This is a genomic window from Arthrobacter sp. 05L417, assembly GCF_056397865.1.
The window spans coordinates 57672-141625 of the sequence record NZ_JBFTOG010000008.1 but is presented as its reverse complement, the minus strand read 5'-3'; the positions used below and the strand labels follow the sequence as shown (position 1 = coordinate 141625).

83 protein-coding genes and 2 pseudogenes (1 of these 85 only partly in view) are annotated in these 83954 nt (G+C 63.7%); 37 read left to right on the top strand and 48 right to left on the bottom strand.

Annotated elements, in window-relative coordinates:
* Positions 1 to 258 precede the first annotated feature (258 nt).
* Positions 259 to 2493, top strand: a complete 2235-nt coding sequence (locus AC1DJW_RS09305; protein WP_476901196.1) for a S9 family peptidase — start codon at positions 259 to 261, stop codon at positions 2491 to 2493.
* A gap of 56 nt (positions 2494 to 2549) precedes the next feature.
* Complete coding sequence (locus AC1DJW_RS09300) at positions 2550 to 4190, top strand: sensor histidine kinase (protein ID WP_476901195.1); 1641 nt, start codon at positions 2550 to 2552, stop codon at positions 4188 to 4190.
* Between the two features lie 169 nt (positions 4191 to 4359).
* Here the strand turns inward: AC1DJW_RS09300 and AC1DJW_RS09295 are convergent, their stop codons facing one another.
* The 8 genes from AC1DJW_RS09295 to AC1DJW_RS09260 form a co-directional block, all read right to left on the bottom strand.
* A complete protein-coding gene (locus AC1DJW_RS09295; protein ID WP_284755984.1) occupies positions 4360 to 4539 on the bottom strand; it encodes a hypothetical protein in 180 nt (59 codons plus the stop codon).
* Positions 4540 to 4621: 82 nt separating this feature from the next.
* Complete coding sequence (locus AC1DJW_RS09290; RefSeq protein WP_284755986.1) at positions 4622 to 5422, bottom strand: response regulator transcription factor; 801 nt, start codon at positions 5420 to 5422, stop codon at positions 4622 to 4624.
* Positions 5423 to 5520: 98 nt separating this feature from the next.
* Positions 5521 to 6171, bottom strand: coding sequence for a TetR/AcrR family transcriptional regulator (locus tag AC1DJW_RS09285; RefSeq protein ID WP_284755988.1), 651 nt, complete (start codon positions 6169 to 6171; stop codon positions 5521 to 5523).
* Positions 6172 to 6195: 24 nt separating this feature from the next.
* A complete protein-coding gene (locus tag AC1DJW_RS09280; RefSeq protein ID WP_476901194.1) occupies positions 6196 to 8223 on the bottom strand; it encodes a CocE/NonD family hydrolase in 2028 nt (675 codons plus the stop codon).
* Positions 8224 to 8253: 30 nt separating this feature from the next.
* Entirely contained in the window at positions 8254 to 10182 is a 1929-nt protein-coding gene (locus AC1DJW_RS09275; RefSeq protein ID WP_476901193.1) for an ABC transporter ATP-binding protein, read from the bottom strand.
* Positions 10182 to 11087: an ABC transporter permease gene (locus AC1DJW_RS09270; protein WP_476901192.1), complete on the bottom strand. Its 906-nt coding sequence runs from the start codon at positions 11085 to 11087 to the stop codon at positions 10182 to 10184. The genes AC1DJW_RS09275 and AC1DJW_RS09270 overlap by 1 nt, the downstream gene beginning before the upstream one ends.
* A gap of 13 nt (positions 11088 to 11100) precedes the next feature.
* A complete protein-coding gene (locus tag AC1DJW_RS09265; protein ID WP_476901191.1) occupies positions 11101 to 12057 on the bottom strand; it encodes an ABC transporter permease in 957 nt (318 codons plus the stop codon).
* On the bottom strand, positions 12057 to 13634 hold the full coding sequence (locus AC1DJW_RS09260) for an ABC transporter substrate-binding protein (protein ID WP_390278081.1): 1578 nt from the start codon (positions 13632 to 13634) through the stop codon (positions 12057 to 12059). Before AC1DJW_RS09260 ends, AC1DJW_RS09265 begins: the two co-directional genes overlap by 1 nt.
* Before the next feature lie 175 nt (positions 13635 to 13809).
* On the opposite strand from AC1DJW_RS09260, the gene AC1DJW_RS09255 reads away from it, so the two are divergent.
* Together AC1DJW_RS09255 and AC1DJW_RS09250 are read left to right on the top strand one after the other, a co-directional pair.
* Complete coding sequence (locus tag AC1DJW_RS09255; protein WP_284755999.1) at positions 13810 to 14670, top strand: DMT family transporter; 861 nt, start codon at positions 13810 to 13812, stop codon at positions 14668 to 14670.
* Positions 14667 to 15146 carry a hypothetical protein gene (locus AC1DJW_RS09250; protein ID WP_476901190.1) on the top strand — a complete coding sequence of 160 codons (480 nt, stop codon included), beginning with the start codon at positions 14667 to 14669 and terminating at the stop codon, positions 15144 to 15146. The genes AC1DJW_RS09255 and AC1DJW_RS09250 overlap by 4 nt, the downstream gene beginning before the upstream one ends.
* Before the next feature lie 22 nt (positions 15147 to 15168).
* Here AC1DJW_RS09250 and AC1DJW_RS09245 read toward each other — a convergent pair whose 3' ends face one another.
* On the bottom strand, positions 15169 to 15723 hold the full coding sequence (locus AC1DJW_RS09245; protein WP_234748811.1) for a GNAT family N-acetyltransferase: 555 nt from the start codon (positions 15721 to 15723) through the stop codon (positions 15169 to 15171).
* Between the two features lie 118 nt (positions 15724 to 15841).
* On the opposite strand from AC1DJW_RS09245, the gene AC1DJW_RS09240 reads away from it, so the two are divergent.
* The 3 genes from AC1DJW_RS09240 to AC1DJW_RS09230 are packed head-to-tail and all read left to right on the top strand — an operon-like array spanning position 15842 to position 18340.
* Positions 15842 to 16324 carry a hotdog fold thioesterase gene (locus AC1DJW_RS09240; protein WP_284756004.1) on the top strand — a complete coding sequence of 161 codons (483 nt, stop codon included), beginning with the start codon at positions 15842 to 15844 and terminating at the stop codon, positions 16322 to 16324.
* Between the two features lie 7 nt (positions 16325 to 16331).
* Entirely contained in the window at positions 16332 to 17684 is a 1353-nt protein-coding gene (gene paaK, locus AC1DJW_RS09235; protein WP_459342125.1) for a phenylacetate--CoA ligase PaaK, read from the top strand.
* Between the two features lie 53 nt (positions 17685 to 17737).
* Entirely contained in the window at positions 17738 to 18340 is a 603-nt protein-coding gene (locus AC1DJW_RS09230; RefSeq protein ID WP_284756008.1) for a TetR/AcrR family transcriptional regulator, read from the top strand.
* A 137-nt stretch (positions 18341 to 18477) separates the two neighbouring features.
* Here AC1DJW_RS09230 and AC1DJW_RS09225 read toward each other — a convergent pair whose 3' ends face one another.
* Complete coding sequence (locus tag AC1DJW_RS09225) at positions 18478 to 18885, bottom strand: VOC family protein (protein WP_284753768.1); 408 nt, start codon at positions 18883 to 18885, stop codon at positions 18478 to 18480.
* A 210-nt stretch (positions 18886 to 19095) separates the two neighbouring features.
* Between AC1DJW_RS09225 and AC1DJW_RS09220 the strand changes: the two genes are divergently transcribed.
* On the top strand, positions 19096 to 19416 hold the full coding sequence (locus tag AC1DJW_RS09220) for a GYD domain-containing protein (protein WP_284753769.1): 321 nt from the start codon (positions 19096 to 19098) through the stop codon (positions 19414 to 19416).
* 103 nt (positions 19417 to 19519) lie between these two features.
* On the opposite strand, the gene paaZ is transcribed toward AC1DJW_RS09220, so the two are convergent.
* A complete protein-coding gene (paaZ, locus tag AC1DJW_RS09215; RefSeq protein WP_284753770.1) occupies positions 19520 to 21622 on the bottom strand; it encodes a phenylacetic acid degradation bifunctional protein PaaZ in 2103 nt (700 codons plus the stop codon).
* A 256-nt stretch (positions 21623 to 21878) separates the two neighbouring features.
* Positions 21879 to 22604 carry a tyrosine-protein phosphatase gene (locus AC1DJW_RS09210; protein WP_476901189.1) on the bottom strand — a complete coding sequence of 242 codons (726 nt, stop codon included), beginning with the start codon at positions 22602 to 22604 and terminating at the stop codon, positions 21879 to 21881.
* A gap of 218 nt (positions 22605 to 22822) precedes the next feature.
* Between AC1DJW_RS09210 and AC1DJW_RS09205 the strand changes: the two genes are divergently transcribed.
* From AC1DJW_RS09205 to AC1DJW_RS09175, 7 genes are all read left to right on the top strand, one after another.
* Positions 22823 to 23836, top strand: a complete 1014-nt coding sequence (locus AC1DJW_RS09205) for a LacI family DNA-binding transcriptional regulator (RefSeq protein WP_284753772.1) — start codon at positions 22823 to 22825, stop codon at positions 23834 to 23836.
* A 143-nt stretch (positions 23837 to 23979) separates the two neighbouring features.
* Positions 23980 to 25215: a sugar ABC transporter substrate-binding protein gene (locus AC1DJW_RS09200; protein WP_476901188.1), complete on the top strand. Its 1236-nt coding sequence runs from the start codon at positions 23980 to 23982 to the stop codon at positions 25213 to 25215.
* 10 nt (positions 25216 to 25225) lie between these two features.
* On the top strand, positions 25226 to 26236 hold the full coding sequence (locus tag AC1DJW_RS09195) for a carbohydrate ABC transporter permease (protein ID WP_284753776.1): 1011 nt from the start codon (positions 25226 to 25228) through the stop codon (positions 26234 to 26236).
* A gap of 190 nt (positions 26237 to 26426) precedes the next feature.
* Entirely contained in the window at positions 26427 to 27179 is a 753-nt protein-coding gene (locus AC1DJW_RS09190; protein ID WP_284754176.1) for a carbohydrate ABC transporter permease, read from the top strand.
* 31 nt (positions 27180 to 27210) lie between these two features.
* On the top strand, positions 27211 to 27978 hold the full coding sequence (locus AC1DJW_RS09185) for a ThuA domain-containing protein (protein WP_476901187.1): 768 nt from the start codon (positions 27211 to 27213) through the stop codon (positions 27976 to 27978).
* The gene (locus AC1DJW_RS09180; protein WP_476901186.1) at positions 27975 to 29108 is read left to right on the top strand and encodes a Gfo/Idh/MocA family protein; all 1134 of its coding nucleotides are present in this window, start codon (positions 27975 to 27977) and stop codon (positions 29106 to 29108) included. Before AC1DJW_RS09185 ends, AC1DJW_RS09180 begins: the two co-directional genes overlap by 4 nt.
* A 167-nt stretch (positions 29109 to 29275) precedes the next feature.
* A complete protein-coding gene (locus AC1DJW_RS09175) occupies positions 29276 to 30112 on the top strand; it encodes an SGNH/GDSL hydrolase family protein (RefSeq protein WP_476901185.1) in 837 nt (278 codons plus the stop codon).
* 27 nt (positions 30113 to 30139) lie between these two features.
* Here the strand turns inward: AC1DJW_RS09175 and AC1DJW_RS09170 are convergent, their stop codons facing one another.
* The gene (locus tag AC1DJW_RS09170) at positions 30140 to 30733 is read right to left on the bottom strand and encodes a GNAT family N-acetyltransferase (protein ID WP_284753780.1); all 594 of its coding nucleotides are present in this window, start codon (positions 30731 to 30733) and stop codon (positions 30140 to 30142) included.
* A 124-nt stretch (positions 30734 to 30857) separates the two neighbouring features.
* Between AC1DJW_RS09170 and AC1DJW_RS09165 the strand changes: the two genes are divergently transcribed.
* From AC1DJW_RS09165 to AC1DJW_RS09155, 3 genes are all read left to right on the top strand, one after another.
* Positions 30858 to 31274 carry a hypothetical protein gene (locus AC1DJW_RS09165; RefSeq protein ID WP_284753781.1) on the top strand — a complete coding sequence of 139 codons (417 nt, stop codon included), beginning with the start codon at positions 30858 to 30860 and terminating at the stop codon, positions 31272 to 31274.
* A complete protein-coding gene (locus tag AC1DJW_RS09160) occupies positions 31271 to 31465 on the top strand; it encodes a helix-turn-helix transcriptional regulator (RefSeq protein ID WP_234758296.1) in 195 nt (64 codons plus the stop codon). Before AC1DJW_RS09165 ends, AC1DJW_RS09160 begins: the two co-directional genes overlap by 4 nt.
* Before the next feature lie 254 nt (positions 31466 to 31719).
* A complete protein-coding gene (locus AC1DJW_RS09155) occupies positions 31720 to 32664 on the top strand; it encodes an endonuclease domain-containing protein (RefSeq protein ID WP_476901184.1) in 945 nt (314 codons plus the stop codon).
* 145 nt (positions 32665 to 32809) lie between these two features.
* Here AC1DJW_RS09155 and AC1DJW_RS09150 read toward each other — a convergent pair whose 3' ends face one another.
* The 5 genes from AC1DJW_RS09150 to AC1DJW_RS09130 form a co-directional block, all read right to left on the bottom strand.
* Positions 32810 to 33673, bottom strand: coding sequence for a 3-hydroxyacyl-CoA dehydrogenase family protein (locus AC1DJW_RS09150; protein ID WP_284753784.1), 864 nt, complete (start codon positions 33671 to 33673; stop codon positions 32810 to 32812).
* Positions 33674 to 33675: 2 nt separating this feature from the next.
* On the bottom strand, positions 33676 to 34461 hold the full coding sequence (locus tag AC1DJW_RS09145) for an enoyl-CoA hydratase/isomerase family protein (protein WP_284753786.1): 786 nt from the start codon (positions 34459 to 34461) through the stop codon (positions 33676 to 33678).
* Entirely contained in the window at positions 34461 to 35684 is a 1224-nt protein-coding gene (locus AC1DJW_RS09140) for a thiolase family protein (RefSeq protein WP_284753787.1), read from the bottom strand. The genes AC1DJW_RS09145 and AC1DJW_RS09140 overlap by 1 nt, the downstream gene beginning before the upstream one ends.
* A 148-nt stretch (positions 35685 to 35832) precedes the next feature.
* The gene (locus tag AC1DJW_RS09135; protein ID WP_390278044.1) at positions 35833 to 36492 is read right to left on the bottom strand and encodes a pentapeptide repeat-containing protein; all 660 of its coding nucleotides are present in this window, start codon (positions 36490 to 36492) and stop codon (positions 35833 to 35835) included.
* On the bottom strand, positions 36492 to 36950 hold the full coding sequence (locus AC1DJW_RS09130) for an SRPBCC family protein (RefSeq protein WP_284753791.1): 459 nt from the start codon (positions 36948 to 36950) through the stop codon (positions 36492 to 36494). Before AC1DJW_RS09130 ends, AC1DJW_RS09135 begins: the two co-directional genes overlap by 1 nt.
* A 60-nt stretch (positions 36951 to 37010) precedes the next feature.
* On the opposite strand from AC1DJW_RS09130, the pseudogene AC1DJW_RS09125 reads away from it, so the two are divergent.
* Positions 37011 to 37752: pseudogene (locus AC1DJW_RS09125) on the top strand (dienelactone hydrolase family protein).
* Positions 37753 to 37860: 108 nt separating this feature from the next.
* On the opposite strand, the gene AC1DJW_RS09120 reads toward AC1DJW_RS09125, so the two are convergent.
* Positions 37861 to 39339: an amino acid permease gene (locus AC1DJW_RS09120; RefSeq protein ID WP_476901183.1), complete on the bottom strand. Its 1479-nt coding sequence runs from the start codon at positions 39337 to 39339 to the stop codon at positions 37861 to 37863.
* Between the two features lie 200 nt (positions 39340 to 39539).
* Between AC1DJW_RS09120 and AC1DJW_RS09115 the strand changes: the two genes are divergently transcribed.
* The 5 genes from AC1DJW_RS09115 (at position 39540) to AC1DJW_RS09095 (ending at position 43849) form a co-directional block, all read left to right on the top strand.
* A complete protein-coding gene (locus tag AC1DJW_RS09115) occupies positions 39540 to 40268 on the top strand; it encodes a CPBP family intramembrane glutamic endopeptidase (protein WP_284753796.1) in 729 nt (242 codons plus the stop codon).
* 68 nt (positions 40269 to 40336) lie between these two features.
* Positions 40337 to 40774, top strand: coding sequence for a VOC family protein (locus AC1DJW_RS09110; protein WP_459342137.1), 438 nt, complete (start codon positions 40337 to 40339; stop codon positions 40772 to 40774).
* Between the two features lie 21 nt (positions 40775 to 40795).
* Positions 40796 to 41764, top strand: a complete 969-nt coding sequence (locus AC1DJW_RS09105) for a 1,4-dihydroxy-2-naphthoyl-CoA synthase (protein ID WP_390278033.1) — start codon at positions 40796 to 40798, stop codon at positions 41762 to 41764.
* A gap of 9 nt (positions 41765 to 41773) precedes the next feature.
* The gene (locus AC1DJW_RS09100; RefSeq protein ID WP_476901182.1) at positions 41774 to 42907 is read left to right on the top strand and encodes an AMP-binding protein; all 1134 of its coding nucleotides are present in this window, start codon (positions 41774 to 41776) and stop codon (positions 42905 to 42907) included.
* Positions 42908 to 42967: 60 nt separating this feature from the next.
* Entirely contained in the window at positions 42968 to 43849 is an 882-nt protein-coding gene (locus AC1DJW_RS09095; RefSeq protein ID WP_390278029.1) for a 1,4-dihydroxy-2-naphthoate polyprenyltransferase, read from the top strand.
* A 188-nt stretch (positions 43850 to 44037) separates the two neighbouring features.
* On the opposite strand, the gene AC1DJW_RS09090 is transcribed toward AC1DJW_RS09095, so the two are convergent.
* Positions 44038 to 44346, bottom strand: a complete 309-nt coding sequence (locus AC1DJW_RS09090; RefSeq protein ID WP_476901181.1) for a DUF4229 domain-containing protein — start codon at positions 44344 to 44346, stop codon at positions 44038 to 44040.
* A gap of 81 nt (positions 44347 to 44427) precedes the next feature.
* On the opposite strand from AC1DJW_RS09090, the gene AC1DJW_RS09085 reads away from it, so the two are divergent.
* Complete coding sequence (locus AC1DJW_RS09085) at positions 44428 to 44805, top strand: PLD nuclease N-terminal domain-containing protein (protein ID WP_284753805.1); 378 nt, start codon at positions 44428 to 44430, stop codon at positions 44803 to 44805.
* 143 nt (positions 44806 to 44948) lie between these two features.
* Here the strand turns inward: AC1DJW_RS09085 and ccsB are convergent, their stop codons facing one another.
* Genes ccsB through AC1DJW_RS09060 form a run of 5 tightly spaced genes read right to left on the bottom strand, consistent with a single transcriptional unit; the run spans position 44949 to position 49813 of the window.
* Positions 44949 to 46013, bottom strand: a complete 1065-nt coding sequence (ccsB, locus tag AC1DJW_RS09080) for a c-type cytochrome biogenesis protein CcsB (RefSeq protein WP_476901180.1) — start codon at positions 46011 to 46013, stop codon at positions 44949 to 44951.
* Complete coding sequence (resB, locus tag AC1DJW_RS09075) at positions 46013 to 47728, bottom strand: cytochrome c biogenesis protein ResB (RefSeq protein ID WP_476901179.1); 1716 nt, start codon at positions 47726 to 47728, stop codon at positions 46013 to 46015. Before resB ends, ccsB begins: the two co-directional genes overlap by 1 nt.
* A complete protein-coding gene (locus AC1DJW_RS09070; protein WP_476901178.1) occupies positions 47728 to 48483 on the bottom strand; it encodes a cytochrome c biogenesis CcdA family protein in 756 nt (251 codons plus the stop codon). The genes resB and AC1DJW_RS09070 overlap by 1 nt, the downstream gene beginning before the upstream one ends.
* A 14-nt stretch (positions 48484 to 48497) precedes the next feature.
* Positions 48498 to 49148 carry a TlpA family protein disulfide reductase gene (locus tag AC1DJW_RS09065; RefSeq protein WP_390278020.1) on the bottom strand — a complete coding sequence of 217 codons (651 nt, stop codon included), beginning with the start codon at positions 49146 to 49148 and terminating at the stop codon, positions 48498 to 48500.
* A 2-nt stretch (positions 49149 to 49150) separates the two neighbouring features.
* The gene (locus tag AC1DJW_RS09060) at positions 49151 to 49813 is read right to left on the bottom strand and encodes a histidine phosphatase family protein (RefSeq protein WP_284753810.1); all 663 of its coding nucleotides are present in this window, start codon (positions 49811 to 49813) and stop codon (positions 49151 to 49153) included.
* Positions 49814 to 50016: 203 nt separating this feature from the next.
* Here AC1DJW_RS09060 and AC1DJW_RS09055 point away from each other — a divergent pair, with 203 nt between their 5' ends.
* From AC1DJW_RS09055 to AC1DJW_RS09045, 3 genes are all read left to right on the top strand, one after another.
* Positions 50017 to 50565 carry a YceI family protein gene (locus AC1DJW_RS09055; RefSeq protein ID WP_284753812.1) on the top strand — a complete coding sequence of 183 codons (549 nt, stop codon included), beginning with the start codon at positions 50017 to 50019 and terminating at the stop codon, positions 50563 to 50565.
* Positions 50566 to 50765: 200 nt separating this feature from the next.
* Entirely contained in the window at positions 50766 to 51428 is a 663-nt protein-coding gene (locus AC1DJW_RS09050; protein ID WP_390278018.1) for a hypothetical protein, read from the top strand.
* Between the two features lie 234 nt (positions 51429 to 51662).
* Positions 51663 to 52460 (top strand): MFS transporter, encoded by a 798-nt coding sequence (locus AC1DJW_RS09045; protein ID WP_459342139.1) that lies wholly within the window; start codon positions 51663 to 51665, stop codon positions 52458 to 52460.
* 111 nt (positions 52461 to 52571) lie between these two features.
* Here AC1DJW_RS09045 and AC1DJW_RS09040 read toward each other — a convergent pair whose 3' ends face one another.
* Together AC1DJW_RS09040 and AC1DJW_RS09035 are read right to left on the bottom strand one after the other, a co-directional pair.
* A complete protein-coding gene (locus AC1DJW_RS09040; protein WP_390278014.1) occupies positions 52572 to 53279 on the bottom strand; it encodes a redox-sensing transcriptional repressor Rex in 708 nt (235 codons plus the stop codon).
* Positions 53280 to 53330: 51 nt separating this feature from the next.
* Positions 53331 to 53585, bottom strand: a complete 255-nt coding sequence (locus AC1DJW_RS09035) for a glutaredoxin family protein (RefSeq protein ID WP_234748772.1) — start codon at positions 53583 to 53585, stop codon at positions 53331 to 53333.
* Between the two features lie 76 nt (positions 53586 to 53661).
* On the opposite strand from AC1DJW_RS09035, the gene AC1DJW_RS09030 reads away from it, so the two are divergent.
* Positions 53662 to 54480 (top strand): HAD family hydrolase, encoded by an 819-nt coding sequence (locus AC1DJW_RS09030; protein WP_284753818.1) that lies wholly within the window; start codon positions 53662 to 53664, stop codon positions 54478 to 54480.
* A gap of 195 nt (positions 54481 to 54675) precedes the next feature.
* On the opposite strand, the gene AC1DJW_RS09025 is transcribed toward AC1DJW_RS09030, so the two are convergent.
* From AC1DJW_RS09025 to AC1DJW_RS09015, 3 genes are all read right to left on the bottom strand, one after another.
* The gene (locus tag AC1DJW_RS09025; RefSeq protein ID WP_003792170.1) at positions 54676 to 54774 is read right to left on the bottom strand and encodes a 30S ribosomal protein bS22; all 99 of its coding nucleotides are present in this window, start codon (positions 54772 to 54774) and stop codon (positions 54676 to 54678) included.
* Between the two features lie 173 nt (positions 54775 to 54947).
* Positions 54948 to 55160, bottom strand: a complete 213-nt coding sequence (locus AC1DJW_RS09020; protein WP_184738709.1) for a helix-turn-helix domain-containing protein — start codon at positions 55158 to 55160, stop codon at positions 54948 to 54950.
* A 158-nt stretch (positions 55161 to 55318) separates the two neighbouring features.
* The gene (locus AC1DJW_RS09015; RefSeq protein WP_284754065.1) at positions 55319 to 56461 is read right to left on the bottom strand and encodes a 3-deoxy-7-phosphoheptulonate synthase; all 1143 of its coding nucleotides are present in this window, start codon (positions 56459 to 56461) and stop codon (positions 55319 to 55321) included.
* Positions 56462 to 56786: 325 nt separating this feature from the next.
* Here AC1DJW_RS09015 and AC1DJW_RS09010 point away from each other — a divergent pair, with 325 nt between their 5' ends.
* Positions 56787 to 57800 (top strand): LacI family DNA-binding transcriptional regulator, encoded by a 1014-nt coding sequence (locus tag AC1DJW_RS09010; protein WP_284754067.1) that lies wholly within the window; start codon positions 56787 to 56789, stop codon positions 57798 to 57800.
* On the opposite strand, the gene AC1DJW_RS09005 is transcribed toward AC1DJW_RS09010, so the two are convergent.
* Positions 57790 to 58494, bottom strand: a complete 705-nt coding sequence (locus AC1DJW_RS09005; RefSeq protein ID WP_476901177.1) for a FadR/GntR family transcriptional regulator — start codon at positions 58492 to 58494, stop codon at positions 57790 to 57792. The two genes, AC1DJW_RS09010 and AC1DJW_RS09005, sit on opposite strands and share 11 nt — an antisense overlap.
* A 79-nt stretch (positions 58495 to 58573) precedes the next feature.
* Here AC1DJW_RS09005 and AC1DJW_RS09000 point away from each other — a divergent pair, with 79 nt between their 5' ends.
* Positions 58574 to 59878 (top strand): alpha-hydroxy acid oxidase, encoded by a 1305-nt coding sequence (locus tag AC1DJW_RS09000; protein WP_476901176.1) that lies wholly within the window; start codon positions 58574 to 58576, stop codon positions 59876 to 59878.
* A gap of 83 nt (positions 59879 to 59961) precedes the next feature.
* On the opposite strand, the pseudogene gdhA reads toward AC1DJW_RS09000, so the two are convergent.
* From gdhA to AC1DJW_RS08985, 3 genes and pseudogenes are all read right to left on the bottom strand, one after another.
* Positions 59962 to 61299: pseudogene (gene gdhA, locus AC1DJW_RS08995) on the bottom strand (NADP-specific glutamate dehydrogenase).
* Positions 61300 to 61788: 489 nt separating this feature from the next.
* The gene (locus tag AC1DJW_RS08990) at positions 61789 to 62373 is read right to left on the bottom strand and encodes an ArsR/SmtB family transcription factor (RefSeq protein ID WP_476901175.1); all 585 of its coding nucleotides are present in this window, start codon (positions 62371 to 62373) and stop codon (positions 61789 to 61791) included.
* Positions 62374 to 62493: 120 nt separating this feature from the next.
* The gene (locus AC1DJW_RS08985) at positions 62494 to 63705 is read right to left on the bottom strand and encodes an acetoin utilization protein AcuC (RefSeq protein ID WP_390278002.1); all 1212 of its coding nucleotides are present in this window, start codon (positions 63703 to 63705) and stop codon (positions 62494 to 62496) included.
* A 111-nt stretch (positions 63706 to 63816) separates the two neighbouring features.
* Between AC1DJW_RS08985 and AC1DJW_RS08980 the strand changes: the two genes are divergently transcribed.
* Together AC1DJW_RS08980 and AC1DJW_RS08975 are read left to right on the top strand one after the other, a co-directional pair.
* Positions 63817 to 65250: a TrkH family potassium uptake protein gene (locus AC1DJW_RS08980; protein ID WP_476901174.1), complete on the top strand. Its 1434-nt coding sequence runs from the start codon at positions 63817 to 63819 to the stop codon at positions 65248 to 65250.
* 40 nt (positions 65251 to 65290) lie between these two features.
* Positions 65291 to 65929 carry a potassium channel family protein gene (locus tag AC1DJW_RS08975; RefSeq protein ID WP_171983496.1) on the top strand — a complete coding sequence of 213 codons (639 nt, stop codon included), beginning with the start codon at positions 65291 to 65293 and terminating at the stop codon, positions 65927 to 65929.
* A 38-nt stretch (positions 65930 to 65967) separates the two neighbouring features.
* Here AC1DJW_RS08975 and proC read toward each other — a convergent pair whose 3' ends face one another.
* The 7 genes from proC to AC1DJW_RS08940 all read right to left on the bottom strand — a co-directional run bounded on the left by proC (position 65968) and on the right by AC1DJW_RS08940 (position 74870).
* Positions 65968 to 66798, bottom strand: coding sequence for a pyrroline-5-carboxylate reductase (gene proC / locus AC1DJW_RS08970; protein WP_284754076.1), 831 nt, complete (start codon positions 66796 to 66798; stop codon positions 65968 to 65970).
* 250 nt (positions 66799 to 67048) lie between these two features.
* Positions 67049 to 67885, bottom strand: a complete 837-nt coding sequence (locus tag AC1DJW_RS08965) for a sugar phosphate isomerase/epimerase family protein (RefSeq protein WP_059389509.1) — start codon at positions 67883 to 67885, stop codon at positions 67049 to 67051.
* Between the two features lies 1 nt (position 67886).
* On the bottom strand, positions 67887 to 68951 hold the full coding sequence (locus AC1DJW_RS08960) for a Ppx/GppA phosphatase family protein (RefSeq protein WP_284754078.1): 1065 nt from the start codon (positions 68949 to 68951) through the stop codon (positions 67887 to 67889).
* Positions 68952 to 69022: 71 nt separating this feature from the next.
* A complete protein-coding gene (locus AC1DJW_RS08955) occupies positions 69023 to 69484 on the bottom strand; it encodes an SseB family protein (protein WP_390277996.1) in 462 nt (153 codons plus the stop codon).
* A 189-nt stretch (positions 69485 to 69673) separates the two neighbouring features.
* Positions 69674 to 72400: a type I DNA topoisomerase gene (topA, locus tag AC1DJW_RS08950; protein WP_284754080.1), complete on the bottom strand. Its 2727-nt coding sequence runs from the start codon at positions 72398 to 72400 to the stop codon at positions 69674 to 69676.
* A 118-nt stretch (positions 72401 to 72518) separates the two neighbouring features.
* Positions 72519 to 73160 carry an ArsR/SmtB family transcription factor gene (locus tag AC1DJW_RS08945; protein WP_284754081.1) on the bottom strand — a complete coding sequence of 214 codons (642 nt, stop codon included), beginning with the start codon at positions 73158 to 73160 and terminating at the stop codon, positions 72519 to 72521.
* Positions 73161 to 73196: 36 nt separating this feature from the next.
* Entirely contained in the window at positions 73197 to 74870 is a 1674-nt protein-coding gene (locus AC1DJW_RS08940; RefSeq protein WP_476901173.1) for a DUF7059 domain-containing protein, read from the bottom strand.
* A gap of 115 nt (positions 74871 to 74985) precedes the next feature.
* Between AC1DJW_RS08940 and AC1DJW_RS08935 the strand changes: the two genes are divergently transcribed.
* Both AC1DJW_RS08935 and AC1DJW_RS08930 read left to right on the top strand, forming a co-directional pair.
* Positions 74986 to 75423 carry a hypothetical protein gene (locus tag AC1DJW_RS08935; RefSeq protein WP_284754083.1) on the top strand — a complete coding sequence of 146 codons (438 nt, stop codon included), beginning with the start codon at positions 74986 to 74988 and terminating at the stop codon, positions 75421 to 75423.
* A gap of 43 nt (positions 75424 to 75466) precedes the next feature.
* Entirely contained in the window at positions 75467 to 76000 is a 534-nt protein-coding gene (locus tag AC1DJW_RS08930; protein WP_284754084.1) for a hypothetical protein, read from the top strand.
* Positions 76001 to 76009: 9 nt separating this feature from the next.
* Here the strand turns inward: AC1DJW_RS08930 and trhO are convergent, their stop codons facing one another.
* Entirely contained in the window at positions 76010 to 76903 is an 894-nt protein-coding gene (trhO, locus tag AC1DJW_RS08925) for an oxygen-dependent tRNA uridine(34) hydroxylase TrhO (protein ID WP_390277987.1), read from the bottom strand.
* Positions 76904 to 77028: 125 nt separating this feature from the next.
* Between trhO and AC1DJW_RS08920 the strand changes: the two genes are divergently transcribed.
* Together AC1DJW_RS08920 and AC1DJW_RS08915 are read left to right on the top strand one after the other, a co-directional pair.
* On the top strand, positions 77029 to 77724 hold the full coding sequence (locus AC1DJW_RS08920; protein ID WP_284754086.1) for a GNAT family N-acetyltransferase: 696 nt from the start codon (positions 77029 to 77031) through the stop codon (positions 77722 to 77724).
* A 144-nt stretch (positions 77725 to 77868) separates the two neighbouring features.
* Positions 77869 to 80193: a DEAD/DEAH box helicase gene (locus AC1DJW_RS08915; RefSeq protein ID WP_476901197.1), complete on the top strand. Its 2325-nt coding sequence runs from the start codon at positions 77869 to 77871 to the stop codon at positions 80191 to 80193.
* Positions 80194 to 80201: 8 nt separating this feature from the next.
* Here AC1DJW_RS08915 and AC1DJW_RS08910 read toward each other — a convergent pair whose 3' ends face one another.
* From AC1DJW_RS08910 to AC1DJW_RS08885, 6 genes are all read right to left on the bottom strand, one after another.
* Positions 80202 to 80579 (bottom strand): Rv3654c family TadE-like protein, encoded by a 378-nt coding sequence (locus AC1DJW_RS08910; protein ID WP_390277985.1) that lies wholly within the window; start codon positions 80577 to 80579, stop codon positions 80202 to 80204.
* Entirely contained in the window at positions 80576 to 81181 is a 606-nt protein-coding gene (locus tag AC1DJW_RS08905) for a TadE family type IV pilus minor pilin (protein WP_390277983.1), read from the bottom strand. The genes AC1DJW_RS08910 and AC1DJW_RS08905 overlap by 4 nt, the downstream gene beginning before the upstream one ends.
* 38 nt (positions 81182 to 81219) lie before the next feature.
* Complete coding sequence (locus AC1DJW_RS08900) at positions 81220 to 81591, bottom strand: DUF4244 domain-containing protein (protein ID WP_476901172.1); 372 nt, start codon at positions 81589 to 81591, stop codon at positions 81220 to 81222.
* 202 nt (positions 81592 to 81793) lie between these two features.
* Positions 81794 to 82426, bottom strand: a complete 633-nt coding sequence (locus tag AC1DJW_RS08895; RefSeq protein ID WP_476901171.1) for a type II secretion system F family protein — start codon at positions 82424 to 82426, stop codon at positions 81794 to 81796.
* Complete coding sequence (locus tag AC1DJW_RS08890; protein ID WP_476901170.1) at positions 82426 to 83091, bottom strand: type II secretion system F family protein; 666 nt, start codon at positions 83089 to 83091, stop codon at positions 82426 to 82428. Before AC1DJW_RS08890 ends, AC1DJW_RS08895 begins: the two co-directional genes overlap by 1 nt.
* 140 nt (positions 83092 to 83231) lie before the next feature.
* Positions 83232 to 83954: the 3' portion of a TadA family conjugal transfer-associated ATPase gene (locus AC1DJW_RS08885; RefSeq protein WP_476901169.1), read on the bottom strand. 531 nt of this gene lie beyond the right edge of the window; the window shows 723 of its 1254 coding nt (coding positions 532-1254); its start codon lies beyond the right edge, outside the window; it ends in the stop codon at positions 83232 to 83234.

Sequence of the window (83954 nt, the reverse complement as noted above, 5' to 3'; positions counted from 1 at the left end):
GTCGTCTTCACCGGCACCAGCAACCAAAGCGGCGGCGGAACCTACACCGCGAAAATCGTCCCCCACCTCGGAACCTGGAACTGGACCGTCCAAAACCAATACCCCGTCCCCGGCACCAGCAACACCTGGACCGGCACACCCAAGACCGGACAATTCACCTGCACCTAAGAACCCACCTAAGCCCGTCCCTAAGCCCGCATCGCTACCCCCGCAGCGAACGCGGGCGCCGATGTTGTACAGCCTCTATATATTGAGAGCATGACCCAGACTTCCGGTTCCGCCCAGCCGTCCCACGCCGAAGGCCCAACACCCCCAGTCGCCAAGAAGGTGCCCACCACCCGCGAGCACCACGGCGATGTCTTCGTGGACAACTACGAATGGCTGCGGGACAAGGAGTCCTCCGAGGTCGTTGAGCACTTGAAGGCTGAAAATGCCTATCAGGAAGCCGTCACCGCGCACCAGGAACCGCTGCGCGAGGCCATCTTCCAGGAAATCAAGGGACGTACCCAGGAGACCGACCTCTCGGTCCCCAGCCGCAAGGACGGCTGGTGGTACTACACCCGCTCCGTTGAGGGCAAGGAGTACGGCATCCACTGCCGCGTCCGGGCCGCGAACTCCGGCGATCCCGTGGCCGACTGGACGCCGCCGGCGGTGGAACCCGGCGTCGAACTCCAAGGTGAAGAAGTCCTGTTGGACGGCAACGCCGAAGCGGAAGGCAAGCCGTTCTTCTCCGTTGGCGGCACGGCCGTAACGCTGGACGGCAATCTCTACGCCTATGCCGTGGACAATTCCGGCGAGGAACGCTTCACGCTCCGCATCAAGGACCTGCGCACGGGTGAGCTGCTGCCCGACGTCATCGAGAACATCTTCTACGGCGTGGCCTTCTCGCCCGACGGCACCCGGATCTTCTACACCGTGGTGGACGATTCCTGGCGCCCGTATCAGGTCAAGTCGCATGTCTTGGGCACGCCCGTCAGCGAGGATGAGGTCATCTATCAAGAGGACGACGTCGCCATGTGGCTCGGATTCGAGCTCTCCTCCGACCGGAGGTACCTCGTGCTGAGCATCGGCTGCTCGGAGTTCAGCGAGACGCGCCTGCTGCGCTTTGACGACTACGACGCCGGCCTGTCCACTGTGATCTCCCGCGACGAACGCATCCTGTACGAGGCCGAGCCGTTCCTCCTCGATGGCGCCGATGGACAAAAAGCCGAGACCATCCTCCTGACCCATAACAAGGATGCCATCAACTCGATGGTGTCCATCGCGGACCCGGCCGAGTTCGCCAAGCCGCTGGCCGAGCAGCACTGGCGCACCGTCGTCGAGCATTCCGACGCCGTTCGCGTCAACGGTGCCGGCGTCACCTCGACGCATCTGGTGGTGGCGGTACGGCAGGACACGATCGAACGGGTGCAGGTGCTGCCCCTCGCCGGACTGGGAACCGCCGCGCAGGGCGCCGCTGTTGAGCCTGCCTTCGACGAGGAGCTGTACACCGCCGGGGTGGCGGGTTCGGACTACGAAGCCCCGGTGATCCGCATCGGATACACGTCCTTCTTCACGCCGTCGCGGGTGTACGACTTCGTGCTCCCGACCGATGCGCTGCCGAACGGCGAACTGCTGCTGCGGAAGGAAAGCCCGGTGCTGGGCGGGTACACCGCATCCGACTACGTGGCCACCCGGGAATGGGCGACGGCGGCGGACGGCACACGCGTTCCACTGTCCGTGCTGCGGCATGCCTCCCTTAAGCAAGACTCAACCGCTGCGGGCCTGGTCTATGGTTATGGCTCCTATGAGGTCAGCATGGATCCCGGCTTCGGCGTTGCGCGTTTGTCCCTCTTGGACCGCGGAATCGTCATGGTGATCGCGCACATCCGCGGCGGCGGCGAGCTCGGCCGGCGCTGGTACGACGACGGAAAGAAGCTCAACAAGAAAAACACCTTCACGGACTTCATCGCAGCAACGGACTGGCTTTCACAGTCCGGCTGGGTGGCGCCGGAGCGGATCGCGGCCATGGGTGGCTCCGCGGGCGGCCTGCTGATGGGCGCCGTGGCCAACCTTGCGCCGGAAAAGTACGCGGCGATCGTGGCAGCCGTGCCGTTCGTGGACGCGCTCAACACTATCCTGGACCCGGAGTTGCCGCTCTCCGCCCTCGAGTGGGAAGAATGGGGCAACCCCATCACGGATCCCGAGGTGTACGAGTACATGAAGTCCTACACTCCGTACGAGAACATCCGAGCCGTTTCGTACCCGCGGATCGCCGCAGTGACCTCCTTCAACGACACCCGCGTGTTCTACGTGGAGCCAGCCAAGTGGGTCCAGGTGCTACGTTCCGAGACCACCGGCACGGCGCCGATCGTGATGAAGATCGAGATGGAGGGCGGACACGGCGGAGCTTCCGGACGATACGTGCAGTGGCGCGAGCGCGCTTGGGACTATGCCTTCGTCGCGGACTCGCTCGGCGCCGTCGAACTACTGCCCGGGGCGGGGCTCAAGTAACGTTCTCGATAGTAGGCTCTCCAAAGGGGGGCCGAACCGGACAGTAGGAGCGCAGCTTGACTCACGACGCACCGGTGCCAAACCGTGCTTTGGTAGCCGACCCTGACCCTGCCCGTCTCGCCGAGACGGTTGCAGCGCTCGCCGCGGCGGGGTTTCTGGTTCGTTCAGCGCCCGACGCCGGTTCGCTTGCGGCCGCGCTGGAAAGCGAACCGAGCGACGTGCTGGTGGTAGACAACGACCTCCGCGAGTTCCTGCCCAGGAACGTCGGCCCGGTTCTGCTCATGCTGGATCCCGAGGACGAGCTGGATGTTGCTGCCTTGGAAGCCTGGGCCATTGCGGATTTCATATACAAGGGCCAAGCTCCGTCCTTTCGGGCATCCAGGGCACTGGTCCTGATAGCCCGCGCCGCCGAACGAACGCGCCGCCGTTCGGAAGCAGAGTCGCTGAGGGAGAGCCTGCGGAAGGTGTCCGCGGCGATCCGGTCCACCATTGATCCGGGCCGGATCGCCCGGCATCTGGTGGATGGAATCGGCGAGGCCCTGGGTGCGGAACACGTCTGGTTCACCACGTTCCAGGACACGCGCGTGCCGCAAGTGAGCGCCGAATGGAACGCTCCGGGACTGGTACCGGGAGTCCTTCCACGCGAACTCACCGACAACATCGCGACGTTCGAGCTGGCGGAACGGTTGTGGGCAGAAGCGGAGGTGCAGCCGCTGCCGAAACGGGCTCCCTCGGGTGGCTCCGCTGGCGCGGGTGGCGCGGGTGCGCTGGGTGGCGCGGGTGCGCCGTCGGCTTCTGTTGTGGTGCCGGTAGGCGAGGGTGATCTGGTTCTGGGGGTCATCTGGATCGCCCGCCCGGACACCGCTCAGGAATGGACCCGCGCCGAAATAGGCCTGATTCAGCACGTCTCGGGAAACCTGGCGTACGGCCTGATGCAGAGCCACCTGATCGGCGCGCAACAGCAAGTCATGTACAAGCTCCAGGAACTCGACCAGGCCAAGACCGATTTCCTCACTACTGTGAACCACGAACTTCGAACTCCCCTGACGTCCATCACGGCCTATCTGGACATGATCCGCGCCGGCGCTGGTGGACCTCTTCCCGCGGGTGTCGGGCGGATGGTCGACGTCATTTCACGAAATGCCGAGCGCCTCCGACGGCTGATCGAAGATATGCTCACCGTCTCGCACCAGGACACGTCCGGCGACCTCCAATTGAGCCGCGTGAATGTGGGCACCCTGCTCAGGCTTGTTGTCTCGACGTTGCAGCCGCTCGCCGACTCCCGTTCACTGTCCCTTACCGTGATGCATGCCCCAGGAACCGTGACGGTCCAGGCTGACGAGGCCAAGCTCGAGCAGGTCTTCGCCAACATCATCAGCAACGCGATCAAGTTCACGCCCGACGGCGGCCACGTCGCCGTCAGCAGCGGGGTCACCTCGGACCCAGGCGCGGTTCCCAGCGTGGTGGTGCGCGTGGAGGACACCGGCGTCGGGATCCCCGAAACGGAAATCGACCAAGTGTTCACGCGGTTCTTCCGCGCCTCAAACGCCTCCACAGCGGCCATCCCCGGGAGCGGGCTTGGCCTGGCGATAGCCCACGACATTGTGGAACGCCATTCCGGCCGCCTCGACGTCGAGTCCGCCCTCGGCGTGGGAACCACGGTTTCAGTCCAGCTCCCGCTGGATACGGAGAACTAAGGGGCCCGACGCCGGCCGGACGGCGCCGTCGTGACCTTCTTGCGCCACGCCCAAAAGAACACCGCCCCGAGACGGTTGCCCGGGGCGGTGTTTGGCATTTCTTTGTGGTCCACCCAAGTACCTGGCAGTAGATGCCGTTATGAGACGTCTAAACGGCATCTAATGCGAGCTAGTTGGGCCACCAACCGATCTGCGCGTAGTGGACCGGGTCGCTCACAACAGGGACGGTGGTAACCGTCGTTACTGTGGTGCTCGTGGTGTCGTGCTTCGGGGCGGCGTTGGCGGGAGTGACAAATCCGCCAATAGCGAGCAGCCCCGTCATGAGAAGTGTTGCGGCGAATTTTTTCATGCAGTGCTCCTTTGAGCCGTAAAAATCCGAAGTTGACTTTCCCAGCGTAAAGAGCCTCGTTAAAGGTTCCCTTAAGATTCGATCAGTTTTCGGAAGTCTTTGCAGCTAGCCGGTATCCAACACCACGGACGGTTTCCACCCAGCGTGGCGACTGCGCCGAATCGCCGAGCTTCCGCCGCAGATTGGCGATGTGTACCTGGATCGCGCGCTCCTCGGACTCGCTGACATAGCCTCCGGTTTCGTACTCCCTGGCATGGAGCCAGCGGGCAAGGCCCGTGGTGCTCCGGACAACGCGTCCGGCCTCCATGAGGGCCTGAAGAAGATCGAACTCGGTGCGGGTCAACTGCACCTCTTCGGTGCCCACCCGGGTAGTCCGCGTGGCCACGTCCAGGTAAAGGCCGTTGTGCTCCAGCCCAGATGGCTCGGCCTCCGGAAGCACGGGGGTGGGTGCGGCTGGCGCGTTCGACGGCGGAGCCGGCGGCAGCTCCGCCGTCGGGCTCCCTCCGGAACCGCTCAAAAGCTTGCTGCCGCGCGGCCGTCGAAGGAGCGTCTCAACCCGGGCCAGGAGCTCCCGGGCGCGGAAGGGCTTGGTGACGAAGTCATCAGCGCCGACTGCCAGCCCTTGCAGAGTGTCCACCTCGCGCGCGCGGGCGGTAAGCATGATGATGTAGGCGTCACTGAACTCCCGGACGCGGCGGGTGACCTCGATCCCGTCAATGTCGGGCAAACCGAGGTCCAAGGTAATCACGTCCGGGTTGTGAAGGCGGACCGCATCTACGCCATCAAGACCGTTTCCGGCAGCGTAAACCTCCAGGCCCGATGCTTCGAGGACGGCATGGACCACCTCACGAATGTCATCGTCATCCTCAATTACTACAGCCACGCCCGATGCGCCCACGTCAAGATCCCCATCTCTTATGCTCAGCCCACCTTAACACCAGCAGTGCCTGCTATCCTCGCGCATTTCAGCGTAAGTCCCGCTTAGCTGATCTGGAGCTCGCGCCTCACGAACGCGATGAGCAGGCTCCGGGATGTTTCCACCGGCAGGGATGAACCCCGTGCATAGCACTGGACGGCGAGGCCATCCACCATGGCGGCCGTTTCAATGGCGAAACTCCGGGGATCGTCGCAGACGAAGGATCCCTCGCTGACGCCACGCTCGGTAATCTCACGCAGGGCGCTGCGCCAGCCGTCGTAGTGTTCGCTCATCCAGCGTCCGTAGGCTTCGTCCCTGGCCGCTGCGGACCAGAAATCGAACCAGATCAGCCAGTGCCGGCGGGAGTTCGCGTCGGAACCGAACATTCCCTCCAGGAAATACAGCAGTTCCCGGGTGGGGTCGCCGGACCCTCTGGCGCTCTCCTGGAGCGGAACGTAGAAGTCCGCGGTTTCTGCCTTGACTACTTCCATGAGGACTTCGTCGAGACTCTTGAAATGGTAGGTGATGGTCCCGGGTGACACTCCGCAGGCTTTTGAAATGTCGCGGATAAGGACATTGAACAACCCCTTGTCCGCGATCAGGTCCCGTGCGGCGTCAACCACCAGCTGACGCCGCACTTCAGTAGGATGCCGCTGCCGTTCGCCGACGGTCTTGGCGCGGGGCCGCTCTTCGTGGTCCTTGGCGGTAGTTGTCATGTCGCTCGTCCTCGTCTCCCCTGCTCAGGCCGATGTCCGACTGATGCGCTTCTCAAAAGTCTTTTCAAAGAATAGTTGCTCGTCCTTGAACGTCTTGACTTCGTTGTGCAGTACATAGTGGTCCTTGCTGGCGGTGACCGTAGCGTGGGTCTCGATCCTAACTCCCCAATCCTCGCGCTGCAGGGAGACGTTCCACATGGACTCAGCCCGCGCCGTCAGGGGATCGTTTCCCGATATCGAATACCGTTCGAGGGCTTCTTCGCCAAAGTTCAGGCCGTCCGGGTAGATCCGGTTGCCGCCGTAGTTCGGGTCCACGGTCAAGGTCCAGGACTCCGATTGCGGCTCGTACCTGACCTCACGTTCGGGGCGGGAGGCCAGCACAGGTCCGGGCCTGATGTCCAAACCCGGGGCTTGCTCAGCTTCCTCGAACGCGATGTCGCGCCTTCCAATGGCGGCAGGATCGAGGTCATCGAGTGTCAGTACGCTCTGCTCCGAATCAACGGTCACAGACCCCTGTTCGCCGTGCGGCCAGATCCAGGGCCAGTACGTCGTGGCCAAAGCGAGCCGGAGCCTGTGCCCGGCCGGAATCTGCCACGACATGGAGGTGAACTCGATCTCGGCTTCCACGAATTGACCCGGAACGAGCTCCTCCGCCTTGTCCATCCCGTTTCGCCTCGCCAGGTTGATGGCCCCGCGGGTGATCAGGGTGGACGATCCATCCGGTCCCACATCGCAGAGCCGGGCAATGACATTGGCCCGGGGCGTGCTGCTGCTGATCCGCAGCTTCAGACGGGCGTAGCCAAACAGGTTGATGTCCTCTTCGAGGACCGGAGTCTCGAACACCAGCGAGCGCCCATCCTCGGCGCGCTGGTCCGGCGGCAGATCGGACAGGTTCCCGAAGGGGAACCACCGGGCGGCGTCCACGCCGTTGTGTTGCGGTGTGTCGACGACGGCCATCCCGGCGGCGTCCGTTGCCAGGCTGCGCAAATCTGAACTTAGCTTGAAGCGCCGGTGCCCGACGTCGACGGACGGCCAGCCGTCCAGTCCCACCCAGGTGCCCGCCCGCTCCGGGTAATGGGTGGCCGGCCGCACGGATTCCTGGTGATAGGCGCGCAGCGGGGGTTCGGCCATGACCTCCGTTTCGATGCCTTTGAGCCAGTAGTCCCACCAACGCAAGGTCTCCTGCAGGAAGCCAATGGTGGGACCGGGCGTGCGCTGGATGTCCGGATACTGGTGCGACCATGGGCCGATCAGCCCTTGCACGGGCGCGTCAAGATGCTCCAGCAGCCGAAAAACGGTATTGCGGTAGGGATCAGCCCAGCCTCCGACGGCCAAAACGGCAGCGGTGATTTTGGAATAGTCTTCGCAGACCGAACCGTGACGCCAGTAGTCATCGCGTTCTTGGTGGTCCATCCAGATTTCGGAGAAAGGCTGGAGGGCTTCCAGGCGTTCCTTCCACATGGTTTCCCAAGCGTCGCCAACCCGCCAGGGCGCAGGCGGGCGGCACTGGAACGCCAGCATGGTTCCAGCCCAGGAAGTCATGTCGATGCCCAGCATCGCGCCGCCGAAATAGTGCACGTCGTCGGCATAGCGGTCGTCCGTGGAGCAGACTGTGACAATGGCTTTAAGCGCCTCCGGCTGCTCCGCCGCGAGCTGCAAGGCATTGAATCCGCCCCAGGAGATTCCGAACATTCCCACTTTGCCGGTACACCAAGGCTGTGCGGCCAGCCACTCGATGACCTCAACGCCGTCTGCTTGTTCCTGAGGGTGGTATTCGTCAAGCATGACGCCTTCGGAATCTCCGCAGCCGCGCATGTCCACCCGGACCGAGGCGTACGCGTGGCCCGCGTACCACGGGTGGCGCTGCGCGTCACGCGGCGCAGTCCAGTCCCCGCGTCGATAGGGCAGGTACTCCAACAGTGCAGGCACCGGCCGTGAGGCCGCGTCTTCGGGAAGCCAGATTGTGGCAGCCAGCCGGACGCCGTCGCTCATCGGAATGAGGACGTGTTCCATGACGGTGACGGAGTGGGGGAAGTCCGTGCGGATCTTCACGGGCGTTTCCTTTCTAGGGCGCGTGCAGCGCTAGAGGGCAGCGGGTGCCTGGCGGAGGTCTGCCACGTCGGCGTGGCATTTGATATGGTGCGTGTCCGAAACCTGGATGGTGGGCGGGAGGACCGTGCGGCAAACGTCGCGGACAATCGGACACCGGCTGGCAAAGGGGCATCCGAGCTCGGGCGGGGCGTCAGGGATTTCGTCCCGGACTCCTTGTGCCTTGGCCTCATGGTCGTCGCCGAGTTCGATCACCGAGTCCAGCAGGAGCCGGGTGTATGGATGGGACGTGTTGGAGAAGATCTCCTCCACTGTGCCGTCCTCGACGATGCGTCCGAGGTACAGAACCACAACGCGGTCCGCTACTGACCGGACGACGGCGAGATCATGGGTGATGAAGAGGAAGCCGGTTTCCTTGTCCCGGCTCAGGGTGTCCATCAGTCGCAGGATGGAAGATTGCACCGAGACGTCAAGCGCTGACACAACTTCGTCCGCCAGCACGAGGGACGGGCCGGCGGCGATGGCCCGGGCGATGCCGACTCGCTGGCGTTGGCCACCCGAGAGCTGGCCCGGCAGCCGCTGCGCGAAGCTGGCCGGGAGCTCCACTTCTTCCAACGCCCGCTCCACGGTGGATCCTTTGACGCCGAAAAGCTTCAAGGGCCGCGCGATAGCCGTCCGGACGGAATGCCTTGGATTGAGCGAAGTGTCGGCATTTTGGAAGATCAACTGCACTGCTTGGCGGAGACTCTTGGGGCGGCTGGACACGGTCCCGGCCAGATTGCCGCTACCCGCCGGGCCGTTTGCAGGCTCGTCCCCGGACCCGGCGAGGGACATCCGTCCCCCTTCGCTCTTCTGCAAACCCGCAATGGCGTTGGCGATGGTGGACTTTCCGGAACCGGATTCGCCCACGAGCGCCACAATCTCGCCGGCATTAACCTCAAAACTGACATCCTGCACCGTGGGACCCGTGCCGGGAACTGGCTTCTTGCGGTAGTCGATTGTCAGGTTCCGGACGCTCAGCACGGGCTTGGCCTCCCTGGGCGGAGTCCGGATATACAACTCGACGGCGCCTTCCCGCACGGTCCCGTCGTCGATGGCTGATTGATCCATTCCAGGAGGGATGCCGGGAGTGTCGATCCGCGGCACGCTGTCGATCAGGCCCCGCGTGTAAGCATGTTGCGGCTGTGCGAGGACACTTCGAGTCAGGCCGGATTCAACCACCGCACCTTTGCGGAGCAGGGCAATGTCCGTGCACATCTTGTCAATGACGCCCAAGTCATGGCTGACCATTACCATTGACATGCCCAGGGTCTTCTGTAGCTCCGTAAGAAGGTCAAGGATGGCGGCCTGCGTGACCACATCCAGTCCAGTAGTCGGTTCATCAAGGACCAGGAGGGACGGGTTGGCGGCGAGCGCCATGGCAATCCCGATGCGCTGTTGTTGTCCGCCGGAAAATTGGTGCGGGTACCTGTCCAGCGCCGGCCCAGGGTTGGGGAGCCTGACCAGCCGGAGCAGCTCCTCGGCGCGGGCCCGCTGGGCGGCCTTGTTTCCCTTGAGGTGGTGAAGGACTTCAGCGATCTGCTCTCCGATCTTCATGGTGGGAGTCAGCGCGTTTCCGGCATTCTGCGGGACCATCGCAACCTCAGCCGTGCGAAGGCGGCGCAGCTCCCGCGGGGCAAGGGCAAAGACGTCCTGGCCCGCCACGTGCACGGACCCGTTGGACACGAAGGACGTGCTCCGCAGGGAGCCCAGCAAGGCACCGGCCAGCGTGGATTTCCCGGAACCCGACTCCCCCACCAGGCCCAGAACGTGACCGCGCCGCAGCTGCAAGGTCACGTCCTTGAGGACGTCAACTTGGCGGTTTCCCGAGCGGTAGGAAACGCTGAGGTTCTCGATCCGGACAATGTCCGTCCGGTTGACCACGGTTGCTTCATATGTGGTGTCGGCTGCATCAATTGTCACTAGCCCAGCACCTCCTTCATTCGGTCGATGCCGAAGCTCTTCGCAAGCCCATCGGCCGCAAGGTTGAGTCCAACAATCAAGGACGCGAGTGCCGCGATGGGCGACAACGTGGCCATTGGCACAACAGCCATCAGGTTCCGGTTCTCGGCCACCATGAGGCCCCAGTCCGGCGTCGGCGGGCTAGCGCCGAAGCCCAGGAAGGACAGCGAGCTGATAAGCAGCACCACCCAGGAGGCCCTCATGGCGAATTCCACCAAGATGATGTCCAAGACATTGGGGAAGACTTCCCGGAAGAGGATGGGGAACATCCCCTCGCCGCGCGCCTTGGCGGCGGTGATGAAGTCCTTGGGCATCACGTCCATTGCGGCGGCCCGAACAATGCGGGTCACCCCGCCCGTATAGACCACCACAACGGCCAAAATGATCACCCAAGGCCCCGTACCGAAGATGGTCACCACCACCAACATGGACAGGATTGCCGGTACTGCCAGCACCGAATCCAACACCCTGGTGATGATGTCATCGACAATGCCGCCACGGTACGCTGCGATGCCCGCGATGACGGATCCGAGCAAGACCGTGAGTCCGGTGGCAGTGAAACTGATGGCCAATGCGTACTGTCCACCAAACAAGGTTCGCGTGAGGGTATCCCGGCCGAGTGCATCCGTTCCTAGCAAGTGAGCGCCGGAGCTCTCTTGCAGGGCGCTCATCGCGTCCGTAGCGATCGGATCATAGGAAGTCAGCACCGGGGCCAGGACCGCCACCACGATATTCACTATCACCAGGGCAAACCCGAAAGTGGCCGCCCGGGACTTCAGGATGGACCGGACCGCCCGTCCAAGGCTGCTCGGGGCCTTGGGTGCCGGGCCGGTGGGTGCCGGGGCCGTCGTCGTCATTGCGCTCATTTGCTGCTCCCTTTCATTTGCTGCTCCTGGGGTATCGCAGCCGAGGATTCAGCAGGAACGCTGCAAAGTCCGCCAGCAGGTTGCACACCACATATGTCAACGCGCTCATCACCGTGATCAGCAAGATGGTGGGAAGGTCACGTGTCTGGACAGATCTGATCATCAGGGTGCCGATCCCCGGATAGTTGAAAATGCTTTCCACAACCACCACACCGCCGATCAGCCAGGCTATGTTCATGGCGATCACGTTCAGGGTGGGCAACATGGCGCTGGGCAGCAGGTGCTTGAAGACCACCCGGGAAGTCGAGTTGCCTTTCAAGATCGCTGTGCGGACAAATTCGCTGTCCATCACGTCGATCACCGAGGTGCGCATCATCCGGATGATGTAGGCCGCAAGAACGCAAATCAGCGCCCCGGCAGGTAGCCAGACAGAGGGTAGAAGATCCGCGAGGGAGGCATTCTGACCTGCAATCACCACTGCCGGGAAAATCGGGATGTAGATGGAGAAGAGGAGCACCAGCATGGTGGCCACCACAAACTCCGGAACGCTCATCCCCACGAGCGCCAGCGTGGAAATCGAGATGTCCGGCCACCGGTCGCGGGTCAGTCCGGCAACGAGGCCCAGCACAAGGGAGAGCAGGATGCCGATCACGATGGTGATGCCGGCCAGCAGGGACGTGTTCACCAAAGCGGAGCCCACCTCTCCAGCGACGCTGCCACCGCCTACGAGGGAGTTGCCAAAGTCGCCGTGCAACGCCTTGCCGAGCCAAGTGAAGAAACGCGAGACAGGCGGCTCATCCAGCCCGAGTTGTTGGCGCATAGTGGCCACCGCCGACGGCGTGGCGTTCTGGCCCAGCAGCTGGGTGGCCGCGTCTCCCGGCAGAGACTGGATGGCACTGAAAACCAGTACCGTTGCCAGCAGCACCGTGAAGACGGACCAGCCCAACCGCTTGGCGAAAAACGTGACCATTATGCACGCAGCCCGATGTTGATGTAGTCGAATTCGAAGCCGTGCTCGCTGTAATTGACTACCTTCTTGCTCAGCCCCGTGATCCGGTCGGAGAAGAAGGGAGTCAGGGAGCCGCCGTCGTCGATCAGGATCTTCTGCGCATCCTGGTAGAGCGTCTTCCGCTTGGCCGCGTCCACTGTGGCGCGGGCAGCGTCCAAAGTCTGGTCGAACGTGGCATTCGAGTATGCCGTCTCGTTGTAGGAAGACCCGGTACGGAAGATCTGGTTCAGCAACTGGTCGATGGGGCGGCCCGTGTACCAGTAGGTGGTCATCAAGGGCTTCTTCATCCAGACGTCGGTGAAGTAGGAATCCGCGGGAGAGTTGGTCACGGCCAAGTTGATGTTGGCGGCCTTCATTGAACTCTGCAGGGCAAGCGCAAGTGGGGACAGCACGGGATCGTAGCTTGAGGTGTAGATGGGCACATCGAAGTGGTCAAAGCCCTTTGCCTTCAGCAGGGACTTCGACTTATCCGGGTCGTAGCCCAAGCCATAGTCGAGGTAGTAGGCCTCGGTGGGTGGCACGGGGTTGTTGTGGGCAACGGTTCCATTGCCCTGCACCGCCAGTTTGAATACTTCGTCCGGGTTATACGCATGCGCGAATGCGCGGCGGATATCCGGGTCTTTGAACTCCGGGCTCGTGTTGAGCATGGGTACCGGATACCACTGGGCGTTCTTCACACTGGTGACCGTTGCTATGGAAGAGGCCGAAACCGTCTTGGCGGTGGCGAAGTCGAGGTTGGTCTGGGCCACGAGATCAACCTGCCCTGCCAGCAAGGCGTTCACCCGGGCCTGGGTGTCCGCGATGGAGGAGAACTCAATCCCGTCCAATGCTGGTTTGTCGCCGAAGTAGTTGGGATTACGCACGATGGAACCGGGCCCTGCCGCCGTGAAACTCTTCAGTTTGAACGGACCGGTGCCGATGCCGCTGGCACCGATGGTGGCTGCGGAACCGGCCGGGATGATGTAGCAGTTGTAACCGGTCAGCAAGCTGGCGAATTCGGCGTTCGGAGACTTCAGGGCAAAAACCACGGTTGTGGCATCGGGGGCCTTGATGGAGTTGCCGTCGACAAAGGGGGACAGCACCCCGGCCTGCGGAGACTTGGTGGCCGGATCCAGGATGTGCTGAATCGAGAAAATGACGTCCTGGGCAGTGAACGGCTTCCCATCGTGCCAAGTCACACCCTTGCGCAGTACAAAAGTCCAGCTCATCGCGTCTGCGGACAGTGTCCACGACTCGGCCAGGTCCGGAACGAGCTCACCCTTGGCCGAAAGCTTGACCAAGCGGTTGTAAAGGGCGCCCAGGTATTCATAAGCGGACAAGGAACTGGCAGGGTCCAAGGTTTCAGCCTTCGACGCCGGCGGCCGGGCGATGCGCAACGTCCCGCCCTGGCGAGCAGCGCCGGTCGCGGCACCCGTGGTCGACGACGACGGGCTGACCCCGCAGGCTGCGAGGACCGCGGGGGCCAGCAACAGGGCTGAACCGGCGAGAAGGGTGCGCCGGGACAGCCACCCTGTTGGTGCTTCGATCCGTGAATCCATGGTGCCGAATCCTTATCTTTATTTCTTCCGCGAACGATCTAATTCATGTACTGTACGAATAAATCGTCTGGGAGAGCAATAGTTCTCCGAATAATTTAACCGGCCTGAAACAATGGGCCATTTCATCGGGAAGGCCCCAATTGTGACCGGATGGTACCGAAGACCAGATGTGCTGATGGTGCTATCTTCCGCGCCCACATACGTGGCTACCCGCGAGGCCCTGAAAGTGGTGGACCCGCAAGACCTGACGCCGCTGCGCTACTTGGGTGCCGCCGTCGTGCTCGGCTTGGTGCTACTGGTCCGGCGGCAGCGGCTCACGCTGCGGGGTGGTGACATTCCGAGGATGCTGGTCGCGGGATTGCTCGGATATGCAGGCTTCGGCCTGCTCCTGAACCTGGGGCAGACGACCGTCCCGGCCGGAACAACGAGCCTCCTGCTGAATATCTCGCCCGTTTTCGCGTTCGTCCTCGGCCATCTCATGCTGCGGGAGAGAACGTCCAGCCTGGGCTACTGGGGGATGCTGCTTGCCGTGGCAGGCGTCGTAGTCATTACGCTGGGCGATTCCGTGGCCGTCGGCTTCAACGGAGACGCCTTGTACATCGTGGCAGCCGCCCTTCTCCTGTCGGCATTCCTCATCGTCCAACAGCCCCTGCTGTCACGCGTCCCTCCGCTCGAAGTGGTCTTCTGGGGATCCCTCATCGGTGGTGTGGCCACGCTGCCGACGGCTCGATTCGCAGTGGCTCCGGCGGAGTTCACATGGACTGTTTGGCTGGCGCTGGCCGTGCTCGTGGTGATCTGCACGGTGGTGGCCTACGGTTTCTGGAACGTCTCGCTGTCGCGGACCAGCGTGGCAGAGGGCGGTTCTCTCCTGTATGTCGTGCCAGTGCTGTCCCTGTTGCTCGGGTGGATTTTGCTGGGTGAAGTCCCCAGTGTCGCGTCCCTCCTCGGAGGGGCGGCCGCATTGGCCGGCGTCATCTTGCTCTCCCGGGCAACAGCGTCCATCGCACCCGAGAAAGAACTGGAGCCCGCACCATGACTATCCCCCAATTCGAGGAGGAATACGTCGAGATTCCCCTCTCTGCAGGCGCGTCCGCCAGGCTCGCCGACATCGCCGCCTCCGCCACGGCGGACGTAGGGGCAATGCTGACAACCATCTCCCTCTGGCGTCCTGGGACCAGGGACCTGGTCCGGGTGTTTTCCACCATGCCGGAGCTCTACCGGGTGGGCGGGATTTCAAGCGAACTGGGTGAAGACTGGCTCAAGCGCTGCGTCGTAACCCAGGAATCATTCCTCGCTTCGGACCAGGGAGCCATCGATTCGGATGCGTTCGAACACCAGGATGTCCTTGGCGCCCTCAACCTCAGCGCAGCTATCAACGCGGTGGTCGTCCACAACGGCCGATTCCTCGGCTGCCTCAATCTGTTGGACGTCGCAGGGGCTTACTCCGAGTCGTCGGTGCGGCGTGCCGAGGCCTACGCCGCGCGGCTCGCGGAGACTCTCCGCACCCTCTGAAATTCGCCTGGAATCCGGGGCGCTATTTCCGGGCGCGCCACTCGGAGTCGAGCATGGCGTAGATGACTTCCGTGGACCATTGGCCCTTGTAGTGCCAGTTGTCCACGAGCTCGGCTTCGCGGCGCATCCCAAGCCGCTCGCACAATCCCGACGATGAGGTGTTCAGGGCATCCAGCTTGGCATCGATCCGGTGGAACATGAGGGTTTCGAAACCCAGGCGGAGCACGGCCTCCGCCGCCTCGGCGGCGTAACCTTGGCCTCGGCTTTCCGGAGCCAGGATCCAGCCAATCTCCGCTTGCCCCGTGCCCGGCAGCCACTTGAGCACAACTTCGCCAAGCAGCCCGGGCGAGTCCGCGCGCTCGATGGCGAGGCACACCCAGTCGCCCTCTTGCTCGAAGGTGAAGTTGGCGTATCGGCCCAGCGCCTCCATGGACTGCGTGAGGGTCAATTCCTGCCGGAGCAGGAATCGGGCAGTCTCGGGCAATGACTGGTAGGCATGGAATCGCTCCAGGTCGGTGGCCTCGAATCGGCGAAGCACAAGCCTCGGAGTCCGGATGGGCAGTTCGATAAGGGGCATGCCTCGAGGCTACTACGGGGGTCCGGAACCGTCCCGCCGAGCGGTCACCTCTTGACAGTTCAAGCAAACTGGGATTACCTAATGAACATTCGGTAAATAAAGCTGGAGGCAATGACGCATGGTTGAGACCACCCTTTCTGGCGCAGCGCAGCACCAGATCCTCAAGAACGACCCCGCCTCGGAGTGGATGGGCCTCAAGGTGCTCAAGATCGACGACGGCCACGCCACGGTCCAGATGACTCTTCGCCAGGAAATGCTCAACGGCTTCGGGATGGCCCACGGCGGAATGATCTTCGCCTTCGCGGATTCAGCGTTTGCCCTCGCGTGCAACCCGGCCGTCCTGTCGCCGTCGGAAGCTGACACCATAACTGTCGCCGCCGGCGTCGACATCAACTTCCTCAAGCCGGCCTATCAAGGCCAGGTGATCACCGCCGTCGCAATCCGTCGCGCCAACAACGGCCGCAGCGGCCTGTACGACATCCAGATCTTCGCGGCCGACCCCACGGAACTCACCGCGTCCGTGTCGACCAAGGATCCGGGCAGCTACGGCGAGCTCATCGCCGAGTTCCGTGGCCGCAGCCGCACCATCTCCAAGAAGTAGGAACACCATGACACAGAACACCGTCGCCGCTCCTGACGCACCGCTTAACACCGCACAGCTAGATCGCGAAGAAACCATCTCCCGCGACGAGCTCGAGGCCCTGCAGCTCAGCCGCCTCCAGCACACCGTGGCCTACGCCTACGATCGCGTGCCGCTGTACAAACGCAAGTTCGACGACGCCGGCGTCCACCCTTCCGATCTCCGCGAACTGTCCGATCTCGGCAAGTTCCCGTACACCACCAAGGAAGACCTCCGCCAGGAATACCCCTTCGGAATGTTCGCCGTGCCGCAGGACGAAGTAGCCCGCATCCACGCGAGCTCCGGCACCACGGGCCGGCCCACCGTCGTCGGGTACACCAAAAACGACCTCGCCAACTGGGCCACCCTCGTGGCCCGCTCGCTCCGCGCCTCCGGTGTCCGCCCGGGCATGAAGGTCCACAACGCCTACGGCTACGGCCTGTTCACGGGCGGCCTGGGTGCGCACGCGGGTGCCGAAGCGCTCGGCTGCACCGTCATCCCGATGTCCGGCGGCCAGACCGAACGCCAGATCCAGCTGATCCAGGACTTCAAGCCGGACGCCATCCTGGCAACCCCCACCTACCTGCTCACGATCGCCGACGCGATGACGCACATGGGTGTGGATCCGGCGTCGACCTCGCTCAAGTACGCCGTGCTCGGAGCCGAACCGTGGACCGAGGAAATGCGCCACGAGCTCGAAACCACCATGAACATCAAGGCCTGCGACATCTACGGGCTCTCCGAAGTCATGGGCCCTGGCGTCGCTGGCGAGGCCGTGGAGACCCAGGACGGCTGCCACATCTGGGAAGACCACTTCCGCCCCGAGATCATCGATCCGTTCGATCCCTCCCGCGGAGTAAGCGCCGTCTTGGCCGACGGCGAGCCGGGCGAACTCGTCTTCACCTCGCTCACCAAGGAAGCGCTGCCGATCATCCGGTACCGCACCAAGGACCTCACGCGCCTGCTGCCCGGCACCGCCCGCCCCGCGCACCGCCGTATGGGCCGCATCACCGGCCGCAGCGACGACATGATCATCCTGCGCGGCGTGAACCTCTTCCCGTCGCAGATCGAGGAAATCGCCCTGCGCATCCCCGAGCTCAGCCCGCACTTCCAGCTTGAGCTCACCCGCCCCGAGGGCAAGCGGATGGATTCGCTGACGGTCAAGATTGAGCGCCGCGAGAACGTTTCGGTCGAGGCGGGCACGACGGCGGCACACGCCTTGCGCGAGCAGATCAAGATCCACGTGGGTTCTTCGTGCGTGGTGGACGTTGTGGAGCCGGGTTCGCTTGAGCGCTCCAACGGCAAACTACGCCGCGTCTACGACATGCGACCCAAGAGGTAACGTGGCCGGGTGCGTGCACGAATCAACCGACCGTTCATGAGAAAATGGCCAGCATGCCTAGTGAAACAGCAACCAAGCGGGGACGCCCCGGATACGACCAGCAATCAGTGCTGCTCATCGCCGTCGACGTCTTCAACCGCCACGGTTACGACGCCACGTCCATGGGCATTCTGGCCGAGAACCTCGGGATCTCAAAGTCGGCCATCTACCACCACGTGCCGTCCAAGGGTGACCTCCTGAAGCTCGCCCTTGAGCATGCACTGGGTGGGCTCGAGGCCATCCTGGAACAGCCCGAGGCTGTTACCGGGGCGGCGGATGCGCGCTTGGAATTTGTCCTCCGGCAGACCATCGCCGTGCTCGTGGACCGGCTGCCGTTCGTCACGCTGCTCCTGCGGCTCAGGGGCAACACCGACATTGAGCGCGATGCCCTGGAACGGCGTCGTGCATTCGACCACAAGGTGGCTGAGCTGATCTCGGCCGCCCGCGAAGAAGGCACCCTGCGCCAGGACATCGACCCCCGCACCGTGACCCGGCTCCTGTTCGGCACCATCAACTCGATCGTGGAGTGGTACAAACCGGGCGGCTCGCTCTCCCCGCAGCGCCTGGCCGACGACGTCATCACCATGGCATTCGACGGCCTCCACGCCTCGGCGTAGGGCTCGCTCCGCCTTCCCCTCCTTCCTCCCCGTTCCTCCCCCAACGCCCGCTCACATATATGGCCAGATGACAGAACGCTCGCTCAATAAAAAGTGAGCGAGCGTTCTGCGTGGTGCTGTGAGTGCTTTTTAGCCAATCAGAGCTGGTATTCGGCTTGGATACCCAAGCTTTCATGGACGCAGAGGACGTTGTTTTCCGTGTCCATGAACCAGGCGCAACGATCGGCGTCAGTAGTACAAATGTGGTGTTCGGTCTTGAGATCGGGGAGGTCATAGTCCCGGAATTCGACGCCGCTCGCCTCCATTTCGTCGACTGTCCGCTCGATGTCACTGACTTCAAAGGAAAGGGCGGTGTGCGATGAGTGCATGCCGTCCTTGATGGGCATCAACTGCAGCATGGGGCCGCCTTCGATGCCAAACAAATCATTCCCATCCCACGTCATGCCGCGATGAGGAAGGCCGAGTTTCTCTGCGTAAAAGCTGCGGGCTCGGGCTATGTCATCGACGGGCAAGACGGTTGTGGCTGTCCTGAGTGCTAGGTTCATTTCGCCACCTCCTACGCAAAAAATCTTACGCCGGACGGGATCGGAAAGACCTTCTGGCCGAGCGTCCGCCTAGACCGTTGTCAGGGCGACAGCCTCGGCCTACTATGTGCACAGCCCCCTCGCAGGGGAACAACTCCGGGACCTTCCCTCAACGGGTGATGGGAGCACCTTAGGAGGCCCGAGTCCTGGACATCACGGGACGGGAAGACAATGACCAAATATCTATTCGAAGCAAACTACGTAGGCGACGGAATCAAGGGGCTGTTGCGCGAGGGTGGCACCAAGCGCCGCGATGCTGTGGTCGATGCACTCAAATCCGTAGACGGATCGCTCGAGAGTTTCTACTACGCTTTCGGGGAGACCGACGTCGTCGGAGTCTTCGAGATCCCGGACGCGGCTAGCGCCGCCGCCCTCTCACTCATGATCAATGCGACAGGCGCTGTGCGCCTGCATTTGAAGCCGCTCATGACGGTTGAGGATCTCGACGAAGCTGCCAAGAAGACCCCGACATACCGCGCCCCCGGGCAATAAAACGACCATCGGTCCGGAACGCTCCCCGGTTATGGGGAGCGTTCCGCGTGAGCGAGCGTCCGGCCAAACACCCACACAAGTGAGCGAGCGTCGGTAGGGGAGGCTATTTTTCCACGAGGGTCAGGACGTCGTAGGTGGCTACGATTTCGTCGTTCTGGTTCGTCAGCACGGCGTCCCAGGCTACTTCGCCGTATTCGTCGGTCTCGCGCGGGGTGATCTTCTTGGCCGTAAGCGTGACGCGGATCGAATCCCCCGCGGCCACGGGAGTGATGAAGCGCAGGTTCTCCAGGCCGTAGTTGGCCAGGACGGGGCCCGGGGCGGGCTCCACGAACAACCCCGCGGCCCAGCTGAGCAGGAGGTACCCGTGCGCCACGATTCCCGGGAAGAAGGGGTTGGCTTCGGCTGCTTCCTGGTTGGTGTGGGCGTAAAAGGTGTCGCCGGTGGAGTTGGCGAAGGCCGTGATGTCGTCCAGGGTGACCTGTCGCAGTTCGGAGCGAACGGCGTCGCCGATCCGCAGGGTAGCAAGCGACTTCCGGAACGGGTGCGTTCCTTCCGTCTCCACCGTGAAGTTGCGGTCCGCGCCGGTGTGCCAAACGCCGGTCACAGCAGTGAGCATGTTCGGCGAGCCCTGGATGGCGGTACGCTGCATGTGGTGCATGACGGAACGGATACCACCGAGTTCCTCGCCACCACCGGCGCGGCCCGGCCCACCGTGAACCAGGTGCGGGACGGGCGAACCATGCCCGGTTGACGAGCGGGCGTCCTCGCGGTTGAGCATCAGGACACGGCCGTGGTGCGCCGCGATTCCGGTCACCAATTCGCGGGCAACTGCAGGATCGTTGGTGCAGACGGAGGCCACCAGGGAGCCGCCACCGCGGGCGGCAAGGCGGACGGCGTCGTCAAGGTCCGCATACCCGATCACGGACGACACCGGACCGAACGCTTCGAGTGAGTGGACAGCTTCAGAGTCCACGTCAGCCCAGCTCAGGACGACCGGCGACATGAACGCGCCGCCCTCCACGACACCAACGGTGCCGTCGAGCGAGGTGACCGACGGCGAATCGAGCGTCCCGTACGCAAGCTCGCCACCGGCGTCGAGCATTGACTGCACCGCGGCGCGAACGTCGGCGAGCTGCTCGAGGGACGCAAGGGCGCCCATCGTGACGCCCTCAGCGCGGGGGTCGCCGACCACGACCCGCTCGTCCACGCGCGCGCCGATGGCGGAGACGACGTCGGACACCAGGGCCTGGGGCACGATAGTGCGGCGGATCGAGGTGCACTTCTGGCCGGCCTTGACGGTCATTTCGGTGACGACCGACTTAATGAAAGCGTCGAACTCAGGGGTGCCGGGCACGGCGTCGGGTCCGAGGATGGCGGCGTTGAGCGAGTCGGTTTCGGAGGTGAAGCGGACGCCGCCCTGGACCACGTTGACGTGGGACTTCAGCGAGTTGGCGGTGGAGGCGGAGCCGGTGAAGGCGAGAATGTCGCGGTAGTCGAGGTGGTCCAGCAGGGTGCGGGCGGATCCCGAGATGAGCTGCAGCGAGCCTTCCGGCAGAATGCCCGACTCAACGATTGCCTTGACCACGACGGCGGCAACGTAACCGGTGGGGGTGGCCGGCTTGACGATGGTGGGGACACCGGCGATGAATGCAGGCGCGAACTTCTCGAGCATGCCCCACACGGGGAAGTTGAAGGCGTTGATCTGAGCCGCGATGCCCGGGATGCGGGTGTAGATATGTTCGCCGGCGAAGGAACCGTCCCTGGACAGGACTTCCATGGGACCGTCCACCACAACCTGCGAGTTCGGCAATTCGCGGCGGCCCTTGGAACCGAAGGTGAAGAGCACGCCGATGCCGCCGTCGATGTCCACCATCGAGTCGATCTTGGTGGCGCCGGTCTTGAAGGAGGAAGTGTAGAACTCCTCGCGGCGGCCGTTGAGGTACTGGGCCAGTTCCTTGAGCTTGAGGGCGCGCTGGTGGAAGGTGAGCTTGCCGAGCTCGCGCTGGCCCACCGTGCGGCCGTAGTTCACGACGCCGGCAAGGTCCAGTCCGTCGGTGTTGACCGTTGCGAGGATCTCGCCTGTGCTGGCGTCACGGACAGGCACGCCCGCGGAGGCGTCGGCGCTGGGGGTCCACCACTCGCCCTGGACGAAACTGGGCACGGTTTCAACGGTTGTGGCTTCCGGAGCGACTGCGGTACTGGTCATCGTCGACGGGTCCTTCCAAGGCACGGGCACGATATGGACTGAACGGCCGCAAATTACTGACCGGCCGTTCGGTAATATAGACAGAATACATGAGAGCCCCGATCTGCACACTAGATGGCGCTTGGAGCTGCGCCCTTCCCGACCTTCTTTGACGTGTCCTAGCGCCCGAAAGTTACGACTCGCCGTGTCGTAAGCGCTTTCCGAGTTCAAAGAAGGTCACGACGGCGCGTGGTCGTCCCTGTTTTTGCCGTACCTTCTACTGCGCCGGAGCGTTGAGCTTCGCGCGGATGGCTGCGATTTCGGCCTCGGAGACCCCGTTCGCTCCCAGGAAGGCAAGCGTGTCCAGGGAGTGCGCGAATTCCAAGAGGCTCACGCTGCGTTCGGCCAGCATGGCCTCCAGTGCGTCTTCCTCGAGAAAGGGATCGTGGGCGTGCGGGGCGCGATGGTGGCGATGGCGCTCATTGATTCCTCGCATTCCCTGCTGGTAACCCCGAACGATTTCCTCGTCGTTGGCTCCTGCCAGGTTCTGCAGCATCACGGCGATGATCCCACTACGGTCGCGCCCGGCCGCGCAGTGCACCACCACCCCGCCGGGTGCCGCGGCGATGGCTTTGAAAACCGCGGCGAGGTTGTCCGGGAAGAGCCGCACATAGTCGGCGTAGTGTGCAGGGTCCTTCAGGTACGGCCCAAAGCGCTCGGTGAACTCTTTGTCATCCGGGTCCTCAGTGGGGCAATGGACGATGTCGAAGCGTGAAGTCGCCTCCGCGGAAACCTCGGGATCGACCTCCCTCGGCTGCTGCTCGCGAAGGGTCCGCAAGTCGATCACGGTGCGGATGCCGGCGTCGTACATTTGCCGCCAGCCGGCGTCGGTGAGCCATTCCCGCCGACCCATCCGATACACGCCCCCGGCGATGTGCCAGGCGTTCACCGCACCGTCCCAATGGACGCCCCGCTGCTTGGCGGCGGTTGAGATCCCATCCATACCGGACAGCTAACCACACGGCGCCATATGTGAGCGAGGGTTTCCGAGGAGGCCCAAATATGTGAGCGAGGGTTGGGAAGAAAGACGGGAGTGGGTCTTGCGTGCTTTACGTGACCCATGTCATACTTTTCTTCGATACGCATCGACGATGCGTATCGACGACACACAGAACCACACATCAGATCAAGACCACTGGACCCGGCAAGGAGGCCTGGATCGTGCCCACTAGCAAGGATGTCGCCCAGGCTGCCGGCGTAGCCCAAAGCACCGTTTCGTATGTGCTCAGCGGCAAGCGGCCCATTTCCGAGAAGACCCGGAAAAAGGTCGAGGCCGCCATAGAGCAGTTGACATACCAGCCCAATGCAGGCGCCAGGGCCTTGGCAAGCCGCAAAACCCGGGTCATCGGCCTGGTTATTCCGTTCATCCCGGAGCTGGAAATGGGATCGATCATGGAATTCGTCTCGGTCATTGCCAGCACCGCCCGGCAATTCGACCACGACATTCTCCTCGTCACCGACGACGAAGGGGCCGCCGGACTGCGCCGCGTCGTCGGGCAGCAAATCTGCGACGGCCTGATCCTCATGCAGGTTGAGGACGAGGACGAGCGCCTCCCTGTGGCCCGCAGCCTGCACGTCCCCGTGGTGCTCATCGGTATCCCCCGCGATCCGTCCGGGCTGGTCTGCATCGACGCCGACTTCGAAATGGCCGGGGAGCACTGCGTCCGGGATCTTGCGGCCGCAGGCCACTCTGTAATTTCCGTCATTGATTGGCAGCCCGCCGTGATGGACCGGCATGTGAACTACGTCGACCGGTTCTTGCACGGCACGGATGTCGCGGCCAAAGCCCTAGGCGTAACCGTGCTCCATCTTCCCGGCGGGACGGACCGCGCCACCATTTCCGAATCGGTGGACAAGGCCCTCGCCAGCACCACCGGCAACCCTGCCTTCATCGTGCCGGATCGCACCATCCAGGACATTCTGCGCCGCGACTTGAGCGGTCGTGGCCTGACCCTGGGACTGGACGTTTCAGTAATCGGCAGCGCCTCCCCCACGCTTGCCGAGCTCCAACCCATTCCGCTTTCCACCATCGATCTGCGCCCGGCGGAAGTATCTCGCCGGGCCGTCAAAATCATGTGCCAGCTCCTCGAATCCGACTCCCAGGGACCACACGAATCCCTGGAGTTGGTGCCCACGGTCATCACGCACCGTTCCAGCACGCTCCGCCCACAGTGAATCGCCACCCCTGATCCACCGGGCCTGCTCCTTCGTTTCACGACCCCCCTTTCGTTTCACCATCGTCGATACGCATCGATAATTCGATTCGCTTCCCCTCAACAAACGCACCATTCCCTTTCCCACCAACAAAGGAACAGACAATGAAGTCAGCTATCAGGACACGCCGCCCGCTCGCCCTGGCCGTGGCAGCCTTGGTCGGACTCCCGCTCGCCATCACGGGCTGCGGTACCACTTCCTCCGCCTCCTCCACGGATGCCGTGAAGGAAATCTCCGTGATGGATTACTACAACAATGAGCCGGACAAGTCCTTCATCGGCGACGCCCTGACGGCTTGCGGCATCAAGGCCGGCGTGACGATCAAGCGCGAGACCGTGCCGGGCAAGTCGTTGGTCTCCAAGGTGCTCCAGCAGTCCTCTTCGAAGACGCTGCCGGATGTACTCATGCTCGACAACCCGGATCTGCAACAGATTGCCGCCACCGGAGCGCTCGCTCCGCTGTCCGATTTCAACATCAGCACCACCGATTTCGCGCCCGGCGTCCTGAGCGCCGGCACCTACAAGGACAAGGTGTACGGGCTCGCCCCCACCGTGAACACGATCGCGCTCTTCTACAACAAGGACATTCTGGCCAAGGCCGGAGTCACCCCGCCCACCACCTGGGATGAGCTGAAGACTGCGGCCACCAAGCTCACGTCGGGCGAGCAGTATGGCCTGGCTTTCAACGCCAACCCCACCTATGAGGGCACGTGGCAGTTCCTCCCTGTCATGTGGTCCAACGGTGGCGACGAGAAGAACATCGACACCCCCGAGACCGCCCAGGCCCTCCAGCTCTGGACGGACCTCGTCAAGGACGGGTCCGTGTCCTCTTCAGCCCTGAACTGGACACAAGCAGACGTCAAGGACCAGTTCATGGCAGGCAAGGCAGCCATGATGGTCAACGGCCCCTGGCAGATTCCGGCGCTCGATAAGAACGCCGCGCTGCACTACGGCGTCGTAAAGATTCCGGTCCGTGACGCCAGCCAGACAGCCGTTGCCCCGCTTGGCGGCGAAGTGTGGACCGTTCCGCAGACAGGCAACAAAGCCCGCCAGGCCAAGGCCGCGGAAGTGGTGGCCTGCATGAACAGCGACGAAAACCAGCTGGCCTTGGCCAAGGTTCGCAACACCATCCCCTCCAAGACTTCGCTGGCCGCGAAGTTCGCCGCCGACAACCCCAAGCTCTCCACCTTCACCGATCTCATCAAGACCGCCCGTGCCCGCACCGGCGAACTCGGAGAAGGATGGCCGGCACAAGCGACCAAAATCTACTCCGCTATCCAGACCGCACTGACGGGCAAGGCCTCCCCGGCCGACGCCCTCAAGCAAGCCCAAGGACAGTAAGCGGCTGGACATGTCCCTCACAACAGATTCGTCGCAAGCCAACCAGCAGGCCAGGTCGCGCGCCAACCAGCGGGCCAAACCCGGGTCAGACAGCGTCCGTGCCCGGGAGGAAAGCCCGTCCCCCCGCCGGCGCAGCCGCAAACGCCGCGAGCGTCTCTTCCAATGGCTGTTCCTGGTTCCTGCCGTGATCTACATGGCGCTGTTCTTCGGCTACCCCGTGGTCAAGAACATCGTGATGAGCTTCCAGGACTACACCACGGCCACGTTCTTCACGGGCGAGGCCCCCTGGGTGGGGTTGGCGAACTACGCGAAGGTGCTGTCGTCGTCGTTGTTTTCAACGTCTTTGGTGAACACCGCGCTGTTCACGCTGGGATCCATCCTGGGGCAGTTCGTGATCGGGCTGGCGCTGGCGATCTTCTTCCAGCGCAAGTTCCCGCTCAACGGAATCCTGCGTTCGTTGCTCCTGCTCCCCTGGTTGCTTCCGCTCATCGTGTCCAGCGCGGTGTGGAGATGGATCCTGGACAAGGACAGCGGAGCGTTGAACCGCTTCCTCGGCGAATTGCACATCGTGAACACGGGCGTTCCATGGCTCACCAGCACCTCGCTGGCGCTGATCGCGGTAGTTGGCGTGAACATCTGGATCGGCATCCCGTTCAACCTGACCATCCTCTACGGCGGCCTCCAAGAAATCCCGGATGAGCTCTATGAAGCCGGTTCCCTAGATGGCGCCACCGGCTGGAAGGCGTTCCGGCACATCACCTGGCCGATGCTGCGTCCGGTGGTGAGCGTGGTCCTGGTGCTCGGCGTCGTCTACACCCTGAAGGTGCTGGACATCATCCTGGGCCTGACCAACGGTGGCCCGGCGAATTCGACCCAGACCATCGCCACGCAGTCCTACGATCTGTCCTTCCACGAGTTCAAATTCGGCGAGGGCGCCGCGCTGGGAAACGTCCTGGTGGTCATTTCCCTCGTCTTCGCTGTCCTGTACTTGCGGGCCAGCCGGCGGTCCGTCGATGAGTGAGGAAACCATGACGACGACGAAAATCACCATCCGCCGCTCGGCGCCGGCGAGCGCCCGGAAAGGAGGCGCCCCGAAAGGAGGCGCCCGGAAAGGGAATGCCCGAAAAGGCGCGGGACCGGAGCGCTCCGGTTCCGGACCCGAGCACAAAAAGTGGGGCTACACCGTCCTGGCCATCTTTTTCCTGGCCATCATGCTGTTCCCGGTCTACTGGATGATCAACGCTTCGTTGCAGCCCAACGGCACCACGCTGGAAACTTCATGGCTGCCGCTCAAGCCGGACTTCACCGGCTACGCCACGGCCATCAGCGAACAGGGCGGGAACCTGGCCACCAGCCTGGTGATCTCGCTGGGCAGCGTTGTACTCAGCCTGGCCATCGCCGCGCCGGCGGCCTATGCCTTGGCCTATTTCAAGGTCAAAGGCGCCGGCGTGGTCCTCTTCGCGATCCTGATCAGCCAGATGATTCCGGGAATCGTCGTGGCCAACGCGCTGTACACGGCCTACAACGATCTTGGCCTGCTCAATTCGATCCCGGGCCTGATCCTGGCCGACTCCGCGCACGGCATACCTTTCGCGATCCTCATCATCCGGGCCTTCATGAACGGCATGCCGACGTCGGTCATCGAGGCGGCGCGCGTGGATGGCGCCGGGCATGTGAGGGCGTTTTGGTCCATCGTGGTGCCACTGAGCAGGAACTCGCTCATCACCGCGGGGCTGTTCACTTTCCTGTTCACCTGGAGCGACTTCCTGTTCGCCCTGACCCTGACCACCACCGAGGCCGTGCGCCCCGTGACCCTGGGAATTTTCCAGTACATCGGCGCCTATGTGAACGACTGGAGCTCGGTCATGGCGACGGCGGTCCTCGCCTCCATCCCTGCCATCATCCTGCTGGTCGCGGCGCAGAAGTACATCGCGGCGGGAACCACTGGCGGCGCGGTCAAGTAGACCGCCCTTCAACATCAACAAAGGAGAAGCCATGACTGAACCAATCCGCGTCACCGTGTGGAGCGAAAACCGGCACGAAAAGCGCGACGAACTGGTGGCCCGCCTCTACCCGGAGGGCATGCACGGGGCCGTGAAGTCCGGCATCGAGGAGAACCTCGGCGACAAGGCCAGCGTCCGCACCGCCACCCTCGACGAGCCGGAGCACGGCCTCACCGAGGAAGTCCTCGGCAACACGGACGTCCTCACGTGGTGGGGGCACATGTCCCACGGTGATGTCGACGACGAGATTGTCGAGCGCGTGCACCGCCACGTCCTGTCCGGGATGGGCCTGATCGTCCTGCACTCCGGGCACTGGTCCAAGATCTTCACCAAGCTCATGGGCACCTCGTGCACGTTGCGCTGGCGCAGTGAGCAGGACCGCGAACTGGTCTGGACCGTGGACCCCACCCACCCCATCGCGAAGGGCGTGCCGCACCCCATTGTGATCGATCAGCAGGAAATGTACGGCGAATTCTTCGACATCCCCACTCCCGAGGAACTCGTGTTCATCAGTTCCTTCAGCGGCGGGGAAGTCTTCCGCTCGGGCTGCACCTTCCGCCGCGGCCACGGCAAGATCTTCTTCTTCAGCCCCGGCGACCAGGACTACCCGGTCTACCACCACAAGGACGTCCGCAGGGTCATCTCAAACGCCGTCGGATGGGCAGTCACCGATCGGCCGGAGCGCGCCTACCCCGAACTGCTGCGCTATGAGACCAACGACTTCTTCAACGGCAAGAGCTACCAGGGAGCCAACGCATGAGCACCCCTTTCGCCACCATTCCCGACGACGGCACTCCGCTTCGCGTCGTCGTCGTCGGCGCCGGGGGGATGGGCCGCGCGTGGCTCCGGACGGTCCAGGAGTCGCCGCTCGTGGAGCTCGCGGGCATCGTCGACCTGGACCTGGACGCCGCCCGCGCCGGAGCGGCGGCGATCGGGCGTCGCGATCTGCCGGTGGGCTCCGGGACCGCACAGCTGGCGTCCGACGTCGGCGCCCAAGCAGTCATCAACGTCACCGTTCCGGTGGCGCACCATCCGGTGACCACCGAGGCGCTGGCGGCGGGGCTCCCGGTGCTGGGCGAAAAGCCCGTGGCCTCGACGGTAGCCCAGGGGCTCTCGCTTGCGGCGGCGTCGGAGCTGAGCGGCCAACTGTTCATGGTCAGCCAGTCGCGCCGGTACAACAGGCAGCTTTTCGAGGCCAAACGCCTCGCCGCTTCTTTAGGCAGCGTGGGCATTGTCTCCGCCGAGTTCTTCAAGGGCCCGCATTTCGGGGGTTTCCGGGATGCGATGGACCACCCACTGCTCCTGGACATGGCCATCCATCAGTTCGACATGGCCCGATTCCTGCTCGACGCGGATCCTGTCTCGGTGTTCTGCGAGGAGTACAACCCGTCCTGGAGCTGGTACCGCGGCGATGCGGGGGCCACCGCCATCTTCGAAATGACCGGCGGGGAGCGCTTCGTGTTCACCGGAAGCTGGTGCAGCCCGGGCCAGGAGACCTCCTGGAACGCCGCGTGGCGGATCAGCGGCGAACACGGGACTGTCCTGTGGGACGGCGACAACGATCCTGAGTCCTCGCTGCCTCTTCCGTCCGGAGCCGGTTCGGAGGATCCGGGCCAGGAGATCGCCGGTTCATTGCGTGACTTCGTGGTGGCCCTGCGTACCGGGAATACTCCCATGGGGCAGGTCCACCAGAACATCATGAGCCTGGCCATGGTGGAAGCGGCCATCCTCAGCGCTTCTACCGGCACCCGCGTTTCCGTTGATGCGCTGCTTGAGGAATCCTACGCACAGGCCGTCCTGACCGAACGCGACCCGGACGTGCTGGAGGTCCTCAAGTCCTGGACCTCGGTCCGCAGCGCCCTGGCCCCTCCCGCCCACCAACCCAACTGACTGACAGTTGTTGTCGTTTTGAAGGCTCAGAACGACAACAACTGTCGGCTAGTTTGGTTTTCGTAGTCGTGCGCGCGCAGCTCGCGTAGTCTGGCCGCAAGACTGCCGGGCTGGGGTAGCCCGCGCCGCCAAGCGGCACCGCAGATCGAGACGAGGGGATATCAATCATGCAAGCAGCGAATTCGCGACGCCGGTTTGGCCGCCTGGCGGGCGCCGTCGCCGCCGTCGTACTCCTGGCAGGGCTCGGAACTGGACCGGCACAGGCGAACCCGACCGATGTCTATGTAGCACTGGGCGATTCCTATGCCGCCGGGACGGGCGGCAGCAGTCCGGCTCCGGGCTCATTGCCGGGCTGCCATCAGAGCCTGGACAGCTACGCGGCCCTCTTGAACGGGCTGAACCTGGGCTGCTTCGGCGCCACGTCGCTTGCCGTCAAGGCAGGTCTGGACAATCTGTCGCCAGCCGACCCTGTTGCGATCGTCCTGGGGTCCGCTACTGAAGTCTCGGTCACTGTTGGCGGCAACGACGTCGGCACGGGAGCCGTGGCGGTGGCCTGCACCAGCGCCGATGCCCTCGCGTGCGCTTCGGCCGTGCAGGGCGTGGCGAATGCGCTGCCCGCGCTACCTGGCAACATCGTGGCCATGGTCCAGTCCATCCGGCAGAAGGCACCCCACGCCGAGATCGTGCTGACCGGCTACCCGCGCTTGTTCACTATCGGCCCCAAGATGCCTCCCGCGCAGAAAGAGCTGGCCACCACTCTGAACGGAATGGCTGACCAATTGAATGCGACAATCGCCGGCGCCGCTTCCGCCGCGGATGTGGGCTACGTAAGCGTGACGGAGCGGTTCATCGGGCACGGCATCGGTTCCAACAATCCGTGGATCCACTACACCCAGCCATCACCCCTGGATCCGCCTCAGCTCGCGTTGGAAAACTTCCATCCCAACGACGCCGGCTACTCCCAGGGCTACCGTACGGCGGTCAATAGCGCACTCAAGAAGTAACCGCCCCCAGGCGCGGCCGGAGCGCGCTCAGGACCGCTTCGCGAGCCTGAACTCAAGGCCTGTGCGGACAGCCGGCCACTCGTGTTCGAGGATGGAAAACACCACGGTGTCGCGGAGCACCCCGTCCAAAGTCCGCGAGTGGTTCCGGAGGACGCCGTCCTGCTTGGCACCCAACCGAGCGATGGCCTCGCGGGACTGGTGGTTGAGCCAATGCGTGCGGAATTCGACGGCGGGGCAGCCGAGGGTCTCGAAAGCGTGGCGAAGCAGCAGCAGCTTGGAATCCGGGTTACTGCCGCTGCCGTGCGCCGAGGCTGCGTTCCACGTGGAACCTATCTCGACGCGCGGGGTGGCGGCGTCGATGTTCATGTATGTGGTCATGCCAATGAGCTTGCCGTTCGCCTTCAACCGGGTAGCGAACGGCAGCATGGATCCTTGCTCCTGCAGCCCGAGCCGGCGGTCGATCTCCGCGGCCATGCCCTCCGGCGTCGGTACCGAGGTGTACCAAAGATTCCACAGCTCGCCGTCTTTGGCGGCATCTACCAGGCCGTCGTGGTGCTCGGCGCTAAGGGGCTCCAGGGTTACGAAGCGGCCATCCAGGGTCACGGGTGCAATGAGAGTCACGTGGTTAGCCTAACCGGAGGCAGGCCCAAGCGGTTTCCAGTCGCTGATCGGGCCAGGGGCCAGGCCTCGCAGACGCACCGCAGTTCCCTTGCAAAAGCGGAATGTAAAGTGTACTTTACATTCCATGGAGAGTTCCCCTTTGGCCCTGAAATACCTTGCCATTGTTGGCGTTGCTCTTGCGCTCATCGCCGTACTGGCCGCATGGAGCGCTGCCGTTCAGGACGGACCATGGAATGGAGTCCCCCGGGTATTGATGGTTTGCGTTGTAGTACTCACAGGCCCCGCAGTGATGGTCATCAAGAAACAGGACGCGAGGATGGTCCGTTCGGATTCCGCGGAGGGGATCGAGAGTGAAGTGGCACTCAAAGCCTCTTCGGCTGCCTTCTACGACGCCCTCGTTCTCATCACCGCCCTTGGGGCGTCCTATCTAATTTTTGGCAACTATGCGCACCCGGCATTTATGACGCTTGTCCTTTTGGCGACGCTGATCGTGATGTATTTCGTCCGGCACGCAGTCATCTTGAAGAAGCTCGCTCGATGAAGAACCGGGTAGCCGAACTTCGGTCCTCAAAGAATCTTTCGCAGGAAGAACTTGCCCAGGCCGTCGGCATCTCACGGCAATCGGTGATCGCGATCGAAAAGGGGAGGTTCAATCCGAGCCTTCCCTTGGGTCTGCGCCTGGGCAAGTTCTTCGAGGTCAGCGTCGAAGACATTTTTGAGCTAGACGACTAGACGCAGGAGCTGTACAGGGTACTGACATGCATCTTCAGTTGACGGTTGTTCGTGCATTTTCCCTTATTTGCAACCGCCGTTGTTGCCGCGCCAACAATGGGCGAGACACCTAGGCAGCCTTACCGACCCAACTAGCTCGCATTTGTTGTCGTTTTGGGGGCTGTAAACGACAACAACTGCGAGTCAGTTGGGTGTCGGGGCAATTGCCTGTGGATAACTCAAAAAGGCGTTCCAGGATTTGCAACGATAAGGCGATGAGGACCCCGCAACCCTTGCCGACGCTGCTGGCGTGCGCCCCGTTCACCTTTCAAGAAGCGGTCGACGCCGGCGTGAGCCTCCGGCGGTTGCGGCACCGATCGCTCCCCTCGCCAAGCCGCGGCATCAGGATTCCGGATCGCGCATTGGTCCAGGGGCAGCCCAGGGACGTCCGTTTCGTCCGGCCTTTCACTGCGGTGACCGAGTTCTCGGCTGCCTCGCACGCCACAGCCTTCACCCTTTGGTCGTTCCCGGGGTTCCTGCCAGGCAGCGATGATCCGCGCATCCACATTTCGCGTCCGGACACCATGGCCATTCCTCGACGAACCGGGGTGGTTGGGCATGTGGGGCAGTTCTTCGACGACGAAATCACCAGTCTTGACGGTCTCTTGATCACCACCCGCACCCGGACGTGGCTTGATGTGTCCCGGAAGATGAGTGTGGATGAACTGACGGTCGTGGCCGACCATTTGGTGCGGATCCCTCGGCCGGAGTTTGAGGGCAGGGCAGAGCCGTACGCAACATTGGAACAACTGGCCGACATGCTGGACCGGCACAAAGGCACGCCTGGCATCCGGAAGGCACGCCTGGCCCTCGAACAGGCACGGATCGGCTCGGACTCGGCACCCGAAACCCGGCTCCGGCTGGCCCTCGAAAACGCCGGACTGCCCGAACCGCAACTGAACGTGGCCGCTGAGCTAGGCGCCGGCGTCGTACGTCAACCGGACCTGGCCTACCCGGAACACCGTGTGGCGGTCGAATACGACGGCGAGCCGCATTCCGAGCCGGCCCAGATAGTCCGGGACATCGCCCGCGAAGAGGATTTCGCCCGTGCCGGCTGGCACTTGGTGAGGATCTCCAAACGGCACATGGAGAACGACGCACGGTCCGCCGTCGCGAAAGTCCGTGCCGTGCTCCTCGACCGAGGCTGGACCCCCAAGTAGCAGTTCGACGCCCAAGTAGCTCGCAGTTGTTGTCGTTATCGAGCCTCAAAACGACAACAACTGCGTGGGCCCACGCCGCCAGGGTTCCCTGGCCGAGCTTGCGAGGCGAGGGGGCGGTGGGGACTAGTTGGGTGGCCCGAAAAAGCTAGTCAGTCCAGTCGAAGAAACCCTTGCCGGTCTTGCGGCCCAGCTCGCCGCGGGCAACCTTGTCGCGCAGGATCTGCGGCGGGGCGAATCGCTCCCCCAGCGTCGAATGCAGGTACTCGGCGATGCCCAGGCGCACATCCAGGCCCACGATGTCGGTGGTGCGAAGCGGTCCCGTGGGGTGCTTGTAGCCGAGCACCATGGCGGCGTCGATGTCCTCCGCGGAGGCCACGCCTTCTTCAACCATGCGCATCGCCTCGAGTGCGATCGCCACGCCCAGCCGCGAGGAGGCAAAGCCGGGCGCGTCATTGACGACGACGGCGGTCTTGCCGAGTGCCTCGGTCCAGCTTTTCGCCGTGGCGGCGAGTTCCGGCGACGTCTCCTTGGCCAGAACCACCTCGATGAGCGTGGAAGCCGGGACCGGGTTGAAGAAATGCAGGCCCACGAAGTTGGCAGGCCTCCGGAGCTGAGAGGCGAGGCCTGTGACGGAGAGCGACGAGGTGTTGGAGGCCAGGAAGGCGTCGGCGGAGAGGTGCTCCTCCACCGCTTTGAGGGCAGCAACCTTGAGCTCGTAATCTTCGGGCACGGCTTCGACCACGAGCCCGCAATGGACGAAAGAGTCATAGTCGGTGGAGGTGCTGAACCGGGACAAGGCCTGTTCGGCGGTTTCAGTCAGGGTGCCGCGGGCAGCGGACTTGGCCACGGCCTCGGCAACGCGGCCTTGCGCACCGGCGGCGGAGTCGTGGTCGCGCTCGACGACGATCACCGTGGCGCCCTTGATCAGGAAAGCATGGGCGATACCCGCACCCATGCGGCCACCGCCGAGGACACCGACGACATGCGGGATGGCGGGCGTTGCTGTCATTTTCAGGTCCTGTCTGGGTTGTCGCTGGATTGCTTTGCGCTCTTCTTGTCCAGGAACGCCTGCATGCGGTCGAACTTGGCTTGCGATTCGAAAAGCATGCCCTGCGCAAGGGTGTCGATCACGGGGTGCGCCTCGACCGGGGCGTGGAACACGGACTTGGTGATGCGAACGGCCAGGGGATCCTGCCGGCCGATCCGGTCGGCAAGGTTGTGGGCAGCTTCCATGAGCACGGGCGCTTCATGGATCTGGGTGATCAGGTTGATGCGAAGGGCTTCCTCGGCACGGAGGACGGCGCCCGCCAAGAGGATTTCCTTGGCGATCGGCTCCCCCACGAGTTCCTTGAGGCGCCACGTGGCCCCGGCTGCGGCCATGATGCCCAGGCCGGTTTCCGGGTTGCCGATCCGCAGGCTGGGCGTGCCGATGCGGAAGTCCGCGGCGTAGGCGAGTTCGGCCCCGCCGCCTAGGCAATAGCCATCCAGGGCCGCGATGACGGGCATGGGCAGCTTCGCGATCCGCACGAAGATGGTGGAGTTGATGCCCCGCAGGGCGTCGTCGCGGCGGCGTTCCCTCAACTGGCCGATATCCGCACCTGACGCAAAGACGCCTTCGACGCCGGCAATAATCAGGATTTTCGGCTCGCGCTCAAGGTAATCGCACACCTTGTGGAGTTCGTCCACCATCTGCTGGTCGATCGCATTGCGGACCTCGGGCCGGTTCAGGAGGACGGTGACGCGGTCCGCGCGTTCCTCGATGAGCAACGTTCGGAATTCCTCGGGGTTCAACGCCATTACATGCCTTCCAGGAGGATGGCGGCGCCCTGCCCGACGCCGATACACATGGTCGCGAGGCCGATCTTCCGGTCGGCGCCGCCCAGCTCGCGTTCCATGCGGCCCAGCAAGGTGATAGCGATACGCGAGCCGCTGGAACCGAGCGGATGCCCCAGGGAGATCGCGCCGCCGTCGAGGTTCACGATGTCCGGATCGAGGCCCAGACGCCGCATGCTCGCGAGCGATTGCGTCGAGAAGGCTTCATTGAGTTCGACGGCGCCAAGGTCACCGACCGTGAGTCCGGAACGGGCCAGGATCTTCTGGGAAGCCGGAACGGGGCCTATGCCCATGATTTCCGGTTCGCAGCCGGCCGAGCCGCCGTCGACGATGCGCGCCCGCGGGGTGAGGCCGAACTTTTCGATGGCAGCCTCGGACGCAACGATGATGGCGGACGCGCCGTCGTTGAGCGAGGAGGAGTTGCCCGCCGTGACAACGGAGCCGCCGGCAACCACCGGGCGGAGCCCGGCGAGTACCTCCATGGTGGTTCCCTCGCGTGGGCCTTCGTCGGTGTCCACCACGGTCTCACCCTTACGGGTCTTCACGGTGACGGGCACGATCTCTTCCTTGAAGCGGCCCCCGGCGATGGCAGCAAGGGCGCGTTCGTGGGAGCGGACGGCGAAGGCATCGGCATCCTCGCGGGAGATGCCGTCCACCCGGGCGACTTCCTCGGCAGTTTCCGGCATGGAATAGGTCATCTTGCCGCCGCGGGACAGCTCCCCCTTGGTGAACAGGGGGTTGGCGAAGCGCCAGCCGATGGATGTGTCGAAGATCTGCCCAGGCTTGGCGAAGGCAGTGGAGGGCTTCTCCTGCACCCAGGGGGCCCGGCTCATTGACTCGACGCCGCCCGCCACCACGATGTCCGCCGCACCGGCCTTGATCATGTGGCTGGCCATGATGATGGCGCTCATTCCGGAGGCGCACAGGCGATTGACCGTGATGCCGGGGATGTGGAGGGGCAGTCCCGCGAGAAGGGTTGCCATGCGGGCGACGTTGCGGTTTTCCTCACCGGCGCCATTGGCGTTGCCCAGGATGACTTCATCAATGGAGTCGGGGTCGACGCCGGCACGAGCCACGGCTTCGCGGACCACGAGGGCTGCCAGGTCATCAGGCCGGACCGCGGAAAGCGCACCGCCATACCGGCCGACAGGGGTGCGGGCACCGCCAACAAGAAAAGCCTCGACCATGAGAACATCCTTCGCGAAGGGAGCGGGGTCGGCGAATAATTTACCGACCGTTCGTTCTATAAAGATTACACGGCGCCGCGCCACGGTCAACTGTCGCGCGATCAACCGTCACGTAGCCAACTCCCCGCATCGCGTGCCACTGCCCCGCTCAGATCACCCGGATACCCAGGTGTCCGGCCAAAAGGGGTGCCAACAGGCTGAGCTGGTAATCATCGATGACCACGCCGGACAGTCCACCAAGTCCGTTGATCATCCGGAAGTCCGAGCCACGCAGGTCCACGTCCTTGAGCTTGGCCCCTGAGACATCCAGCGTCCCGATGGTGCAATCCTTGAGCACCATGCGCGTCGCGGTGCAGGCCCCGAGATCGAGCTCGTTGATGATGCAGCCCGTGATCACCACGTCCGTGAGTTTGGATCCACGCAGGTTCAGGAAGTCCAGCTTGCCGCCGTCGATCTTTACCGAATGCCAGGCTCCCTCGTACATTTCCGCCGAACCCCAGCGCGGGTTGCTGATCTCCACTTCACGCCACGAGGTGCGTGCAGCGGTAAACACCGGCGCGTAGGGCTCATTCAGGATGCAGTCCCGGAACGTCGCGCCGCGCAGCTGGGCTTCGTTGAAGGAGACTCCGTTGAATTCACACTCGATGAAATCCGCCCCGCTCAGCTCCGCTCCGTCGGCTACGGCACGGGTGAGGCGGACGCCGTCGTACCGTTCGCCGCGCCGGAAATCCGGGGATGGATCGTCGCGGAGCTCGTCAAGCCTGATCGGGGAAATCCGGGGCGCCGTCACCTTGGCGACCGCCGCCATCAGAGCGCCTCCGCTTTCGCCGCGATCTCCGCGAGATCCTTTGCGAGCGCCTTGCGCGTAATGCTCATCCCGAGCTTTCCGAAGGCGACCATCATGACCTTGCTGAAGAAAGTCGGCTTGAGGACCTCGGCGCCGAAGAACAACGCCAGTTCGGTCCCGCCGTCGCGCTCTTCCAGGGTGAAGCGGGTGGTGTAGTCCGCACCGCCCTGCCGGGCCTTGACCGTGGTCCCGCACGGAGGATCGCACTGGGAAACGTACATTTCGACGGTTTCCTCCCTGCCCATCATGGCGCGGGTTTCCTTCCACCGCGTGCCCTCACCATATGGTCCCTCGCTAAGCATCTGAATGGCTTTGACGCCGGAGAGCGTCTTGGCCGAGCCCGGAATATCGGAGATGACGGCCCACACTTTCTCCCGGGAGGCGTTGACGTGCTGGCTGAGAGTGGTGCTGTGGTCCATGCATCGAGCCTAACTGCGACCGCCGACAAAGACACTTGCGCGGTCTGGCAGGATTGCACCATGGTGCACATCGACTTGAGCGCGGACAGTGCGGCGGCAGGGGGTTCGCGGGCCCTGCAGGGGTACCTTGCCGAGCCCGACGGTGAGGGGCCGTTTCCCGGCGTCGTACTTATCCATGAAGCGTTCGGGCTCGACGATGTGATGCGCGGCCACGCGGACCGGCTCGCCGCGGCCGGTTACTTGACGCTCGCCGTCGACCTCTACAGCGACGGCGGCGCGAGGCGCTGCCTCGTGGCGACCATGCGCTCCCTGGGGTCGGGCACGGGCAGGGCATTCACGGATGTGTCCACGGCGCCGGTCCTGGCTCCGCAACGATGCCCGGTGCACCGGAAAAGTGGGGGTCATCGGGTTCTGCATGGGAGGGGCGTTCGCCCTGCTCGCGGCCCATGACGACTTCGACGCCGCATCGGTCAACTATGGCCAATTGCCTCGGCACCTGGAGCAGGCTTTGGAAGGTGCATGCCCGGTGGTGGCCAACTACGGGGGCAAGGACCGGACGATGCCGGGAGCGGCCGCGAAGCTGGAGGCCGCGCTGACAAAACTCGGGATCGAGCACGACGTCAAGGAATTCCCGACGGCGGGCCACGCCTTCATGAACGACGTTCCGGTAGGCCCCCGGCCGCTGCGTCCGCTGATGCGGGTGATGGGCATCAAACCCGATCCGGCTGCGGCCCCGGAAGCCTGGCAGCGTATCGAGGACCACTTCGCGAAGCACCTGAAGGGGTCATCAACTGCTCCGTAACTGCCGTTCTGAGCACTCAAAACGGCAGTTACTGGGGCCCACGCCGGCGAGGGCCCCGGCCTGAGCTTGCGAAGGCTGGGAGCCGGTGGGGAGCAATGGATGCTGGGATTAGCTAAACAGCTCGCTCTTGGGTTCGTTGTTCTTGACCTTCTGCCAGCCGAGCCACAGCACCAGGGCGAAGAACGGGATGGTGGCCAAGGTCCAGAGGCCCAGGAGGAACACTTCGCCCGTGGCTTTGTCCGTCATGGTGTCCATGCCGATCAGGACGGTGATGGCCAACAGGGCAACCAGGCCGACCCAGCTGGTCCACGGCGAACCCGGCATGGGGAGGCTGGAGACGTTGCCCTTCTTCTTGCGCAGCGCGATCTGGCTCGCGAAGATCGCTCCCCACGTGAAGATGACCCCGATCGAAGCGGTGTTCAGCGCGAGGTCGAAGGCGTGCGAGCCACCCAGCCAAATGTTTAGCAGGATGCCCACGAGGTACACGGCGCCGATTGCCAGGATGGCCGCGTACGGCACGTGGCGGGTGGACATCTTGGTGAGCCACTTGGGGGCATGTCCATTGTTGGCCATGGTGCGGAAGATGCGGCCGATCGAGTACAGGCCCGAGTTGCATGAGGACAGCGCGGCGGTGATGACGATCATGTTCATGACGTCGCCCATCCACGGCAAGCCCATCTGGCCGAAGACCGTGACGAACGGAGAGGTGCCTGCGTGGTACTGGTCCGAGGGCAGGAGCATCGCCAGCAGGGTGACGGAACCGACGTAGAAAACCACAATGCGGATTACGACGGCGCGGATCGCCTTGGGCACTTCGCGTTCCGGGTTCTGCATCTCGCCGGCGGTGATGCCGACCAGTTCGATGGCGTTGTACGCGAAGATCACGGCATTGAGGACCAGGATCATCACCAGTCCGCCCTTGGGGAACATACCGCCGTCGGCAGCGAAGAGATTCCCGACGGACGCGTGGCCGGTGCCGACCTGCGCGTTCGTGACCACCATGAAGGTGCCCACGGCCAGGAAGATCAGGATCGCGGCAACCTTGAGGCAGGAAGCCCAGAATTCGAACTCACCGAAGGCCTTGACGCTGAACAGGTTCACTGCCACCAGCAGCACCAGTGCGGCGATGGCGGACAGTTCAACGGGAACATTCGGGAAGAAGAACTGGAAATACAGGCCGATGGCGATGAGTTCGGCGATGCCCGTCATGGCCCAGTTGATGAAATACATCCAACCGGAGAGGAAAGCGCCCTTTTTGCCGAACATTTCACCGGCGTAGCTGACAAAGGAGCCGGAGGTCTGGCGGTACATGATCAGTTCACCGAGGGCCCGCATCAGCAGGTAGGCGATGACGCCGGCGATGGCGTACGAGAAAATCAGGGCCGGCCCGGTGGAGGCGAGGCGTCCACCGGCGCCCATGAAGAGGCCGACACCGATCGCGCCGCCCATCGCGATCATCGTGACGTGGCGGCGGCTCAGGGTCTTCTGGTAGCCCTCGGCGCTGAGGTTTTCGGAAGTTGTAGCGGTACTGGGCGCAGCCAGGGTTCCCGGCTCACGCTGAAGGTCGGTTGTGGTGTTTTGAGGCACAGCTGTTCCTTGTGGGTTGAGGAGATACCGGCCCTGGCTTCACGCGCATCGGCACAGGCAATTCGAGCTTTCGGCCTGTTGGCACGTCGAATCAGTAGCGAAAACACGGAAGCGTCGAAGGTAAATCCGGCAAAACCATCGTACCCGGTGATTTCGGCGGAGCGTGACGCGGGCAACAAACGGGGCGCTACGCTGGACACATGGGCACCATTCCGCCAGCCGGCAGGCTATACCGTTTCACGGGCTTGGACGCTGCGGCTTTCGGACTCTATGTGTCATTGGCGGCTGTTCTGAGCCTCGCCACCGCCCCGGTGACGGCTTTCGTGCAGCGGGTCTTTCCCGACCCCGCAACCGCCGTCTACGCCATCAACCTCGCCTTCTACGCTTCGGTCGGCCTCTTCGCAGTTGCGGCTGCGTGGCGCGTCATAGCCCGGGACCTCCTGATACTGGCCACACGTCCGTGGTTCACGCTCGCCATGATTCCGCTGTCCATCGTGGCGATGCTGATGATCACCGCCATCCTGGTAACAGTCACCGGCTCGGCCAAGGAGTCGCAGAACCAGCTGGGGCTCCAGTCCTTGGTCCTGCAACTGCCGGCCTGGTTCGTGGTGCCTTTGCTAGTGGTGGTGGGTCCTTTCGTCGAGGAATACCTGTTCCGGCACCTGCTCATCGGCAAGCTGTCCCGTCGCGTCAATATTTGGCTATGTTGCGTTCTGTCCGTGGTTTGTTTCGCCGCCATCCACGTGGTGGGACGTGAGGGCCTGGTGCTTCCCGCCTTGGCCCCTTACCTCGGAATGGGCGTCGTCTTGGTGGCCGTCTATGTCTGGACAGGCAAGAACGTGATGTTCTCCTACTTCGTTCACGCCGCCAAGAACCTGTTGGCCGTGGTGCTGATCTACGCGATCCCGCCGCAACTCCTGGGCGGCTGACCCAGCCCGGACTGGAACTGTCCGCTAGGCACTTCCGCGGCCACGCGCCGTCGTCGTAGGTTCAGTCCATGGCACTGAACTTTCAGGTAGTGATCGACTGCAAGAATCCGCATGACCTGGCCGATTGGTGGGCCGAAACGCTCGAGTGGATCGTGGAACCCCAGGACGAGGCATTCATCCGGTCCATGGTGGATCAAGGCTTCGCCACGGAGGAAGAGACCACCACCCACAACGGCAAGCTCGTGTGGAAGGACGGAGCGGCCATTGGCCCGGCGGAGGACCAGGACAAGGACACCCGCAGGCGTTTCCTCTTCCAGACCGTTCCGGAGGACAAGACCGTCAAGAACCGCGTCCACTGGGACGTGCGACTGAACGGACAGGACAAGGACGAGGTCCGCGCCGCCCTCGAAGCGCGGGGCGCGAAATACCTGTGGACGGCCAAGCAAGGGCCGCACGAATGGCACACCATGGCCGACCCCGAAGGCAACGAGTTCTGCATCAGCTAAGGGGATTACTAGACTCTGAGGGTGAGCAACGACTTCCCCGCCAAGGTATCCGACGTCTTTGACCCGTCGCGCTGGCGTACCGTGTCCGGTTTCGACGACTTCCAGGACATGACGTACCACCGGCAGGTCGAGCGGGACGCAGACGGCAAAGTAGCGAGGGACCTTCCTACAGTCAGGATCGCCTTCAACCGTCCGGAGGTCCGCAACGCCTTCCGCCCCGGCACCGTTGACGAGCTTTACCGCGCCATGGACCACGCCCGGATGACCCCGGATGTCGCCACTGTGCTCCTCACCGGAAACGGCCCCTCTCCCAAGGACGGCGGCCATTCCTTCTGTTCCGGCGGGGACCAGCGGATCCGCGGCCGCGACGGCTACCGGTACGTAGTACAAAAAACAGCAGACGGCGAGACGCAGGAGAGCATCGACCCTGCCCGGGCCGGCCGCCTGCACATCCTGGAAGTCCAGCGGCTCATGCGGACCATGCCCAAGGTGGTCATCGCCGTCGTGAACGGCTGGGCCGCCGGTGGCGGGCACTCACTGCACGTTGTCTCGGACCTCACTATCGCCTCCCGCGAGCACGGAAAGTTCAAGCAGACCGACGCCACTGTGGGAAGTTTCGACGCCGGCTACGGCTCGGCGCTGCTCGCCCGCCAGATCGGGCAGAAAGCCGCACGCGAGATCTTCTTCCTTGCCCGTGAATATTCCGCGGAGGACATGGTCCGCATGGGTGCAGTGAACGAAGCCGTGGACCATGAGCGGCTCGAGGAGGTCGCCCTGGAGTATGCCGCGGACATCGCGCGCCAATCCCCGCAGGCCATCCGCATGCTCAAGTTCGCCTTCAACCTCGCCGACGACGGCCTGGCCGGCCAGCAGGTGTTCGCCGGCGAGGCCACGCGCCTGGCTTACATGACGGACGAAGCCGTGGAGGGCAAGGAAGCCTTCCTCGAGAAGCGCGATCCGGACTGGTCCAACTTCCCTTACTACTTCTAGGACTCGCCCGTGAACATCGATCCCGTTCTCAAAGCCCTGGCCGCCGCCCTCCACGACGAGGGACCCGCCGTCGAAATCATCATCCCGGAAGACGGCACCCCGGTGGCCGTCCCCGTTGAAACGCCCGGATTCGAGGACGCCGCGGTAGTGGTCCGGACCTCCGGTTCCACCGGCACGCCCAAGGCCACGGTCCTTACAGTCGATGAGCTCGCTGCTTCTTCCATGGCCACGGCCATCGCGCTCCGAGGTGAGGGACAGTGGCTCCTGGCCCTGCCCCTGCAATACGTTGCAGGGGTCCAGGTGTTGGTCCGCTCGCTTTTCGCGGGCACCCGTCCGTGGGCCATGGACCTCTCGAATGGCTTCACTCCGGAGGCCTTCACCGCCGCCGCCGAAGAACTGACCGACAAGATCCGGTTCACGTCCTTGGTACCCACCCAACTGCAGCGGCTCCTGGACTCTCCCTCGCCGCAGACCCTCGCAGCCCTGCGCCGTTTCAACGCCATCCTCCTGGGCGGGGCACCTGCACCCGCCGCGCTGCTGGACGCCGCCAGGGAGGCCGGACTGAAGGTCGTGACTACCTATGGCTCGGCCGAGACGTGCGGCGGTTGCGTGTACGACGGAAGCCCGCTGGACGGCGTCAGGGTCATTGTCGGCGACGACGGCCGGGTCCTCCTGGGCGGCGACACCGTGGCTTCCGGTTACCTGGACGCGCCCGATGCGACCGCCGAGGCATTCTTCGAGGAGGATGGCACCCGCTGGTACCGCACCAACGATCTCGGCGAGCTTGCCGATGACGGAACCCTCACAGTGTTGGGGCGCGCCGACGACGTCATCATCACCGGCGGCGTGAAAGCCTCCGCCGCGTTCATCCAGGCGGAGCTTGAAAAGTTCGACGGCGTCCAGGCGGCTTTCGTGGCCGGGGTGCCTTCCCGTGAGTGGGGCCAGGCGGTGGCCGCCTATGTTGCGGTCGAGGACAGTTCCCCGGAAGCCATCGCGGACTACAAGGCCCGCTGCCAGGAATCGCTAGGGACCCTCGCTCCCAAAACAGTGCTGACCACGGATGGCCTCATCATGCTCCCCAATGGAAAGCCTGACCGGCTGGCCATGATCGAGCTGCTCACCGAGGTGCATCAGGGAGAATAGACACGTCCTCCCTGACCGTCATTTGCCTTCCCCAACGCGAAACAACACGAGGTACTGAACGTGGCAACAGCTGCACAATGGATTCAAGGCGCCCGCCTGCGCACCCTGCCGGCCGCGATCGCGCCGGTGCTGATCGGCACAGCGGCCGCCTACGAGCTGCAATCTTTCCGGCTCTTGAATGCCATCCTCGCCGCCCTCGTGGCGCTGCTGCTGCAGATCGGTGTCAACTACGCCAACGACTACTCGGACGGTATCCGCGGCACCGATGAGGACCGGGTGGGTCCGCTCAGGCTGGTCGGTTCCGGCGCCGCACGACCGGACCACGTCAAATGGGCCGCGTTCGGTGCGTTCGGCCTGGCCATGATTTTCGGCCTGGTCCTGGTGATCATTACGCAGAGCTGGTGGCTGATCCTGGTGGGTATTGGCTGCGTCCTTGCTGCCTGGGGATACACCGGCGGCAAGAACCCGTACGGCTACATGGGCCTGGGCGACCTGTTTGTGTTTGTCTTCTTCGGCCTGGTGGCAACGCTGGGCACCACCTACACGCAGGCCGGGCAAGTGAGCCTTCCGGCGGTCATCGGCGCCATTGGAACAGGATTGATCGCCTGCGCCCTGCTGATGGCCAACAATGTGCGCGACATCCCCACGGATATGGCGGCGGGCAAGAGGACACTGGCCGTGCGGCTGGGCGACCGCCACGCCCGCGAGAGCTACGTCCTAATGCTGGCCCTCGCCATCCTGTTGGTGGTGGTGCTGGCGCCCACCAGGCCCTGGATGCTGATTGTGCTGCTCCTGATCCCCGCCTGCCTCATGCCGGCCTGGCTCATGGTCAACGGCCGCAAGCGCAAGAGCCTCATTCCCGTACTCAAGCAGACCGGAATGATCAACCTTGGCTACAGCGTGCTGTTCTCCCTGGGCCTCATCCTGAGCCACGGCTTCTAACGCCCGCTCACATAGAGGCCGCTTTTCCCCAACCCTCGCTCACTTATAGCCCGGTTTTCGCCAACCCTCGCTCACATGATGTGAGCGAGCGTCCGCGGGAAGCCCCACATAGGTGAGCGAGCGTCCTCCCCCGAACCGTCGCTCACATATCGACCGGTTTTCCCGAACCCTCGCTCACAAATGAGCTTCTAGGCTTCTTTGGGGCGGCGGTCGTTCTCGACCTTTACCGCGGGGTTTTCATCGACCAGCCGGTCCTCGATCGAGGCGTCTTCAATCTCCAAGGCGGAGCGGATGGGCTTGGCCTTCCCGGAGAAACGTTCCCGCATGGCGGCAGTGGCGGCATCGCGCTGCTTCTTGAAAAACAGGTAGCTGATGGCGAACGCGATAAGGCCCGCGAAAACCGCCGCGAGCAACAAACCCGTCTGCAGGAGCGCGAAGAGGACGAAGAGCGGTACGAAGAGCCCCAGACGGATCAGGGAGTATTTGAGGAAAGCCACGGATCAAGTTTAGCCTCACAGCCTGATTGCACCCTGATCGCACAGCTATCGTTGGACCCGGCGGCGACTAGACTTGACGGTATGCTCCGCGTTGTTGCAGTTGTCGCCGTCCTGCTCGTGTTCGTCTATGGGCTGGTGGACGTCATTCGCACCGACCGCCGCTCTACCCGGGGAATTTCCAAAACCGCATGGATCGTGGTGATGATCCTGCTGCCCGTTGTCGGTGCGGTTCTCTGGTTCCTCATCGGCCGCCCCTACAACATCCGACCCACCCCGCAGCCCGCGAGCCACCCCACTGCCCCCGACGACGACCCCGACTTTCTCCGCAACCTGGAGGTCCGCCGCCGCAACCAGGCCGAAGCCGAACGGCTAAAGAAGCTCAAGGCCGAGCTCGAAGCCAAGGAACGCAAGCTCAAGGGCGAATCCAAGGCCGACGACAGCGGCGACGTCAACAGCTGACAGAACCCGCGGCACGAGTGGGCTCCCTTCCTGACCTCTTTTGAAACGCGAACGACGGCGACACGCCCGCAAGTGCGGAGTGTCGCCGTCGTCGTCAATTCAAAAAGGGTCAGGACGGCACGGCGCCCTTCGGAAGAGCAGCCCTACTGCGAGAGACCCGAGTAAGAGTGCAGGCCGTTGAAGAATACGTTGACCACCGTGAAGTTGAAGATCACGCACAGGTAGCCCGCAATCGACAACCAGGCAGCGCGGGTTCCCGTCCAGCCGCGGGTGGCGCGCGCGTGCAGGTAGCCGGCGTAGACCACCCAAATCACGAAGGTCCAGACTTCCTTGGTGTCCCAGCCCCAGAATCGGCCCCAGGCTTTCTCTGCCCAGATGGCGCCGAACATGAGGGTGAAGGTCCAGCCCACGAATCCCACGGTGTTGATGCGGTAGGACAGGTTTTCCAGGCTCAACGCGTTCGGTACGAGCCGCATGAAGCCCAGTTTGTCCACGCCGCCGGCCGCCAGGGTCTTCTGCCGGTGCGATTGCAGCAACTGCAGGGCTGACATGGCGAACGTCAAAGTGAACAGGGACGCGGACATCACGGCGATGGAGACGTGGATGACCAGCCAATAGCTTTGCAGTGCCGGAACCAAGTGGCCTACCGGGGTCCAGTACGTCACGGACGCGGCCACCATCATGATCACGGCGAGGCCCAGCACAAAGGTGCCCAGGAAGCGCAGGTCACGGCGGATGAGCGAGAGCAGGAAGACCGCAACCACCAGGAAAGCGCCGGTGGTCAGGAACTCGTACATGTTGCCCCACGGCACGCGGCCTGCGCCGATCGCGCGGGTGATGACTCCGGCACCATGGATTGCCACGCCGATGATCGCGACCGCCACCGCCACGCGGGCGGGAATGCGGCGCTCGGCGGCGTACTTCATGTCACCGCCGGCGGTCTGGTTGACGGAGGTGATGGCCGACGTCGGGCGCTCAGTACGGCCGGCCGGTCCGCCGACGTCGTTTCCACGGGCACGCCCGGCGGCGACCGGAACCTTAACCTCGGCTGCCACGGAAGAGGCTGCCTTCAGGTCCACTGCCTTCAGCATCTTGCTGCTCTTGGCGAGGTCCCACGCGAAAGCGATGAACGCCACCGTGTAGGTGCCGGCCGCGAGCAGCATGAAAAGCTCGCTGTATTGGCCCATGGTTTCGTTGATGGGGAACATTACTGGTCCTTCGAGGTTGAGGAAGAAACGGTGTCGGTGGACTGATCTGTGTGGAGCAGCCATTCCCGTTGCAGCAGTTCGCGGATCGCGGCAGCTTCGCCGGCCAGCCTGTGGTCCTCGCCGCGGGCAAGGAGACCATACTCCACCATTGTGCGCCCGTCGTCGTGGGTTCCGGTGCGGACCCAGACGCGACGGCGGTTCAGGTAGAGGGAGAGAATCAGTCCGGCGACCGCAAGCAAGGCGAACACGAGCGCGGTGGCCTGGCCCGGATTGTGGTGGATGTCGACGCCGACGTACTTCTTGACGCCGTCGAAAGTGATGCTGCCCTTGCCATTAGGAAGCGTGTAGGTGCCTCCCGGGGCGAGCGCGATGGCCTTCTCCGCCATGCCGCGGCCATTGAGCGGGGTCAGCTTGGCTACATCGAGCTCGAAGACGTTCTGCGGGGCGCCCTTGTTCAGGCCAAGGTCGCCGTAGTACGAGTTGAGGTTCAACTGCGGGTTGAAGAGTTCGGGATCGCCGCTGTAGGCGACACCCTTGTCCGTCACCATGGCCGTGGGCAGGAAGAACCCCGCGAAGCCGAGCTGATCGGGCTTGGCATCGGGAACCTTGATGACCACCGACGAGTAGTAGTTGTCACCCTGCAGCTTGGCCACGACAGGCCCCTGCATGGCTACGTTGCCGGCGCCGTCCCGGACAGTGACCACAGGAGCGTAGCCGTTGCCCGTCAGGTAAATGCTGGTATCGCCAAGCGACACGGGATCGTTGACCTTGAGGACCTGTTTCTTGGCGGGCGCGTCCGGGGTGTCCTTGGTGGTGACGTCCGCCGTGAAGTCGATGGGCTGGCCGAAGTGCGCCGACGATTCACGGTCGAATTTGACGTCGAACTTGTTCAGCTGGATGGAGTACGGCTGCAGCCAGCTGCTCTGGAAGTTGGTGCCGGGGCTGAATTGGTCGTAGCCCACCAAGGTGTTCACGAACGTATCGCCTTCCACCAGGATGCGCTGGCCGCTGTAGCCGAACAGCCCGCCGACCGCCACAGAAACCAGCACTCCGATCAGCGAAGCGTGGAACACGAGGTTTCCCACTTCCTTGAGGAAGCCGCGCTCGGCACCCAAGGAAGGCATGGCGGCGTCGACGTCGCGCACCTCCACGCGGTAGCCGCGCTTCTTCAGCACCGCAGCGGCGTCCGAAATAGCCTTCGACGCCGGGATCCCGGCGTCGGCGGGCAGCACGAGCGTGCCGTACTCCGGGAGGCGGGAGAGACGCTTCGGGGTCCGCGGCGGCTGGGAGCGCATTGCCTTGTAGTGGGCGATGGCCCGTGGCGTGACACAGCCGATCAGGGAGATGAACAGAAGAATGTAGATCGCCGAGAACCAGGCCGAGGAGTACACGTCGTAGAGCTGTACGGAGTCCAGGAGCTTGCCGTAGTCCGGGTGGTCGCTGATGTACTGCGTCACGATCGAAGGGTTCGCCGGGCGCTGCGGGAACAACGAGCCGGGAACGGCCGCGACGGCCAGGAGCAGCAGAAGGAACAGCGCTGTACGCATGCTGGTCAGCTGGGTCCAGGCCCAGCGCAGCATCCCTATGATCCTCAGGGCCGGCAGTGCCGCCTCAGCTTTGGCCTTATCAATGGCCTTGCCAGCTTCCTTGCCAGCTTTCGCGGATTCGCTGGTGGACTTGTTGGACTTCTTTTTACCTTGCACGGGCTCGCTCATCAGATCGGCAACTTCACATCGGTTTGGAACCAGTACTGCAGCCCGGTTACCCAGGCACTCCACACTCCAGTGGCCATCAGGAGTCCCAGGAGGATCAGGATGCCCCCGCCCATCCGCTGGATGGCGAGGCGGTGCTTGCGGAAAAAGGACATCACACCCATCCCCCGGCGGACTGCGAGGGCTATCAACAGGAAGGGAATGCCAAGGCCAAGACTATAGACAAACGCCAGGAGAGCCCCCTTCGCCGCGGACGATCCCCCGGAAAGGCTCAGCAACTGGACGGCGGAATAGGTGGGACCAATACAGGGCGCCCAGCCGAGTCCGAACGTGATGCCCAACAACGGCGCACCCCACAGCCCGGCAGGCGGCTTGGCATGGATTTTGGCGTCACGCTGCAACCACCCGAAGCCGCCCAGGAACACGACGCCCATGATGATCACCAGCACGCCCAGCAACTGCGTGATCCACGCGTTCTGCGGGCCGGTGATGAGGGTCCCCAATTGGCCGAAGGCGCCACCGAGCAGGACAAAAATCGCCGAGAATCCGAGGACGAACAGGCCGATTCCCGCGAGCATGCGCCCGCGCTTTTGTTTCTGGAGGTCGACGCCGCTCAGCCCGGTTACGTAGCCAAGGTAGCCCGGTACCAAGGGCAGGACGCACGGCGACAGGAAGGAAACGAGTCCGGCCAGCAAAGCCACAGGGATGGCCAGCAGCAAGGAACCGCTCAGGATGGTCTCGGCGAAAGGGCTATTCACGCTGTCCTGGCCACCTACTCGGCAACCGCGGTGGTGATGAGGGCCTTGAGGGTGCTCTTCTCGATCTCGCCCAGGACTCGGGCGGCAACCTTGCCTTCTTTGTCCAGAACCAGCGTGGTGGGCACCGCACCCGGAGGCACAATGCCAGAGACGGACAGCAGTACGGCGCCGTCTTTGTCGTTGAAGCTGGGGTACGTGAGCTTGAACGTCTGGTCGAACGCGTCGGCCGTGGCCTTCTCGTCCCGGAGATTCACACCGTAGAACTGGACACCTTTGCTCTTGAACTCCTGGTGCAGTTCTTCAAGGATCGGCGCTTCAACCCGGCACGGCGCACACGCGGCGAACCAGAAGTTGAGGACGGTTACCTTGCCAAGCAGGTCCTGCGGGTTCACGGCAGTTCCGTCGAACAACGTGCCTTTGATCCCGACGGCGGCCTTACGGTCCGCTTTGGCGAATTCGGTCACCGAGCCGTCCCCGGCGACGTAGTTCTTGTTGTCGCCCGCTTTGGCTTGCTGGGCCAGGGCGTCTTCCTGGGCACAGGCGGACAGGCCCATGGTCAATGCAGAGAGTGCCACCCCCCCGACAGCAAGGAAGCTGCGGCGCGAAGTCAGGGCTGCGTTGATCTTCTGGCCGCTGGTCTTGCGGCTGGTGGTGTTGCGGTCCATTGTCATGCTCCGGGGGTCTTCGCGGCACCGGGCAGCAGCACGGCCGCGGGTTCGCTGTAGTCCACCCGCGCAACCTTGCCGTCGTCGAACACCAGGGACGTCAGTGACGTCAGCGTGCACTCGCGTTTGCGCGGATCGTGCCACAGGGGTCGGCCCTCCGCGCTGAGGCGCGTGGCGTAGATGGGGAGCTGGTGGCTGACGAGGATGGCTTCGGCCCCATCGCCGCCGAGTTCGATCGCTTTGAGCCGGGCATCCTCGACGGCGGCACGCATGCGGGTGACCTGGTCCTGGTAAGACTCGCCCCAGGACGGACGCAGCGGATTGCGGTACTCGAACCAGTGCTTGGGCTTGATGAATTCGGAGACGCCGGCTTTGAGCCCTTCGAAGTGGTTCTCGGCCTCGATAATCCGGGGGTCGGTGTGGATCTGGAGGTCCAATGCCTGGGAAGTGGGAAGGGCGGTTTCCTGGGCACGGGTCAACGGCGAAGAGACCAGGTGGACGATGTTCGCCCCCTGCGCGACGCGGGCAGCGAAGTGGTCCGCGAGCATCTTGGCCATCTCGCGGCCGCGTTCGGAGAGGTGGAATTCGGGCAGTCTGCCGTACAGAATGCCGTCGGGATTGTAGACCTCGCCATGGCGGAGCAGATGGACAGTTGCTTGGGGCATGTTTACCAGTTTCTCAAAGAAGGCGGGCGATCTGAAATCTTCTACGTTTCGTAGAACTGAAAGTTTCTTCAGAATGTTCCCTGAAGGTGGAATAAAAGATGCATTTGCATGTTTATACTTGACACAAGGTTCGGTTGACACTTCAACTAAGTACGACCGAACGCCCAGTGAAGCTACGACCACACCTTCCCAAGGAGAACCCCATGACTCTTCCCGCAAACGTCACCACCGGCGTCTGGACCCTCGACAACTCCCACAGCGAGATCGGCTTCACCGTCCGCCACGCAGGCATCAGCAAGGTCCGCGGCCAGTTCACCGAAGCCGAGGCCACCCTTGAACTCGGCAATGGGCTGACCGACTCCAAGGTCGCCGCAACCATCCAGACCGCCAGTTTCGACTCGGGCGACGCCAACCGCGACGGCCACGTCAAGGGCGAGGACTTCTTCGACGTGGAGAAGTTCCCGGAAATCACGTTTGTCTCCCGCCACGTCAAGGCCAACGGCGACAGCTTCGACCTCGTGGGCGATCTGACCATCAAGGGCGTCTCCAAAGAGGTCACCATCGAGACTGAGTTCAACGGCGTGGCCGTTGACCCGTTCGGCAACACCCGCGCAGGCGTCTCGGGTGAGACGACCATCAGCCGCAAGGAGTTCGGCCTGACCTGGAACGCAGTGCTCGAGGCCGGCGGTGTGTTGGTCAGCGACAAGGTTGTCATCAACCTGGAACTGGCTTTCATCGCACCCGCCGCCTAATCCACCGGACTCCTAATCCACCGGGTTTCCGGACTGAATGGCGTCTTCGGTGCTGCACACGATCCCCTGTGCAGCACCGGAGGCGCCATTTCGTTGCTTGCGGTGTCACCCGCTTATTGTTCGGGGAAAAGCCGATACTTAGCGGCGAATTAGCCAAGAATTTCCTATGAATCCTTAAACCTCAGGTCTAAAGTGATGCCATGAGTAACCCAAACGAAGCTCCTCAGCCTCAGCAGCCCGGAGCCCAGCCACCGCAGCCCGGCAATGTCCCTCCTGCGGGTTACCAGCCTCCGCAGGGATACCAAGCACCTCCTTCTTACCAAGCGCCTCCCTCCTACCCGCAGCCCGGCCCCGGATACCAGCAGCCCGGCCAACCCGCCTATGGCATGCCAACGGGCCCGAATAGCGCACCGCCGGCAGGGCTCGGCTACGCTGCGCCAGCGCGGAACACCTTTGGACTCGACTTCAACAACGTCGCGCAGCGCTTCCGGGACACCACGGGAGTGCCGCAGCAGTTGACCATCTCCTACTGGTTGTGGGTCGCGGCTGCCGCTTTGGGTGTTCTTGCCAGCTTCGCCAACATCTTCACGATGCGCGGCCTGTTCGGAGAGATGATGGTGGGCCCGGGTATTGTGGGCCTGATTTTCAGCCTGGTGTTCGCTGCCCTCTACATCTTCATTGCCATTCGCCTCAAGGAGGGCTCCCGCTGGGCACGGCTTGTCCTGACCATCCTGGGAGCGTTTGCGGTGATTTCCCTGCTGGTCCAGGTGGTTACCCTTAACCTCAACTTCATCGGATCGGCGGTAGCCGTCGCGGCTACGGTCTTGATGTGGCTTCCGGAGTCCCGGAAGCACTTCGTATAGGAACAACGCAGCACATATGGCTGAAGGCCGCGGCAGGTCCCGAGAGGACCCCGCGGCCTTCCCTTTGTCCCCGCGCGATTCGCGGGAGATCCGCCGAACCTTGTTCAGCGAGAATTCTTACCGCGAATCATCACCAGCACTGTGCCTCCGGGGTACGGTGGAATTAAGCCGAGCTGGGGGCAGGGCACGTTGCACCCGGCAGCCGTATCTGCAGTCGACACGCAAAGGAATGCCATGAGCACCCCTCCGTACCCACCGTCCACTCCGGGCGAAAATCCCACACCTGAGCAGCCGAAATACGGCCAGCAGACACCCCAGCAGGGTCAGCAGCCGCAATACGGCCAGCAGGCTCCGCAGTATGGGCAGCAGACACCGCAGCAGGGTCAGCCGTCACCTTACGGCCAGCCGTCCGCGCCGCAGTACGGGCAGCAGGCTCCGCAGTACGGGCAGCAGGCTCCGCAGTACGGGCAGCAGGCACCTCAGCAGCCGCAGTACGGCCAGCCTTCCGTCCCGCAGTACGGGCAGGGCGGCCCCGTCGCTTGGCCCAGCCAGCAGCCCGCTGCCACGTCCGGAGTCCCCCAGCTGGTCAACATCTCCTTCTGGCTCATACTTGCCGCTGGTTTGCTGACCTTGATCGGCATTCCCTTCACCATCGCTACGCTGAACTCGCCGGCAGGCAAGAACATGCTCGATCAGGCGTTGTCGGCACAAGGAAGCAACGCATCTGGCATTGACACCAGCACCTTCATCAGCATTTTGATCACCGTCCTGGTTATTTTCTCGGTGATTTTTGCCGGACTCTACGCACTGGTTGCGTTCAAGGTCCGCCAGGGCAAGAACTGGGCCCGGATCCTGGGCACGGTCTTTGCGGCGATTTCCCTGCTCGGCCTGACCCAGATCGGCATGGGCACCATCACCATCCTCCTGGGCGTCGCCGCGATCGTGCTGTTGTACCTGCCGGCCTCGGCGCCGTATTTCCGGAAGGCCCAGCCGTTCGCGAACCCCTACGGCCAGGCGCCGTACGGCCGTTAAGCACAGCGCCGTACGGCAGCCAGGCCACGCGGCGTACGGCAGCCAGGCCACGCGGCGTACGGTCCACGGCCCACCGCCAAGAACAAACAACGGGCGCAGACCCGGCTCGGCCTAAATGGCCTGGCCCGGGGTCTGCGCCCGTTGTGCGTGATACGCCAGGATCTGAAGCTCAGTGGCCATATCCACCTTTCGCAGATTCACGTACGGCGGAACCTGCAGGAGGACGGGCGCAAAGCTGAGGATGCTGCGGATACCCGCGCTGATCACGCGGTCGCAAACGTCCTGCGCCACCGCGGCCGGGAGGGCCAGCACAACCATGTTGGTGCCGGTCCGCTGAAGGACCGTTTCAAGATTGGCGGCGTCGCTGACCCGCAGCCAGCCCACTTCGTTCCCGATGACCATAGGATCGGCATCAAGGATCGCCACCACGTCGAAACCGCGCGACTCGAATCCGCCGTAGCGCGCCAACGCCTTTCCAAGGTTGCCCGCGCCCACAATGGCCACTTTCCAGTCGTGGGTCAAGCCGAGCGCCGCCGCGATGTGGCGGCTCAGGTACTGGACCTCGTATCCCACGCCGCGCGTTCCATAGGAGCCGACGTAGGAGAGGTCCTTGCGCAACGTGGACGAACTGACTCCCGACGCCTCGGCCAACGCCTCGGAGGAAACCCGTTCCACGCCTTCGCCCAGCAGGGAGTTCAGAGCGCGCAGGTAAAGCGTCATCCGGGCCACAGCCGCGGGTGGTATCTGCTTCGCGGCAGAGTCCTTGTCCCCGGATACAGCTTCGGCGGACGGTTCCAGCGCAGTCACGTTCTTCTCCATTGCGTCGCTTTGTTTTCCCACTCTATTGCCAACAAAGCACTGCACGCATGTTCAGGCTGCGATGGCCTTCTTCAGGACCCGAACCAATCGTGCCTCATCGATTTTCCAGAAATCCCGTTGGATACCGTCCACGAATACCACCGGGATCTCCTCGGCGTAGCGCTCGCGCAGTACAGGGTCGGTGTCAATCGATTGTTCCGTCCACGTGAGCCCAAGGCTTGAGGTCACGCGTTCGACGGCGTCACGCGCCGCGGCGCAGAGGTGGCAGTCAGCTTTGGTGAGGAGTACGACGTCGGGATTTGGCATGGTTCAAAGGTATCGCTTTAGCGTCGGCACAGCCGTGCGAACGGCAGGAGGCCGGGCGATTGACTAGACTCATGGCATGCCCGTCGAGAAGAACGCCGTTGTGGCCACCGCGCCGGCCGCAACGCAGCAGCACGGCGAAGCCGCATTCTTCGACGTCGACAACACCCTCATGAAGGGCGCCAGCCTCTTCCACGTCGCGCGGAAGATGTACGAACGCAAGGCCTTCACCCTTTCCCAAGCCGCGGGCTTTGCCTGGAAGCAATTCAAGTTCGTGCTACGGGGCGAAAAGATGGAGGACGTCCATTCCGTCCGGGATTCCGCGCTCGTCCTCGCGGCCGGTATCAAGGTGTCCGACATCAAGGAACTGGGCGAAGAAGTCTACGACGAGATGATCGAGTCGCGGATCTGGCCTGGTACCAAGGCCCTGGCGGAACAGCACCTGCGGGTTGGCCGCAAGGTCTGGCTCGTAACCGCCACACCCATCGAAGTCGCCACCGTCATTTCCACGCGCCTCGGCCTCACGGGCGCCCTGGGTACCGTGGGCGAAGTTGAAGATGGTGCCTACACGGGCCGGCTCGTGGGCGAGATCCTCCACGGTCCAGCCAAAGCCGTGGCTGTGCAGCGCGTAGCGGACGAAGAAGGCCTGGACCTGAAGCGCTGCTGGGCATACAGCGATTCACATAACGACATCCCGCTGCTCACTTTGGTGGGCCACCCGGTGTGCATCAATCCCGACGCCGGGCTGCGCCGCCATGCGCGCGAGAACAACTGGCCGGTTTATGACTTCCGTTCCGGCCGCCGGGCAGCCACGCTCGGCCTCAAAGCCGCGACTGTCGGAGGCGCTGTCTACGGTTTGTGGCGGGGTTTCTCCAAGTTCCGCAGCCCGAGGGGCTAACCCCAGCAACCCTCGCTCACATATAGCCGCCCCTCCAGCAACCCTCGCTCACATATAGCCGCCGAACGCCCGACATACGTGAGCGAGCGTTCGCCGATACAACCGACATACGTGAGCGAGCGTCACAGGGGGCGTACACGCAAAAATGCCCGCCGCCTCGAGAGGCAACGGGCATTCACGCTGTAGGAAGTATCTCTACTTCTTATTGCGACGCTGGTGGCGGGTCTTACGAAGCAGTTTGCGGTGCTTCTTCTTGGCCATACGCTTGCGGCGCTTCTTAATAACTGAACCCACGTAAGTTCCTTACCAAACTAGATTGAGATTCTGTCTGCTGGGTGAGGTCCTTGAACTGAGCAACAGACTTTTACAACTGACAGATTCTTACAATGACGTAAAACGTTCCTTAACAGGGTACCGCCTATCGGGGGCACCCAATGACCGTTGGCCCCTAGGGAACCAAGCAAGACTCAAGCTGTCTCCGAGTGTCCGTCGACAACCGCGCCCTTGAGGTATTGGCTCACGGCTTCTTCGGGGACACGGAATGATCGTCCAAATCGGACGGCTGGCATTTCTCCCGAGTGGACCAGGCGGTACACGGTCATTTTGGAAACCCGGAGGACTTCGGCGACTTCAGCCACTGTCATGAAACGCGCGTTCGAGAAGTTAGCCTCTGCGGACATTTCTCCATATTCCTTTGCTCTCAGCGGTTAGCGGCGAACCCCAGCATTCATTACCTGGTGTGCCGATGCTGAGCCATCAAACAACCATGTGCTAGATACTCTAGAGGCTGCTGGTACCAAAGTGAAAGTCTTTCGGCCAACTGAAGATCGGGTTTCCCTTAGTTGGAGGCGGCCATCCGGCGCTTGCGGGCCGAGGCCGCCAACTGGCCCAAGACGGACACCGTGACGTCCCACTCCATGCAGGCATCAGTGACGCTCTGGCCGTAAACCAACCCTTGTTCGCCAGCCAGCTGCCGCTCCACATCCAGGTTCTGCGCCCCGCCCACAAGGAAGCTTTCCAGCATGACGCCGGCGATCGGCGAAGCAACGTCATCTTCCAACTGCGCGCCGATCTCCAAGGCGACTTCGGCCTGGCGATGGTGGCTCTTGCCGCTGTTGGCATGGCTCGCGTCAACGATAAGCCGCGGGTTCAGCCCCTTCGCCGAAAGCTTCTCCGAGGCATCAGCGACGTGGTCGGCGGCGTAGTTCGGGCCCTTGCGGCCACCGCGCAGGATCACATGCGTGTCCGGGTTTCCCGAGGTCGCCACGAGGGCGGCGCGGCCATCGCCGTCGATCCCCAAGAACGCCTGGGGTGCCGCAGAGGCGCCGCAGGCATCGATCGCGACTTGCAGGTCGCCGTCGGTCCCGTTCTTGAAGCCGATCGGCATGGACAGTCCGGAGGCGAGCTGGCGGTGGATCTGGCTCTCGGTGGTGCGCGCACCGATGGCGCCCCACGCCACAAGGTCGGCCATGTATTGCGGGCTGATAGGTTCCAGGAACTCGGTGGCGGTCGGCAGGCCGAGGGCTGTGACTTGCTGAAGGAATCCACGCGCCGCACGGAGTCCGGCCGCGATGTCGTGGCTGCCATCCAAGTGGGGATCGTTGATGAGGCCCTTCCAGCCCACGGTGGTCCGCGGCTTCTCGAAGTACGCCCGCATGACGATCAGCAGGTCTTCCTTGTGCTTCTCGGCCTGGCTGACCAGCCTGCGCGCGTATTCCAGGCCGGCCTTCGGATCGTGGATGGAACACGGGCCCACGATCACCAGGAGGCGGTCGTCCACGCCGTCCATGATGGCGCGGACTCCATCGCGTCCGCGCTCGACGACGGCGGAGGCCCTCGCGTCAAGCGGCAGTTCCGCGATGATTTCCTGCGGCGTGGGGAGCGGCTCGAAGCGGCTGACGCGCAGGTTCGATGTCGACTGCGCCCCGGCATTCTCGACGTCGGCATTTAGTGTAGTGGGCTCTGCGGCGATGCTGGTCATGAAAGGGGTCCTGTTCCGGAGAGGAGCGGACCCTACTCAGAGCCCGCCTGGAAATGGCGAAGGGCAGAGAATGATCTCTGCCCTGTTGGCTCTGAAGGAATGTTGGATGCGTGTCAGTTAGACGCGGGCCCCTCCAGAGCCAACGAAAAATACGCATACCAACGGTTAGTCATAGCCAAACCATAGCGTCAGGTTCCGGATGCCTGCAAATCGAAATGCGACGACATCAAGGGAAACCGTTTCCCCACGCACTATAAACTTCATTTCAGAACACATGTCGCCGCCGCGTTGGAGCAAGGTCGGCAGCAGCTCCAGGAAGGAAGCCATGCCAGGCAGAAGGAACACCCGGCGGGTGGGCATCGCAGATGTGGCATCCATGGCCGGCGTTTCGCATGCCACCGTTTCCCGCGTCATGAACGGAAATACCACCGTGGACGCGGACATTGCCGCTCGCGTGCGCGCGGCCGCTTCCGAGCTGAAGTACAAGCCGAACCCGGTGGGGCGGAGCCTGGCCCTGGGAAAAACGGACACCATCGGAATCGTGGTGCCGGACTTGTCCAACCCCACCTTCCAGGCCATTCTTCGCGGACTGAGTATTGCCGCCGCCCGCGACGGCTACCGCGTGTTGATCGCCGACTCGTCCGAAGTCTCCAGCGAAGAGGCAATCCTGGCCGGGGAAGCCCGGAGGCGATGCGACGGCGTCGTTCTTTGCGCCCCCCGAATGAGTGACGCCGATCTGGAGGAACTCGCCCCCACGCTCTATCCGCTCGTCCTCATCAACCGGACCACCGAGTCGGTACCGACTCCCAGCCTCGTGGTGGACTACGGTCAAGGCATCCAGGAACTTGCCGCCCATCTGGTGGAGCTGGGCCATCGCAAACTGGCTTATCTGACGGGACCGGACCGCAGCGCCTCCAACGTGCAGCGCCTCCGCGGGCTCGAGAAATTCACGGCCGAATTTCCGAACGTCGAGTTGCAGTTCATTCCCGGTGGCAACACGTTCGACGCCGGATTCGAGTCGAGCGATGCCGTCGCCTCATGCGGGGCTACTGGAATCCTCGTCTTCAACGACGTCGCGGCGATGGGCCTCTTGAGCGGTCTGAGTGAGCGCGGGATCCGCGTCCCGGAAGATTTGTCACTCACGGGCTTCGATGACATGCCGTTTGCCCGGTACACCATGCCGCCGCTGACCACTGCCGCCGTGCCGATCTCCGACCTCGGAGACCTTGCGTGGCGACGCATGCGGGAGCAGATCCAGACCAACGACGCCGCTTCCCCCACGAACTACTTCCCGCCGCGGATTGAGCTCAGGGGCAGCACCGGACCGGTCAAGGCCTAGTTTCCGCAGGGGCCTTCCCCAGTCCGGCCTCCCGGTAGTACCCCTCGATGTGCGCGGCAACGAGCGTCGCCGCCCGGCCGCCGTCGCCGTCGTTCACCGCCTCCAAAATGGCGCGATGCTCGGACCGCAGGCGATCGGCGGTGTGATCCCAATCCGGCAGGTTCGCCGTGAGCGCGGCGGCGTAACCCTCGATCGCTTCACGCAGCGAGCCCATAATGGTGCTCACCACGGCATTTCCCGCGGCTTCCGCAAGCGCCAAGTGGAAGGCGACGTCCAACGCGAGGAAGTCGTCGACGGCGGGGCTCGCGTCCATCTCGTCCAGGAGCCTCGCTGCTTCCTTGAGTTCGGGGGCGTCGGCCTTGGCGCGGGACACCGCCCATGATTCGAGCAGGACCCGGGTCTCCACAATGTCGGCGACGGGCAAATGCTGCGTGGCCACGTGGAGGCGGAGCGCGGAGCCGAGTGCCGCGGCCGGTTCCGCGATGACCACCGTCCCGGCGTCCTTGCCGGAGCCGACGCCTGCCCGCACCAAGCCCATGGCCTCCAGGATGCGGATGGCTTCGCGGACCGAAGTCCGCGAGACCTCCAGTTGTTCGGCCAGCGCCCGCTCGGCGGGGAGCCGTCCGCCAAGCACCAAATGCCCGTCGGACAATTGCTTTTCGATCCAACTCAGGACGAGCTCGTGCGTTCGCATGGATAAATAGTAGTTGATGTGGTTGGACCACATGGCATAGAGTGTGGTCTAACCACACAAGCACACGGGAGACAGCACCATGACGCAGACCGTCCAGCCGAGCAGCGCCCCTTCCCTTGAGGTGCCCGCGAACGTCCCCACCGCCGTCGGGCGCCCCGCGGCACTCAAGCGCCGGGTTCCCAAATACGCGGACCTGGCGCCGCTCATGAAGTTCAAGAAGCCCGAGTTCAGCAACGCGGCGAAGCTGCGCCGCGCATCCACCATTTGGGAACTGCGGGATATGGCCAAGCGACGCACTCCCCAGGCGCCGTTCGACTACACGGACGGTGCAGCGGAGGCGGAGATCACCCTTCGCCGGGCCCGCCAGGCTTTCCAGGACATCGAGTTCCGGCCGGGGATCCTGCGCGACGTCTCCAGCATCGACCTCAGCACCGGGATCCTGGGCAAGGAATCCCGGCTTCCGTTCGGTATCGCACCCACGGGATTTACCCGCATGATGCAGTCCGAGGGTGAGTACGCGGGCTCGCAGGCGGCCGAAGCAGCGGGCATTCCGTACACGCTGTCCACGATGGGAACGGCGTCCATCGAAGACGTTGCAGCAGCGGCTCCGAATGGTCGTAACTGGTTCCAGCTGTACCTCTGGACGGACCGGGACCGTTCCCTGGAACTGATCGAGCGCGCCGCCAAGGCCGGAAACGACACCCTCATGGTCACGGTGGACACCGCCGTCGCGGGCGCCCGGCTGCGGGACGTCCGCAACGGCATGACCATTCCGCCGGCGCTCACGGTGAAAACCGTCCTGGATGCCTCGTACCGGCCCGCCTGGTGGTTCAACTTCCTCACGCACGAACCGCTCACCTTCGCCTCGCTCTCCCGTTACACGGGTACGGTGGCAGACCTCATCAACTCCATGTTCGATCCCACCCTGACCTTCGACGATCTCGACTGGCTGCGCGAAACCTGGAAGGGCAAGCTCGTGGTCAAGGGAATCCAGACGGTGGAAGATGCCCGCAAGGTGGTGGACCACGGCGCGGACGGCGTCGTGATCTCCAACCACGGCGGGCGCCAACTGGACCGGGCACCGATTCCGCTGCACCTCGTTCCGGAGGTCTCAGCGGCGCTGAAGGCCGACAACAGCGACGCGGCCATCATCCTGGACACGGGCATCATGAGCGGCGCCGACATCGTGGCAGCCCTGGCCCTCGGTGCGGACTTCACGTTGATCGGGCGCGCCTACCTTTACGGACTCATGGCCGGCGGGCGCGCAGGCGTGGACCGCACCATCCAGATCCTGGAAAAGGACATGGCCCGCACGATGGCCTTGCTCGGAGTCACCAGGATTTCGGAACTCAACCCGGATCACGTTCGCCTGCTGGGCGCGTAACCTCCGGCTCCCCTCTCCCAACTGGCTCGCAGTTGTTGTCGTTTTCAGCCCTGTAAACGACAACAACTGCGAGCTAGTTGGGGCTAGATGAGGCCTTGCGCCAACATGGCGTCGGCGACCTTCACGAAGCCGCCGATGTTGGCACCCAGGACATAGTTGCCCGGCGCACCGTATTCCTCCGCGGTTTCGGCACAACGATCGTGGATGCCCACCATGATTTCCGTGAGGCGTGCTTCCGTGTGTTCGAAGGACCAGGAATCGCGGCTGGCGTTCTGCTGCATCTCTAACGCCGACGTCGCCACGCCACCGGCGTTTGCTGCCTTGCCCGGGGCAAACAGGATGCCCGCATCCTGGAAAACCGCAACGGCTTCACGGGTGGAGGGCATGTTGGCGCCTTCGGCGACTGCCAGCAGCCCGTTGCTGACGAGCTTGGCTGCCGCGTCGCCGTCGAGCTCGTTTTGCGTCGCGCACGGCAGGGCAACGGTGCCGTTGACGTCCCAGACCGAGCCGCCGGCCACGTAGCTGGCGCCCCGGCGTCGCTCCGCGTATTCAGTGAGGCGGCCCCGTTCGACTTCCTTGATCTGGCGGAGCAGTGCGACGTCGATGCCGGCCTCGTCAACCACATAGCCCGCGGAGTCGGAACAGGCCACCACGGTGGCGCCAAGCGCCCGGGCTTTGGCGATGGCGTAGATGGCCACGTTTCCCGAACCGGAGACCACGACCCGTTGGCCATCGAAAGACCTGCCCTTGGTCTTGAGCATCTCCTGGGCAAAGATGACCGTGCCGAAACCAGTGGCTTCCGGACGGACCAAGGAGCCGCCCCACGACATTCCCTTGCCCGTCAGCACGCCCGACTCGTAGCGGTTGGTGATGCGCTTGTACTGGCCGAACAGGAAGCCGATCTCGCGGCCTCCCACGCCGATGTCGCCGGCAGGAACGTCGGTGTATTCGCCGATGTGGCGGTACAGCTCGGTCATGAAGGACTGGCAAAAGCGCATGATTTCGGCGTCGGAGCGGCCGCGGGGATCGAAGTCCGAGCCTCCCTTGCCGCCACCGATAGGCATGCCTGTCAGGGCATTCTTGAAGATCTGTTCGAAGCCGAGGAACTAGACGATGCCCAAGTAGACCGAGGGGTGGAAGCGCAGCCCGCCCTTGTAGGGGCCCAAGGCTGAATTGAACTCGACGCGGAAACCGCGGTTGACGTGGACGCGTCCGGCGTTATCGGTCCACGGGACGCGGAAGATGATTTGGCGCTCCGGTTCGCACAGGCGCTCAAGGACGGCGCCCTCGAGGAATTCCGGGTGGCGGTCATGCACCGGGCCAAGGCTTTCAAAGACCTCGGTGACGGCTTGGTGAAATTCCAGCTCGCCCGGGTTCCGCGCCAAGACGGTGTCCCGGACTGCTTCCAGCCTCGAATCCATGTGACTCCCTACAACTTCTGCGCCGAACGGCGGATCTGCAACGACCCCGCCATGCTCGCATCAGACGCACGCCAGTCTCCATCCGAACCGAATACGACCAGGCAGCCCTCAGGGCAGAGGTAAGCAAAAAGCGCGGCCGGGGGACGGGTCCGGCGCTTCTTAGCTCAGGTCAATAATGGGCAATATGAGCCGGGAGGGGTGGATTGCGACATGGAGGATCGTGTTGGCGGCGACCACGATGTCCCCGCGTTCATCGGTGGCGGGTGAGCGTATCTGACCCGGAGTATCCCGTCAGTCAGGATCAGCGCCGGGCCGTCAGGCTGCACATCGACCAATTTCCCGGTAGAGTCCGTATCTTTTGCTGCCGAAGAGTAATCTGCGGACTCCGCGCCATAGCTCGGGGACAGCATGCTGGCTTTTCATGCAGGCCCATTTTGGACAAGAGCGGGGAGTGCATCCTCATCGCCGGTTGGAACGACCGATGCTCCTTTACTTCTTCCGCCCGAACTTCGGCAGGTTGGGCAGGTTTGGCAGGTTCGCCAAGAGGTCGGCAGCCTTGGTTGCGGCACGGCCAACCGTGCGGCCGATCTGCTGCGGCATGGTGTCGTCGATTCCCGCGACGGCAGCAACGGCTCCGGTGGCGGGAACGGCTTCAGTCGAGCGCTCGACGTCGGTGCTCGCCAGAGAAGCGACGAGCGGCTCGCCGTCGGGCTGCGTGAGCTGCTTCTTCGCAGCGCCTGCGCCCTGCTGGCCTGCCGAACGTGGCCGGGGGCTGCGGGCCGGGGTGGCGGCCTCGACCGCTGGCTTGGCGGGTCCGACGTCGAACGTCTCCAGCCAGCTGGCAACGCCGGCGAGCGGCTTCGGGTTCAACGCGTAATAGCGTTTCTGTCCTTGCGCGCGCATGCTGACGAGATCCGCCTCGCGGAGCACCTTCAAATGCTTTGAGATGGTGGGCTGGCTCGCTGCGAGCTCTTCCACGAGTTCCCCCACAGCCTTATCCCCAGAGCGGAGGGAAACCAGAATGTCACGCCGGGTCGCCTCAGCAATGACGGCAAATACGTCGTCAGTCACCATGCCTCCCACCCTAGCGACATATACGCCAAAAGGCATCAACTATTTCGCTTGTGCGCCCGGCGCTGATCGAGCCATGCGCCCGGCGTTGACCGAGCCCCGCGCCGGAAAGCCGAACAATCATCAGTCGAACCAAGGATCCAGCCCGTAAAGCGGAAAGATTTCCTTGCGGGTGGCGATGATGGTGCGGTCCACGGCGTCGGCGGGGTCATAGCCGACCTCCCACGAACGCCACCAGGTGTCGACTCCGTCGCCCATCAGTTCCGGAACCGTTTCCCCGTACTTTTCCCGGACATAGTCCCGGAAAGCTTCCGGGACCGGAGCTGTCAGCTGGACGGGATGTTGGGCCACGATACCTATCAAATGGCTCCACGTGCGCGGTACCACTCCCGTGATGTCGTAACCCCCTCCCCCGGTGGCGATCCAACGGTTTTCGCAGAACCTGGCGGCGAGGCCCGCGACGGCGGTGGCCGCCTCGCGTTGCCCGTCCACGCTGAGGTTGAGGTGCGTGAGGGGATCGAGTTTATGGGAGTCACAGCCATGCTGGCTCACGATGACTTCCGGTTCGAAGGCCTGCACGAGTTGCGGCACCACGGCATGGAAGGCTCGCAACCACCCGGCGTCGCCCGTCCATGCCGGCAACGCCACGTTGACGGCGGTGCCCAGGGCGTCTTGGCCGCCGATCTCATTGGCGAATCCCGTTCCGGGGAACAACGAGAGGCCACTTTCGTGCAGGGAAATCGTCAGTACCCTGGGGTCGTTCCAGAAGATGCTCTGGGTGCCGTCGCCGTGGTGGGCATCGACGTCGATGTACGCGACCCGCCGGACGCCGCCGTCGAGCAGCCTCTGCACGGCGAGTGCGGCGTCGTTATAGATGCAGAAGCCGCTGGCCCGCTCGCGGGAGGCATGATGCAGGCCGCCGCCGAAGTTGACGGCCCGGACCGCGGTCCCGGACAGGATCGCCTCGGCCCCGAGCAGCGAACCACCGGCAAGCCGGGCGCTGGCTTCGTGCATCCCGGCAAAAGCCGGATCATCTTCGGTGCCGAGCCCGCGTTCCGGGTCCGGCGTCGTCGGGTCTTCGCTTGCACGCCGCACCGCGGCGACATATTCGGCGCTGTGCACTGCCAGGAGTTCGACGTCGGACGCCACCTCGGGCGCTTGGACCGAGACGTGTTTCAAATCAAACAGTCCGAGCGCCGCGGCGAGCCTGGCCGTCAGCTCAAGCCGTTCGGGGGCCATCGGATGCGAGGGACCGAAATTGTATGCGGTCATGGCGGGATCCCACGCCACCGTCGTTGGCAGCGCGGACGGACGGAGGCCTGCCCAGGAAGTCATCAATGACAGGCTACCCGAGCGGCGGAACCCACCTGCCCCGTTACGGCGGGCGATTAGTGGTTTACTACTCAAGAAAGCAGAATCAATCGACCAGAAGCGAACAGCACTGCCATGACTCAGAGCCAGTCGAGGTCCCGAGACCCGGCCAGCTGGCAAACCGTCCAGCCGGAGCGGGGAGGCCTGTGGATTTTCACGGGTATCCGCGACTTCATCGACAACATCGCCAACTCTTCACCGGCCCGATTGGCGCTGACGGCGTACGTCTTCGCGATTCTCTTGTTCACCGGGCTGCTGTCCCTCCCAGCGGCATCGGCCGACGGTGCGGTCACTCCCATCCACCAAGCCCTGTTCACCGCTGTCTCCAGCGTTTGTGTGACCGGTTTGACGGTTGTGTCGACGGCAACGCACTGGACCTTCTTCGGACAGCTTGTGATTCTCGTGGGCATCTTCGTGGGTGGATTGGGAACCCTGACACTCGCATCCCTCCTGGCGCTCATGGTCAGCAAACGGCTGGGAGTGAGGGGCAAGCTCATTGCCCAAGAGGCCATGAACAACGCCGGGCGCTTGGGCGAAGTGGGTACATTGTTGCGGATCGTCATCTCGACGTCCGTGACCATCGAGGCCATACTGGCCATCGCAATGATTCCCCGGTTCCTGACGCTCGGCGAGGACTTCTGGCAGGCCGTCTGGCACGGGATCTTCTACTCGATCTCTTCCTTCAACAATGCCGGTTTCACACCCCATTCCGACGGAATCGTTCCGTACGAAACGGACCTGTGGATTCTTGTGCCGCTCATGCTTGGCGTGTTCCTCGGGAGCCTCGGCTTCCCGGTGATGCTGGTGCTCCGGCGGCATGGCCTCAATTGGAGGAAGTGGAGCCTCCACACCAAGCTGACCATCCAGGTTTCCGTGATCCTCCTCATTGCCGGCGCAGTCCTCTGGGCCCTGATGGAGTGGGACAACACCAACACCATCGCCAACATGAGCGTCGGTGACAAGATCACGCATTCCATTTTCGCCTCGGTCATGACGCGCTCCGGTGGTTTCAACCTGGTCGACCAAGGCCATATGGATTCGACCACGAGGCTGCTGTCGGACGCGCTCATGTTCGCCGGCGGCGGTTCGGCGTCGACGGCAGGCGGAATCAAGGTGACCACCATCGCAGTCATGTTCCTCGCCATCGTGGCTGAGGCCCGGGGCGACGACGACGTCAAGGTCTACGGCCGCACGATCCCCGAAGGCACCATGCGGGTAGCCATCTCAGTGATCGTCGCTGGTGCCACCTTGGTATGCGCATCAGCATTCTTGCTGTTGGCCATCAGCGGCGCCAGCCTGGACCGGGTACTCTTCGAAACCATTTCAGCCTTTGCAACCGTGGGACTCAGCACGAACCTCAGCGCCGAGCTGCCGCCGTCGGGCGTCTACGTCCTCGCCGTCCTCATGTTCGCCGGCCGCATCGGCACCATAACCCTTGCCTCCGCACTGGCCCTCCGCCAGCGCAGGCAGCTATTCCATTATCCGGAAGAGAGGCCGATCATTGGCTAATTCAACAGGCGCCCCCAACCGGCCGGCGCACAATGCGCCCGTGCTGGTGATCGGCTTGGGCCGATTCGGTGCTGCCACCGCCGAGCAGCTCGTCAAGCAGGGACGCGAAGTCCTGGCCATCGAACGGGACCGCACGCTCGTCCAGAATTGGGCTTCCGTGCTGACCCACGTCGTCGAGGCGGACGCCACCAACATCGATGCCCTCCGCCAGCTCGGCGCGCAGGAGTTCAGCTCTGCGGTGGTGGGTGTGGGAACGTCGATCGAGTCCTCGGTGCTCATCACGGTGAACCTCGTGGATCTGGGCATCGAACACCTCTGGGTGAAAGCGATCACTGCCTCGCACGGCAAGATCCTCACCCGCATCGGCGCCAACCACGTCATCTACCCCGAGGCCGACGCCGGCGTCCGTGCGGCACACCTGGTCTCCGGGCGCATGCTGGACTTCATCGAGTTCGACGACGATTTCGCCATCGTGAAAATGTACCCGCCCAAGGAAACCGTGGGCTTCACGCTGGACGAGTCAAAGGTCCGTTCCAAATACGGAGTGACCATTGTCGGCGTGAAATCCCCGGGCGAAGACTTCACCTATGCCCGGCCCGACACGAAGGTTTCCGGCCGCGACATGCTGATTGTGTCCGGGCACGTGGACCTGCTGGAACGGTTCGCGGCGCGGCCGTAGCTGCGGTGCGAATGGAGCCGTAGCCTCGCCGGCAGGGACTAAGCGAGCTGCTGCGTGATTTCCGCCGCCCGGGCCGCTGCGGCGCGGGCTCCGTCGGCGATGATCGCGGGTATCCCGCCGTCGTTGAACGCCGCGATGGCGCGTTCCGTGGTGCCGTTGGGGCTGGTCACGGCGATACGCAGGGCGGTCGGGTCCGCTCCCGGCTCGGCAAGCATGAACCCGGCACCTGCCACGGTTTCGCGGGAAATCATGAGGGAGAGCTCCGGATCCAGGCCAAGTTCGACGCCGGCGGCCGCCATGGCCTCGGCAAGGTAGAACGCGTACGCAGGGCCCGAGCCGCTGATGGCGGACAGGGCATCCACCTGTTCCTCGGGGATTTCCACGACGGTTCCTGCCGCGGCGAGGATGTCCTTGGCCTGCTGGAGCTGCGCTGGAGTGCAGTTGGTTCCGGGCGAAACGGAGACTACCCCGCGTCCCAGCTTGGCGGGCGTATTGGGCATCGTGCGGATGACCGGCTGGCCCGCCGGAAGCGCAGCTTCCAGCTGGGCGATGGACACGGCCGCGGCAACGCTGATCACAATGGTGTTCTTGGCCAGCGATGGGGAGATTTCACGGGCGAGATCAGCGATGCCCACAGGCTTGACACCCAGGATGACAACCGAAGCGCCCTTCGTAGCCAGCTTGTTGTTGTCTGGTTCCTCGGCTCCGGCGATGGTCATGACATGGTGGCGCTCAGCCAGTTCGGCGGCGCGTTCTGCGCGGCGGACGGTGGCGACGACGTCCGAAGGATCCATTCCGGCGGCAAGCAAACCACCCAGAATGGCCTCGTTCATGGACCCACAGCCAAGGAATGCGATTCGGTTGCTCATGGGTCCATGATGCCAGTTCAGCCGCGCCGCTGCAGAACCAATTGCAGGACTCTCGGGGAGCCAGGATTCCCAGCTAGTTCCCAAGGTTATTGCAGGCTGCACCCAATATCGCTCCGTAACTTAGTAATTACCTCATTGAGGGTGCGAGTGATGAGGCGGGCATGGGGATGTCCGCCACAAGCACCGGTGGTCGAACGGGTTTCCCCCCATTTTCCCGTATCGACCGCCGGTGCTTTCGCGTTTAAGGGACCTAGATCTCGAAGGCTCCCACGAGCGGCGCCCCCAAATGCTGGCGCGCGAAGCGCAGTGTCTCGGCGAGCCACTCCTCGCGTTCACCGGCAGCTTTGGCCTTGCGCGTGGAAATCTCGGCAACCACGGTGCCTTCGAATCCGTTCGATGCGAGATACTGCAGTGCCTCGGCGCACTGCTGGGTCCCATAACCGGGGATCAAGTGCTCGTCCTTGCCCGAGCCCGAACCGTCCGTGAGGTGGACGTGGCGGAGCTTGCTCCCGAGCGCCCGGATCGCCTCAAGGCTGTTGGCACCCGCTGTGGCGGCGTGCGAGAAGTCCCACGTGACGTCGTCGTAATCCTGGCCCATCGGGTCCCAGTGCGGAAGGTAAGCGAGCGCCTCCCGGCCGCGCACACGCCACGGGTACATGTTCTCTACCGCGATATGAACCTGGTACATCGCCGCGATCTCGCGCACGCCGGCAGCGAAGTTCTCCGCATAGTTCGACTGCCACCGGAACGGCGGGTGGACCACCACAGTGTTGCAGCCGACTTCGCGCGCCATCTGGCAAGACATCTCGATCTTGTTCCACGCCGGACCCCAAACCTGCTGGGTCAGCAGCAGGGTGGGCGCGTGGATGGAGACGATCTGCTGGTCGTATCGATGGCTTAGCTGGATGAGTGCATCCGGGTTCTGGCTGGTGGCGTTGTTGGTCACCATCACCTCGACACCGTCGTACCCCAGGTCCTGGGCCACGGCAAAGGCGTCGTGGACACTGAGCGGATAGACAGAAGCGCTGGATAGCGCCACCGGGATCCTCGGCGTGTCTTCTTCGGAGTGCTCGACGTCGGTACTCATGTTAGTTGGCCTGCCTCCCGGCGGTGGGGATCGGTATAGATACTGCCGCGGGCGCGGCCGTTCCGGTGTTGGCGCCCAGGCGTGGCACCGGGACCGCGCCGCCGAGCCCGACATGCGGGGCCGGGGCCAGCGGGCCATCGAAGATCAGCTGGTCGAGTCGGCGCAGGATCAATCCCTCGCGCAGGGCCCAAGGGCAGATCTCCATGGTGGGAAACTCGAACATCTCCAATGCGGCCTCGGCCACGAGGGCTCCTGCGAGGATTTGCGCCGCCCGTGCATCGGACACGCCAGGGAGATACAGCCTGTCCTCGACGGTCATGGCCGAGATCCGCTGCGCCCAGAGGCCCAAGTCCGTGGCGTGGAGTTCGCGCTTGACGTATGGACCGGCGCCGCTGGGGGCCGCGCCTGCGATGCGTGCAAGCGAACGGAAGGTTTTGGAGGTTCCGGCCACCAGGTTGGCCCGGCCCAATTGCTTGAACTCGCGCACGACGGGCTTGAGTGTGTGGCGGATGTACTTACGCAGCTCTTTGACGCTCTTGGCCGTGGGCGGGTCATTGTGGAGCCAGTCCCTCGTCAAACGGCTCGCGCCAAGTGGCACTGAGACCGCGAGCTCGGGCAGTTCGTCCTGGCCAAACGCCATTTCGAAGGAGCCGCCGCCGATGTCCAGGTCCAGGATCGGACCGGCGCCCCAGCCGTACCAGCGTCGAACCGCGAAGAACGTCATGGAGGCTTCTTCGCTGCCTGTCAGTTCCTGCAGGGTCACGGTGGTCTCGTGCTTCACCCGGGCAAGGACCTCGACGCCGTTGGTCGCTTCGCGAATGGCCGAAGTACAAAAAGCCAAGAGATCCTCGGCCTTGTGGCGGGCTGCGAACTCCCACGCTTCGAGGACGAATTCGATCAGCTCGTGTTGCCCGGCGTCGTTGATGTTACCGTCGGCGTCCAGGAACTGAACCAGCGAAAGTGGTCGCTTGTGGGAGGCAAACGCGACCGGGCGTGCGCCCGGATGCGCGTCCACCAAAAGCAAATGGACGGTGTTGGAACCGATGTCTAGGACGCCAAGACGCATTCTGCCATTATTCCCCGATTCGAAGCGTGTGAAGCAAGTACGACTGCCGATTCGTGCCGGCTGCCGGTCAATTAGTCCTGGGGGCGCTCGGTGTCCGCTTCTGCGTCGGCGTCGTCGGCTTCGTCGGCGCGGGTGAAGTCGCGTCGGACGTTGGCGATGCCTTCCGGGCCCATCTCGAAGCCGTGCTCGCTGCCGGGGTTGATCACGAGGCCCAGCTCGTCACCGATGCTGTCCAGAATCGCAGCGCCGTGGGTGCCAAGGACGTTGGGCGCGGCCTCGAGGAAGTGCGATTCCACCCGGCTCGGGTGGCTGAACACTGCGAGGACAGGCTGGCCCTCGGAGTTGGCAAGGACAAGTGGCTCCACGGCCGCGTCAGGCTGATCCAAGGAGTCGGTGCTCAGGATGTAGACCTCGTTGTTCAGGAAGGCCAGGATGACGTCCACCGGGTTCGCGTCGGGTTGCCCGGCCTTTGCGAGCTTGGACTCAAGGTCGTTCAGGGGCAGGGATTCCGGGGCTGCAGGCTGATCTGTCATGGTTCCACTCGATCACGGTTCCCCCGCCCGAAGCAATTCCCGGCGGTCTCGCTACCCGCCCGCCGCCCGCCCCTGCACTGAGGACACGGATAATTCCCCGGGACACACGTATTCCCTGAGGACGCCCGAATTCCGGTGTCCTCAGGGAATATGCGTGTCCTTAGCGCTCTGGCGCATCCACGGCAACGGCTACTTCTTCGCCGCAGCCTTCTTCGCAGGCGCCTTGCGGGCCGTGGTGGTCCGCTTGACCGGGCCCTTGGCACGCTTCTCGGCAAGCAGCTCGATCGCCTGCTCCCGGGTCAGCTCCTCGAGGGACGTGGCACGCGGAACGGTGATGTTGGTGACGCCGTCGGTGATGTACGGGCCGAAGCGGCCTTCCTTCACCACGATGTTCTTCTCCGAGACCGGGTCCGGACCGAACTCGGCAAGAGGCGGCACGGCTGCACGGGCACCACGTTGCTTCGGCTGGGAGTAGATCTCGAGTGCCTGTTCCAGGGTGATGGTGAAGATCTCTTCTTCGGATCCGATGGACCGCGAGTCCGTGCCCTTCTTCAAGTAAGGCCCGAAGCGGCCGTTCTGCACGGTGATGGGGTTGCCTTCGGCGTCCGCGCCGAGCACTCGGGGCAGGCTCATGAGCTGCACGGCTTCGTCGAGGGTAATCGAGTCAACAGACATCGACTTGAACAGCGAGCCTGTGCGCGGCTTGGCCTTGACGGGCTTCTTCGGCGGCTTGGGTTTGCCGTTCTTGTAGTACTCCACCGGCTGGTTTGCCAGCTGCTCCTCCGTCATCTCCGGGATGACCTCGGTGACGTAGGCGCCGTAGCGGCCGTTCTTGGCAACCACGGTGTGCCCGGTGTGCGGGTCCGCGCCCAGGACACGTTCCTCGGGGGCAGCCGTTTCCATGAGCTCCACGGCCTTGGCCGCAGTGAGCTCGTCCGGAGCAAGGTCCTCGGGAACGTTGGCACGCGCCGACTCCACGACTTCGCCGGTCTTGGGGTCGACAGTGGGGATCGAGCTCTCCAGGTACGGGCCGAACTTGCCCACGCGCAACGTGATGCCCTCGGCGATCGGCACGGAGTTGATCTCGCGTGCATCGATTTCACCGAGGTTGTTGACGATGCTCAGCAGGCCGGGATCGGCGTCTTCGCCATAGTAGAAGTGCTTGAGCCAAGCGGCACCGACTGCCTGGCCGTTGGCGATCTTGTCCAGGTCGCCTTCCATGTCCGCCGTGAATTCGTAGTCCACGTAGTCGGTGAAGTGCTGCTCCAGCAAGCGGATCACGGAGAAGGCGATCCAGCTGGGAACCAGCGCAGACCCCTGCTTCCGGACGTAGCCGCGGTCCTGGATGGTGGAGATCGTCGACGCGTAGGTGGACGGGCGGCCAATGCCGCGCTTTTCCAGCTCCGCCGTCAGCGATGCTTCCGTGTACCGCGGCGGCGGCGAGGTCTCGTGGCCAACAGCAACGATTTCCGAAGCGGTGAGGGAATCGTCCTTGGCCACGTTGGGCAGGCGCCGGGCTTCGTCGGAGTCGTCGTCGCCGCGGCTCTCGTCCTTGCCTTCTTCGTAGGCTGCGAGGAAGCCCGGGAAGGTGATGACCGTGCCGGAGGCCGAGAATTCGGCGTCGCGCCCATCGCTAGCCACTGCGCCGAGGCGGATCGTGGCGGTGGAGCCCTTGGCGTCGCCCATCTGGGAGGCGATGGTGCGCTTCCAGATGAGTTCGTAGAGCCGGAAAGCGTCACCGGTCAGGTGGTTGGCCACTTGGGCCGGGGTTCGGAAGGAGTCACCCGCGGGGCGGATGGCTTCGTGGGCTTCCTGCGCGTTCGCAGCCTTGTTGGCGTAGACCCGGGGAGACTGCGGCACGTACTCGGGACCGTACAACTCGGCGGCCTGGCGGCGTGCCGCCGTGAGGGCTTCGTCGCTCAAGGCGGACGAGTCGGTACGCATATAAGTGATGTAGCCGTTTTCATACAGGCGCTGGGCGATCTGCATGGTGCTCTTGGAGGTGAAGCGCAGCTTGCGGCCGGCCTCCTGCTGAAGGGTCGACGTCGTGAACGGCGCCGCGGGACGGCGCGTGTACGGCTTGGTGTCGACGGAGCGGACGCGGAAGTCCGCGTTCTCCAGCCCGGCGGCCAACGACGTCGCGAGTTCCTCGTTGAGGTGAACCGCATTTGCGGAGGTGAGGACGCCGTCGTCGTTGAAGTCACGGCCGCTGGCTACCTTCGCGCCGTCGACCGCAGCGAGCTTCGCTTTGAAAGTCGCGGAGCCGGTACCGAACTGGCCAGTCAGGTCCCAGTACGAGGCAGACTTGAACGCCATGCGTTCGCGTTCGCGGTCAACCACCATGCGGGTCACGACCGACTGCACACGGCCGGCGGACAGGCCGCGGGCAACCTTGCGCCACAGCACCGGGGAGATTTCGTAACCGTATAGCCGGTCCAGGATGCGGCGCGTTTCCTGGGCGTCCACGAGGGCGCTGTCAACGTCGCGCAGGTTGTCCATGGCCCGGTGGATGGCTTCCTTGGTGATTTCACCAAAGGTCATGCGGTAGACGGGAACCTTGGGTTTCAGGACCTCCAGGAGGTGCCACGCGATGGCCTCGCCCTCGCGGTCCCCATCGGTTGCGAGGTAAAGCGCGTCAGCGTCTTTCAGCTGGGCCTTGAGTTCGGCAACCTTTTTCTTCTTGTCCGGAGACACCACGTAATACGGCTTGAAGTCGTTCTCGATGTCGACGGCGAACTTGCCAACCGAGGTCTTCTTCAGTTCTGCAGGGAGGTCCGACGGCTGCGGGAGGTCGCGGATGTGGCCGATCGAGGCCTCGACAATGAAGCCCTCGCCCAGGTACTTGGCGATGGTCTTGCTCTTGGCCGGAGACTCCACGATCACGAGTTTCTTGCCGGTTTTTGCCTTGCTGGGCACGGTTCTCCTACAGAAAAATGAATTGCTTGGGCTCGTGCCCATATTGGCCTAGTTCACCATATTTTGCAGAATCGTGCGTTTCCATGTGCACAAGTGCTGTGGAGGAACGGTGTCTGGGTTAGCTTGAAGCCGGCGTCCGGTCGTCCGGAATCATCGACCACATCGTAGCGATTCGCACCGCTCCTTCGGGAATCCGCGTGGGATCCTCAAGTTCATATGACCTGATGAGGTCCTGGAATTTGGCCTTGAGATCCGTCCGCTGATCCGGAGTCAAGTACAGCAGATCGCTGGACAACACCATGGCGGCTGCCTCGTTCGCGGCCTCGCCCCGCTGGCGCCGCTCACCACGGGCCCGGGTGAAGGCAGTCGCCCGACGCCGGAAAGCGTCCAGTTCGAGTTCGACGACGGCGATCTCCGGGCTCGGAGCGTTGCCGCCGGATTTGATGGTGAAGTCCGAGCCCGCGGCCTTCCAACGGCGTTCGCGTGCATCGCCCTCGTTGTCCGCGGCAGTCACAATCCCCCACTTCTGGAGGGCCCGCAGGTGGTAGCTCATGGCGCTCGGCGTGAGCCCGGTCTGTGCGGCGAGCTCGGTAGCCGTACGGCTCAGCTGCGTGGAATACAGTTCCGAGATGACCTCAAGCCGGGCGGCATGCGCAAGCGCACGGATCGCTTTGGGGTCGGTGATCTCCACCGTCTTCTCGGGCCGTTTCCGGCGCTTCGGGGATGCCAGCCCGGTGGATACCCCATTGTCTTCATTCACCGGAACAGTTTATCCGCCGGTGAAGCCGCAATTGTCCTATGCCGCGGGAAGCAAGAAGCCATCGCGGACCAGGTTCCCCACATCGGAGAGCAACCCGGTGCGGAAATCGTCGTCGTCGAAGTCGTCCCCTCCACCCAGCAAGGCGGCCAAGGCGCCGATCAGCTGGCGGACGGACAGCTCGCCGTCACATGCCGACACGAAGCCGGCCAGCTCGGTGCTCAACAGGTTCGTCCGGCGCAGTCCCGCGCCCTGGCGCAGCAAGATGACACCGGGGTGCTCCGCGCCGGGCCGCTGGTGGCGTTCCTCGGTCACGTCCTCGGCCACCACCAGGTGGGCCTCGGAGAGCTCGTGGGCATCGAGCCAGTCGGCGCGTTCGACAGCCGCGGCAAGGTGCGGGCCTATCGGTTGCTCGATGGGGTACGTGATCTCTTCGAATCGGGTGGGCGCTGCTCCTGAACGCGGGTCCTCGGGGCGCCGCAGCCAGATCATACCGAAGCCGATCGCCTCCACGTTGCGGGACGCGAAATCCTCCAGGTAGGCGGCGTAGGCATCGCGGTAGAGCTTACGGTCGCGGCCCTCGGAGGCATCCTGCAGCCAAGTCTCGGCGTACAGCTCGGGGCTGACCTGTTCCCGCTGGATGAACCAAGCTTCCGTGCCGGACCCAGCCAGCCAGGACGCCGGCCGTTCGCTCCATCCGCTGCCCGCAGGGATCTCCCAGTTGCCGAGCATCTGCGCCGTGCCGCCGGGCGCGAGAACGTCGGGCAGCGTGCGGACGAGGTTGGCGACGATGTCGTCGCCGGGCAGGCCGCCGTCGCGGTAGGTGAACTGATCCGAAGAATGCTCGCCGGCACTTCGCGGGGTAATGACGAAAGGCGGATTGGACACCACTAGATCGAAAGTCTCGCCTGCGACGGGTTCCAGGAGCGAGCCCAGCCGCAAGCTCACCCTGGACTCGAGATCGGCCGGGTCAAGGTGGAGGGCCTCGGCATTGAGCATCAAGTTGAAACGGGTGAACGCGAGTGCCCGTTCGGAGATGTCGGTGGCCGTGACGTGCTCGCTGTGGTGCAGAAGGTGGAAGGTCTGGATTCCACAGCCCGTCCCGAGGTCCAGTGCCCGTTTCGAGTGCCGCCGGATGGTGGTCTGGACAAGCGTCGTGGAGGCCTGCCCGATGCCCAGCACATGGTCATGCCGGAGCACGCCAGGCTGCTGGTGGGCAGCGAGATCGCTGGAAACCCACAGTTCGGCGCCGCCGCTCCCGCTGTTGTCTGCTCCGGAGTCGCATTCCCAGCCGTACGGCCGCAAATCCACCTTCGCGGCGACAGCACCGCCGTCGTTCTTCTCCACCAGGCCAAGCTCCATTAGGCCCGCGGTGCGGATGCGCGGCAGGGCGGCGTCGACGTCGCCTTCGGTTTGCGGGACCGCGAGAAGCCACAAGCGCACGACGACGGCGAGCGCGGCTTTCGCGCGGTCCGTCGCCGGGTCTCCGGCTGAGTCAGCCGGTTCGGTGACGATGAGCGCAGGGATGAGCTGATCCCGGGCGAGGGCCGAGTGGGCGGACTCTCCAAGAAGTCCTGCCACTCCGTCCACGGTGTAGCCAACGTTTCGCAGGTCGTCGGCGAGCGCTGTGAGCAGCCCGGGAAGGTCGCTGCGGGGAGCGTCGAGGGTGGTGGGGGCGGTCCCAAAGACGGCGGATGTTGCGGGATCAGTCACTGTGCAATTCTATTGGGGCTGGCGGCTGGCCTTCTGCGCGGCGTCTGCGTCGGCCTCTGCGTCGGCGTCGGCCTCTGCGTCGGAGGGGAGGCGTTCGAGCAGGTAGCGTTGAATCATGGCATTTCACCCCTCTACTTGGCGTCGCGCTGCACTTCTGGTCATCGGCGCAGGCACCCTGGCCGTGACGGCCTGCTCCTCCGGGGGATCTGTCTCCAACGCCGACATCCCCGCGTGGAAGGCGACAACCATGCCCTCGGCGGCGGGGGTGGTCGTGGAAGACTCCGGGAAAATCCCGAACCGAGACCCCCTGGTCAAGAGCTTCGCGAACGTCGCTGCGGGAAGCTACACCTTGACCGTGGCCTGCGACGGCGGCGGCAAGGCATTCTTCGACGTTTCCTCGGCCGGTACTCAGATCACCGAGGCCGGGGCGGCGTGCAATGGCAGCCGCGAAACGTCCCGCATCAAAATTCCCTCGACGGGTCCACTGAGCATCAGCGCAAGCAGCGTGGATGCGCCCGTGATCTACGCGTACCAACTGGTGCCGGCCTCGTAACTGCCGCCTCGTTCCCGGTTCAAGCCGGGCGTAGAGTCGGATTATGGGGTGGGCACGCGCCCTGAAAGTACCGACGACGACCGCGATTCCCGCCGTCGTGCTTTGCAGTGTGCTCGCGTGCGGCACGATGTCGTCGTGCGAATACACCTACGAGGACGGCCGTGCGGCGGCGAGCAGTCCGCCGTCGGCGGTCATCACGGATCCGGTGCTTACCCGCGACCCGGCCCTGGGACAGACCGTCACGGGCGATGCGATGAAGGCTTGGGCGCAGGACGTGCTTCCGGACGTGAACGGATTGTCCTTCTACAGCAGCTTCGGCCTGTTGTCCGCCGGAGAATCCCGCGACGAAGAAACGACCCAGCTTCCCGGGGGTACGTATGCGGTGACGCTTGCGTGCCGCGGTGCCCGCAGCGCCGAATTCACTGTGCGAAACGGGAGCGAAGTGCTCATCGAGGTGATGGTGCGTTGCGGCACCACACGGGTCAAGGTCCTGCAGCTGGAGACGGATGCCGTCCTGGGCATCACGATCACCGCCAATGCGCCGGCGAACTTCGCGTACCGGGTGAGCCGGATCTGATGACCGGAGCTAGGCTGCGCAGCCTTCCGGGCAACGCAGCGTTTCCGGGCTCGAGGCACATTCGGCGCAATACAGCGTTAGGTTGCGGCAGCTCAGATTGGAGCAATTTTCAAACTTGTTGGTGGGCGCCTGGCAGCGGACGCATTCGCCAATGGTCTTGGCGTCCTCACTGAATTCCATGTGCATCCGCTTGTCGAAAACGTACAAGGAGCCTTCCCACAGACCCTGGTCCTTGTAGGTTTCGCCGTAGCGGACAATCCCGCCGTCGAGTTGGTAAACCTCCTTGAAACCGCGGTTCACCATGAGGCTGGAAAGGACTTCGCACCGGATTCCTCCTGTGCAGTACGTGACTACAGGCTGGTCCTTGAGGTCGTCGTATTTTCCCGAGTCGAGTTCCTTGATGAAGTCGTGGGTAGTGGCGACGTCGGGAACGATCGCGTCCTTGAACTTGCCGATCTGGGCTTCGAACGCGTTGCGTCCGTCGAAAAACTTCACATCCTGCCCGGCCGCCTTCTTTTCCTCCAGGAGTGCGTGGAGCTCTTCAGGCTGAAGGTGGGTGCCGCCGCCGACGACGCCGTTCTCATCCACCTTCAATTCGCCGGGGGCACCGAAGGACACGATCTCATCGCGAACCTTGACGCTGAGCCTCGGAAAGTCGTCGGCTCCGCCTTCGGACCATTTGAAGTCGATATCGTGGAAGCCCTTGTATTCCTTGGTGGTCTTCACGTACTGCTTGACGTTGTTCAGTTCCCCACCAACTGTGGCGTTGATGCCGTCCTGCGAAATAAGGATGCGCCCGGTCAGGCCGAGCTTCTCGCACAGGGCGCGCTGCCAGAGCCGAACGGCGTCCGGGTCTGCGATCGGAGTAAAGCCATAGAAGAGCACAATTCTGTTTAAAGCCACGTATTTAAGGGTACTTGGTGGCCCCAAACCCATGTGTCGGGCTGCCGTCCGGCCTCCCTAAGTGTTAATGGAGCTGTTACTGACGGCCCCTGTTGATTCCCAGACCGCTGGCATAGTCTCTCTACATGAGTCACGACGCCTTGGTTGAAGACATCGCTGAGCTGCTCGAAGTCTGGGTGGCTGGCTGGTCTGGGTCCCGGAGCTACGAAACGCGCAAAGAAGGCCGGTTCCCGGCAGCCCTGCGTGCGGACAAAACCGGCGACTGGGAATACTTCGCGCACGACCCATCGGACGCTGAGTTCGCCGAGCTGGCCGCCAAGACAGCCCAGGCGGACACTCGTATCTTGACGATCCTCACGAACGACGTCGGACGCTACACCCAATTGGCTCGCGAGAACGGATTGAACGTCACTTCGGATTCCCAGACCATGATGATCGTGGACATGGGGACGCAGGATGCCGAAGATCCGTGGCTCTCGGATGACGACCTCAAGCTCGCGACTTCCGAAAGCAAGGGCGTCCACTACGCGGTGGTCCATGCCGGCGAAAAGGTGGCAGCCAGCGGTCAGGTATTCGTGGTCAGGCAGACAGCGGTGTTCGACAAGATTGTCACCGAACCCAACTACCAGCGCCGGGGACTGGGCAGTTTCATCATGAAAGCCCTCGCCGCGCAGGCATTTCAACACGATGTTGACAGTGGCCTCCTCCTGGCCTCCTTGGACGGACAGCATCTCTATTCGCACCTTGGCTGGAAGCATGTGTGCCAGGTACTCATGATGTCCACCAAGTCGGTCGACGAGACTGACCTTTCTGTGGCGTAGCCGACCTTTGGCGTGGCCGGCTTTCTGCGCCGGAAGCCGCCCGCAGCGGATCCGCGGCCAGCCCGACAACCGGTCTGCGGCGGCGCCGACGACAGCCGGTTTCCGGTGCGATGACAGAATGTTCACGTGAACGCAACTGAATCGATGATCTCCCTTCTGGGCACGAGCCCGGACCCGGAGCAGTTGCGACATGTCCGCACTATTCCGGCGCGGGAGGCTGTCCATGAGGCATGGCCGGGCTGGGCCCATCCCGATGTGGTTGCCGCATACGGATCCTTGGGCATCCACGAACCGTACCGGCACCAGATCGAAGCAGCCGAGCTCGCCCATTCGGGCCAAAACGTCGTCATTGCCACGGGGACCGCCTCCGGCAAGTCGCTTGCCTATCAGCTGCCTGCCCTCGACGCGATCCACCGTTCCGAGTTGCGTGTGCTGTCCGAGCCGGGCAAGATCCACGACGACGGTGCTGTCACCCTGTACCTCTCCCCCACCAAAGCGCTTGCAGCCGACCAGTTGGCAGCGATCCGCGCGCTCAAGCTCCCTACGGTCCGGGCGGAAACGTACGACGGCGATACCGAGCAGTCCCAGCGCCGCTGGATCCGCGATCATGCCAATTTCATCCTCGCCAACCCGGACATGCTGCACTTCGGGATCCTGCCCAACCACACGTGGTGGGCCCGTTTCTTCCGTAGGTTGCGGTACGTCATCGTGGACGAGGCCCACAGCTACCGGGGAGTGTTCGGGTCGCACGTCGCCAACCTCATGCGGAGGCTCCGGCGAATCTGTGCCTACTACGGTGCCGGCACCTCCTTTCCTGAGCCGGTGTTCATTGCGGCGTCGGCGACGGCCTCGGACCCCGGCACGTCCTTTGCCCGGCTCATCGGCACTCCCGTCCGCGAAGTTTCCGAGGACTGTTCTCCGCATGGCTCCACCACGGTGGCATTTTGGGAACCAGCCCTGACCGAGCTGAAGGGCGAAAACGGGGCAAAATCCCGGAGGACCGCCGTCGCCGAGACCGCGGACTTGCTGGCCAATCTGGTGTCCTCCCGTGTGCGGACCATCGCCTTCATCAAATCCAGGCGCGGCGCAGAAACAATTTCGTCTATCACCAAGCGCCTCCTCGATGAGGTGGACCCTAGCCTGCCCCAGCGGGTTGCCGCGTACCGCTCCGGGTATCTCCCCGAAGAGAGACGGGCCTTGGAAAAGGCTTTGCGTTCGGGCGAGCTGCTTGGAGTCTCCAGCACGTCCGCATTGGAATTGGGCATCGACATTTCCGGGCTTGACGCGGTTCTGGTGGCCGGCTGGCCAGGGACGAGGGCGTCCCTGTTCCAACAGATCGGACGGGCAGGGCGCGCGGGCCAAAACGCCATTGCCGCATTCGTGGCCAGCGACGACCCCTTGGACACGTACCTGGTCAACCATCCGGAGGCGATCTTTGATGTGTCAGTCGAGGCCACCGTGTTCGATCCCGGAAACCCCTACGTGCTCGGCCCCCATCTGTGCGCGGCCGCGGCCGAGCTCCCGATCGGTGTGGCCGAACTTGACCTGTTCGGGCCAACGTCCGAATCCCTGCTGAATCAGCTGGTGGAACAGGGGTACCTGAGGAAACGGCCTGCGGGCTGGTTCTGGACCCATCCCGAGAGCGCCGCTGCCATGGTGAACCTCCGCGCGGATGGCGGCGGCCCCGTGAGCATCGTGGACTCCGAGACCGGCTCCCTCTTGGGCACCATGGACTCGCCACAGACGCACTACCAGGCGCATACGGGTGCAATCTATGTCCACCAAGGCGACAGCTACCTGGTCGAGGAGCTGAACGAAGAGGACCATTGCGTGGTGGTTCGTCGAACCAACCCGGACTACTACACGACTGCACGTGACGTGACGCAGATCGAGGTCCTGCAGACTCTCCGCAGCGTGGAATGGGGGGATGTCGCGGTCCACTTCGGCGAAGTGAAGGTAACAACGCAGGTGGTTTCCTTCCAACGTAAGGCATTGATTTCCAATGAGGTTTTGGGGGAAGAACCGCTGGAACTCGGAGCCAGGGATCTCTTCACCAAGGCGGTATGGTTTGTGGTTCACAACCGTTCACTGACTGGCGCGGGCCTTGTCGAGGCCCAGTTCCCTGGTGCGCTTCACGCCGCGGAACACGCCGCCATCGGACTTCTCCCGCTGGTCGCTTCAAGTGACCGTTGGGATATCGGTGGAGTCTCAACAGCGCTCCACGCCGACACCGGAGTTCCCACGATCTTTGTTTACGACGGCCATCCAGGCGGCGCCGGATTTGCCGAGCGTGGCTTCGAGAAAGCCAAAGTGTGGTTGACCGCCACAAGGGACGCCATCGAAGCATGCGAGTGTGACACCGGCTGCCCTTCCTGTGTCCAATCCCCCAAATGTGGCAACAAGAACAACCCGCTGGACAAGGACGCCGCGGTCACGCTGATCAACGTGCTCCTGCGTGACGCGACCTAGGTACACGTCTAGGGCGGCGGCCCGGCCCGGGAGCGGCCGGTCGCGGTCCCGAAGACTGCGCCGCGGTCCAGCTCAGTGCGGATCTCCACGATCCCGTCTCCGCCCACTGTGCACGCCGACAGCGAAGCTCCGTGCCGTGCCGCAGTTTCGCTGGCGACCACGCAAGGGTCTCCCGCTGTCAGGCCACGGGCCGCGTCGGCTCCTGCGAGCGCAGCGAGATCGGCGGCAGACGCTGCGCGGTGGGCCATCGCCATGGCCTGGGAAAGGGTCAACGCCGCCGCTAAGCAGATCATGACGACAAGGCCCAGGGCAACAGCCAGGACGGTTCCCGAGCCGTGTTCAAGAACGCGACCGCAATCGCCGGCGCGGGCGCTACCAGCCCTCACGCCGCGACCTCTTCCACAGAAGCGTGGAGCCCCGTCACCGGCACAGCGCCCTTGAAGTCAACAACGCCGTCTCGGTCCGCAAGCAGTGGCACTGTGGCCGATGACGACTGCGGAGCCTCTCCCCTTGCTGATGCCGTCGCCGAAAGCCTCCACGGGATGAGGGAACCCAACGGACCGACGACCCTGTCGGAGACCGTGACGTTGATCCATTCGCCGTCTTCCGCAACGACAGTCGAGGCGGCATCGCCTGCCAGCATCCGAACGATTCCGTTCACGGTTGCGTGGCTATCTCCGCGGGCTAAGGCCCTGGCTCCCGCTCTAGCCGCTTCTTCCAAGCGCAACTGCGTAAGTCCCGCGGCCGATCCTGCCAAGAGCAAGGCCAAAAGAAGCAGAACAGTGGGTAGTGCCACGGCGAATTCCGCAGTGACGGCACCGTATTCGCTCTCAGGAAAGACCCCTCGCCGGCGGTCCCTCCGCGGACCGTGAAGCTTCTCCGCAGGAGGAGGCCGTCTGATCGAAGGAGGCCACTGCCGCGCAGTTCTGAAGGGCCCGGCGAGTCTGGGGCGCCTGGCGAGCCCCGATGCCGATGCCCGCGGCCGCATCGAACTCCCGGCGCAATGCTTTGAAACCCGCAGCGGTGTCATGGCAGGGAGAGCGCGCTGCGAATGAGGTTGAGGAGGAAGCCCCGTACTTCCTCGCTGCGAAGGATGACCACCAAGAGTCCCGCGAAGCCCACTGCGGCAAGCGTGGCGATGGCATACTCTGCCGTTGCCATACCGAGCTCGGACCCCATGAGCCGCATCTTCGACCGTCTCGGAGCGGCCGAATCGACGCTGGGCCGCGCGCGGCCTGTCTCGGCGTGGGAATGCAAGTGGGTTGGTAGCCGAACGGGCCTGATTCCCTGCGAGCCCGGGAACAGTTCGAGGACTTCGGCCTCGGGCCGAGGAGGGGCAGCGAGGGCCAGGGCCAGGGCGGTCCGGGGGGCCTGTGCGGTATCGACGGTTGCGTTCATTTCGGTTCCTTTCTGCGGGGCCGGCTTGGCTGCCGGCTGTACCTAGACTCTTCCGTTGGCATTTGGGCTTCGAAAGGCCCCAAGTCTCCTAAGTGGAAAACTCCCTTCCGAACGTTCCTGTGGAGGGAAACTGTCTTGTGTGGAGGCAAACTCAAGCGCCGACCCGGGCGGGGATCACAACTATCCACGGCGGGGCTCCCGGCTATCCCCCGGACGGAAGCATTGCCAACAGCACCGGGACCACGCCAAGACAGATGAAGGCAGGCAATGAACACAGACCCAGCGGAATCACGAGTTTCACTCCGAGCGCGGCAGCGCGCTTTTCCGCCATCCTGAACTGTTCACGCCGCAGCCGTGCTGCCTGGGCATAAAGGATTGCCGATGATGGCGCGCCGGTCAGGGCAGCGAAGGCGAGCGCGTCCTTGAGCCTGCGCGCTTCAGCGCACTGTTGGCCCGAACTCCGCCACGCCGTCTCCCAGTCCGTTCCGATGTCGAGGGCTGCAACCACCGTCCTCAGGGGGCGGCTGAGCTGCGGGGAAGCGCATCCGGCGATTAACTCAAGGGAGCGTCCGAGTCCCGCGCCCGAGTCGAGCGTGGCCGCCACCAACTCAAGGATCATGGGCACATTTCGCAGACCTTCCGGCCGCTCGGGATTCCGGGGAGCGCCCACGGCCTCGCCCCTGCGAGCGTTCTCCAGCGGGCCCTTGTTCCCGCGTGAGCCTCGAAGCATGCGCAAGGCTGTCCGCCGCCGGGTTCCTCCCTGATGCGCGAGCCCGAGAATTGCCGCAAAGACCAATACCAGGGACACTGCAATGGCAGGGAATGCCGAGCCCATCAGTCAACGCCCACCGCGGCGTGCACCAACCGAGATGACCAGATTCTGCCGGTGACGGTCAGGACACCCCCAGCCGCGAGCGCCGCCAATCCGACCCCGTTGGCCAACAGGACCCCCACCGGATCCACCCCAAGCATCATGCCCAGCCCCAACCCGAACACCGGCAGCCACGTTAGAAGGCGCACAGTGGCTTTCGGCCCGGCCAAGGCAGTCTGCCGGGCATCACCGGCGTCGTCCTCAGCCTCAAGCTGGGCGGCGAACCGCGTCAACACGTCGGCCAGCGGACAACCACTCGCCTCCGCAACGTCCAAGCAGGCGGCAAGTTCTCCCCAGATTCGGTATTCAAAGAGATTCCCGCCCTTAAGATTCTTCCCTGACGACGTTCTGATGGCTTCGGCTACCGACGTCCCGATCATCGAGGCCGCCCGCGCTGCCGCGAGAACCTGGAGAGACCCAGACGACAGCTTCGGTAATCCCGGGGCCTTCGCTCGCGCCTTGCGGACATCGGAGTCGCTCGAAGCAATGCGGTGCTCCGAGTCCCCATGTACGATCCAGAGTTCCTCCCAGAGCCTCGACGTCGAACGGCCGCCCCGGAGCAGAGCGGCCAACTGCTGTACGAGTACCGTGAGCGGCAATGCATCCGGGCGGGAGCGCCTCCGCGGCATGCGCACCCCAGCGGCGGCCCCATCGCCAGCCCCAGCCGGGGCAGCACGAGGCAGAGCGCGCGCTACCCGTTTGCCAAGTCGTCGGGATGGCTGCAAGACCACCCACGCACCGGCCGCCAGGACCAGAATGAGTAATCCGCTCACGCGACCGCTCCGAGGTGATCTGCGCGGGAGATCGGCCCGAGCGGACCAGGCAAAAGCCCAGGGTCCAGCTCAAGTCGAGCTGCAAGGTCCCTCCACGCGGGGCCGGCAACGGCGACACCGGCCCGCAGATCAACGGCGGGGACGATCGATTGGGCGGACTCGTCCTCCGCCAACAATCCAATGCAGGAAACTCTTCTGCCGGCAGGCGTCCGCTCGACGTGGACCACTGCGTCCAATGCTGTTGAAAGCTGCAGCTGAACAGCTTCCCGGCTCAAGCCTGCGAGCGCGCCCAAGGCCACGAGCCTGGCCGGGACGGCGGAGGCAGTGTTTGCGTGGATAGTGCCTCCGCCACCCGTATGGCCGGTATTGAGCGCCGTCAACAGCTCACGGACTTCCGCACCCCGGCACTCGCCCACAATCAACCGATCCGGCCGCATCCGCAGCGCCTGCCGAACGAGTTCGCCAAGGTCGAGTGCACCCCCTCCTTCAAGGTTTCCGTGCCTGGACTCAAGGGAGACCACGTGAGGGTGCACCGGGTTCAACTCCGAAGCGTCTTCAATCAGGACAAGCCGATCATGGGGGCTACTCAATGCGAGCATCGTGGACAGCAATGTGGTCTTCCCGGAACCGGTGGCACCACTGATCAGGAAACTCAACCTGCGGTCAACCATGGCCTGCAGCACCTGTTGGACGGGCGCCCCGAACATGGCTCCGGCACG

Bases quoted from the DNA above. Each gene is read 5' to 3' on its own strand.
- AC1DJW_RS09305 (WP_476901196.1), top strand. From the start codon at position 259: ATGACCCAGACTTCCGGTTCCGCCCAGCCGTCCCACGCCGAAGGCCCA.
- AC1DJW_RS09295 (WP_284755984.1), bottom strand. From the start codon at position 4,539: ATGAAAAAATTCGCCGCAACACTTCTCATGACGGGGCTGCTCGCTATT.
- AC1DJW_RS09285 (WP_284755988.1), bottom strand. From the start codon at position 6,171: ATGACAACTACCGCCAAGGACCACGAAGAGCGGCCCCGCGCCAAGACC.
- AC1DJW_RS09270 (WP_476901192.1), bottom strand. From the start codon at position 11,087: ATGAGCGCAATGACGACGACGGCCCCGGCACCCACCGGCCCGGCACCC.
- AC1DJW_RS09265 (WP_476901191.1), bottom strand. From the start codon at position 12,057: ATGGTCACGTTTTTCGCCAAGCGGTTGGGCTGGTCCGTCTTCACGGTG.
- AC1DJW_RS09260 (WP_390278081.1), bottom strand. From the start codon at position 13,634: ATGGATTCACGGATCGAAGCACCAACAGGGTGGCTGTCCCGGCGCACC.
- AC1DJW_RS09255 (WP_284755999.1), top strand. From the start codon at position 13,810: ATGGTGCTATCTTCCGCGCCCACATACGTGGCTACCCGCGAGGCCCTG.
- AC1DJW_RS09250 (WP_476901190.1), top strand. From the start codon at position 14,667: ATGACTATCCCCCAATTCGAGGAGGAATACGTCGAGATTCCCCTCTCT.
- AC1DJW_RS09245 (WP_234748811.1), bottom strand. From the start codon at position 15,723: ATGCCCCTTATCGAACTGCCCATCCGGACTCCGAGGCTTGTGCTTCGC.
- AC1DJW_RS09240 (WP_284756004.1), top strand. From the start codon at position 15,842: ATGGTTGAGACCACCCTTTCTGGCGCAGCGCAGCACCAGATCCTCAAG.
- paaK (WP_459342125.1), top strand. From the start codon at position 16,332: ATGACACAGAACACCGTCGCCGCTCCTGACGCACCGCTTAACACCGCA.
- AC1DJW_RS09230 (WP_284756008.1), top strand. From the start codon at position 17,738: ATGCCTAGTGAAACAGCAACCAAGCGGGGACGCCCCGGATACGACCAG.
- AC1DJW_RS09225 (WP_284753768.1), bottom strand. From the start codon at position 18,885: ATGAACCTAGCACTCAGGACAGCCACAACCGTCTTGCCCGTCGATGAC.
- AC1DJW_RS09220 (WP_284753769.1), top strand. From the start codon at position 19,096: ATGACCAAATATCTATTCGAAGCAAACTACGTAGGCGACGGAATCAAG.
- paaZ (WP_284753770.1), bottom strand. From the start codon at position 21,622: ATGACCAGTACCGCAGTCGCTCCGGAAGCCACAACCGTTGAAACCGTG.
- AC1DJW_RS09210 (WP_476901189.1), bottom strand. From the start codon at position 22,604: ATGGATGGGATCTCAACCGCCGCCAAGCAGCGGGGCGTCCATTGGGAC.
- AC1DJW_RS09200 (WP_476901188.1), top strand. From the start codon at position 23,980: ATGAAGTCAGCTATCAGGACACGCCGCCCGCTCGCCCTGGCCGTGGCA.
- AC1DJW_RS09195 (WP_284753776.1), top strand. From the start codon at position 25,226: ATGTCCCTCACAACAGATTCGTCGCAAGCCAACCAGCAGGCCAGGTCG.
- AC1DJW_RS09190 (WP_284754176.1), top strand. From the start codon at position 26,427: ATGCTGTTCCCGGTCTACTGGATGATCAACGCTTCGTTGCAGCCCAAC.
- AC1DJW_RS09185 (WP_476901187.1), top strand. From the start codon at position 27,211: ATGACTGAACCAATCCGCGTCACCGTGTGGAGCGAAAACCGGCACGAA.
- AC1DJW_RS09180 (WP_476901186.1), top strand. From the start codon at position 27,975: ATGAGCACCCCTTTCGCCACCATTCCCGACGACGGCACTCCGCTTCGC.
- AC1DJW_RS09175 (WP_476901185.1), top strand. From the start codon at position 29,276: ATGCAAGCAGCGAATTCGCGACGCCGGTTTGGCCGCCTGGCGGGCGCC.
- AC1DJW_RS09165 (WP_284753781.1), top strand. From the start codon at position 30,858: ATGGAGAGTTCCCCTTTGGCCCTGAAATACCTTGCCATTGTTGGCGTT.
- AC1DJW_RS09160 (WP_234758296.1), top strand. From the start codon at position 31,271: ATGAAGAACCGGGTAGCCGAACTTCGGTCCTCAAAGAATCTTTCGCAG.
- AC1DJW_RS09155 (WP_476901184.1), top strand. From the start codon at position 31,720: ATGAGGACCCCGCAACCCTTGCCGACGCTGCTGGCGTGCGCCCCGTTC.
- AC1DJW_RS09150 (WP_284753784.1), bottom strand. From the start codon at position 33,673: ATGACAGCAACGCCCGCCATCCCGCATGTCGTCGGTGTCCTCGGCGGT.
- AC1DJW_RS09145 (WP_284753786.1), bottom strand. From the start codon at position 34,461: ATGGCGTTGAACCCCGAGGAATTCCGAACGTTGCTCATCGAGGAACGC.
- AC1DJW_RS09140 (WP_284753787.1), bottom strand. From the start codon at position 35,684: ATGGTCGAGGCTTTTCTTGTTGGCGGTGCCCGCACCCCTGTCGGCCGG.
- AC1DJW_RS09135 (WP_390278044.1), bottom strand. From the start codon at position 36,492: ATGGCGGCGGTCGCCAAGGTGACGGCGCCCCGGATTTCCCCGATCAGG.
- AC1DJW_RS09130 (WP_284753791.1), bottom strand. From the start codon at position 36,950: ATGGACCACAGCACCACTCTCAGCCAGCACGTCAACGCCTCCCGGGAG.
- AC1DJW_RS09115 (WP_284753796.1), top strand. From the start codon at position 39,540: ATGGGCACCATTCCGCCAGCCGGCAGGCTATACCGTTTCACGGGCTTG.
- AC1DJW_RS09110 (WP_459342137.1), top strand. From the start codon at position 40,337: ATGGCACTGAACTTTCAGGTAGTGATCGACTGCAAGAATCCGCATGAC.
- AC1DJW_RS09085 (WP_284753805.1), top strand. From the start codon at position 44,428: ATGCTCCGCGTTGTTGCAGTTGTCGCCGTCCTGCTCGTGTTCGTCTAT.
- ccsB (WP_476901180.1), bottom strand. From the start codon at position 46,013: ATGTTCCCCATCAACGAAACCATGGGCCAATACAGCGAGCTTTTCATG.
- resB (WP_476901179.1), bottom strand. From the start codon at position 47,728: ATGAGCGAGCCCGTGCAAGGTAAAAAGAAGTCCAACAAGTCCACCAGC.
- AC1DJW_RS09065 (WP_390278020.1), bottom strand. From the start codon at position 49,148: ATGGACCGCAACACCACCAGCCGCAAGACCAGCGGCCAGAAGATCAAC.
- AC1DJW_RS09060 (WP_284753810.1), bottom strand. From the start codon at position 49,813: ATGCCCCAAGCAACTGTCCATCTGCTCCGCCATGGCGAGGTCTACAAT.
- AC1DJW_RS09055 (WP_284753812.1), top strand. From the start codon at position 50,017: ATGACTCTTCCCGCAAACGTCACCACCGGCGTCTGGACCCTCGACAAC.
- AC1DJW_RS09050 (WP_390278018.1), top strand. From the start codon at position 50,766: ATGAGTAACCCAAACGAAGCTCCTCAGCCTCAGCAGCCCGGAGCCCAG.
- AC1DJW_RS09045 (WP_459342139.1), top strand. From the start codon at position 51,663: ATGAGCACCCCTCCGTACCCACCGTCCACTCCGGGCGAAAATCCCACA.
- AC1DJW_RS09040 (WP_390278014.1), bottom strand. From the start codon at position 53,279: ATGGAGAAGAACGTGACTGCGCTGGAACCGTCCGCCGAAGCTGTATCC.
- AC1DJW_RS09035 (WP_234748772.1), bottom strand. From the start codon at position 53,585: ATGCCAAATCCCGACGTCGTACTCCTCACCAAAGCTGACTGCCACCTC.
- AC1DJW_RS09030 (WP_284753818.1), top strand. From the start codon at position 53,662: ATGCCCGTCGAGAAGAACGCCGTTGTGGCCACCGCGCCGGCCGCAACG.
- AC1DJW_RS09020 (WP_184738709.1), bottom strand. From the start codon at position 55,160: ATGTCCGCAGAGGCTAACTTCTCGAACGCGCGTTTCATGACAGTGGCT.
- AC1DJW_RS09015 (WP_284754065.1), bottom strand. From the start codon at position 56,461: ATGACCAGCATCGCCGCAGAGCCCACTACACTAAATGCCGACGTCGAG.
- AC1DJW_RS09010 (WP_284754067.1), top strand. From the start codon at position 56,787: ATGCCAGGCAGAAGGAACACCCGGCGGGTGGGCATCGCAGATGTGGCA.
- AC1DJW_RS09005 (WP_476901177.1), bottom strand. From the start codon at position 58,494: ATGCGAACGCACGAGCTCGTCCTGAGTTGGATCGAAAAGCAATTGTCC.
- AC1DJW_RS09000 (WP_476901176.1), top strand. From the start codon at position 58,574: ATGACGCAGACCGTCCAGCCGAGCAGCGCCCCTTCCCTTGAGGTGCCC.
- AC1DJW_RS08990 (WP_476901175.1), bottom strand. From the start codon at position 62,373: ATGGTGACTGACGACGTATTTGCCGTCATTGCTGAGGCGACCCGGCGT.
- AC1DJW_RS08985 (WP_390278002.1), bottom strand. From the start codon at position 63,705: ATGACTTCCTGGGCAGGCCTCCGTCCGTCCGCGCTGCCAACGACGGTG.
- AC1DJW_RS08980 (WP_476901174.1), top strand. From the start codon at position 63,817: ATGACTCAGAGCCAGTCGAGGTCCCGAGACCCGGCCAGCTGGCAAACC.
- proC (WP_284754076.1), bottom strand. From the start codon at position 66,798: ATGAGCAACCGAATCGCATTCCTTGGCTGTGGGTCCATGAACGAGGCC.
- AC1DJW_RS08965 (WP_059389509.1), bottom strand. From the start codon at position 67,885: ATGAGTACCGACGTCGAGCACTCCGAAGAAGACACGCCGAGGATCCCG.
- AC1DJW_RS08960 (WP_284754078.1), bottom strand. From the start codon at position 68,951: ATGCGTCTTGGCGTCCTAGACATCGGTTCCAACACCGTCCATTTGCTT.
- AC1DJW_RS08955 (WP_390277996.1), bottom strand. From the start codon at position 69,484: ATGACAGATCAGCCTGCAGCCCCGGAATCCCTGCCCCTGAACGACCTT.
- AC1DJW_RS08935 (WP_284754083.1), top strand. From the start codon at position 74,986: ATGGCATTTCACCCCTCTACTTGGCGTCGCGCTGCACTTCTGGTCATC.
- AC1DJW_RS08930 (WP_284754084.1), top strand. From the start codon at position 75,467: ATGGGGTGGGCACGCGCCCTGAAAGTACCGACGACGACCGCGATTCCC.
- AC1DJW_RS08920 (WP_284754086.1), top strand. From the start codon at position 77,029: ATGAGTCACGACGCCTTGGTTGAAGACATCGCTGAGCTGCTCGAAGTC.
- AC1DJW_RS08915 (WP_476901197.1), top strand. From the start codon at position 77,869: ATGATCTCCCTTCTGGGCACGAGCCCGGACCCGGAGCAGTTGCGACAT.
- AC1DJW_RS08905 (WP_390277983.1), bottom strand. From the start codon at position 81,181: ATGCGGCCGCGGGCATCGGCATCGGGGCTCGCCAGGCGCCCCAGACTC.
- AC1DJW_RS08900 (WP_476901172.1), bottom strand. From the start codon at position 81,591: ATGAACGCAACCGTCGATACCGCACAGGCCCCCCGGACCGCCCTGGCC.
- AC1DJW_RS08895 (WP_476901171.1), bottom strand. From the start codon at position 82,426: ATGGGCTCGGCATTCCCTGCCATTGCAGTGTCCCTGGTATTGGTCTTT.
- AC1DJW_RS08890 (WP_476901170.1), bottom strand. From the start codon at position 83,091: ATGCCGCGGAGGCGCTCCCGCCCGGATGCATTGCCGCTCACGGTACTC.